This window comes from Peteryoungia ipomoeae (assembly GCF_004912165.1).
Taxonomy (GTDB): domain Bacteria; phylum Pseudomonadota; class Alphaproteobacteria; order Rhizobiales; family Rhizobiaceae; genus Allorhizobium; species Allorhizobium ipomoeae.
In genome coordinates this window covers 327083-438442 of record NZ_STGV01000003.1, presented here as the reverse complement: position 1 = coordinate 438442, position 111360 = coordinate 327083, and the positions used below count along the sequence as shown (strand labels likewise).

Sequence of the window (111360 nt, the reverse complement as noted above, 5' to 3'; positions counted from 1 at the left end):
GTGGTATTCCTCCGGCCCGTCCGGATCGTCTGCCCGGCGCGGTCCGGTGGAAAAGGTGGTGTAGGTGGAAATATCCTGACCGGTCGCCGAGCGGGCAAGCAGCCTCAGGATCTGCGAACAGTCCTCCAGCGTCGGCACGAGCTTTTCGATCGAGGCCATGACGATATGCACACGCGGCAGGGACTGGGTGAGATCGCCATTTCCCTCATTTGTCACGATGACCGAGGTGCCCGTTTCGGCAATCAGGAAATTGGCGCCGGTGATGCCGATATCGGCATCGAAATAGCGTTTGCGCAGAACGTGACGTGCCTCTGAAAGCAGTGTTTCCGCTGCCGTGAGGTCACGGTCGGCCGCAAGATGGGTGTGCACGCGACGGAAATCGGCCTCCACTTGCTCCTTGTTCAAATGGACGGCCGGCGCGATGATGTGGCTCGGATGCTCACCGCGCAGCTGGATGATGTATTCGCCAAGATCGGTCTCGACAGGCTCGATGTCGTGATCCGCCAGGAAATCATTGAGATTGATCTCCTCCGTGATCATCGATTTGCCCTTGGTCACGGTTTTCGCGCCAACGCGCCCGCAGATGTCGAGCACGATGGCGCGTGCATCTTCTGCGCTTTCTGCCCAGTGCACATGCCCGCCGGCTTCCGTCACCTTGGTCTCGTAAGCCTCGAGATAGAGGTCGAGATGGGCGAGCGTATGATCCTTGATATCGCGGCCCCTGTCGCGCAGCGCCTCGAATTCGGGGAGTGCCGCTGCGGCGGCGGCACGCTTGTTGATGAAGCCGCGCTCAACATTTGTGAGCGCCTTCTGCAGCTGGCTGTCAGCCAGCGCACGGGCGGCATTGTCTTTAAACTGCGGTGCGGTGAACTGCATCTGGATCTCCTCCCTCGGCTCTCACTTGCCACCCGCAATCGGTCGGCTGTCGGTCATTCCGGCCAGAACCTCGGCCACATGCCGCACCTCGATGGAAGAGCCTTCGCGCTTCAGCTTGCCTGCCATGTTCATCAGGCAGCCCATGTCACCGGCAAGCAGCATGTCGGCTCCGGTCTCGGTTATGGTCGCCGTCTTCTTCGAAACGATCTTTCCGGAAATATCGGGATATTTGACGCAGAAGGTGCCACCAAAGCCGCAGCAGACATCCGATCCTGCCATTTCCTCCAGCTTCAGCCCGTCGATGCTGGAGAGTAGCTGGCGCGGCTGGTGGCTTATTCCAAGCTCCCGAAGCCCCGAACAGCTATCGTGATAGGTCACGGTCTTGCTCAGCCGTGCCGTCACCCCGGACATGCCACGGATATCGGTCAGGAAAGAAACGAGTTCGTACACCTTGTCGGAAAATCGCCGACAGCGTTCCTCCCATTCAGCGTCGCCCTGGAAGAGCTCCGGATAATGCATCTTGAGCATGGCCGCGCACGAACCTGATGGCGCAACGATGTAATCGAACCCTTCAAAGAGCTCGATCGCCTGCTTGGCCAGGTCCTTTGCATCTTTACGGTCGCCGGAATTGTAGGCCGGCTGGCCGCAGCAGGTCTGGGCAAGCGGCACATGCACCTCGCAACCGGCTTCCTCCAGAAGCTTGGCGGCAGCAAAGCCGACGCTTGGCCGGAAGAGATCGACGAGACAGGTGGCAAAGAGGCCAACCTTCGGTGCCTGGGTTTCAGCTGTCATCGTGCGGTCTCCGTTTTGGTATTGTTGGCTTTGCCCGGCCGCATCGAAGCATTGTCTTTGTCACGCTTGAGCAGTCGTAACTTCGAAACGCGCCCCCATTCGTCCGCGCGCACGCTCTCGTCGACCGCCCGCATGACAAAATCGATATGCGCCTGTGCCGCCTGCTTGGCGGCGATCGCATCGCCGGCAATGATGGCATCATGGATTGCCACATGCTGCGCCAGCAATTGCTCGCGCGCATCCGGTAGCGAAAACACGGCCTTGCGATTGAAGAAGATGCCTTCCGACAAAAGCCTGTAACAGGCGCGCATCGTGTGCAGGAGAACGATATTATGCGCCGCCTCGCCAACGGCATTGTGAAACTCGACGTCGGCAGCCAGCTCGTCTTCAGGCAGGCCGCTCTGATGGGCGCGGCGCATGTCCTCGATGATGCGGGCAAGCAGCGCCTTGTCCGTCTCTGAGGCGCGCCGGGCGGCAAGCTCGGCGGTCAGCCCTTCAAGTTCGCGACGATATTCGAGATAGTCCCGCGTTGCGCGGGCATGACGGGAAATGAGATCGGTGATCGGTTTTGAAAACACTTGCCCGATGATGTCGGCCACAAAGGTGCCGCCACCATGATGGCTTGTCAGCAAGCCCCGCGCTTCAAGCTCTTTCAACGCTTCGCGCAGGATAGGGCGGGATACGTCGAGGGATTGCGCCAGATCGCGTTCGCCGGGCAGCCGGTCGCCATCGCGCAGCACGCCGTCCAGAATCAGAAGCTCGATCTGCTGGACCACCTCATCGGCCGTCCGGCTGTGGCTGATGCCGGAGAATAATCTGGTTTCGTCCTTGCTCACATTCGCCTCCCGAGACGCCGAGTTAACAGCGGTCGCGGCAATTGGTCAATTAATTTGTCCAGTGCTTCAATGATGGCGCCACTCGCGAATGAGCCTTTGCCGATTGGCAAGAGCGCTGCTAGCGTGATGCGATCAGGCAAGGGGGCAGGCGTGGCAAAGGGTGACTTCGCATTTCCATCGGCGCCGGAACGCGCGATCGCACTGGGTGAAATCCATGCGCGGCCGTATCCGCTCCTGAGCTCGGGCCGGGTGATCTTCCAGCTGGCCTTCATGATGGATGGCGGAGCGGCGGTTCACCACGCCGCCATTTCCGAATTGTCGCGGGCGCGCGGCGTGGCCCCGCCGGACAGGCAGACCCGCCATCACGCGCTTGCCTGGGGGCAGGGCACGCTGCGCTGGGAGCGCCATACCGAGTTTTCCACCTGGTTCTGGGATGCGCCGCTGCCGGAGACGTTCGGCGGCGAAGTGCCGATCCACCCTTTCGGAGATGGTTTCACAGCGCCGGGCCCACTGATCTCGGGCATACGCCTGGAATTGCGGCCTGATGGTCCCGATATCGCCAGCGCCCGGGCCGTCTTCGATCCGGCCAGCCTTTGCTACAGTGAACTCAAGAACGGCCAGGCGGCCGTGCTCACCGATTTTCGTCAGGATGGAAACGGCCTGACCCAGATTCTTGTTATCGATCGCGGCATGACCGAGGCCGGGCGCGGAGCCGTGATCCAGCGCCTTCTCGATATCGAGACCTATCGCACCATGGCCATGCTCGGCCTGCCGCTTGCCCAGGCATTGTCGCCGGAAATGCGTCGCATCGAGGATGGACTGACCGCGGTGACCCAGCGCATGAAAGCCCATGCCCGCGACGAGTCTGACGAGATGCTGACCGAGATCACGAGGCTCGCCGCCGAACTCGAAGCCAATGCCGCCCTCAGCCTATACCGTTTCGGGGCAAGTCGTGCCTATGACGGGATCGTCCGCGAGCGCATCAAGACGCTCGATGAAACCCCGGTACCGGGCCACGAAACGCTCGGTGCCTTTCTGGAACGACGCCTGGCGCCAGCCATGCGCACCTGCCAGTCGATCGAAGAGCGCCAGGCCAATCTCTCCCGCAAGCTCGCCCGCGCTACAGGGCTCGTCCGGTCCTGGATCGACGTTGAACTCGAGCGGCAGAATTCCGATCTGCTGACCGCCATGAACCGGCGCGCCGAAATGCAGCTGCGCCTGCAGCAAACGGTCGAAGGCCTCTCGGTCGCTGCGATTTCATACTACGTCATCGGCCTGATCGGCTATGCCGCCAAGGCTATCCCGCACGATCTCCTGCCGGTCGATCCTGTCGTCGTCACCGGCCTTTCGGTCCCAATCGCCATCCTCGGCGTCTGGTGGATGGTGCGAAGGCTGAGACGCCACCACGAGAGGGATGATTGATCAGCGCCCGGCCGCATCTTCGATCAGGCCCGAGATCCATTCGTTGAGGCTCTTGTCCTCGGCGCGCGCGGCGAGAACCGCCGCTTCGTGGATCTTCGGATCCAGGCGGAGGTTGAATTTGCCCGAAAACTGCCGATAGGGCTCAACGCCTTTTTCAGCGCACATGTCCAGAAAGACATCGAGCGACAGGCTGCCTTCGTGACGAAGCGCTTCAATGCTGTCGGCATAAAAGTCCGCGCCGCCGTTCAAGCCCAGAAACTCACCCCGCAGCAGGCCGAGATCTGGATCAAACGAGACGACGGCCTTGTGCCCCTTGATGTCGATGATATTGTTCATGGCGTAATTCCATTGTCTTCGAGCCATTTTCGAACGCTTGCTACAGCACCTTTGTCGGTTTCAGGCGATGGATGCGGTCGATGAAACACGCGCACCTGGCCAAACAGAAAGATCCCGATGCGGGACCCTTCGCACTCGCTGATCTCTGCCCCGAGCGCCAGAAGCAAGGCCTCGATATCCAGCCAGCGGATCGTGCCGCTGACGGGACGTGCAAAGATCTGCTCCAGCGTTGATCGATGCCTCTTTTTCATAAGGGAATGATACCATAATATGGTACTTGAAAAAGGGTGTGGTGGGACGCTAACTCCTCTCACTGCTTTTGCCCTTGCCCCGCCGGTCCCTCCGTCCGATATAAGGGCCGGCAAAAGCGAAGATGGCTGGGGCAGATGGCGAAGCAGGCAAAGGCGAAGCTCGACCGCAAGGGGCTGGGCAGTCTCGGGTTGGAGAAGCTGATCGACATCCTGCTCGACGAAGCCGCCGCCAACAAGGCTCTGAAAGCCCGGTTGCAGACGGCACTGGCCGGCGAGATGGGGCCGGACGAGATGGCCAGGCTGATCGACAAGCGCCTCGATGCGATCGATCAGTCGACGGCACGGATCAACAAGGCGCGTGCCCGCGATATGGCGGTGGAGTTTTCAGCCCTTGCCCGCAATATTCTTTCTGAACTCGGAGCGGTCGATCCGCAGGCCGGTGCCGAGCGCATTCTGCGCTTTCTGGGCCTGAGGTTCCCGATATCTGCGCGGCTTGTTGCCGATAGCGCCCGGCTCTGGAAGGTGTTCGACGATACGGAAACTGCAGCGCAGGAACTGATCCAGTCGGTGGATGCCGAAGAGCAGGTCTTGCTGGTGCCGCATCTGGAACGCTTGCGTCTTCGCGACCGCTACGGCGAGCATACAGGCTTCCTGCTCGGCCTGACATCTGTCCTTGCTGCACCTGGCGCACATGCCTGGCGTGACGCGCTGATGGCGGTGCTGGCTGACGAACCGATGAAATTCGGAGCGCTGGATCTGGCGCAGCGCTTGTCTCTTAGGCTCGCTGACATCGACGCCTTCCTGTCGCTCGAAAAACGCAAGCCGGAAAACCGCCGCGACACGCTGACTGTGGCTGCGCTGCTCGCCGAAGCCGGCCGCTTCGATCAGGCCCTGGAATGGGTGCGCGAACGGCCGCGCGGCATGCGGCTGATCCCGGTCAATGGTAGCCTGACGTCGGTGGGCCCCGAATATGGTGCGCATGAGCGCCGGATGCTGGAGGCCGAAATCCTTGAGCGGTTGAAACGTCGCGAGGATGCGCAGGAGCTGCGCTGGCGCGAGTTTTCCGAGACGCTCAATCCGGAAGTCCTGAAGCTTTACCTCTCTAAGCTTGATGATTTTGCCGAGTTTGAAGAAATGGATCGCGCCTTTGCCATCGCTGCCGAACATGAGGATATCTATCTCGCACTCGATTTCTTCATCAGCTGGCCGCGGCTTGATCTCGCCGCCCGCCTGGTCGAGCGTCACAACCATGATTGGGAAGGCCGCTACTATGACGACCTCGCCCCTGCCGCAGAGGCGCTGTCGGCCAAGGAACCGCGCGCGGCGGTCCTGCTTTACCGCGCTCTCGTCGAGGATATTCTCAGGCGCGGCATCGGCATGGCCTATCCGCAGGCGGGTCGTTATGTCGGAGAGCTTGCGCGGTTGATGCCGGAATTGCCGGATGGCCATGGGCTATCGACCCATGCCGCCTTCCTCGCCGAACTGCGCCGCAACCATTCGAAGAAATATGGCTTCTGGAGTTCGGTGCCGGGTGGCATGCAGGGGTGAGCCTCAGCGCTCCCAGTAGGCCACCGGCCCGTAAAGCTCCGCCAGATAGTCGATAAACAACCGCACCTTGGCGGGTAGGAACTGGCGCGTCGGATAGACGGCAAACAGCGCCACGCTGCGGGAGCTCTCGTAGTCCGGCAGGACCTGCACCAGCTTTCCGCTCTTCAATTCGGCGCCGATGTCCCAGGTCGAGCGCAGCGCAATGCCGAGGCCTGCAATGACGGCCTCGCGAATGACTTCGCTGGAATTGGTGATCAGCTGGCCTTCGGGCCGGAGCGACACCTGTCCGTCAGGGCCTTCGAGGCGCCAATATTCGTGGTTGTGTGCGGGCAGGCAGCGATGTGCCTTCAGATCGTCCAGGCTCCTGGGCGTTCCGTATTCGGCGAGGTAGGCCGGTGAGGCGCACAGCACCCGACGAACGGAGGCAAGACGTTTGGCCACCAGCGAAGAATCGTTCAGGCCCGCAATCCGGATGGCAAGATCAAAGCCGCCGCCGACGATATCGGTCAATTCATCGGTGAGCACCAGATTGATCGTCAGGTCGGGATGCGCCTGCATGAAAGGCTTGAGGTGCGGTGCCACATGCATGCGGCCAAAGGAGGTCGGGGCAGATATCTTCAGGGTTCCATTGACCTCGGACGAGCGCCCCGAGGCATAGGCTTCCGCCTCTTCCAGTCCGCCAAGAACGGTCAGAACGCGCTCGTAGAAACCCTGGCCCGCTTCCGTCAGCGAGATCTGCCGGGTTGTGCGTTGCAGAAGCCGGGTGCCGAGCTTGTCTTCAAGCCGCTTGATGCGCTTTGACACGACGGCCGGCGACAGCCCAAGATCACGCGCCGCCGTCGACATGCTGCCTGCAGCAATCACCCGGACGAAAACTTCGAGATCGCCGAGATTGGTCATGCCTCACTCCGCCATTTTTGTCAGTTCAGTCACAAGTCTATAGCATTTGCAGCCGCCAGATCATAGTGGTAAGAAAAAAAGACCAGTTGAGCTGGGCGCGCGCCTTGGTTAGACTGGCGGCGTTGAGGGGGAAGCCGTCATGAGCGAAGCGATCGCCTTTTTGCCACCAAGAGCCGAAGTCCTGTCGCGTCGCGCGGAGATCCTTGCCGACCTGCGCGAGCTGGTGCCGTCAGGCCGTCTGGTTGCTGAAGAGACGGCCCTTGTGCCCTTTGAGACGGATGGTTTCATCGCCTATCGACGTCGTCCTCTGGCTGTCGTTCTGCCCGAAACCACGGCCCAGGTGGCGGCCGTGATGAAATACTGTCACCGCTATGGCATTCCCGTCGTACCGCGCGGAGCGGGCACCTCGCTGTCGGGCGGTGCCATTCCGCAAGAGGATGCCGTCGTGCTCGGTCTCTCCGCCATGACCCGCATCCTCGATATCGACTATGTCAATCGCACCGCGACCGTTCAAGCGGGTGTCACCAATCTTGCGATCTCCGATGCCGTCGGTGCAGATGGTTATTTCTACGCGCCCGATCCCAGTTCCCAGCTTGCCTGCACTATCGGCGGGAATATCGCCATGAATTCGGGCGGCGCCCACTGTCTGAAATACGGCGTCACCACCAACAACCTTCTTGGCGCCAAGCTGGTGCTGGTCGACGGCACAATCATCGATCTCGGCGGCAAGCACCTGGATGCAGAGGGCTATGACCTGCTCGGCCTCGTCTGCGGCTCGGAAGGTCAGCTCGGCATCGTCACAGAAGCCACCGTCCGCCTGCTTGCCAAGCCAGAAGGGGCGCGTCCCGTGCTCTTCGGTTTCGACAGTGCCGAAGCAGCAGGCTCCTGTGTTGCCGACGTGATCGGCGCCGGCATCATTCCCGTTGCCATCGAATTCATGGACAAGCCCGCGATCGAAATCTGCGAGGCCTTTGCCAAGGCTGGCTATCCGCTCGATGTCGAGGCGCTGCTGATCGTCGAGGTCGAGGGATCAGAGGCCGAGATGGAAGCCATGCTGACCTCGATCGTTGAGATTGCCCGCCGCCACGGCGTGAAGACCGTGCGCGAAAGCCAGTCGCCCACGGAGGCCGCGCTGATCTGGAAGGGGCGCAAATCCGCCTTCGGTGCCACGGGCCGCATCGCCGATTACATCTGCATGGATGGCACCGTGCCGCTCAGTCAGTTGTCCTATGTGTTGCAGAAGACAGCTGAGATCATCGATCGCTACGGTCTGCGGGTCGCCAATGTCTTCCACGCGGGTGATGGCAACATGCATCCGTTGATCCTCTACAACATCAACGATCCAGAGGACGCGGCGAAGGCCGAGGCGGCGGGTATGGAAATCCTCAAGCTCTGTGTCGATGCCGGCGGCTGCCTGACCGGCGAACATGGTGTCGGCATCGAGAAGCGGGATCTGATGCGCCATCAGTTTTCCGAGGTCGATCTCGCCCAGCAGATGGCCGTGCGCTCCGCCTTCGACGCGGGCTGGATCCTCAACCCCTCCAAGGTCTTTCCGCTGGAGGGCAGGGGATGAAGCGGTTGTGTCCGAATGCCCCCCCTCTGTCCTGCCGGACATCTCCCCCACAAGGGGGGAGAGTGGGAACCCGCCAGCGCTTCGCTCTCTGCCAGCCTTCGCTCGCTGAAGCCTCCCGCCGTTTCGCGCCCCTTCGCAAGCTTCTGTCGGATCGTATCCGAATTGCCGAGCGGTCGCCGTATTCCCTCTCCCCCCTGGTGGGGGAGATGCCCGGCAGGGCAGAGGGGGGCGAGCTGGCGCAGACATATGGAGGGGCCACCCCATGCTGACCCCCAACACCGAAACCGAAGCCGCCGAGATCATCCGCGACCACGCAGCCAGCCGGACGGCAGTTGCCATCCGTGGCGGCGGCACGCGCGCCGGTTTCGGCAATGCCGTGACGGCGGAAAACATCCTCTCCTCTGCATCGATGACCGGCATCATCGCCTATAATCCCGCCGAAATGGTCATGACCGCGCGCGCCGGAACGCCGGTTGCCGAGATCGAGGCAGCGCTTGCGGAAAACGGCCAGGGCATGGCCTTCGAACCCATGGATCATCGCGGCCCGATGGGAACCTCGGGCACACCCACCATCGGCGGTCTCTTTGCGGTCAACAGTTCCGGCCCCCGCCGCTTCACGTCAGGTGCGGCCCGCGATCACCTGCTCGGCGTCCGCTTCGTCAATGGTGAGGGCGAGATCGTCAAGGCGGGTGGGCGGGTCATGAAAAATGTCACTGGCCTCGATCTCGTCAAGCTGCTCGCCGGGTCCTATGGCACGCTCGGCTTCCTCACAGAAGTCACGTTCAAGGTCCTGCCGACCGCGAAAATGGCGGAAACCATCGTGATTTCTGGGCTGGAAGACGCGGATGCGGCGCGCGCCATGGCGGCAGCCATGTCTTTCTCGGTCGAGGTCTCCGGCGCCGCCCACCTGCCGGAAAGCGTGCGCGGTCGATTCATCGGCGGTGGCTTGGCCGAGGGCGCCGCAACGGTTCTGCGGCTTGAAGGGCTTGCTGCCTCCGTTGCCGTTCGCGCCGAAAAACTTGCGGCAGCCATGACCGGATTTGGCATGGTCAGTCGGCTTGCAAAGGATCAGACGCTCACGCTCTGGCGCGAGATCCGCGATGTCTTCCCCTATGCCGATGGTACGTCACGCCCGTTGTGGCGCGTCTCCATGGCACCGTCGGAGGCCTATAAGCTTGTCGCAGGTCTCCGGCTCAGAGCGGGCATCGACGCCTATTACGATTGGCAGGGTGGTCTCGTGTGGATGCGCATGGAGGCCGATCCTGAGGCCGAGGTTTTGCGCCACGGCATTCGTACGCTGGGCGGTGGCCACGCCACGCTGATGCGTGCACCCGAAGCGATCAGGGCTTCCATTCCCGCGCTTGAGCCGCAAAGCCGAGCGGTCGCAATGCTGTCTGAGCGGGTCCGATCTAAATTCGACCCGCACGGCATTTTCAATCCTGGCCTGATGGGACAAGGAGCAGACTGATGCATGATCCGAATTCACAAAGCCCGATGAAGCCATCGGACGACGGCTGGTTCAATCCGGGTCGCCTCAATGCCCAGCTCGTCTATTGTCTCTATCTGATCAGCTTCGTCGTCGGTATCACCGGCATCGTCGGTCTGATCATGGCCTATGTGAACCGCGGCAAGGGGCCGGCCTGGGTGGACAGCCACTATACCTATGCCATCCGCACCTTCTGGATTGGCCTCCTCTATGCGCTGATCGCCTCTATCCTGATGCTCGTCGCCATCGGCGTCATCCTGATCTTCGCCGTCGCAATCTGGGTCGTCGTCCGCTGCGTCATCGGCCTGCAGAAGGCATCCGCCGGGCAGCCGGTGGACAAGCCGGATAGCTGGTGGATCTGAAACAGCATTTTTGGCGCAGCCCTGATGGCAGCCGCGCGGGAGGATCGACGTGCAGACCAATTTCACCGCCGAGCAGCTCGCTGATCCGCATGTGGCGGAAGCGGAATCCATTCTGCGCAAATGCGTGCATTGCGGTTTCTGCACCGCCACCTGTCCGACCTATGTGACGCTCGGCAATGAGCTCGACAGTCCGCGGGGCCGCATCTACCTGATCAAGGACATGCTGGAAAACGGCAGGCCGGCGGATGAGCAGATCGTCACCCACATCGATCGTTGCCTCTCGTGCCTTGCCTGTACGACCACCTGTCCCTCCGGCGTCGATTACATGCATCTGGTCGACCATGCGCGCATCCACATCGAGAAGACCTATCGCCGCCCGCTTGCCAATCGCCTGATCCGCAACATGCTGGCGCTTGTCCTGCCTTATCCGCAGCGGTTCCGGCTGGCCTTGAAGGCGGCCCGTCTCGGTCGTCCGCTGGCTGGGCTGTTCGATGCGGTCACGCCGCTCAAGCCGCTGGCCGCGATGTTGCGGCTTGCACCAAAATCCGTGCCTGAGCCGTCCGTCTTTGCGAGACCCGCAATCCATACACCTCAGCAAATCCGCAGGGGGCGTGTCGCGATCCTCACCGGCTGCGCCCAGCCGGTGCTGGACCCCGGCATCAACGCGGCAACCATCTCTCTTCTCACTCGGCTCGGCGTCGAAGTCGTCGTGCCCGCTGGCGAAGGCTGCTGTGGTGCGCTTGTCCATCACATGGGGCGCGAGGCGCAGGCGCTCGAAAGCGCGCGTCGCAACGTCGATGTCTGGATGCGGGCGATCGAGGAGGGCGGTCTCGATGCGATCATCGTCACCACATCGGGATGCGGCACGACGATCAAGGATTATGGCCACATGCTGCGCCTCGATCCGGCCTATGCCGAAAAGGCAGGCAAGGTTTCGGCGCTGGCCAAGGATATCACCGAATATCTGGCTACGCTTGATCTCCCCGCCCAGGCGCCAAGAGGGCTCACGGTTGCCTATCATTCTGCCTGCTCGCTGCAGCATGGCCAGAAAGTCACGCTCGCTCCGAAGCTCCTGTTGAAGGCGGCAGGCTTCACCGTCAAGGACCCGCCGGAAGGCCATCTCTGCTGCGGCTCGGCCGGCACCTACAACATCATGCAGCCGGAAATTTCCGCCCGGCTGAAGGCGCGCAAGGTCCGCAACATCGAATCCACCCGGCCCGATGTGATCGCTGCCGGCAATATTGGCTGCCTGACCCAGATTGGCTCGGCAACCGGCATTCCCATGGTTCATACGGTCGAACTGCTCGACTGGGCCTATGGTGGCCCCCCTCCAAGAATTCTACCGCTGGCTGCATCAGTTTGATTGATTATTAAGCGATCGCTTGTATGTTGCTTTCCGGATGTTTCATCGCGGGAGGACGGCATGACAAGTCGAATGCTGGCATGGGGCATTGTGCTGCTGGCATGTCCCCTGTCCTTGCTGCCAGCCTCCGCTGCAGAGCGCATCTACTGTGCGGCCTCGGATGACCATATCGACCTGTCACTCGAACTCGGTTTCGACAAGCGAGATCCGGAGCGGCTCCACCATTTTCGCGGCATTGCCGCATTGAAGGGGAGCGCACCACAAGCCGGCACGCAACGCTTTCGGCTGGAGTCCGAAATGATCCGGCAATATTGGATCGACGATAAGGACCTGCGGTTGAGCCTGCGCAATGCGCTTCCGAGCCGTCGTCCCGCGCTTGGCCTTTCAATCGTCTTGCAGACAGAGCGAAAATCGATGGGGACCCTTCGCTTTGAAGGAGTCTATGAGGCAAAACTGGTTCGCCATACGCAATCCGGCACCGCCGCCGGAGAGACCATGATGGATGAGACGGCGCCGATCTTCTGCGCGATCAAGCGCTGACCAGCGTCTCAAGCAAGCCTCCACTGCCCAACGGTTCTGCTGGACAGCAAAAAGGCCGCGCGGGGAGCGCGGCCAGTGATGTTGGCGAGGCGGTTGGTCCTCAGCCGCCGAAGATGGTGCGCAGGATGTCGACACCCTTGTCGTCGAAGGACACATCGCCCTGGCGGTTGCCGGGACCGATGACGATGACCTTGGCGCCGATATCGGCGCGCTCGTACAGATGCTCGACATCCTTGTTCATCATGCGGATGCAGCCAGACGACATGTTGAGACCGATGGTCCAGGGCTGGTTGGTGCCGTGGATGCGGAAGATCGTGTCGCGGCCGCCCTTGTAGAGATACATGGCGCGCGCGCCGAGCGGATTGTCCGGCCCGCCTTCCTGCACGACGGGTAGAATGTGGCCCTTGGCGGCTTCGCGGCGGCGCATTTCTGCCGGTGGGCGCCATTCCGGCCATTCGGCCTTGCGACCGATCTTGACCACGCCCGACCATCCAAAGCCTTCGCGACCGACGCCAACGCCGTAGCGGATCGCGCGGTTCTTGCCTTCAACGAGGTAGAGGAACTTGTTGTTGGTGTCGATGATGATCGTGCCGGGTTTTTCCTTGGTGCTCAGGCGCACGACCTGGCGCTTGAACTTTGAAGGAATTTCCTTGCGCTGCTGCGCCACCAGCGTCACGTCGCTGCGCAGCTGCGGAGGGTCAAGGTTGATGGCGGATGCCGGCATCGGGAGCGCCAGGGCGGCGCTGAGAAAGAGTAGAGTGGCTGCGGTCAGTCTGGATTTCTGCATCAGGTATCCCCCAATTTGTCGGGGGATACGCTATCTTTTCTCTGCGTTAAAGCAAGATTGAAAGTAAGTCTTGTGACTCGATGAGTGCTCTATATCACAATGACCTTCGCGCCCTGCGGAACACGATCATAGAGATCGATCACGTCTTCATTGCGCATGCGGATGCATCCTGAGGAAACGGCGCTGCCAATCGACCAGGGCGCATTGGTGCCGTGGATGCGGTAGAGCGTCGAGCCGAGATAGAGCGCGCGCGCACCCAACGGGTTTTCCGGCCCACCTGGCATATGCGCCGGCAGGAAATGGCCTTTCTCGGCTTCGCGTGCAATCATCTCCTGCGGCGGCCGCCAATCCGGCCATTCCCTCTTGGCGGTCACCTTGTGGGTGCCGGCCCATTCGAAGCCCGGCTTGCCGACGCCAACGCCGTAGCGCTTTGCCTGACCATGCTCCGTCACGAGGTACAGAAAGCGTTCGCGGGTATCGATGACAATGGTGCCTGGCGCATGTTTCCCGTCATAGGCCACCATCTGCGGCAGGAATTGTGGCTCGATCTGCGGCTTGGCCGGACGCTGGGGTCGCGACACCACCTGCCGAACGGCAGGCTGCTGGCGGGTGAAGAGGCCGCGCCGCTGGCTGATGACGCGCCGCTCGGGCCGGACCTGAGGGTTGACGGCACTCCGTACTCTCTGTGGCGAACCATAGGCCGGCACCGGCTGGCGGGTCGCCTGGGGACGCGCCTGATCGATCCGGCGTTTCTGGCGCCCCTGTGTTGCGGGGATGCCGCCGAGCTGCAGCACCCAGGGGGCTGAAAGATCGGGCGAGACCATGACGGGCGGGCGGGACTGGTAGCGGTCGCTGGCATGCGCCGGAAGCGCCATCGGAAAGGCGGCGATAAGGGCTATCAGCAAATTCCTACAGGACATCGGACAACTCGCGAACTTGGGACCGAGGATGAAAAGAGGCGCACGCATGGGGACGCCCCGGAAGCCCGGATGCTGCCAGATCAGGCACGGCCATCCGGTAAACGCATCTTCATAAAATGCGAAAGAAGCCGGAAAGCTCTGGTCAGGGTTAGCAGCGCGTTTGGAAAAATCGTGAACAAATGGTAAACGGATTCCCGTTCGGGGGAGAATCGCATGGACATGATCGCAGAAGGCCTGATCCGGGGAGATGATGGTCTCGACCGCTGCTTCTGGCATGGCGGACTTGAGGACTATCGTCGCTACCATGACGAGGAGTGGGGTCGTCCGGTCACGGACGACATCAGACTTTTCGAGAAGATCTGCCTTGAAGGCTTCCAGTCCGGCCTTTCATGGCTGACGATCCTCAGAAAGCGGGAAAACTTCCGCGCAGCCTTTGCCGGTTTCGATTTTCACGCCGTGGCCGATTTCGGGGATGATGATATCGCCAGATGCCTTGCCGATGCCGGCATCATCCGCCATCGCGGCAAGATCGTCTCCACGATCAACAATGCCCGCCGTGCCGTCGATCTCGAGGGCGAGTTTGGCTCCCTCTCTCGTTACTTCTGGAGTTACGAGCCTGACGCTTCTGAACGCCCGGCCCGCATGGACTATGCCACGCTGCGCGCAAACCCCACGTCACCCACCTCGATCCGCCTCTCCAAGGATCTGAAGAAGCGTGGCTGGACCTTTGTCGGCCCGACCACTGTCTATGCCTTCATGCAGGCCATGGGACTTGTCAATGACCACATCGAGGGTTGCTGCTGCCGCGAGCCGACGGAGCGTCTGCGGGAGAGCTTCGTCCGGCCCTGATCAGGCGAGACTGGCCAGGAGATCGGGCACATGGCCGAGATCGGGGATCTCGCGAAAGCGCGGCGCCTCCTCCGGCTTGTCGACATGCTCCAGCACCCAGGTCAGCTCATGCGGCACGAACACGCCCCAGGCGCCGGCGGCAATCGCGGGCACGACATCGGATTTCAGCGAATTGCCGATCATCATGGCGCGCTCCGGCCCCTCGCCATGTTTGCCGAAGATCCGCCGATAGGTGGTGGCATTCTTGTCGGAGACGATCTCGACCGCATCGAAATAGTCGCCGAGGCCGGATTGCGCGAGCTTGCGCTCCTGGTCGAAGAGATCGCCCTTGGTGATCAGCACGATAAAATAATGGCCGCGCAGCGCCTCCAGGGCATCCCGTGCATGGGGCAGGCATTCGACGGGATGGGTCAGCAGATCCCGTCCGATGGAAAGGATTTCGCTGATCACGGAAGAGGGCGCACGTCCCTCGGTAATATCCAGAGCCGTCTCGATCATCGACAGCGTAAAGCCTTTGATGCCGAAGCCGTAATGGGCAAGATTGCGCTTTTCCGCCTCCAGCAGGCGTTCTGACACCTGCTCGCCTTCTGCGTAGTCGACAAGCAGGCTGCGGAAGTGGCTTTCGGTCAGCTTGTAATACTGCTCGTTCTGCCAGAGCGTGTCATCGGCATCGAAACCGATCACGGAGACAGGGCGGTTGGACATGACGCCTCCTTTTCGACCAGGGGTGGCAGACTAACCGCTTGGCACGGCAAAGCAATGGCGCTTGATGGCGCCATTGCGGGAAGCGGCGGAAACTGCCTATTGGCCGTTTTTCGCCAGCCATTCCTTCATCATGGCGATCTCGCCTTCCTGGGCGGCGATCACCTCCTCGGCAAGCTTGCGGATCTCGAGATCCTTGCCGTGCTCGAGCACGATCTTCGCCATGTCGATTGCGCCCTGATGGTGCGGAATCATGCCCCGGACAAAATCGACGTCCGCATTGCCGGTCAACTCGATGTCCATGTCTTTATGCATTTTCGCATTGGCCTCGGTGAAGGCTTTGGACGACGGGCTGTCATCCATCAGGGAGTGGCCCTGATGCCCGCCATGGGCATCATGATCCTGTGCAACTGCGATGGACGAGAGCGAGACTGCGGTCGTCAGCGACGCCGCGATAAGAATTGTCTTCAGCATTGAAATCTCCTGTGCTGATCGATGAATGTTAAGCGCAAAGCCAAAGCTTAAGCGACGACATCGGATCAGGCGCGGGGAGGGGGCGTGACGGGGGCCGACATCTGGGAAACGAGCCTTGCCGGAAGCGCTGGCGCTTCGGCCGCGCGGGCTGGTTTGCCACTGTCGTCCATAGCCAGATCGGCGGGAAGGGTTAGACAGGCGGCACAATGCCAGACCGTCTTCATCGGCTTGTCGGGCGCCCCGGAACCGTCCGCCGTGCCGGCATGGGTCAACTGCGATCCCGAATGCGGGCAATCCATATCCGTCATCGCCGACGCAACGGGAGCGGCCGGGTGGTCGCCGGCATTCGTCCCGTGTGCGATCGGCATCGCCATGGCCGACATGCCGGTCATGGGCATGGCACCATAGGCGAGTGCCGCAATCAGCAGCAGGAGGCGGACAAGCGATCTCATGTCGGAGAAGATGGGTCGCCATTCCGACGAAAGCAAGACTGCCTCCGAAAGCAAGACCGCCTCACCGTCAATCACCGTGCAATGACGCTATGCACGATCTGATAGTCCATGTCCTTCTCACCGAACGGGATCACTGGCCAGTCCCATTCCTCCCGCGCAAGTCCCAGGCTAACGCCATGCAGCAGATCGCAGGTGTCGTGGCGCACGCCCTTCCGGTCGATGACTGTATGGCTCGTATCGGTGACGAGACAGGTCTCAGCGGGCAGCTGGGCCAGCCCCTCGATATGCGCCATGATCAACTGGCGGATCACGGCATCCGCATCCGCCTTTTCGCCAAGTTGACGTGCAGCGCCAACGCCAATCTGCGAGAGGAGATTGGCCGAGACCACGAGATCGAGATAGGGGACCTGCCGCAGAAAGGCGAGCGGTTCCGGTGTCTCGCCCGCAAGCCACTGATCAAGGCCTGAAAGATCGCGCTCGATCAGCCGCACATTTCTCAGGCCCTTGATGCCGATCCAGGTCCGCACGCTGGCGAGATGCACGAGATCGACCAGCACGACCGTATCGAAAAGCCGCGACAGCTCCAGGATCGGCACGTCGCGCAGCAGCCCCGAGCCGAGCACGACCACTGTGCGCCGCTGCCGGCATTTCCCGGCGGCAGAGAGTATCGACGCTTTTGTCCGCCGCTCGTGCTCCGCCCAGGCATTCGCACAGCGGGTTGCCCGCGCCCACAGATCGACGGAGGCGCGAATGAACGGACGATGGGCGGCAGATGTCAGCGGAAAGGTCGCGGCGTAATTCAGGGCTTCGAGGATCATGTCTTACCGATAGACGGAGCTGCGATGGCCGATCTCGACCACGAGCACGATGAGTTTGTGATCCTGGATGTCGCAGATGATCCGGTAGTCGCCGACCCGGTAACGCCAGTAGGAACCGAGTCGGCCACCTTGGAGTGGTTCTCCAAGGCTCCTCGGGTTGTCGCTGGTCGCAACCCGCTCTTCCAAGAATTGCTTGATGCGGCGGCGAAGAACGGGATCGAGTTTGTGCATCGTTTTTCGGACAGGCTGGCGATACTCAATCGTCCAGGCCACGCCAAAATTCCTCTGAACTCACGACCTTGTCTTCGCCGCTCCGGATACGCTTCATTGCTTCCTCGGCAGCGGTCAGATCTTGAAGGTTCTCAAGTTCACGCTGGATCATCTGGCGCAGATAATCGTCTGGTTCGGCGCCAGCCTCCGAGGCATACTCGACGATCAACTGGTGCATTTCTTCCGGCATCTCGAGTGTGACGCGCTTGTTCATCGGTCCAACCTCTGGTTTGGCGGCCAACATACCATTCCCTCCGTCCCTTTTCCAGCGCCCGCGGCGGCCTCGACCCGCCTTCGCCCTTGCCGCCAAAACCTTGTTCCTCTAAGACACCCGCACCTTTCTGAAACGAAAATCCGGTTGTCATCATGAGCGAGAAGAACAAGAAGCCCCAGAAGCTGAAGGCACGCCTGCCGCGTGGCTTTGTCGATCGCGAGGCTGCCGATATCCGCGCCGCGAACCAGATGATGGAGACCATCCGCGAAGTCTACGAGCGTTACGGCTTCGATCCGATCGAGACGCCGCTCTTCGAATACACCGATGCGCTCGGCAAGTTCCTGCCGGATTCGGACCGCCCGAACGAAGGCGTCTTTTCGCTGCAGGACGACGACGAACAGTGGATGTCGCTGCGCTACGACCTGACCGCCCCGATGGCGCGCCATGTCGCGGAGAATTTCCAGGAAATCCAGCTGCCCTACCGCACCTATCGCGCCGGCTATGTTTTCCGCAACGAAAAGCCGGGTCCGGGCCGCTTCCGCCAGTTCATGCAGTTCGACGCCGATACCGTCGGCGCGCCGGGCGTCCAGGCCGATGCCGAAATGTGCATGATGATGGCCGACACGCTGGAAGCGCTCGGCATCAAACGCGGCGACTATGTGATCCGGGTCAACAACCGCAAGGTTCTGGACGGCGTCATGGAGGCGATTGGCCTCGGCGGTGAGGAGAATGCGGGGCGGCGTCTGGGGGTGCTGCGCGCCATCGACAAGCTCGACAAGTTTGGCCCTGAAGGTGTGAAGCTGCTGCTCGGTGAAGGCCGCAAGGACGAGTCCGGCGACTTTACCAAGGGGGCGGGGTTGAATGAGGATCAGATTGCTAAACTGACGCGCTATATTTCGATCACTGCCACCGGGACGACCCACGGTGTCCCGGTTAAAGACGCTGGTCGCGATGTGTCTGATATGCAGACTTATCGGATAGGCGAAGTTGATTTTTATACGGACAACCTTGCAACGGTTGAGGGACTATTGGCCGTGGCAGGCGACAACGCGACTGCCCTTCAAGGAATCGAAGAGTTGCGGACCATCGCCGCACTTACAGACGCGGCTGGTTATGGCTCGCTTCGCATCAAGATCGACCCCTCCGTCGTTCGCGGCCTCGAATACTACACCGGCCCCGTCTACGAAGCCGAACTCACCTTCGACGTCACCAATGAAAAGGGCGAGAAGGTCGTCTTCGGTTCGGTTGGCGGCGGCGGTCGCTACGATGGCCTCGTCTCACGCTTCATGGGCCAGCCGGTCCCGGCCACAGGCTTTTCCATCGGCGTCTCGCGCCTGATGACGGCGCTCAAAAACCTCGGCAAGCTCGGCCAGGACGAGGTGATCGGTCCTGTCATCGTCACCGTCATGGACGGCGATGTCGAGAGCATGGGCCGCTACCAGCGCTTCACGCAGCAACTGCGCGCGGAAGGCATCCGTGCCGAAATGTACCAGGGCAACTGGAAGAAGTTCGGCAACCAGCTGAAATATGCCGACCGCCGTGGCGCCCCCATCGCCATCATCCAGGGCGGTGATGAGCGGGTGCAAGGCGTTGTCCAGATCAAGGACCTGATCGAGGGCAAGCGCCTGTCCGGCGAGATCACCGACAATGCCGAGTGGCGTGAGGCCCGTGTGGCGCAGGTTGTGGTTCCGGAAGCCGAGCTGGTCGCCAAGGTCAAGGAAATCCTGGAGCATCAGGCCGAAGATCGCAGTGGACCACAACCCAAGGACTACAAAAGCGAACAGCCGATCTACGAAGGAAATGATTGATCACGTGGCATTTTCGATCCGCAACGCTTACCATAAGGCGCGCTGGGCCGTTTGGCGTATGTCGCAGAAGCTGAGATCGTCATTCGCTGCAGTTGATGCCAGAGCGCGTGGTTACCCCCCTCTGCCCTGCCGGGCATCTCCCCCACACGGGGGGAGAGCGGGTTGGGGCCGGCCGCTCGCACAGCCACCACTCTCCCCCCCTGTGGGGGAGATGTCACGAAGTGACAGACGCGGGTGCTGCACCCTCAGCGGAGTTATCTCATGCCCCTGACAGACATGCCGGAATTTGCCGGTACCATCTTGGCTGAATTCTCGTCGCGTGGCACGACCCGCGTCGATACGCCTGTGATCCAGCCGGCGGCACCGTTCCTCGACATGGCGGGGGAAGACCTGCGTCGCCGCATCTTCCTCACCGAAAACGAGCGCGGCGAAAGCCTTTGCCTGCGGCCCGAATTCACCATCCCCGTCTGCCTGCGCCACATCGAGACCGCGACCGGAACGCCGAAGCGTTATGCCTATCTCGGTGAAGTGTTCCGCCAGCGCCGGGAAGGTGCCCAGGAATTCTATCAGGCCGGCATCGAGGATCTCGGCGATAGCGCCACGGCAGAAGCCGACGCGCGCGCGATTGCCGATAGCGTGGCCATTCTCACTCGCCTGCTGCCGGCAAAGTCGCTTGTCGTTACCCTTGGTGATCAGGCCGTATTCGAAGCCGTGGTCAAGGCGCTTGGCCTGCCGGGCGGCTGGCAGAAGCGGTTGATTCAGGCCTTCGGCAACCCGGTTCAGATCGAGCAACTGTTGCGCAAGCTCGCAGCGCCGACGCCGGTTCCGGGCCTTGCGCCTGAGGTCGCGGAGCTTCTGGCAAGCGGTGATCAGGCGGCGCTGATCGCCCATATCGATGCCACCATGCAGGAGACCGGCTATCTCACCAATGCCAGCCGCACCCCGGCCGAGATCGCCCGTCGCCTCAAGGAGAAGCTGGAGCTGTCTCAAACCCGGCTTGATGGCGCAGCTTTGCTCCTGCTGCGCGAGTTCCTCTCGCTCGAGCTGCCGCTCGGCGAGGCCTCTGCAGCCCTTGCCGGCTTTGCCGATGCCGCCGGCCTGAAGCTTGGGCCAGCGCTTACCCGTTTCGATGAGCGGGTGGCTGCTCTTTCCAGCACCGGAGTTGATTTGGGCCGCATCACCTATCGTGCCGCCTTCGGGCGTCCGCTGGATTATTACACCGGACTGGTGTTTGAGGTGGCGGTGCAAGGCCAAGCCGCAGTGCTGGCCGGTGGCGGACGCTTCGACCGTCTGCTGACGCTGCTGGGTGCCGAAAGCCACATTCCGGCCGTCGGTTTCTCGCTCTGGCTCGATCGTATTGAAACGGAAAGGTCATCCTCATGACCATCACCATCGGTCTGCCCTCCAAGGGCCGGATGAAGGACGACAGTTCCGCCATCTTCGAAAAGGCGGGAATGAAGATCGTCACGGTCGGCAATGATAGATCCTATCGCGGTCGGGTCGAAGGTTTTGACGATGTCGAGATTGCCTATCTCTCGGCCTCGGAGATCTCCCGCGAAATCGGTAACGGCACGGTCGATTTCGGCGTGACCGGCGAAGATCTGATCCGCGAAGGACTGGCCGAGGCGGATAGCCGCGTCCAGATCGCCGCTCGTCTCGGTTTTGGCCATGCCGATGTCGTGGTTGCGGTGCCGGAAGTCTGGCACGATGTCGATACCATGGCCGATCTTGGCGATGTCGCCGCTGAATTCCGCAGCCGTCATGGTCGACGCCTGGCGATTGCCACCAAATACTGGCGCCTGACGCAGCAGCATTTTTCCGGCAGCCATGGCATCCAGCTTTACCGGATTGTCGAGAGCCTTGGCGCCACAGAAGGTGCGCCTGCCGCCGGCCAGGCCGATATCATCGTCGATATCACGTCGACCGGCTCGACGCTGCGCGCCAATCACCTGAAAGTGCTATCGGATGGCGTCATTCTGCGCTCCGAGGCCTGCCTTGTGCGGGCGAGGAAGCCGGAGCATGAGGGCAATCCCATGGTCGGCCGCATCATCGAGGCGGTGCGCGGCGTGCTTTAAGGGCCAAATTGCTCGACATTTCAGACCCCCCTCTGCCCTGCCGGGCATCTCCCCCACAAGGGGGGAGATCGATCGGGGCGGGCGCTGCGCACTCCCTCTGCTCTCACCCCTTGTGGGGGAGATGTCACGAAGTGACAGAGGGGGGTATCTCCTCGGACAGACTTACTTGGGAACACGAAAAAAACCCGCCGGATCGCTCCAGCGGGTTTCTTTTTGCCGTGTGGGCACGGATCAGGCGGTGACGGCGGAGGTCGAACCGCGGCGGGCGTCGATCGAGTAGGCGCCGGCGCCGACGATGGCAAGCGCGATGTAACCGCCAGCCAGGGTGATGTTCTTCATCATCATGATCTGGTTCAGCGTGTTGATCCAGCCAAGCGCGCCTTCCGGCCAGCCTTCGATGGCAACGGTACCGGAATGGAAGACGAGACCGGTGAACACGCAGAACAGGGCGATCGACCAGGCGGTCAGCTTGGTCTGGAAGCCGACGAGGATGAAGAGGCCGGCAACCAGTTCATAGAGACCAGCGGCATAGGCCAGAAGGTCGGCAGCGGGCAAGCCGGCGCCGGAGATCATGCCAGCGGTACCGCTCGGGTCGGCCAGCTTGCCGAAGCCCGACATGATGAACATGAAGGAGAGGAGGATACGAGCGAGAACGAGAAGGGCATTGTTCGTGGACGACATGGAAGGCTCCGTTTCAGGGATTGCGTGGCCTATACATGCCGGTTTGGCGTTGGTCTGAATAGGTGGACAAATCTTGACTGATTGTTCAATAATCCGAAACAAACTAATCGTGATCGCGCTGCACGCCGTATCGCTTGCGATCAATCGTTATCGGCAGCGCCGACCGCCGAAAGGTGAAAGCGCGGGAATATGAACATTCCCCCGATCTCACCGCCATTTCCTTCAAACGCTGCGGACTCTCCGATGCAGAACACAGGCCGCCTCTGCGCATTTGCGATGACAATCGTGGTCGAATAGCAGAATCGGGATGGCTGTGTCGCGGCCTGCTCGAAGAGCTTGAGAATATGGGCGCGGTCGATCGGGTCGTAGCACCTCATCATCGTGAGCAAGCCGATTTCCGCGGTGTCGAGACCATGCAGCTCGCGTGCGCGATCGCCCAGCTTCAGCAATCCATTTGTCAGATTTCCAGTCCAGTGTTCCGATATGCCAAAGCGGCAGGCTTCCATGGTCAGGAAGCCATCGTCTGTCACGGGGCAATCAAACGGATTGCTCCTTTCGGTCTGCGCATTTGCAATCTTAAACACTGTTTTCCCCAAATCCTGCAGCGGAATCGGGCACCTAGAGTGGGCATCAGCATGCCCGACCACGGTTCCCCAATATTGCGACGCCAAGCCCATCCCTCGACGACGCCACCTCCAAAACGCAAAACCCCTGTTTGCAAGTCCCGGCCTCCGAAGGCCCCAGCAGCATTCGGATAGACCGTGCCCGGTGTCATTGGCCGACAGCCGGGAAAGCGACGTGATGCTTACCGATATCACGGCGCATAGACGTTGAAAATGGCCTGCCACGTATGAGGGTGGGAAAAGCCGCCACTGTGTTCAGGTGGAAAGCCGCGCAATATCTGGCAATGAATGGCGCAAGTTGCTGCCCGTGGCGGCGCCGGCTGGCAAATTTTAGCCGTCGAGACGCTATGCCGATATGATTTCTGTCCTGTCGGGGCGCTGATTCTGTTCAACGCAATGTCGCAAAGCATGAGGCCACGGGGTCGACCGGACCACCCAGGGAGCGTTACGTTGCGCAAGATGGAATGGGCGGATCGATTGCGCTGTTGGCGAAAGCGAATAGGATCGGAACCATGAGGCGATCGACGAGGATGCAAATCTGGAGGAATGTCACGCGGCGGACCCTGCTTGTGGCAAGTGCCGTTTTTGCGATCGCGGCTCCAGCCGCGTCGTCTAGCGCGCGGGCCGAGCCGTCCGCCGATGAGCCGGAATGTCTTTACGAGGGCACCTACGGGTCATCTTCGTTGTGCATCAGGCGGGACACGTTCAACGCCGATCTCTGCGGTGCGATCGAACATTTCTCGCTGGCACATGAGGTGCCGCCTGCGTTTTTTGCGCGCCTGATCTGGCGGGAAAGCCTTTTCAGGCCGGAGGCGGTCAGTCCGAAAGGGGCGGAAGGCATCGCCCAGTTCATGCCCGGCACGGCGCGCATGCGCGGGCTGTCGAACAGCTTTGACGTGCTGGACGCGCTCGATGCCTCCGCCGCCTATCTTGGCGAGTTGAAAACGCGCTTCGGCAATTTCGGCTTTGCTGCCGCGGCCTATAATGCCGGCGAAAACGGGTTGTCCCGGTTCCTCACCACCGAACGTCTGCCCATTGAAACGCGCGATTATGTCTTCGCCATCACCGGTGCAACCGTCGAGATGTGGCGGGACAAGCCACCGGAGATCGTGGCGCCGGCGCTTGATGAAGCCGCGAGTTTTCAAGATGCTTGCGTGGTGCTCGCCGACAAGCGCCGGATGAAGGAGCCGGTCTTTGCAGGCTCGGCCGACTGGGCACCCTGGGGCGTGCAATTGGCCGCGCATTTCCGGCCAGCCGTGGTCGATCAGCTGTTCACCCGCGCCATCAGCCGGCTGCCGGCACCGCTCAATGCCGAGCGCGCTCTCATCGTGCGCCAGCGCGGCGGCAATTTCGGCTACAGCCCCCGCTACGCCGCAAGGATCGGCCGCGAAACCCGCGCCGAAGCGAACAAGCTCTGCGCCGAGATCCGGGCTGCAGGTGGCTATTGCACGGTTCTCAGGAACTAGAACGTGAAGAGTGAGATCTAGGGGGGCATTCGGCCGGGCCGATGCGTAACAAAAAAGGGCGGCCTCGCGACCGCCCTTTCCGTAATTGAACCGGTTGGCTCAGATGCAAAACCCGAAGGTCTTACATCATGTCCATGCCGCCATTTCAGCGCGCTTGCCGCACTGAAGCACTTTAGGTGATGGGCGGCTTTGATGGACCTGATCGTAAGACCCGGTGGGTCTTACATCATGTCCATGCCGCCCATGCCGCCCATGCCGCCCGGCATGCCGCCGGCAGCTTCCTTCTTCGGAAGTTCGGCGATCATGGCTTCGGTGGTGATCAGCAGCGAGGCAACCGAAGCTGCGTTCTGCAGGGCCGTGCGGACAACCTTGACCGGATCGACGATACCCATGGCGATCATGTCGCCGAATTCGCCGGTCTGGGCGTTGTAGCCGAAGTTCTCTTCGTTCTTGTCGAGGATCTTGCCGACGATGATCGAAGCTTCGTCACCAGCGTTGGTGGCGATCTGGCGAACCAGAGCCTGCAGCGCGCGGCGAACGATGTTGATACCGGCTTCCTGGTCGTCGTTGACGCCCTTGACGGTGATCTTCGTGGACGAACGCAGGAGAGCGGTACCACCGCCAGGAACGATGCCTTCCTGAACGGCAGCGCGGGTTGCGTTCAGCGCGTCGTCGATGCGGTCCTTGCGCTCCTTGACTTCGATCTCGGTCGAGCCGCCGACGCGGATGACGGCAACGCCACCGGCGAGCTTGGCCAGACGCTCCTGCAGCTTCTCGCGGTCGTAGTCCGAAGAGGTTTCTTCGATCTGCGCCTTGATCTGGGCAACGCGGCCTTCGATGTCCGACTTCTGGCCGTTACCATCGACGATCGTGGTGTTTTCCTTGGTGATGGACACCTTCTTGGCGCGGCCGAGCATGTCGAGGGTGACAGACTCGAGCTTGATGCCGAGGTCTTCCGAGATCACGGTACCACCGGTCAGGATCGCGATGTCTTCCAGCATGGCCTTGCGGCGATCGCCGAAGCCCGGAGCCTTGACGGCAGCGATCTTCAGGCCGCCACGCAGCTTGTTGACGACGAGCGTTGCAAGAGCTTCGCCTTCGACGTCTTCAGCGATGATGACGAGCGGCTTGCCGGTCTGGACCACGGCTTCGAGAACCGGCAGCATGGCCTGGAGGTTCGAGAGCTTCTTTTCGTGCAGGAGGATGAATGCGTCTTCGAGATCGGCAACCATCTTTTCCGGGTTGGTCACGAAGTAGGGCGACAGGTAGCCGCGGTCGAACTGCATGCCTTCGACGACTTCGAGTTCGGTTTCAGCGGTCTTGGCTTCTTCGACGGTGATGACGCCTTCGTTGCCAACCTTCTGCATGGCTTCAGCAATGTCGTTACCGACCTGCGTGTCACCGTTTGCGGAGATCGTGCCGACCTGGGCAACTTCAGCCGAGGTCGAGATCTTCTTTGCCTTGGCCTGCAGGTCCTTGACGACTTCTGCAACAGCCAGGTCGATACCGCGCTTCAGGTCCATCGGGTTCATGCCGGCAGCAACAGCCTTGGCGCCTTCGCGAACGATGGCCTGGGCAAGAACGGTTGCGGTCGTGGTGCCGTCGCCGGCGATGTCGTTGGTCTTCGAAGCGACTTCGCGGACCATCTGCGCGCCCATGTTCTCGAACTTGTCTTCCAGTTCGATTTCCTTGGCGACGGAAACGCCGTCCTTAGTGATGCGCGGAGCGCCGAAGGACTTGTCGATGATGACGTTACGACCCTTCGGGCCGAGGGTAACCTTCACGGCGTCAGCGAGGATGTCGACGCCATGCAGCATCTTTTCGCGCGCGGTGCGGCCAAACTTGATTTCTTTTGCAGCCATGTTCAAAACTCCCGGGTATCTAGCCCATTTTTGAATTGGTTAAGAGGAAGACGGGTGTCTGGCTTCAATCAGCCGATAACGCCCATGATGTCGGCTTCCTTCATGATGAGGAGGTCGACGCCGTCGAGCTTCACTTCGGTACCGGACCACTTGCCGAACAGGACGCGATCGCCAACCTTGACGTCGAGGGCAACCTGCTTGCCGCTTTCGTCACGGGCGCCAGGACCAACGGCGATGACTTCGCCTTCAGCCGGCTTTTCCTTGGCGGTGTCGGGAATGATGATGCCGCCCTTGGTCTTTTCTTCAGACTCGACGCGCTTGACTACAACGCGGTCGTGCAGCGGGCGGAAAGTTGTGCTTGCCATTGTCTAATCCCTCGATCAAATGACACTCGCGATCCCCAAGGGATCGCATCGGATGACTGTTAGCACTCCCCTGAGGCGAGTGCCAGCGCCCCACAGATAGGAATAGGCTCGGATCGAGTCAAGGCGATGACAAAAAAATCCGCCGCCTATCGTAAATAGCGGCGGATAAGAGGTTCGCGTCTCCGAGGTTTCCAGGGATCTGCGAGGGGATCGCTCAAAAGCCGATCGTGTCAAAGGTGGCGAATTCGCCTGTTATCCCACGCTCAGCCATAAAGGCTTGAGGGTCGAAGCCCTTGTCGGCGTAAGCCGCTGCCATTTCCCGTTTCGCCGAGAGAAGGGCATCGCGGCTGATCCATTCTGCAAGCGTGACGACATAGACCAGATCGTCGCGCTCGGTCATCGCGACCCGCGTCAACAGGCAATCGGGATGCTGCTGCAGCTCTTCGTCGATGAAAGCCAGTTTTTCTGAAAAGGCGGGCCAGTGGATGCGCGGGCAGGTGAAGCGGTCGATCCGGAACACCGTCGGGCGATCCGCAAGATGGAAATTCCCGGGCAGGGCGGAAGAGTGCGGCATGATCAGCTCCATGTATGTTCGACCTTGAATTTGAACAGAGAAGCTGAGAGGGATAGAACCTCAACCTTAATTCAGGTCAAGGGGAATATGCGTGCTGGAGGAAAAGGCGAGGGCGCCCGTTTTGCTCAGTGTTGGCGAGGTGGCCCGCCGGGCGGGTGTCGCGGTTTCGGCCCTGCATTATTACGAGCGGGAAGGACTTATCCATTCCATCCGCAGCAGCGGCAATCAGCGCCGTTTTCCCCGTGGCGTGCTGCGCCGGGTTGCCGTGATCAAGGTGGCGCAATCGCTCGGTCTGTCGCTTGCCGAAATTTCTGCGGCCTTTGCAACGCTACCCGATGACAGGCCGCCTTCGGTCAGGGACTGGCGCCGGCTGTCGGAGGCCTGGCGTGCCGATCTCGACCGTCGTATCACGCAACTTCTGGGGTTGCGAGACAGGCTGGACGGCTGCATCGGCTGCGGATGTCTGTCGATGGAGGACTGCCCCTTGCGCAATGGCGGCGATCAGCTCGGCAAATCGGGCTCGGGCGCCCGGCTGCTGACTTGACTGTGACACGGTCAGCCGCTCTCTAGTCGCCGCAATGAAATGCGACGAGGGACGACATGACAGAAACCTATCCAAGCATGCGCGATCTCACCTCCGCCTTTGCCCGGATCGGTTTCCTTTCTTTCGGCGGTCCGGCAGCACAGATCGCGCTGATGCACCGCATCTGCGTCGAGGAAAAGCGCTGGATCGATGAGGACCGCTACCTGCATGCGCTAAACTATTGCATGTTGCTGCCAGGCCCTGAGGCGCAGCAGCTGGCGACCTATATCGGCTGGCTCCTGGATGGCGTGCGGGGCGGCATCGTCGCCGGCCTGCTTTTCGTCATTCCGGGGCTCATCGTCATTCTCGGCCTGTCTTCGCTTTATGCGCTCTACCAGGATACCGGCATGGTGACCGGCCTGTTCTTCGGGCTGAAGGCAGCGGTGCTCGCGATCGTCGTCGAGGCCTTGTTGCGCATCGGCAAACGGGCTCTGAAGACCGGCTTTCACCGGGCGCTCGCCGCCGCCGCCTTCGTCGCGCTCTTCGTCTTTTCGCTGCCCTTTCCGCTCGTCGTCCTGACCGCCGCAGCCATCGGCCTGCTTCAGGCCCGCTTCCGCCCCTCAGGCGGCACCGACCTTGCGCCGCCCGCCGGAAGCGGCCCGACGCTCGGTCGCCAATTTGCAACCGCTATCGTCTGGATTGCCGTCTGGCTCGCGCCTCTGCCGCTGCTCTCCCTCCTGCTGCCCGAGACCGCTCTGCCGGAGCTGCAGGCCTTCTTCTCGCGCATGGCGCTCGTCACCTTCGGCGGCGCCTACGCGGTTCTGGCCTATGTGGCGCAAGTGGGCGTCGAGCACTATCAATGGCTGCAGCCTGGCGAAATGCTGGATGGCCTGGCGCTTGCGGAAACCACGCCCGGTCCGCTGGTTCTCGTGCTCTCCTATGTCGGATTTCTCGCCGGCTTCCGCGGCAGCGGCTCCTTCGATCCGCTGCTGATCGGCCTCATGGGTGGCGTGCTCACGGCCTGGGCCACTTTCGTCCCGAGCTTCCTCTTCATTTTTGCCGGCGCCCCTTACGTTGAACGGCTGCGTGGAAACCCCAAGGTCACCGCGGCGCTGTCTGCCATCACGGCGGCCGTGGTCGGCGTCATCCTCAACCTCGCCATCTGGTTTGCCCTGCATGTGCTCTTCCGCGAGGTCGCCAATGTCGAATTCGCAAGGCTCGGCCCTGTCGCCGCCACGTTGCCATGGCCGATCTGGTCATCGCTTGACCTCAGGATCCTGCTGATCGCCCTTGTTTCCGTCGTGATGCTGTTTCGCTTTCACCAGGGCGTCGGCCGGACGCTGACCGTGGCCGCCATCCTTGGCCTCCTTTTGCAATTCGCTGTCTGAGAGGGCCGAAATTCGGCCCGTCTCGGCCTCGCCCCTTGCCTTGGGGGGAAACCTTTGCCATGTCAGCGGACATCAATAGAGCAGTCAGGAATGAAGATGGCCCGCAGCATAACGACCCTTGGCGACGTGACGGACGCTTACGACGTCATCCTGTGTGACGTCTGGGGCGTGCTGCACAACGGCATTGACGCCTTCCCGCTGGCCGGTGAAGCGCTGACGGCGGCCCGCGAAAAGGGGCTGACGGTGGTGCTGATTACCAACTCGCCGCGTCCGGCCATCGGCGTCATCCCGCAGCTGCGCGCCATCGGCGTGCCCGACACCGCCTATGACCGGATCGTCACATCAGGCGACGTGACCCGCACGCTGATTGCCGCCGGCCCGAAAAAGGTCTTCCTGCTCGGCCCCGAGCGCGACATGCCGCTGTTCGACGGCCTCGATGTAACGGTGGTTTCGGCAGAAGATGCCGATTGCGTCGTCTGCACCGGCTTCTTTGACGACGAAGTCGAGACCCCGGAAGATTATCGCGACATGCTCACCGCCTTTGTCGCGCGCAAAGTACCGCTGATCTGCGCCAATCCGGATCTGGTGGTCGAGCGCGGCCATCGCATCATCCCCTGCGCCGGTGCCGTCGCCGCTCTCTATGACACGCTCGGCGGCGAGACCCGCATTGCCGGCAAGCCGCACAAGCCGATCTATGAGGCGACACTTGCCGCGGCCCGCGAGGCGCGCGGAGATTTTGACAAGGTCCGCGTTCTCGCCATAGGCGACGGCATGCCGACCGACGTCAAGGGCGCCGTCGATGCCGGTCTCGACCTTCTCTATATTTCCGGCGGCATTCACGCGGCCGAATATGCGACGGCCGGCGTGACCGACGAGGCGCAGCTTCATCTCTTCCTCGACAAGGAGAAGGTTGCGCCGCAATACTGGATGCACCGGCTGGCGTGAGGCGACGGCAAACATGACGGTTTTCCACCGCAACGAGAAGAGGGAACCCCTGCCGGCCGCGCTGCGCGGCGGCGTGGTGGCGATCGGCAATTTCGACGGTGTGCATCGCGGCCACCAGGCGGTGTTGAGCCGGGCGCTGGAGCGGGCGGAAGCCCTTGGTGTGCCGGCACTTGTGCTGACCTTCGAGCCGCATCCGCGCTCCGTCTTCAATCCGGATCAGCCCGTGTTCCGCCTGACCCCGCCACCGATCCGCGCCCGGATCCTGGAGGCCATGGGCTTCCAGTCCGTCATCGAATACCCCTTCGATCGCGAATTTTCACAGCGCTCAGCCGATGATTTCGTCCGCGCCATCCTCGTTGACTGGCTCGGCGCCAAGGAAGTTGTCACCGGCTTCGATTTTCACTTCGGCAAGGGTCGTGAGGGAGGCCCGGCCTTCCTGATGGAGGCTGGCAGCCGGCACGATTTCGGGGTCACCCTCGTCGATGCCTTCCGTGACGAAGGCGCCGAGGTGATCTCGTCGAGCCGCATCCGCGCCCTGCTTGCCGAGGGCGATGTCGCCCAGGCGGCGGGCCTGCTCGGCTATCGCTTCACGGTCGAGGCCGAGGTGATGAAGGGAAAGCAACTCGGCCGCACGCTGGGCTTCCCCACGGCCAACATGCACTTGCCGCCGGAAGCGACGCTGAGGCCCGGCATCTATGCCGTGCGCTTCCGCCGCGCCGATGGCATCATTCGTGATGGTGTCGCAAGTTTCGGCTATCGTCCGACAGTGACCGACCACGGGGATCCCTGGCTCGAAACCTTCGTCTTCGATTTCTCCGGCGATCTCTATGGCGAGATCTGCTCGGTTTCCTTCTTCGGCCACCTGCGCGACGAATGGAAGTTTGCGGGCCTCGAGCCGCTGGTTGCCCAGATCCGCAAGGACGAGGCGGAGGCACGTGCACTTCTGACCGGCGTCAAGCCAATCGGCGCGCTGGACGAAAAGATCGCCTTCTGACGGGCAGGTGCCGGTCGGTCCGGCAGCCCTGATAGATTTCCGACTGAAACCAGGACCGGCAAGCCCGGCCAGACAACAGGAAGCCCGCGCCCATGGCCCGCCGCCCGACCAATCCCAAGGATGCCGCCGAAGCCCTGTTCCGCCCGGCACCCAAACCCGCCGCCCCCGCCATCGAGCGCCGCGCGGCGCCTGAGGCCAAGGAACTCGTCTCGCTGCGCATCGACAGTGCCGTGCTGGAGCATTTCCAGGCAGACGGCCCCGGCTGGCAGGACCGCATCAACGACGCGCTGCGGGCAGCTGTTGAAGCCGACAAGGGCTGAATGGTCTTAGCCCCGCGCCGAACCACTTGCCTTTTCGATTGCTTGCCCCCCTCTGTCCTGCCGGACATCTCCCCCACGAGGGGGGAGACCAGCGCGTGGCCGGCGCCCTCCAGAAAGCAAGCCCGTAAATGGAGACAGCGTATGCGATGATCCGCTCTCCCCCCATGTGGGGGAGATGTCCGGCAGGACAGAGGGGGGTGCATTACGGAGATAGGGTCGCGGCAGTGCTGGCGCGACGGCATAGCCAAGGGCTGAGTGCCGAACACCTAGTTTGCCTGGGATGGTTGCCACTGTTTCAATGCTATTTGCCGCCGCGCGGAAAACAGCCGTTCGGTCTCTTCCGCCGAAACCACTTTACCGGCGGCAAGGTCGGCGCGTCCCTCGGACACCTTGTTTTCAAGGAACTGGAGGTAACTCTCCTCGATCTTCTGAAGCGCTTTGCGTGTCACAATGCTTCCTTCCATACGTGATGGCGGATAGATATGAGGGTATGCACGCAGTCTAGCACGACATCGCGGCCTGTCCATCGGCGGGCATCTTGCCTCTTCCTTTTGCCGCGAAAACCTCTTAAACAACCGCCACCATGACCCGATATCGTCGCTTGATGATAGACCTGCGAATTATTGGCCCGGCCTTCCGCGCGCAGTGACTGCTGCCGGAGGGTCCGGGTTTTCGGCGCTTCTCAAGCGCCACCACTCATTCCGATATCCCGTTCGCATGCGCGGCAGACGCGCCAGAGACGATTGCAAGGCTCCATGACCGATAGCACTGAGACCACCGAAAAGCTCGATTATTCCAAGACCCTCTATCTGCCCGAGACCGAATTCCCGATGCGCGCAGGCCTGCCGCAGAAGGAGCCGGAAATGGCGGCGAAGTGGAAGGAAATGGGGCTCTACAAGCGCCTGCGCGCCTCCGCCGCCGGCCGCGAAAAATTCGTCCTGCATGATGGCCCGCCTTACGCCAACGGCAACATCCATATCGGCCATGCGCTGAACAAGGTGCTGAAGGACGTCATCACCCGCTCCTTCCAGATGCGCGGCTTTGATGCCAACTACGTGCCCGGCTGGGATTGCCACGGCCTGCCGATCGAGTGGAAGATCGAGGAAAAATATCGCGAAAAGGGCAAGGACAAGAACGAGGTCCCGGTCAACGAATTCCGCCGCGAATGCCGCGACTTCGCGCAAGGCTGGATCAACATCCAGTCGGACGAATTCCGCCGCCTCGGCATCGAGGGCGATTTCGACAATCCTTACACGACCATGGCCTTCCATTCGGAAGCCCGCATCGCCGGCGAACTCCTGAAGATCGCCATGTCCGGCCAGCTCTATCGCGGCTCCAAGCCGATCATGTGGTCGGTCGTCGAGCGCACGGCGCTGGCTGAGGCTGAGGTGGAATATGCCGAGGTCGAGAGCGACACGATCTGGGTGAAGTTCCCGGTGGTCGAGGGCGCCGCCGATCTGAAGTCGGCTGCCGTCGTCATCTGGACCACCACCCCGTGGACCATCCCGGGTAACCGCGCGATCTCCTACTCGTCCAAGATCGAATACGGCCTCTATGAGATTACCGAAGCCACGAACGATTTCGGCCCGCAGCCAGGCGAAAAGCTGATCTTCGCCAAGCGTCTGGCCGAAGATACCGCAACCAAGGCCAAGGTGACCTTCAAGCTCGTCCGCGACGTGACCGGTGCCGAACTCGGTGCGATCACCTGCGCCCATCCGCTGGCTTCGCTCGGCTACACCTTCGCCGTCCCGATGCTCGACGGCGACCACGTCACCGACGACGCCGGTACCGGCTTCGTCCACACCGCGCCATCGCACGGTCGCGAAGACTTCGACGCCTGGATGGGGCATGCCAAGGCGCTGGACGCCCGCGGCATCGATACCAAGATCCCGTTCCCGGTCGATGATGCCGGCTTCTACACCGAAGACGCACCCGGTTTCGGGCCCTCGGCTGAAGGCGGCGCTGCCCGCGTGCTCGACGACAACGGCAAGAAGGGCGACGCCAACAAGCGCGTCATCGAGGCCCTGATCGCAGCCAACAATCTCTTCGCCCGTGGCCGCATCAAGCATGACTATCCGCATTCCTGGCGCTCCAAGAAGCCGGTCATCTTCCGCAACACGCCGCAGTGGTTCGTCTATATGGACAAGGAACTCGGCGACGGCACGACGCTGCGCAGCCGCGCTCTGTCGGCGATCGATGAGACCCGCTTTGTGCCCGCTGGCGGCCAGAACCGTCTTCGCGCCATGATCGAGCAGCGTCCGGACTGGGTGCTGTCGCGTCAGCGCGCCTGGGGCGTGCCGATCTGCGTCTTCGCCGATGCCGAAGGCAATGTGTTGAAGGATGAGGCGGTCAACGCCCGCATCCTCGCGGCGTTCGAGAAGGAGGGCGCCGATGCCTGGTTCGCGGAAGGTGCCAAGGAGCGCTTCCTCGGTTCCGAGCATGACGGTGAGCGCTGGCAAATGGTGACCGACATCCTCGATGTCTGGTTCGACAGTGGCTCCACCCACACCTTCACGCTGGAAGACCGCCCGGATCTGAAATGGCCGGCCGACGTCTATCTCGAAGGCTCCGATCAGCATCGCGGCTGGTTCCATTCCTCGCTCCTCGAAAGCTGCGCAACGCGCGGCCGTGCGCCTTACAATGCCGTCGTCACCCACGGCTTCACCATGGCCGAAGACGGCCGCAAGATGTCGAAGTCGCTCGGCAATACGGTGACGCCGCAGGACGTGATGAAGGAATCGGGCGCCGATATCCTGCGTCTCTGGGTCATGAACACCGACTACTGGGAAGACCAGCGTCTCGGCAAGACGATCATCCAGACCAATATCGACGCCTACCGCAAGATCCGCAACACCGTCCGCTGGATGCTCGGCACGCTCGCCCATGACCATGGCGACGAGATCGCCTATGCCGATCTGCCGGAACTCGAAAAGCTGATGCTGCATCGGCTCGCCGAACTCGACCAGATCGTGCGCAAGGGCTACGACGAATTCGACTTCAAGCGCATCGTCCGCGCTCTCAGCGATTTCGCCAATGTCGAACTCTCGGCCTTCTACTTCGACATCCGCAAGGACACGCTCTATTGCGACGCTCCGTCAAGCCTGAAGCGCCGCTCGGCCCTCTTCGTCATCCGCAAGCTGTTCGATTGCCTGGTCCTGTGGTTTGCGCCGATGATGCCGTTTACCACCGAAGAGGCATGGCTCTCGCGTGATCCCTCGGCGGAATCCGTCCACCTCGAACAGTTCCCGGAAATCCCGGTCGACTGGTCGAACGAGGCGGTGGCCGAAAAGTGGAAGGCCGTGCGTACGGTCCGCCGTGCCGTCACCGGCGCGCTGGAAGTCGAGCGCAAGGAAAAGCGCATCGGCTCCTCGCTGGAAGCAGCCCCGGTCGTCCACATTGCCGATAGCGACCTGATCAAGGCGCTTGAAGGTCTCGACTTCGCCGAGATCTGCATCACTTCCGATATTAAGGTGGTTGCAGGCGAAGGCCCGGCGGAAGCCTTCCGCCTCGACGATGGCACCAAGGTCGCGGTCGAGCCGAAGCTCGCCGAAGGCCAGAAATGTGCCCGCTCCTGGAAAATCACCCGGGACGTCGGCTCGGATCCGGACTATCCCGATGTTTCGGCCCGCGATGCGCAGGCGCTGCGAGAGCTTGCTGCGCTGAAATGAGGAAAAGTTACCGGATGGTTTGCGCTTTTGTCCGCCATCCGGTAAAACTGCCTGAAATTGGCCGAATTCTGCCCGCACGGGTGGAAGACATCACATTCGGCACGACCAAGGTTATGCGGCGAGGCTGGTAGGCATTCATGAATTCGGCATATCTGTTCAGGGTTGGCGTCGGCTTGGCCGGCCTTTTTGCGGTCACCACCGGCCTTTCCGGCTGCGTCGGCAGCCCGACCTACGGCACTGACAAGACGGCGATGGAGCAGCTGGTCGATGACGTCGGCTCGGCCGTCTCGCTGGCGCCCAAGGAACCCGCCAACAAGGGCACGAAGTACAATCCGCGTCCCGATCTCGTCCTGCCCCCGGGCGGAACGCAGACGGCAGCGCTGGTACAGCCGCAGGCTTCCGTCGCCAACCGCGAAAATAATCCGGAATGGGTGGAATCGCCGGAAGAGGCGCGCGAGCGTCTGGTCGCAGAGGCCGATGCCAATGCCGACAACCCGCGCTATCGCTCGCCACTGCTCGCCGGTTACGGCACGGCCGGCACAATGACGGAAACCCAGAAGTGGCAGGCCTTCCGAGAGGCGCGCCAGCTGCAGAAGGGCGCCTATCTCGATCAACGTCGCCTCCTCTCCGATCCGCCGGCCGAGTATCGCCAGACGGCTGATGTCTCGGTGGACGATCTCGGCGAGCCGGAAGCGGTCAAGGAAAAGCGCCGCAAGAAGGCAGCCAAATCTGCGCAGCAGAACAATTCTTGGTGGCAGCCCTTTCAATAAGCTGCAGCCGCTCGACAGTGTGAGGGCAGGGCGGAAACGCCCTGCCTTTTTCTTTGCAAGGATTGTCCATGGCCTTTTCCATCCGCCCCGCAACACCAGCCGATGCCGGCACCATTCTCGGCTTCATCACCGAACTTGCCGTCTATGAGAAGGCAGGACATGAGGTCGAGGCGACGGAGGAGACGATCCTGTCCTCGATCTTCGGACCGGGTTCCGTCACCGAGGCGGCCATTCTCGAGCATGACGGGGTGCCTGCGGGGTTCGCCGTCTGGTTCATGAGCTATTCCACATGGCAGGCGAAGAACGGTCTCTATCTCGAGGATCTCTACGTCGCGCCGGATCATCGCGGCGGCGGCGCCGGCAAGCTGCTTTTGCGCCATCTGGCAAAGCTTGCGGTCGAGCGCGGCTGCGGCCGTTTCGAATGGAGCGTCCTCGACTGGAACGAGCCGGCGATCCGGGTCTATGACGCCGTTGGCGCCGAGCCGCAAACGGAATGGATCCGCTACCGTTTGACGGGCGAAAAGCTCAAGGCCTTTGCCGAAGGCGCCGCAAACTGATCTCTAGTCCCGTTTTTCGCGGAAGAAGTCGCGCAGCATGTCGGCGGCTTCCGTCTCGCGAATCCCGGAATAGACCTCCGGGGCGTGATGGCAGGTGGGTTGCGTATAGAAGCGTACGCCGCTTTCAACGGCCCCGCCTTTGGCATCGCGCGCCGCGTAGTAGAGCCGGCGGATGCGCGCGAAGGATATCGCGGCGGCGCACATGGTGCAGGGTTCGAGCGTCACATAGAGGTCTGCATCGATGAGCCGTTCATCGGAAAGCACCTGAGCTGCACGCCTGATGGCCAGCACTTCGGCATGGGCGGAGACGTCGTTGAGTGCCCGCGTTTCGTTTCCCGCTCGTGAAATGATCTCGTTTCCATGCACGATCACCGCGCCGATCGGCACCTCGCCGCGTTCACCTGCCGCCCGCGCTTCTTCGAAAGCCGCCTCCATGAAGGCGTTTGTCTTCAGCATGCCTCAACTTTCCGCTTAACCCGGACCGCGCGCTCTGATACGACAGCCCAAACGACAGGCAAACAGCAAATGACATTCAAAGACAAGTCCAGGCGTCCGGCGGGCAAACCCGCTGACCGCGGCGGCAAGCCGCAAACCCGCAAGCCGCGCGAGGAATTCGCCGAAAAGCCCGCCCGCGCACCCCGTGCCGCCAAGGCCGAAGCGCCTTCCGGCAGCGAGGCCGTCAAGCCCGAGCGCATTTCCAAGCTGCTCGCGCGCGCAGGCGTTGCCTCGCGGCGCGATATCGAGCGCATGATCATGGAGGGCCGCGTTTCGGTCAACGGCAAGGTGCTCGACACCCCCGTGCTGAACGCCACGCTTGCCGATACAATCGAGGTCGATGGCCAGCCGATCCGCGGCATCGAGCGCACGCGCCTCTGGCTCTACCACAAGCCGGCCGGTCTGGTGACGACCAATTCCGATCCGGAAGGCCGCCCGACGGTGTTCGACAACCTGCCGGAAGACCTGCCGCGCGTCATGTCGATCGGCCGCCTCGACATCAACACCGAGGGCCTGCTGCTGCTCACCAATGACGGTGGTCTCGCCCGCGTGCTGGAACTGCCGACCACCGGCTGGCTGCGCCGCTACCGCGTGCGCGCCCATGGCGAGGTGGACCAGCCGACACTGGACGCGCTGAAGGAAGGCATTGCCGTCGACGGCGTGCTCTACGGCGCGATCGACGCGACGCTCGACCGCAAGCAGGGCCACAATGTCTGGATCACCATGGGTCTTCGCGAAGGCAAGAACCGTGAGATCAAGAACGTGCTCGGCGCGCTCGGCCTCGAGGTCAACCGCCTGATCCGCATCTCCTACGGCCCCTTCCAGCTGGGCGACCTGCCGGAAGCTCAGGTGGTGGAAGTGCGCGGCCGGATGCTGCGTGACCAGCTCGGGCCCCGCCTGATCGAGGATGCCAAGGCCAATTTCGACGCGCCGATCTACAGCCATGGGGCCGAGGTCGACGAGGAAGATGCGCCGGCGAAAAAGCCTGCCCGCGAGCCGAAGGCCGAATGGGCGCGCGATGACCGTCCGACCGACAAGAAGCGTGCCCCGCAGAAGGACTGGTCCGACAAGGGTGACCGGCGCGAGCGCGCGCTCGGTCGGCTCGACACCCGCCGCGACGATGCCGCCAAGGGCAGCGACAAGTTCGGCGACAAGCCGAAGCGCGCTACGGCCAATACCAAGGGCCGCACCGCCAATGTCTGGATGGCGCCCGGCGCCCGGCCGCTCGGCGAGAAGGCGGCAGCTGCCGCCGCACGCCGCAAGCCCGATCCGCGCGCCGCAAAGACGGAAAGCCGCTACGACGACCGCCCGACCTCGACAGTGCAGATCACCCGCGCCCGCGATGAAGAGGGCGATTGGATCCGCGCCGACGGTCCCGACAAGAAGAGCGGTCGTGACGACAAGCGCGGTGGTTTCGGTGACCGCGGCTCGCGCCGCGAGGGGGATGACCGCGGCCCACGCAAGGATTTTGGTGATCGCGGCCCCCGCCGTGACTTCGGTGACCGTGGCCCACGCCGCGAAGATGGCGACCGCGGCCCGCGCCGCGAGGGTGGTGACCGTGCAGAACGCGCGCCGCGCAAGGATTTTGGTGACCGTGGCCCACGCAAGGAATACGGCGACAGGCCGGCCCGCGACGATCGTTCGGAGCGTCCTCGTGGCGAGCGTCCCGCCGGCGACAGGCCTTATGGGGATAAGCCGCGTGGCGACAGGCCCTTTGGCGACAAGCCGCGCGGCCGCTCCTTCGGCGAAAAGTCCTTTGGTGATCGTCCAGCCGGTGATCGCCCCGCGGGCAAGCCCTTCGGCGGCAAGCCGGGTGGCAAATCCTTCGGCGGCAAGCCGGGCGGGGGCAAGAGCTTCGGCGGCAAGCCCGGCGGTCGCTCCGGTGGGCCTTCCGGCGGCAAGTCGTTTGGCGGCAAGCCTGGTGGTGGATCCGGCGGTCGCCCCGCCGGTGGCCGAGGCGCTCCGAAGGGCAAGAGGTAAGCCGCAATGCGCATTGTTGGCGGAGAGTTTCGGGGCCGCAACCTGGCCACGCCGAAATCCAATGATATCCGGCCGACCACGGACCGGACGCGCGAGAGTCTGTTCAACATTCTCTCCCATGCGCATCCGTGCGTCTTGGATGGCACCAAGATCCTCGATCTTTTTGCCGGGACTGGTGCCGTCGGCATAGAGGCCTTGTCGCGCGGCTGCAAATCGGCGCTGTTTGTCGAAAACAGCGTCGAAGGTCGCGGTCTGCTCTGGGAAAACATCGAGGCCTTCGGCCTGCATGGCCGCGCCCGCATGTTGCGTCGGGATGCGACCGATCTCGGTCCTGCCAACAACATCGAGCCGTTCGAGCTGGTCTTTGCCGATCCGCCCTATGGCAAGGGCCTGGGCGAAAAAGCCCTGTTTGCCGCCCATGCCGGCGGCTGGCTGGCGCCCGGCGCACTCGCCATCCTTGAAGAGCGCAGCGATGTGCAGGTCTCGGTCGACCCGGTATTCCGCTTCCTCGAAGACCGCGCCTTCGGTGACACGAAAATGTACTTCTTTTCCTATAAGGCTTCCTGAACCTTCCCGGAAAGCAGGTTCTGATGGATACGACCACACCGACCGCTGCCTTGCCCGTCGCATCAGCCTCCGAGCCGACTGTCGGCCTGGCATTGGGTGCCGGCGGCGCGCGCGGCTTTGCACATATTGTTGTTCTCGAGGTCTTTGACGAGCTCGGTATCAGGCCCAACCTGATTGCCGGCTCCTCCATGGGCGCGCTTATCGGCTCTGCCTATGCAGCCGGCATGTCGGGCCGAGAGATCCGCGATTACACGCTGGAGCTGGCGGACAACCGATCCCTGGTGCTGAACCGCTTCTGGGGATTGCGGCCCTCAACGATCCGCGATGCGCTCGGTGGCTTTCGCCTCGGCCAGTTCAACCTGCCGCCGCTGCTCAGGGCTTTTCTCCCGCCGCTCTTGCCGAAGGAGTTTTTGGGTCTTCAGATCCCGTTGAAGGTCATCGCCACCGATTATTACGGGCAGCGCGAGCTTTTGTGTGAAAGCGGCGATCTGTTTGAGGCGCTGGCCGCGTCCGCGGCCATCCCGGCGCTTTTTGCGCCCGTCGTGATCCATGGCCGGCTGATGATCGATGGCGGCATCTTCAACCCGGTGCCCTATGATCATCTGGTTGGCCACTCGGATATTCTCGTCGCTGTCGATGTCATCGGTGCGCCGGAAGGCGATGGCTCGCTGGTGCCAAGCCGGATGGACAGTCTGTTTGGTGCCTCGCAGCTGATGATGCAGTCGCATGTCGCCTTGAAGATGAAGCTCTGCCGTCCGGACATCTATATCAAGCCGGAGGTCAATACGTTCCGGGTTCTCGACTTCTTCAAGGCGCGACAGGTCCTGGAGGTCTGCGAGGCACTGAAGGAGCCGCTCAAGCGTGACCTGTCGGCACGTGTGGAAGACTTCCTCCGCCACTGAGCCGTTCAGGTCAGTTCGTTCGCCTTGATTTCCGTGACTGTGCCTGTGCCCTGTTTCGGCTTGATCAGCGGCTCGGGGTTGACGGGTCTGCGATGAATGAGGTCACGCCCGGCCAATATGCCCTCCTGCGCCTGAAGCCGGAGCCGCTCTTCGTCGCGACGACGAATGTCTTCCGAAATCTCAAAGGCTTCGTCTTCGGAGACGCCCAGCCCCTCCAGCGTGCGGCGGCCAAAGAGCAGACCGGATTCGAAGGTCTCGCGGATCTCGTAGTCGACATCGCGCGCCCTGAGCTCCAGGGAATGCACGCGATCATAGGAGCGCACATAAAGGCGCATATCGGGATATTCGGATCGGATCAGGTCGACAACGCGGTCGGTGATTTCCTTCTTATGCGTGCAGATCGCAACGATCTTGGCGCGCTCGATGCCGGCTGCACGCAAGACGTCGAGCCGTGTTCCGTCGCCGTAATAGATGCGGAAGCCGAAGGTCGCGGCCTGGCGCACACGATCCGGACTGTCGTCGATGATGGTGACATCGCGGCCCTTGGCAAGCAGGATCTGCGCCGCGATCTGGCCAAAGCGTGAAAAGCCGACCATCAGGACATCGGAACCAGCCCCTTCGAAATCCTCATCCATCACCTCATGGGCCGTGGGCGCGACGACCCTTTGACCGATCGCGGCGGTCAGCGGCGTGACCGCCATGGAGAGGGTGACGATCGAGATCAGCAGAGAGGATTGTCCGTCGTTCAGCACGCCTGCCGCCACCGCCGTCGTAAACAGCACGAAGCCGAATTCCCCGCCTTGCGGCAACAAGACGGCGACCTTTACGGCGGCCTGATGCGCGGAACCTGCGATCCGGCAGATGGCGTAAAGGATCACGGCCTTGACGATGACCAGCACCGGAACGGCAATCGCGATCAGCAGGATGTTGTCGGCAATCACCTGGATGTCGAGGGATAGGCCGACCGCCATGAAGAAGAGGGCAAGCAACAGGCCACGGAAAGGCTCGATATCGGCCTCCAGCTCGTGACGATAGGAGGATTCCGCCAGCATCACGCCGGCCAGGAATGCGCCCATGGCCATCGACAGCCCGGCAAGCTGCATCAGGTAGGCGGAGCCGAGCACGACAAACAGGGCCGCAGCAATCATCACCTCGCGGGCCCCTGTTCGTCCGATCACCTGGAACAGCGGGGTGAGCAGGTAACGACCGGCAAGGATCATTCCGACCACGGCAGAAACCGCAATGCCGACCTGCAACAGGGCGGACTGGTCGGTTTCTCCGGTTTGCCCGCCGAGCACCGAGACCATGGCAAGCAGCGGCACGATGGCGAGATCCTGAAACAGCAATATGGAAAAGGAGCGCTGGCCATAGGCACTGTTGAGGTCGCCGTAGTCACCCAGCAATTGCAGCGCAAAGGCCGTCGACGAGAGCGCAAGACCAAAACCCGCCACGAGTGCGCCACGCCACTCCAGCAGACCGGAGCTGCTGGCAATCGCGGTGAGGATGAGGCCTGTCAGCACGACCTGTGTCGTTCCCAGCCCGAAGATGTCGCGCCGCATGGTCCAAAGCCGGGATGGTTTCAGCTCGAGACCGATGACGAAGAGCAGCAGCACCACGCCCAGTTCCGCAACCGCGAGAATGTCGCCGGAGCCGCTGATCAGATGCAAGACCGGGCCGATGACCACGCCAGCAGCGAGATAGCCGAGAACGGTACCAAGACCAAGCTTGCGAAACAGGGGAGCTGCGACAACGGCACCTCCCAGAAGCAGCAATGGTTGTGAGAATAATGCCTCGCTTGCGCCACCTGCCACGGCTATCTTCCCTCTGTTTTGCCGGACATGCCGGCCTCGTGAACGGGAAATCCCGCCACCGCCCTTGATGCACTTTGCCGCGCACAATAAATGGTGCGGGAACGAAAGGCCAATTCATGTCCAATCAGATTGATTCTGCCAAGCTCCTCGATCGTGCCGAGCAGCTCGTTGACCTCGCAAAGAAAGCCGGCGCCGACAGAGCGGATGCGGTTGTCGTGCGTTCGCGCTCCAAGGGCGTCAGCGTTCGCCTGGGCAAGGTGGAATCCACCGAGGCCTCTGAAAGCGATGATTTTTCGCTGCGCGTTTTCATCGGAAATCGCGTCGCCAGTGTCTCTGCCAATCCGGGCTTTGATCTTGCCCAGCTCGCCGAGCGCGCCGTTGCCATGGCGAAAGTCTCTCCCGAAGATCCGTTTGCGGGTCTCGCGGATGAGGCCGATCTCGCGAGCGAGATTCGCGATCTCGAGCTTTACGATCCAACCGAAGTTTCGGCCGATACGCTGCGTGAAAATGCGCTGGTCATGGAAGAGGCCGCAAGGTCGGTTGACGGCATCACCAATTCGCTGGGGGCAGGGGCATCTGCGGGTATGGGAGGCCTCGTGCTCGTCACCTCGCATGGCTTTTCCGGCAGTTATGCCGGCTCGCGTTTCTCGCGATCCGTGGCCGTCATCGCCGGCGAAGGCACCAAGATGGAACGCGATCACGATTTCGACAGCCGGCTCTATGTCGCCGACCTCGATGCGCCCGAGGACATTGGCAGACGGGCGGCCGAGAGGGCAATCCGCCGCCTCAATCCGCGCCAGGTGCCGACCGCTTCCAACCTGACCGTTGTGTTTGATCCGCGCGTTGCCCGCGGCTTTGTCGGCACGATTGCCGGTGCGATCAATGGCGCGTCGGTTGCCCGCAAAACCTCCTTCCTGCGCGACAAGATGGGCCATCAGGTGCTGAAATCAGGCCTCAACATCACCGATGATCCGCTCAAGGTTCGCGGTTCCTCCTCGCGCCCCTTCGATGGCGAAGGCGTGGCGGGCAGGGCGCTCACCATGATCGAGGATGGTGTGCTGAAGCACTGGTTCCTCTCCTCGTCGACCGCCCGTGAGCTGGGTCTCAAGACCAATGGTCGCGGTGTCCGTGGCGGACCCTCTGTCTCGCCATCCTCGACAAACCTTGCCCTGGAGCCAGGCGATGTCAGCCCGGAAGATCTGATCCGCAGCGTTGGCACGGGGCTTTACGTGACCGACATGATCGGCAGTGGCGTCGACATGATCACCGGCGAATACAGCCGCGGTGCCAGTGGCTTCTGGATCGAGAACGGCGAATTGACTTTCCCGGTGTCGGAAATCACGCTCGCCTCCAATCTGAAGGACATGTTCATGCGGATCACGGTGGCAAACGACATCGACCGCAAATTCGGCGTTGCCGCCCCCACGCTTGCCATCGAGGGCATGACCCTTGCCGGTCTCTGAGCTTGGGGGCCAGTTTATGGCGTCCGTTGCCGACACGCTGCGCTGGGATGCAGACCTCGCCCTGATCCTGGAGGCAGCGCAGGCTGCCGGGGACGTTGCGCTGTCGCATTTCGGTCAGTCGCCGGAGGTCTGGTGGAAGAATGAGGGTCGCTCGCCGGTCAGCGCTGCAGACTATGCCGCCAATGCGGTGCTGGAAGAGCGGCTTCGCACCGCGCGTCCGAACTATGGCTGGCTCTCGGAAGAGACGGAAGACGATCGGGCGCGGCTTGCCTGCGAGACCGTCTTTGTCGTGGACCCCATCGATGGCACCCGCGCCTTCATCGGCGGCCGACGGACCTGGTGTGTCAGCGTTGCCGTGGTACATGCCGGTCAGCCCGTGGCCGGCGTTCTGGTGGCGCCGGCGCTGGACGAGATCTTCACCGCGACGGTCGATGGTCCGGCCCGGCGCAATGGCACTGTCATTTCGGTGTCTTCAGCCGATGCGACGGGCAAGCTGAAGCTTGCCTCCGCCCAGGATATGATCGCCGGCTTTTCGCCCCAATTGCGACCGCAGATCGAGCGGGTCGAGCATATCCCATCGCTTGCCTATCGCCTGGCACTCGTGGCGGATGGTCGCATCGACGGCACGCTGGTGAAGCGCGATTCCCATGATTGGGATCTGGCTGCAGCCGACCTTATTTTGACCCGGGCCGGCGGCAAGCTCACGGATCTCACGGGCGAACGTCCTCTCTACAATCGCGAGCTTGTCTCTCATCCAGAGTTGTGTGCGGCGTCTGAGCATCTGCTGCCGATTATTTTAGGCAATATCACCTGAATTCAACGGGATTGACCTTGACGCCGAAATCGCGCAGAGGATGGGGTAACCGAAATTCCCATTAAAAAGACCTGAAAATGACTGATTCGACAGAAAACAAGCAGCTTCTCCATCTCGTTTTTGGCGGCGAACTCGAAAGCCTGGAAAATGTTCAGTTTCGCGACCTGAACGGTCTCGATATCGTCGGCATTTTTCCGGACTATGCCAGCGCGCTTGTCGCGTGGAAGTCGAAGGCGCAGGCCACGGTGGACAACGCGCATATGCGCTACTTCATCGTGCACATGCACCGCCTTCTCAATCCTTCGGAGAAATAAGCCTAGGCGCTGCGCGTCTTTGGTCACACTCTGATATTCGCTGCCCCGAGAGGGACACTTTTTCACCTAAGTATTCTTGCTTTCCGTTTTTGCGCAGCCCGGATCTTGAGGGCAGAATGGCATTGTCTATGAATATGAGCAGGTCACGTAAATGAACGCGAGCGAGGCTGCTGCATCGTTCGCCTTGAAAGTCTACGGCTGGGTTGGGCAGGGCGCTCTTCCCCTGAGCAGGCCGTGGCTTTTTCAACGTGCGCGCAAAGGCAAGGAAGACAAGGCTCGCCTCAACGAACGCTTCGGCTATCCGAGCCGGGAGCGTCCCGCAGGTCCGCTCCTGTGGCTGCATGCCGCAAGCGTAGGCGAGACGATGGCGGTCATTCCGCTGATGCGGGAGCTGCGCCGCCGCGATATCCATGTTCTTCTGACCACGGGCACGGTGACCTCAGCCGAAATTGCCCGCGATAGGCTGGGCGATACCGTCATCCATCAATATGTGCCGCTTGACCTCCGGCCCGCCGTGCAACGGTTCCTCGATTACTGGCAGCCGGATGTGGCGATTGGCGTGGAGTCGGAAATCTGGCCAACCACGCTTGCCGAACTTAACCAGCGCCAGATCCCGCAAATCCTCGTGAACGCGCGCATGTCGGATCGCTCGTTCCAGCGCTGGATGCGCTACAAGCCTGTTGCTGAGGCGCTGTTCAGCAAGCTGGCTCTGGTCATTGCGCAATCCGATCTCGACGGCCAGAATTTCCGCGATCTTGGCGCCTGGCCGGTGCAGGTTTCCGGCAATATCAAAGCCGACAGCGATGCGCCGCCCTGCGATGACGTGGTGCGGGCAAGCTACAATGTGCAGATCCGCAATCGCAAGACATGGGCAGCGATTTCGACCTTTGACGGCGAAGAGGCGATTGTCGCCATGGTGCACCGGGCGCTCAAAGCGCATACGGGGCTACTGACCATCCTCGTCCCGCGCCATCCCGAGCGCGGCGATGAAGTCGAGGCCATGCTCAAGGAAAAGGGTCTGGTGGTCGCACGCCGCACGCGCAACGATCCGATCACCGACGAGACCGACATCTTCCTTGGCGATACCATTGGCGAGATGGGGCTTTACCTCCGTCTGACCGATCTTGCCTTTGTCGGTCGCTCGCTCACTGCCGATGGCGGCCAGAATCCGATGGAGCCGGCCATGCTCGGCTGTGCCGTCTTGTCTGGACCGAAGGTCAGCAATTTTCGCGACGCCTACCAGCAGCTTGTCCGCAAGGGCTCGGCCCGCGTGGTTCGCGATGCTGAAATGCTGGCCAAGGCCGTGCATTTCCTTTTGACCAACGACCTTGCGCGCACCAAGATGATTGACGCAGGACTTGAAACCACGCAGGAAATGCGAGGCGCGCTCGCAGCAACCATGAAGGGGCTGGAAGCGCATATCAGCCCCTTGTCGGTTCAGGCAAAACTCGTTCCCCGGGCGGCTGGCACAAACTGAGACCGCACAAGGATTGACATGAGCCGCCAGCCCGCCATCGCCGGCATTCTGTTTGACAAGGACGGAACGCTTCTCGATTTCGATGCGAGCTGGGGGCCGGTGAACCGCCAGGTTGCCGATTTCGCCGCAGACGGCGATGCAGACCTTGCCGGAAGTCTGCTTCACATCTGCGGCATGGACCCGGTGACCGGCGCAATCCGGCCAGACAGCATGTTTGCGGCGGGCAATACCCGCGACATCGCGGAAGCGATGTCGGCCGGAGGCTCACCGATCGTGCTTGAGGAGCTTGTCGCGCGGATCGATGATTTCTTCGCCGAAGCCGCGAAATCCTCCGTAGCCATCACGCAACTTCTGCCGCTGTTCGAGCGGCTCGCCGCCCGCGGCCTCCGCCTTGGCATTGCCTCGAGCGACAACGAGCGCTCGATCCGGATCACCGCGGAGCGCTTCGGCATTCTGCCATTTCTCGATTATGTCGCAGGCTATGACAGTGGCCATGGCCCGAAACCCGAGGCTGGCATGGTGCTCGGCTTTTGCCGATCGACAGGGCTTAACCCCGAGCAGGTCGCCGTGGTCGGCGACAACAATCATGATCTCCTGATGGGCAAGGCTGCAGGCGCCGGTTTGAAGGTTGGCGTTCTCTCGGGCACCGGCACGCGCGACACGCTCGAAATGCATTCGGATGTTATCCTTGCCGATATCACCGAACTTGAGGCTGTCCTTTCCTGATACTTCCCCTGGTGGTGTGACCTTTGCGCTTGACCGTTCGCGAGTGGCAATGCTTTTTGTCGGGCTAATAAAGGTCGGGCAGCCGGCATCAGCGCATTGAGGCAATAATGGTTTCTGAAGCACCGCCATTCTGGTGGACCCGCAAAGGCTGGCAGGCATGGGGTCTCTGGCCGTTTGCCGCCCTTTACGGTCAGGTCGCGGGTCAGTTGATGGCGCGCCGCCGCCGCCAGAGCGTCTCGGTTCCGGTCATCTGTGTCGGCAATTTCACGGTAGGTGGTGCGGGCAAGACGCCAACGGCAATTGCGCTGGTGCGCGAAGCCCGGAAAAAAGGCCACAGTCCCGGCATCCTGAGCCGCGGTTATGGCGGTACGCTCGACGTGACGACCGTCGTTGACCCGCATCATCACCGCGCAACGGCCGTGGGCGATGAGCCCTTGCTGCTGGCCCGGGAGGCACCCACGGTCATTTCAAGGCGACGGGTTGCCGGTGCGCAGGCGCTGGTGGATCTTGGCTGCGACCTGATCGTCATGGATGACGGCTTTCAAAGCGCGCGGCTGACGGTCGACTACGCCCTGATCGTCATCGACAGTTTTCGGGGCATCGGCAATGGCGCGATCGTGCCCGCCGGTCCCGTGCGTGCACCGATCCTTGTGCAGATGCGCCATCTCGATGCCATCCTGAAAGTCGGCCATGGCGATGCGGCCGACCAGTTTGTCCGGCAGGCAGCAAGAAGCGGCAAGCCGGTGCTGATGGCGCAAGTCCAGCCCCATGACACCGGCGACCTCGTCGGCAAGAGGGTGCTCGCCTTTGCTGGTATTGCCGATCCGCAGAAATTCTACCGCACCCTCGAGGGCATGGGCGCCGAGATCGTCGACAGGCAGGCATTCCCGGATCACCATCTGATGGACGATGACGATCTTGCCGATCTCCTCCAGAGGGCGGAGGCTCAGGGATTGTTGCTCGTCACGACGGCCAAGGATCAGGTGCGGTTGCTGGGGGCGCCGGGTCGGGCATCCGAACTCTTGTCGAAGGCAAGGGTGGTCGACGTCGACATGCATTTCAACGATCCGGATGCGCCCTCGCGCATCATCGATCAGGCCATTGCGGCCTGCCGCGCGCGTCTTTTGAAGTAAAGGTGCTCAGCGCTTCTGGTTGGGAAGCGCGCCGGCGCGCTTTTCGGCCTCAAGGGCGGACGCCGCATCCGCATAGGCCTCCTGCCGGAGGACGCTCCAATATTTCAATTCGTCGAGGGGAATGGACTTGCCGGTAATGGCGCATGTCACAGTCTGTCCTGGCGACAGGATCTGGAAGTCGCCGTCAAGATAGCGGATCTTTGCCTCGCGACTGCCGCCGCCTTCGAAACGGTTCATCACTTTTCTCCTGCGCCGTCTGTCTGGAAACTGCAATACAGCGCCCTTTCGCGGAATTGAAGCCCGAAAGGGCAAAACGTCCCACGTGCGTCAACTGCGCCCGAACAGCCGCTCGATGTCGGAAAGCTTTAGCTCGACATAGGTCGGGCGACCGTGGTTGCATTGTCCGGACCCCGGCGTCTGTTCCATCTGCCGCAAAAGCGCGTTCATTTCTTCCACCCGAAGCTGGCGACCGGAGCGCACGGAGCCATGGCAGGCCATGGTCGCGGCGACGTGCTCGAGCTTGGCGGAAAGTCGCTCCGACGTATCCCATTCGGCAATTTCGTCGGCCAGATCCTTGACCAGCGTGACGGCATCCATCTCACCGAGCATGGCCGGGGTTTCCCGCACCGCAACGGCACCGGGACCAAAACGCTCAATGGCCAGCCCCAATTGCTCCAGACCCTCGGCATGGGCCATCAGCCGGTCGCAATCCTCTTCCGGCAGGTCGATGATCTCGGGGATCAGCAGACCCTGGGAGGGCAGGCGGCGCCCGGTCAGCGCCTTGCGCATCTGTTCAAACACCAGCCGCTCATGCGCGGCGTGTTGGTCAACGATGACAAGCCCGTCGCTGGTCTGGGCGACAATGTAATTGGCATGGACCTGCGCGCGCGCCGCCCCCAGCGGGTAGCTCGCCGGCGTTTCCATCTCGGTGGTCATCCGCGGTGCCTGTTCTGCGCGCGCGGCAGGTTCGGCAAGGCTTGCAAAGGCGGATTGCGCAGCCTCTGCAAACCCATGTTGGCGCATCGACGATCCGCTTTGCGGTGCAGGGAAATGAGGATATGAGGAGACGGCGGGTGCCGAAAAGCCAAGCGGTCTGGACGGCGAGGCGTTGGCAGACCAGTTTGCCGCGGGCTGCGGGCTGAAGCCGGGTCTGAAGGCACGCAGCATGCCGCCGGCCCCGGTCGTTGCAGCCCGGTCGCCGTCGCGTTGAAGAGACTGTCGAATGGCGCCGACAATTAGCCCGCGCACCAGCTGGGTATCGCGGAAGCGTACGTCCGATTTTGCCGGATGCACATTGACGTCGACGAGCGCCGGGTCGAGTTTCAACGACAGCACGGCCACCGGATAGCGCCCATGCGGCACGGTTTCGGCGTAAGCGCCACGGATGGCCGAGAGGATCTGCTTGTCCTGCACCGGACGTCCGTTGACGAAGGCATATTGATGGGCGGAATTGCCACGATTGAAGGTGGGCAGCCCGGCATATCCGGTCAGGGCGACGCCTTCGCGTTCGGCATCGAGTTCGATCGCATTGTCGCGGAAGTCAGCACCCAAGACCTGGGCGATGCGCGCCAGGTGATCGTCCCCGGTTGCCGGAAACTCGAGCGTACTGCGATCCGTGCCCGACAGCACGAAGCGGATGGCCGGAAAGGCAATCGCCATGCGCTTTACGATCTCGGTGATGGCGCCCGTTTCCGCCTTGTCGGTCTTCAGAAATTTCAGCCGCGCCGGTGTGGCAAAGAATAGGTCGCGAACCTCGACCGTGGTCCCCGGATTGGCAGGTGCTGGTCTGACCGCACCCACCTTGCCGCCGACGACGGCGATCTCGGAACCGGAGGTGGCACCGTGCGGGCGGCTGGTAATGGTGAGTTTTGCCACCGACCCGATGGATGGCAGGGCCTCGCCGCGAAAGCCGAGCGAGCGGATGTCGAAGAGCGTTTCGCTGAGTTTCGAGGTACAGTGACGCCGGATCGACAATTCGAGATCGTCGGGCGTCATGCCGCAGCCATTGTCGATGACGCGCAGAAGCGTCTTGCCGCCGGCGGCCGTTGCCACCTCGATACGGGTCGCACCGGCATCGATGGCATTTTCGATCAATTCCTTGGCCGCACTTGCCGGTCTTTCGATGACTTCGCCGGCCGCGATCTGGTTGATCAGTGTTTCTGAAAGCTGCTTGATGATCATGCCCCATTTTCGGGGATTCGGCGGCCGACGGAAAGGGCTAAAACGGAGCTCTCCACTTCTTGCCGCAGCTATTAAACCCATCTTAACGGGGTCACTCTAGTTTGACCGGTAACTTGACATGTCCAGAGCGCGGTTTCGACCGGCGGTGGAGCGCGCGCCGGAGCGTTCCGAACAGTCCGTAAGCCCGTCAAGCGCGTCTGGCATGTTGCCGCCATCCCCTGGGGAACGCGCGTCCCACGCGCATCACGTGCTGTTGTCAGAGGCTGAAGTGTGAAAGAGTTGCCAGCGGTTTTGGGCGAGAGCGATGACGGGGTGGTTGCAGCATTGTTGCATCAGGCGCCGCTGCAGTCAGCCTTGCTGGAGGCGGTTTCCGACGCATTGCAGTCGGCCTTTCTGGTCTATGACCGAAATGATGTGCTCGTTTTCGCCAGCCGTTCGGCGGCAAGCTATCTTGGCCTTTCGGCACGATCCCTGACCGTCGGAATGCGGCTTCGCGAAGTTCTGGGTGCGGCCTATGATGCCGGCTGGCATCATCTTGTGCCGGGACAGGCAGACGAGCAGACGCTGACGCGCGACGAATGGCTGACGCGGCAGGTGGCAGCCCACTGGCGCGAGCGCTTTGAAATGCAGACCTGCGAGGACGGCAAACGCTGGACCCGCTATACGAAGCGGCGCCTGGCGTCCGGCTACGGTTTCTGCGTCATGACCGACATCTCGGAGCAGAAGCGCCGGGAGGACCAGTGGCGTGCCGATGTCGAGCGGGTGCAGCTGACGGAAGAGATCCTCGACAATCTCGCACACCCCGTCTTCGTGCAGGATCGCAGTTTTCATGTCGTTGCCGTCAACAAGGCCTTTTGCGATCGGCTGTCGATTGGCAGCGAGCACGCGCTTGGCAGCACACTGCATGCCCTGTTCGATGATGTGGTCGCCACCCAGATCAAGGAATTGTCGCAGGAGATGCTTGCACAGGGTGGCAGTGCCGCGCGCGTCTTGCCCTTGCAGGCGCGCGGCAAGCCACAAGGCCTGACACGGTTGCACATGCAGCGCGTCGGCAAGCCCGGACGGTACTTTGTCGTGGCAAGCCTTGCCGACCAGGCCGGTGCCGCGACGGAAACGCCGGTCCGTTCCGCGTCGACCGCCCGCGACAACCTGAGCCGGGAGGCGGAGAGCCGCGCCGGGAACTCGGTTCCGCTCACCGGACGAAAGGCGCTTGTCGTCAGCCAGTCACCAGACTTCGAGCACACGACGCTCGATCTCTTGGGCCTTCTCGGTGTCGATTGCTGCTGCGTCAGAAGCGACGACGAACTGGAAGCGTTTCTCGATGTTGCCCGGTCGGTGAGCGTCACGATCGATCTTGTCCTGATCGACCGAAGGAGCGATCTTGTTGGCCTGGGGCTGATCCAGGCACAGGAAATCGACTATCTCCTCGTCGAAGAGGGGCAGGAGCCATCGGAGCTCGCCTTTTCCATTCTGGATCGGCTGACTGGGCTGCAGCCCGCACCCGAGCCGGAGGATGACTGGGAAATCTCGACGGAAATCGGCCGATCTTTCGAGGCAGAACCGCAAGCGAACGTTCAACCCTCACTCGGTGGCCAGAACGCCGAGGAGTTTGGTTTTGCCCCCCTCATTCTCGTTGCGGAAGACAATGCGATCAACCAGATCGTTTTTTCGCAGATCCTCGAGGGGCTGGGTCATACCTATCGGATCTGTGCCAATGGTGAGGATGTCGTTGCCGCCTGGCGACAGGCCAATCCCTCGCTCATTTTGATGGATCTCACCCTGCCGGGGATCAGCGGCCTGGAGGCGGCGCGCCGGATACGAGCAGAGGAAGCCGGGCGCGGCAGACATGTGCCGATCATCGGCGTGCTTGCCAACGCCTATGATCGTGATCGCGAGGCCTGCCATGAAGCGGGAATGGACGATGTGATCCTGAAACCGCTCAGTCCTGACATCATTGACCAGGTTATCGACCGTCACGCCCGACGATTAAAGGCCAAAGTGGCTTAATTCCATCAAATCGGGGCACTTCGCCTCAGGACTTGCACTGCAGTGCTATGTGTTTGTTAAGTGTTGCGCTGCATTCTGGTACATGTGGAAGGAACCGTACCAGGAAGAGTGAATGGGTCCCGCAGGAATCAAGGCCGCGCAGGGTGACCAGGAAGACCAGTCTCATCTGACCTATACCGATCGCTTGACCGGTTTGGGCAATCGGTTTCGCTTGCGTGACAAGGTGTGCCAACTGGCTGCGGATCGTGCCGATGATCCGGCTCCCTTCACCGTGGGCATCGTCAATCTGGACGGCTTCAAGCCCATCAACGATCTCTTCGGTCAGGACGCGGGCGACGAAATCCTCTGTCAGGTCGCGCATCGGCTGAAAGCCTGCGTGCCGGACGGTGCAACCGTGACCCGCCACGACGGCGACGAATTTGCCGTGATCTTCCCGCTCGTCTTTGAACGCAACGGCGCAGAACGCGCCGGCCAGCTGATCAAGGATGTCCTGTCTGCCCCTTATGATCTTGGCGATCGCAATGTTCGCCTTTCCGCCTCGCTTGGCTTTGCCGTCTATCCCTTTGCCGGAGACGAGTTCGAGCACCTGATGAAGAGTGCCGAGACGGCGCTCTATCGCTCCAAGCGCAGGGGCAGGGGGCAAATTACAGTCTATTCGCGCGAGATTGCCCAGGAGATGCGCCAGGCAACGCAGCTTGAGCAGGCACTGCGCAACGCTATCATCAACGATACCGTTGACGTGCATTTCCAGCCGATCGTGCGGCTGTGCGATGAACGCGTCGTGGGTTTCGAGGCGCTTGCGCGATGGATCGACCCCGATCTCGGCTTCGTCTCGCCGGCTGTCTTCGTCCCGCTGGCCGAAGAGCGCGGCTTCATCGATACATTGTCTGAAACGTTGCTGCGCAAGGCGGCGGAGGCAACGCTTGCCTGGCCGCGCGACCTGTTTCTGTCGTTCAACCTTTCATCGGTCCAGCTGATGGATCCGCGTACATCTTTCAACACGCTGTCCATCTTGAACAGCGTCGGATTTGATCCGCGGCGGCTGGAGATGGAGATCACCGAGACGGCGGTGATGTCGTCGGCCGATACGGCGCGGCGCATCATAGCCGAGCTGAAGGATGCCGGCATCCGGATTTCGCTTGATGATTTCGGCACCGGACAGTCCAGCCTTGGCCGCCTGAGAGAGTTCACCTTCGACAAGGTCAAGATCGACCGTGCCTTTGTCTCGGCAATCACGACGGACCGGACATCCGAACACATCGTGCGGGCGATCGTCACCATGTGCCATGGGCTCGATCTGGAAGTCGTGGCGGAAGGCATTGAGACAGAGGCGGAGGCGAACGCCCTGCGTCAGCTCGGCTGTGGCATGGGGCAGGGCTATTACTTCGGCAAGCCCGCCGATACCGCCGCCACCCTGCGCTATCTTCTCGACCGCCATCATGAATTCGCGATGATCGATCGCGCTTCTGCGTAACCTTTCCGGACAAACAAAAGGCGGCGCCGAAGCGCCGCCCATGGGACCGAGTATGTCGTCCCTCGTTCCTGTCAGCTCACTTTACTGAGCCGTCGTCGACGAGGTTGTCGAGCTGTCGGTCGCAGGAGTCATCGTGGTCGATGCTGCGGCGTCGTCGGCCTGATCGTCAAGCGACATGAATTCCGGAGCATTGCGCAGGCTTTCTGCGGTCTCGGTGGTGGTCAGGCGGGCATCGCCCGGTTCACCATCAGCTTCGGCTTCTTCACGGGTGATCGAGATGTTGTCGAAAGGAATGGCGACATCCTTTTCACCGATGCCCAGGAAACCGCCAACACCGACAACTGCAGCGACGATGCCGCCGTCACGCTCAACGAGCAGATCCTTCACATTGCCGATGGATTCGTTGTCGGCCGTGTAGATCGCTTCGTCCATGAAGTCGTCAACGCTGATGTGGTTTTCAGCCTGCGCGGTCAGATAGGTTGCGGTGCCAGACGTCGCGGCGTCTGCGGTCGTGTTTGCAGTGCCAGCAGCGCCGGTCGTTGCGTCAGGTGCCACAGGCGTAGCGGCAGGAGCTTCAGTGCCGGTTGCGGCAGGCGGTGTCGCGGTGGTCGCGTCCTGCGCAAAGGCTGCAGGTGCAAGAGCGGTGGAGCCGAGCAGGAGAGCTGCGGTGAGGGCCTTGAAAGACGTTTTCATAATGGGTTCCTTTCCTCTCATAGTCTTTGGAATGACTTGGCTGCGAGTGGCTGCCGCCGCGTCGGTTCGAGAGGAGAATGGCTATCGTCCGTCTTCGTTCCCTATTTTTCTCCAGGAATTTTTTCAATTTGACAGGGAACCAAGCCCGCAATTCGGACTTGGCGCACCCGGTCAGATTATCCTCACGGTTTGAAGTATGGTTCGGGCTTGCCCCTGACTGTCACGCCAAGATCGAACAGGGCACCGGCGAGAGGTTGATTTTGCCGCTCGTCGTCGCTCAAGCCTTCCCAGCAGGACGTGATGGCCAGCCGGTCGAAATCCTTGCCAAAGAAGGCAGGGCAGGTCGGGCGGCTGACCGGCATCAGGTGCCGCGATAGGTGGCGGCCATCCGCTGCGTAGCGATCGACTGCCCCGCCGCCCCAATTGGCATTCCAGATCGTCCCTTCCAGATCCGTTACCGATCCGTCGATCACACCCTCGCGCTTCGACTGGTCGATAAACAGGCTGGGTGCTGCGCGCGGCAGGCCCGTGGCCGGATCAAGCTCGACGCGCATCATGTGGTTGACCTTGGAATCGTTGAAGTATCCGGTCGCGCCATCGGCCGAGAAGCAGATGCCGTTCGGGATGCTGACGGCTTCAAACAGCTTCGTCACCCGTCCGCCCGCCACGTGGTAGATTGCGCCTTCGCCGGTTTCAGCCGTGCGGCTCATGGTGCCGATCCACAAGGCACCGCTTGGATGCACACGCCCGTCATTCGATCGGTTGCTGGGTTTGTCCTCGATGGTGAGGTAGGGCGTCAGAACGCCCGATTGGCGATCCCTGATATAAAGACCCTGGTCGGATGCCAGCATCTGGCGGTTGTCATCGATACCGGCAATGACGCTCGCCTTGAACGGCAGGGGATGCTGTACCGACACCCCGGACACCGGATCGAGCTCGCAGAGCGTCGAGCCGAGTATGTCGAACCAGTAGAGGCGACCGGCCAGGGGGTCGAAGCAGGGGCCTTCGCCGAGCTCCATCGGCTCACCTGAAAGTACCGATCCTACAAATGCTTGTTCCGCCACCATGTTCTGCCTCCTCGACATAATGTTCGCTGCGTGTCTTGCGCCACAGCGCGAGCTGTAACAGGGGTTTACAGTAAATTTGAAGGGCCATCTGGACCCCCGTGCATCTTGAGGCTTATTCTCCACTACAATTAAAAGGGGATTCGGCTGTGGGGGCCCGGATTCACTGGTAATGTCTTCATTGAAGAATTTATTTTCTCTACCGTGTGGATACGCCAGTTTTGCGGCAGGGCCACGGCATGATTGGTGGACGTATTGATGCTCGCGACGCACATGACGACGATCGGGACTGAAGCGGAGTGCCGGCTTTTGGCTGCGGGTGCATACCGTTGTCCGACGAGCTTGATGCCAAGATGAGTGACCAGGACACAATCTCGGCACATCGTATCGAACCCCTCATCGCCGAAGTGGCCGGGTTCAGGACCCAGTTCGATGTCTTCCGTTTCATGAAGCGCGCCACCGAACTCTATGGCGCGCGCGCCTTTATGGTTGTCAATCTTCCAGGCCCCACGGCGCAAAGCCTGGCCAGCAGTTCCATCATCACCAACTGGCCGTCGGATCTGATTTCCGAATTCGATCAGGGTGGCTTGCTCGTTGGCAGCCCGGTCCTTGCGCATTTGCGGCGGGCATCCATTCCCTTCCGCTATGATGTCGAGCAAAATCACCTGCGCAGAGACCCCGACAGCGCTTCAGTCTCCAGAACGCTGTTCCTGCGGTTTAGAATGGGAAGAGGGGCATATTTTCCGGTACACGATGCGTCGGGGGCACGCGGAGCGATCTCCTTTGGCGGGGATCGCGAGCCCTTCACCACCGAAGAGATGATGGAGCTGACCTATCTCTCGATCTTCGTGTTTCAGCAATTGGCAGAAATCCGCGAACTCGACAGCCGCAACGGCGATATGTTGACGGAGCGCGAACTCGATTGCCTGAACTGGACGGCCGCCGGCAAGACGAGCGTTGAAATCGCCGAAATCCTCACGCTGTCCGAGCACACCATCAACCATTATCTCAACCGCGCCACGAAAAAGCTGGATGCGGTCAATCGCACCCAGGCGGTGGCAAAGGCCTTGCGGTTCGGCCTGATCAAGTAGTCGACGCCCTGCCTGCTATTTAGGCAAGTGTCGTCGCAGTCGCCTTTGGATGGCGCGCTCGGTGGGCGAAAATCCTCCCGCGCCGGGTGTTTCGAGTTTGGCACGAGTCCTGCATCTCCTCCTGCAAGTCCAGAGGGGACGTGCAGGAACCCGTTCAAGGGGACCGCAGGTATTTGCCGTCATGAGGTCAATCCGGGCCGCATGACGGCATTTGCTTTTTGGGGGTGTGAGCATCTGCGGCCGCAACGCCTGTTGGCGAAGTGCTCTTGCTCGACTATCTAGTCGGATAGATCAGGGCATGAAGGGCAAGACATGACAGAGTTGACACGCGAGACGGTCCGCCAGGCATTGGAAAACGTCAAGGGACCGGACCTGGAAGGCAATATCGTTGCCCTTGGCATGGTATCGGACATCTTCATCTCCGACGGTAAGGTCTATTTCTCGATCAACGTTCCGGCAGACCGTGCGGATGCACTGGAACCTTTGCGTCAGGCCGCCGAGCGCACGGTGAAGGGCCTGCCCGGTGTCAAGGGCGCGATCGTCAGTCTGACCGCCGAACGCAAGCAGGGTTCCGCACCGACGCCACCGCGTCCCGCCGCTGCCGGCCAACACGCCCATAATCATGCGCATGGCCACAGCCACGCGCCGGGTCATAGTCACGGCGAACCGGCGGCAGCACAGCCGGCGCAAAGGACGAAGGCGGGTGTACCGGGTGTCGGCGCCATCATCGCCGTCGCATCCGGCAAGGGCGGCGTCGGAAAATCGACGACCGCCGTCAACCTTGCGCTTGGATTGAAAGCCAATGGCCTTCGCGTCGGCATCCTCGATGCTGACGTCTATGGCCCCTCCATGCCGAGGCTTCTCGGCATTTCCGGTAGACCGCAGCAGATCGAGAACCGCATCATCGTTCCCATGGAGAACCATGGCATCAAGGCCATGTCCATGGGTTTCCTGGTGGATGAGGGAACGGCCATGATCTGGCGCGGCCCCATGGTCCAATCGGCGCTGATGCAGATGCTGCGCGAGGTCGCCTGGGGCGATCTCGACGTTCTCGTCGTCGATATGCCACCGGGCACGGGCGACGCACAGCTGACCATGGCGCAGCAGGTGCCGCTGACCGGCGCCGTGATTGTCTCGACGCCGCAGGATCTGGCGCTGATCGATGCGCGCAAGGGCCTCAACATGTTCAACAAGGTGGAGGTCCCGGTTCTCGGGATCGTCGAGAACATGAGCTACTTCATCGCGCCCGATACCGGCAATCGCTACGACATCTTCGGCCATGGCGGCGCGCGCGCGGAAGCGGAAAAGATCGGTGTGCCCTTCCTCGGCGAAGTTCCCCTGACCATCTCCATCCGCGAAACCTCCGATGCCGGAACGCCGGTTGTGGTGGCGGATCCGGACGGGCCGCAGGCGCGTGTCTACCGCGACATTGCCGAGAAGGTCTGGGCCGAGGTTCAGCGCAAGTCGGCCCGCACCGCACCAACGATCGTCTTTGAATAAAAGAAGGGGCCGCCTCCGCCGGGAGGTGGCCCTGATCGCTCCGATAACCCGCCATCCGAGGCCGTGGAAAGCGGATCGCCAAAGAGGCGCAAGAGGCTTGAACGCCGTAGGCCTCGTTTCGTGCCGTGCAAGTTTTGCAGTTCAGTCCCGCAAAAATAATCTTGGCGGGCAGCCCGGCCTTGTGATTTGGTGCCGCGCATTTGCCGGTAACGGTGCGAAGCGAAGGTGATCCTCGGTGATCAGGGCCTATCGAAAAGACGGCAGTGCCGATGTGATCCTCCCCGATCCGTCATACGGGGAAATTTCCGATACCGTGCTTTGGCTCGATCTCATCAATCCGAGCCGCGAAGAAGAGCTCTTCGTTGAGCAGAGGCTTGGCATTCCCCTGCCAACGCGCGACGAGTTGAAGGACATAGAACCCTCAAGCCGGCTCTATGTCGAAGACGACGCACTCTATATGACGGCGCCGTTGATCTATCGCGCCGATACGGATCTGCCCCTTTTGACGGATGTCGCATTCATTCTGCACAAGGATCGGTTGATCACTGTCCGCTACGCCGAACCGAAGGCGTTCAATCTGTTCATCCAGGCGCTTGCTCGCGGCTATGGACGAAAACACACCGGCGCGGTTCTCGCCTGCAGGCTTCTGGAAGCCGTTGTCGATCGCACCGCAGAGGTCCTGGAAACGCTGGCCGGCCGGCTCGACAACCTGTCGCTGACGGTATTCGTTGATCGGAAAGCCGCCAAGCGCCGCGCTCCTCGGTTCCTGGAGGGCAAGCTCCTGGATATCGCCAGCCATCATCAGCTCGTCAGCAAGGTTCGAGACAGTCTGGTGTCTCTATCGCGCCTCGTTGCCTTCCTGCAATCGCAGCCGATGGTGCGCAGCGACGCCGAAAGTGCAGAACTGTGCAACCTGCTCCTGCGCGACCTTCAATCGCTCGGAGAGCATGCGGCCTTTATTGCCAACAACATCACCTTCATGCTCGACGCGTCTCTCGGGCTGATCAGCCTTGAGCAGAACGCGATCATCAAGATCTTTTCGATCGCCTCCGTGGTGTTTCTGCCGCCAACCCTCGTGGCCTCTGTCTACGGCATGAACTTCAAGTTCATGCCGGAACTTGACTGGCATTTCGGATATCCGCTGGCCCTTTTCGCCATGCTGGTCTCCGCCGTTCTACCCTTCCTGTTTTTTCGTTGGAAAGGCTGGCTCTGAAGAGCCTGTGATCCCATGCACCCTAGTGATAGCCAGCCGGTGGCTGGCCCGGAAGGCGCACGTCGCCTGCTTTATCTTGCGCTCGGCTCTGTCGGTGTCGTCTATGGCGATATTGGAACCAGTCCGCTTTACGCCTTTCGCGAGGCGCTGAAGCCGATCAGCGCTGATGGCATTGCACGGGCCGAGGTCATCGGTCTCATCTCCCTGATGATCTGGTCGCTCTCCATCATCGTCACCCTTAAATATGTGCTCTTCCTGCTGCGCGCCGACAATGACGGCGAGGGTGGCACGCTCTCGTTGCTGGCGCTTCTGTCGAAGTCAGCCAATGGTCATGGCCCGATCCTGATGGTGCTCGGCCTGATTGGCGCCGCCCTTTTCCTCGGCGATGCCATGATCACGCCTGCCTTGTCGGTGCTTTCGGCCGTGGAGGGGCTCAAGCTTGTGGCGCCCAGCCTCGAAAGCTTTATCGTGCCGATCTCGCTCGGCATCCTCTTCGGCCTTTTTGCCATACAGTCGCACGGGACGGGGGCTGTCGCCCGTTTCTTCGGTCCAATCACGGCGCTCTGGTTTATCGTCATGGCGATCGGCGGCGGCATCCATATCTTTGATGACGTCGGCATCTTTGCCGCCTTCAATCCTTGGTTTGCTGTCACCTTTCTCTGGCACGAAGGGTTTGTCGGGATCGTGGTTCTGGGCGCTGTCTTCCTTACCGTGACCGGGGCTGAGGCGCTCTACGCCGATCTCGGGCATTTCGGTCGCAAGCCCATTCAGCTCGCCTGGTTTGCGCTCGTCTTTCCGGCTCTCGTCATTAATTATCTCGGTCAGGGTGCTTTGGTCCTGAAGCATCCGGAAACGGCGTCTGATCCCTTTTTCCTGATGTTTCCCGGCTGGGCGCTGCTGCCCATTGTGGTCCTGGCGACTTTTGCAACGATCATCGCCAGCCAGGCGGTCATCACCGGCGCCTTTTCGCTGGTGCGCCAGGCCATCCATCTCGGTTTCCTGCCGCGGATGCAGATCCTCTTCACCTCCGAAAGCCAGACCGGCCAGATCTATCTTCCCTCGGTCAACACGCTGCTCTTGATCGGCGTTCTGGCGCTTGTCCTGGCCTTTGAAAGCTCCGAGGCGCTGGCCACGGCGTACGGGATCTCCGTCACCGGAGCGATGGTGGTTACCTCGATCATGGCGTTCGAATTTGTCCGAAAAAGGTGGAAGTGGAGTGCATTGACGGCGACGATGGTGCTGCTGCCTCTGCTCTCGCTGGAAATGGTCTTTCTGGGAGCAAACCTCCTGAAGATCCAGGACGGTGGCTATATCCCCGTCCTGCTTGCTCTGGCATTCACCGTGATCATGTGGACCTGGCGCCGGGGCACCGCCATCCTCTGGGAAAAGACCCGGCGTGACGATATCGCGCTCGAAGACTTCGTTTCCATGATCGAGAAGAAGGCAGAGCATGGCCCGGCGAGGGTCAGCGGCACCGCAATCTTCCTGACAAGCGACCCCTCGCGGGCACCGGCAGCGCTGATGCATAATTTGAAGCACAACCACGTCATCCATGAGCGCAACATCATTCTGACCATCAAGACCGTCGGACGGCCGCGGGTGGCGGAGGAGGATCGATTCGTGGTCGAAGAGGTGTCCGGCGCCTTCGCGCGCGTCGAGATCAGGTTCGGCTTCATGGAAAGCCAGAACGTGTCGAAGGCCTTGACGTCGTTGAGAAGGGGAGGGCTGAAGTTCGACATCATGTCGACCTCCTTTTATCTCGGCCGGCGCAAGCTGGTTGCTGGTCCGGGTATGGGCATGCCGCACTGGCAGGACAGGCTCTACATTGCGCTGGCGGAAGCGGCGGCGGATCCCTCGGACTATTTCCGCCTTCCTGCCAGCCGCGTCATCGAGCTTGGCTCGCATGTTGTGATTTAAGGCACAGTCAAAAACTATTTTCGGCCGGCCGCCTTTGGCCGGCCTTTTTCCTATGGCGGAACAAAGCCAACCCCGATCACCGGCGATGTTAACCCTCCATCAAGGTTAACGGGAGATAGTCCTTTCATCTTGTCGTCTGTCTTGCGTCGGTTGTGTCGGAGTATGGCTTTGCGTTCCTCATCCCGCTTGTCGAAAAATGCCCGGTCCCGCATGGAGGCTTGGGCTTCGCCGCTGGTGTTCGGTCTTGCCTCATGGCTGATCTTCCCATCCGTTGCAGCACAGGCTGATCTGGCAGGCTTGATTGCCGGTGCTGATCGTGGGGCCAACAATTGGCGCATGGTGATGACGGCAACGCCAGCCGGCTCGATCCACGAGGCCAAGCTTGCCTTTCTGGCCGCGGAAGGTTCCGAAACGCTCTCAGGCGGCGGCGTGATCCTGCCCGATGGTCGGCGTATTGCCTTTGATGGCGGCAAAACCAGCGAAAACCCCTTGCCCGACGAAATGCGCGTCACGCGCGATCTGAAAAAGGGACGTGTTGTGGTGGTGCAGCCCATGCTGCCGCCACGTGCCTTCTCGGCGGGCTCGATCCTGCAACGCACCAGCTTCATGCTGGAGCCTGACACGGCAGAGCCCTCGGCCTTCGTCAAAAGCAAGGCCACATCGGGACAGGTCGAGCTTGCGAGCTTCTATTTCCGGCGCGATACGCCAAAAGTCGATCCGTCGCTCTCGCCGATGGTGGCAGAGCTTGTAACCAACACGCAGCCTGATGTTCTGGCAACCGCCTATGCCCCGCCAGCGCCTGACTTCGCAACCGTCTCGCCCTTCGATTCGATCCTGAAGGACGAAGATGCAGCCAATGGCCGCTTCGTGCCGCAGATCGACCCCAAGGATCACGCCTGGGCGGCAACGCCACTGCCGCCGCATGTCTTTTCCGAGAAGGAGCAGAAGTGCCTGGCGCAGGGCATCTACTTTGAAGCGCGCGGCGAATCGGTGAAGGGGCAGGCGGCTGTCGCCCAGGTCATCCTCAACCGCGTCCGCAATCCGCATTATCCCAATACGATCTGCGGCGTCGTTTATCAGAACGAGAATATGCGCAATCGCTGCCAGTTTTCGTTTGCCTGCGACCGCATTCCCGACATCGTCACCTCGCCGCGCCACTGGAAGGTGGCAAAGGAGATTGCCATGGCTGTTACCGCTGGCAAGATCTGGTTCAAGGATGTCGGATCGGCAACCCACTATCACGCCACCTATGTGCGTCCGAACTGGGGGCCGACGATGAAGCGGGTGGAAAAGATCGGCAAACACATCTTCTACCGCACCTTTGGCGGCGGCTGGAGCTAATCCAGGCACTCCGATCTTGAACCCCTTCAAGTTTGAGGGGCGCACAAACAGGTTCAGGCCCCAACACCCCGTCGATCACGGCCATAGGCGCTGGCGGGTCTCGGCAATCCCGAGATTCTGATGCCAACTTGCGACGAAGTGACCCAAATTGTCGTCCGTCATGTCTGGCGAATCGCCAGAAAGCGACTATCTAGCTGAAATTAAACGGTTAATTTGTCGTGAAACTTGGCGCTTCGGTGCCTTGACTATGCAAGGCCTCAAAATTATGGTGCGCGCGACTTCAAAGCGGGCCGGAAGGGGTAAATCTCCGCCGTTCTTGCATGCGTTTCGGGCCAGGTTGAGGCTCAAACAAGGCGGAGCAGGGGAACCCATGACGGACAACCGGGAAGAAGGTCTGGAAGAGCGACGCAAACGACTGGCAGAAGAGCTGTCCCAAAGGGACAGCATGGCCAGGGACGGGGAACGCGCGGAGAGCAATGCCGAGGAAACCCGCAAGGGTTACGGAATGGCGATGAAGATCTCCAGCGAATTCATCTCCGCCATCATTGTTGGCGCCATTCTGGGCTATCTTTTCGACCATTTTGTCGGTACGTCGCCGTGGGGCATGATTGTCATGCTGCTGATCGGTTTCTGTGCCGGCGTGCTGAATGTCATGCGGGTCGTCGGGGTTGTGGCTTCACCACATCCGGCAGACCGCAAGATGGACTTGAAAGACAGGGGCGACGGTCGCTGACGCGGTCGATCCGGGACTAAGGTGACCGCTTCGGCGGCAAAAACGAAAGAGCAGAGCGTGGCAAACGATCCAACTTCCCAGTTTCTTGTGAAGCCGATTGTACCGATCGAAATTGGCGGGATCGATTTTTCGTTCACCAATGCGTCGCTCTTCATGGTCGCGACTGTCGCGGCCGCTTCCGGTTTTCTCTACTTCTCGACCGCCAATCGCGGTCTGATCCCGACGCGCATGCAGTCGGTTGCCGAAATGGCTTATGAATTCATTGCCTCGATGCTGCGCGAAGGTGCGGGCTCGAAGGGAATGAAGTTCTTCCCCATGGTGTTCTCGCTGTTCATGTTCGTCCTGACGGCGAACCTGCTCGGCATGTTCCCCTACTTCTTTACGATCACCAGCCAGATCATCGTGACCTTTGTGCTCGCGCTCTTTGTCATCCTGACGGTGCTGATCTACGGTTTCTACAAGCACGGCCTGCATTTCCTGTCGATCTTTGCGCCGTCGGGCGTGCCGGGTGCACTGCTGCCGATCGTATCGCTGATTGAGGTTGTGTCCTTCCTCTCGCGTCCGATCAGCCTTTCGGTTCGTCTGTTCGCCAACATGCTGGCCGGCCATATCACGCTTAAGGTTTTCGCAGGCTTCGTGGCCACCATGGGTGCGCTTGGCCCCCTCGGTGTGGCTGGCGCTGCCTTGCCCTTGCTCATGACGGTCGCCATGACCGGTCTCGAATTTCTCGTTGCCTTCCTGCAAGCCTATGTCTTCGCGGTACTGACCTGCATGTACCTGAATGACGCCGTGCATGGTGGCCACTGAGAATAAAGTCGCTGGCCCCGGCCACCCGGGTGTCAAAAACAGCCGCAACAACCCATTCGAAGGAGTATCCATATGGAAGCGGAAGCAGCAAAGTACATCGGCGCGGGTCTCGCATGCCTCGGCATGGCTGGCACCTCTCTCGCTCTCGGCCGTATCTTCGGTGACTACCTGACGGGCGCACTGCGCAACCCGTCGGCTGCCGACAGCCAGTTTGGCCGTCTGGTATTCGGCTTCGCCGTTACGGAAGCTCTGGGCATCTTCTCGCTGCTCGTTGCTCTCCTTCTCCTGTTCGTCGTCTAATCAGCGACTGGAGTTCGGGATCACGGCTTGCTGATAGGCAGCCGTGATCCCGCGCATTTTGAGCATACACCTGGAGGTGAGCATGTTTGTGACCCCCGCCTTTGCAGAGGAAACTCCGGCAGAAGGCCAGCTTCACACCGAGACCGGCGTTGCCCATGACGAAGGCCACGGCGCGACCGTATTTGGTCCGTTTGATACGACGACCTTCCCGTCCCAGATCCTCTGGCTGGTGATCACCTTCGCGGTCTTCTACATGCTCATGCAGAAGGTCATCGTGCCGCGTGTCGGTGGCATTCTTGAAAACCGTCATGACCGGATTGCGCAGGATCTCGACGAGGCAGCCCGCCTCAAGGCCGAGGCCGATGCAGCAATCGAGACTTATGAGCGTGAATTGACAGCCGCCAAGGCGAAGGGCGGGCAGATTGCTGCCGCGGCTCGCGATGCTGCCAAGGCAAAGGCTGATGCCGAGCGTGCCGCAATCGAAACGGAACTTTCCGCCAAGATTGCCGCCGCCGAAACCCGCATTGCCGACATCAAGGCCAAGGCGTTTGCTGAAGTCGACACCATCGCCATCGATACGGTCGGTTCGATTGTCGAACAGCTGATCGGCACCAAGGCGACAGCCGCCGACATCAAGGCCGCCGTTTCCGGCGTTGCCAAGCAGGGAGCCTGAGGGTCATGGACGCAACATTCTTTGCCCTGGTTGGCCTTGTTCTCTTCTTCGTTCTGCTCGCCTTCCTGAAGGTTCCCGGCATGATGGCCAAGGGCCTCGATGCCCGCGCCGACAAGATCCGTGACGAGCTGGCTGAAGCCAAGCGTCTGCGCGAAGAGGCGCAGCATCTGCTGGCCGAATACCAGCGCAAGCGCAAGGAAGCTGAAGCGGAAGCCGCAGCCATCGTGGCTGCTGCTGAGCGCGAGGCAGCTGCCCTGACGGCAGAAGCAAAGCAGAAGACCGAAGAGTTCGTTGCCCGTCGCAACGCACTTTCCGAGCAGAAGATCAAGCAGGCCGAAAGCGAAGCGGTCAACGCCGTGCGCGCAGCCGCTGTCGATCTCGCAATTGCCGCAACCGAGAAGGTTCTGGCCAAGAAGGCAGATGCGGCCGTTCAGCAGCAGCTGTTCAGCGCAGCCGTCGGCGAGGTCAAGGCGCGGCTGAACTGAGCTGCCGCCTAAGGCAACAAGAATTGGTTTTGAAATGCCTCGGTCGTATCGCGACCGGGGCATTTTTTTGGCTTGGTTAGCTGGTGGATGCGCGCGCCCATTTTCCGACAAGCGGTAGGCCGATGCGGCGGATGGCCGCTTCGGCGGGGCGCTTTAAGCAGCGGAGAGGCCGAGTTGCCTCAGGTCTATGCAAAAAGTTTGAGCGAGCCAAAACTCATGCGGTGAAGAGGGCAGGGGCCATGCACGGCAATTGCGCTCCGATGCCTCTCGGTTCCATAGCCGGCATGGATCTCAAAGCCATAGGCAGGATAGACGACACCGGCGCGCGCCATCATGCGATCACGCATCACCTTGGCGATGATGGAGGCAGCCGCTATCGAGACCGAGCGGGCATCCCCCTTCACCACGGCGTCGCCGCTACAGGCGAGCCCCGGCGGAACATCGCGGCCATCAGCAAGCACGTGGCGCACCGCAACCGGCAGGCCCGCCACGGCACGGCGCATGGCATCAAGGCTTGCCTTGCGAATGTCGATCCGATCGATGCTGCGCGGCGAGGAGGAGGCGATTGCAACCTCCCCCATGCTCAGGATCTCTTCATAGAGCGCCTCACGCTGGCGAAGGGTCAGCTTCTTGGAATCGTTGAGCCCGGCCGGGATCCGGTCAGGCTCGAAGACGACGGCTGCGGCCACAACGGGCCCTGCAAGCGGACCGCGTCCGGCCTCATCGGTTCCCGCCACGGGCCACGTGCCGCGCAACTGCGCCCGAAGCTCGAAAGAAAAGTCCGGCATTAACGGAAGCTCGGCAAAGAGGCCGGGAGAATCGGGTGGCGTGCGGCGTTTCATGCGGCAGAAATCGCACGCGCACCCGACCTCCTGCAAGTCCCCGGTCCCATTCGCGATGAAGGCGAAAGGGGGCGGCTCCAGGGACCATCCGGCGCGAGGCGGCGGACAACCGCGCCGGAAGCTCATGAATATCTACAGCAGAGACAGTTGGACCCCGTCGCTGTTCGGCGAGACGAAGAGATCCTCGCGCAGATGCAGGCTGCGGCGCATCAGGCCAAGGCGTTTGGTGGCCATCTCGAACCGGCGGCTGATCTGCCAGGCATAGGGACCTGCTCCCTTCATCCGCTTGCCGAATTCGGCATCATAGTCCTTGCCGTCCCGCATGGAGCGCACGAGCGACATGACGTGGCGATAGCGATCCGGATAGTGCTGCAGCAGCCAGTCGCGAAACAGCGGGCTGACCTCAAGCGGCAGACGCAGGAGCACGTAGCTCGCTTCAGTGGCGCCCGCTGCCTTGCCGGAATCCAGCACACGTTCGATTTCATGATCGTTGAGCGCGGGAATGACCGGCGCCATCATCACGGCCACCGGAATGCCGGCTTCCGACAATGCCTTGATTGCCTCAAGCCGCTTGGCTGGAGTGGAGGCGCGCGGTTCCATGCTTCGAGCAAGCTTGCGGTCCAGCGTCGTTACCGAAATCCCGACTTTGACCAGACCCCGCGCTGCCATCGATTTCAGAATATCGATATCCCGCAGGATCAGCGCCGACTTCGTCACGATGACGATCGGGTGGTTGGCCTTGTCCAGCACTTCGAGCAGTTGTCGCATAATGCGCCATTCCCGCTCGATCGGCTGGTAGGGGTCGGTGTTAGTGCCAATTGCAATCGGCTTCACCTTGTAACCCGGCTTCGACAGTTCCCGCTCAAGCAGCCTTGCGGCATCGGGCTTGGCAAACAGCTTCGCCTCAAAATCCAGTCCGGCAGACAGACCCATATAGCTATGGGTCGGGCGGGCGAAACAATAGATGCAGCCGTGTTCGCAGCCCCGATAGGGGTTGATGGAACGATCGAAGGGAATGTCGGGCGACTCATTGCGGGTGATGACCGTGCGCGGCTTTTCCACCTGCACCTCGGTCTTGAAGGCCGGCATATCCTCGAGCGTCTGCCAACCGTCATCGAACGCCACGCGCTCCTGGCCTTCAAAGCGCCCCGACGGATTCAAGCCTGCACCACGTCCACGCCGACGATCGATCTCGATCCGCAGGCCGGAGGCATTCATCATCGCATCGGCAATATCTGCCGTATGGCCGGGCTGAAATGCAGCCTGGCTCGCAAGAGACAGCTCGGTCATGTTGGCTCCTCGCGGGATCTGCGCCCGCTCAATGACTATTTTCCTACCGCAAAAATGAGAACAATGCAAGAACAAACTTCAGGATTCTGCCTGTGGCAAAAGTTTGTGCAATGCGTTAGATATGGGCAATGCTCACCGTCATCATGGAATGCCGCGATCACGAACCGGAACTTGCACAGACGCTCGCGGCCCTTGTGGCCGGTGCGGTGGAAGGGGTTATCAGTGATGTCGTGGTGCTTGATCATGAGGCATCGGACGGCTCATCCTTCATCGCGGATGCGGCCGGTTGCCGTTATTACCGGCAATGGGATATCCGCACCGTGATTGCCGAAGCCCGTGGGGAATGGCTTTTGCTTCTCGAACCCGGTGCCCGGTTTGTCGCGGGCTGGATCGAGGAGATTGCGGAATACATGGCGCTCAATGCCCAGCCTGCGCGGTTTTCCGAGGCGCGAGCCTATCGGCTGCCCTTCTATCGGCGGCTCACGCGCAGCCGGCCGCCTCTGGAAAACGGTCTTCTTCTGCCAAAGCGGCAGGCTTTGGGGCTGGCAAGCAGTGGCGGTGAATTGCTGCAGTTGACGCAGGTCGCAAAGCCGCGCCGGCTCGCCTGTGAAATCATTCCGTCCTGGGTCGCGCGTCAGGTGCGGACTTGAACCCTCGCGGGTGGTTTAAGGCGTTGCGCCGCGTCGCAGATGTTCGTCCAGCCGCGGCATAATCTCAACGAAATTGCAGGGCATGTGACGGTAGTCGAGCTGCCCCTTCAGGATGCCGTCCCAGGCGTCCTTGCAGGCGCCGGGTGAGCCGGGCAGCACGAAGATAAAGGTCGCATTGGCAACGCCGCCCGTCGCGCGCGACTGGATCGTGGAGGTGCCGATCTTGTCGTAGGAAATCCGATGAAAGACTTCCGAAAAGCCATCCATGCGTTTTTCAAACAGCGGTTCAAGCGCCTCGGGTGTCACATCGCGCCCGGTAAAGCCGGTGCCACCAGTGGTGATGACAACGTCGATGGTGTCATCCTTGGTCCAGGCCTCGACCTGCGCACGGATCAGCGCCGTGTCGTCGGTAACGATGGCGCGGGCCGCGAGCCGATGGCCGGCATCTTCAATGCGTTGAACCAGCGTATCGCCGGACCGGTCATCGGCAAGGCTGCGGGTATCTGAGACGGTCAGAACCGCGATGCCGACGGGCAGGAAGGGGCGGCTTTCGTCAATCCGGCTCATGGCACATCTCCGTCTCCAGCGGCAACCGTGTGGGTCAACAGTACATACCATTGCGGTCGATAGGCCGATAGCGCCAGTGCGGCTCGCATCGCCGCGCGTTCGCTTTCGTAAAGGCCAAAGCAAGTGGCGCCGGATCCGGACATGCCGGAAAAAAGCGCCAGGCTCTCGCGTAGAAGGCCGCAGGTTTCAGCGATTTCCGGCACCAGCGCTTCGGCCGGCGGCTGCAGATCATTGCGAAGGCCGGCGAAGCTCTGCAGCCAGGCATTCGCATCTGGGCTTTCCGGCAATGGCCCAATGGGCGGATTGTCGCGCCGTTCAAGGTTCTGAAAGATCTCCGGGGTGGAGACAGGCTGCAAGGGGTTGACGAGTACCATCGGATAGGAGGGCAGGGCGACGGGCGCCAAGGTTTCGCCAATGCCTTCAGCCCGCAATGGCTTTGACATCAGGCACATCGGAACATCAGCCCCGAGCGCCAGCGCCAGCGTCTGAAGCGAAGCCGGTGGCACATCGCATTGCCATAGCCTCAAAAGGCCGCGCAGCGTGGCCGCGGCATCCGCCGACCCGCCACCAATGCCTGCCGCCACCGGCAGTGTCTTTTCGAGGCGAATGGCAACCGGCGTCGTCTTCTGCCCCGATGCTCCAACCAGCGCCCGCAGGCGGTCGCGCGCCTTGATCACGAGGTTGTCGTCGGGGGGCACAGTACCAAGGCTTTGGGCAAAGGCACCGCCCAGCGTCAGGCTGTCGGTCTCCGCCACCTCGAACCGAAGTTCGTCGCCATCTTCGGCAAATGTCACGAGGCTGTCGAGGAGGTGATAACCATCCGCGCGCCGGCCCGTCACATGCAGTGCGAGATTGATCTTGGCGCGCGCGATTTCCTCGACGCGCGCCATCGTGTCTGGCCCATTGAGCGACATGAGATTTACGTCTTCTTGTCGTCTTTCTTGGGTTCTGCTGCAGGCTTTGCATCAACCTTGGCCGCATCGGCCTCGATTTCCGGCAGGCCCTTGTCGATCTTCGCCTGGATCTTCGGGATCTCGGTTTCTTCAGGCTCGGAGGCAAGCGCCCGCTTCCACTGATAGGTCGCTTCCAGCTTGCGGCCAACGCGCCAATAGGCATCGCCGAGGTGATCGTTGATGGTGGCATCGCCCGCGCGAAGCTCGATGGCACGCTCCAGCTCGACGACGGCCTCCTCGAACCGACCCAGACGATAATAGGCCCAGCCGAGCGAATCGACGATGTAGCCATCGTCAGGACGCAGTTCGACAGCCTTCTTGATCATCTCCAGGCCTTCCTGGAGATTGCGGTTCATGTCGACCCAGGAATAGCCGAGATAGTTCAGAACCTGCGGCTGTTCGGGATTGAGCTCCAGAGCCTTGTTGAAGTTCGGCTCGGCCTTTTCCCACTGCTTCAGGCGTTCATAGGCAATACCGCGCTGGAAGAAGACCGACCAGTGATTGCGCTGAGGCCGCGGGCCGATGATCTCGATGGCGCGATCATAGTTCTCTGCCATGGCCTTGTAGTCCTTGGCGTCCGAGAGCACGCTGCCATAGGCAAGGTAGCTTCGCACATCATTCGGATCAGAGGCGATCAAGGCCTGCAGATGCTTGCGCGCCTCGTCAACCTTGTCCGTCTGGGCAAGGGTCAGACCAAGCTGCAATTCGGAAATGCGCCGCATCGGCGAACCTTCCGGTACCTGGCGATAATAGGCGATCGCCTTGTCCTGCTGTTCCGCTTTCTCGGCAATGCCGCCGAGCAGGATCAGCGTGTCGGCAGCATCCTTGTCCAGCGCGCGTGACAGCTGCAGGTACATCATCACGGTGTCTTCGGCGCCATCGCGGTTCAGCGCGCCGCCAATGGAAAACAGGACACCTGCGGCACCCTGCGCTGCCATTTCAACGGTCGGCAGAACCTCCTCGTCCTTCTCGATCCTGTCGCGCAGGGCATTGAAGGGAGCGTAATTGCTGATCATCTCGTCGCCGGCCGAAAGCGCATCGAGTGCCTTTTGCTTGTTGCCGGCGCGTGCTTCCAGCGTCGCAAGCGCAATGACGGCGCGGGCAAACGTATCCGGGGCCGTTGCGCCACCGTTGCGATCGGTGATCGCTTCGGTCAGTGCCGGGCGGGCAGCGTCCACGTCGCCGGCTGCCGCTGCCATGACGCCGAGATTATAGTTGCGGAAAATGCCGTACCAGCCTGGCCCATCGAGTTTCTTGACCATGTCCATGGCCTTCGTCTCGTCGCCGTCGCCAAATGTCGACCAGGCGATCAGAAGCTGGTTCATCAATCTGTCGAGGTCGTTCGGACCCTTGTAGTTCAGAACCTTGGCCGCAGCCTCGAAGTCGCCGTCGCGGATCGCCTTGAAGGCGAGGGTCACGCTGGTCACGCGCTCGACGGACTTGTCGTTTTCAAGCGTCTTGGCAAGGGCTGCGCCCTCATCGAATTGGCCGTTCATCAGGAGCGTGATCATCAGCCGCTGCTGCAGTTCCAGTTCGTTCGGCGCAAGCTCGAGCGCCTTCTGATAGAAGCGAACCGCATTGTCGTAGTCACGGTCCGCTTCCGCCGTGCGAGCAGCAAGATAGGCGCCGGCAAAGGAATCGACCTGGGCAAGATCAAGTGTTTCCGCTTCCTGTGCCTTTGCAGTCTCGGTCGCAAAGGCGACGGAGGTCTGTGCCGTACCCAGCAGAAGAACAAGGGCCGTACTGGCCAGGATACGAGAGACGAGACTTTGCCGCATTGAATTTGGCCTTTCAGAACCGAGGGCGAGCGCGTGCATCGCGCGCGCGTATGCGCAACAGTGATTCATTAGAGAATGGCTTTTTTGAAGCAGCCTTACAAGGCAATCGCCATTCTCGCGTCAATTCACTCGGGAAATGCAGAAGTCGATCACGTCGTTCAACGCATGTTTCCAAGCCGTGTCAGGCAGTGGCGCAAGGGCGTCGCGCGCAATCGTGCCGTAGTGCTGCGCCCGCTGGATCGTGTCATTCAATGCGCCATATTTGGCAATCAGCGAAAGCGCGCGTTCCAGCCGCTCGTCGTCGCTCTGGCCGCCTTCAATGGACTGTTTCCAGAACTCGCGTTCCTCCGCCGTGCCGCGGCGGTAGGACAGAATGACCGGCAGCGTGATCTTGCCCTCGCGGAAATCGTCACCGACATTCTTGCCGGTTTCGGCCGACTTGCCACCGTAATCCAGCACATCGTCGACCAGCTGGAAGGCAAGACCCAGGTTCATGCCGTAGGATTTCAGCGCGCTGCGGGTGGCCTTGTCGGTCTTGGCGACGATCGGGCCAACTTCGGCGGCCGCTGCAAAGAGAGCGGCAGTCTTGGCGCGGATCACGGCAAGGTAATCGTCCTCGGTGGTTTCCATGTTCTTGGCGACGGAAAGCTGCAGCACTTCGCCTTCGGCAATCACGCAGGCCGCGGTCGAGAGAACATCGAGCGCGTCGAGCGAGCCCACTTCCACCATCATGCGGAAGGCCTGGCCGAGCAGGAAATCGCCGACCAGCACGCTCGCCTGGTTGCCCCAGATGGTCCGCGCCGTCGACTTGCCGCGGCGCAGGTCGCTTTCATCCACCACGTCGTCATGCAGGAGGGTTGCCGTATGCATGAACTCGACCGAGGTCGCGAGCTTGATATGGTGATCGCCCTCATAGCCGAACATGGCAGCGGTTGCCAAAGTCAGCATTGGGCGCAGCCGCTTGCCGCCGGAGGAAATGAGGTGATTGGCAACCTCCGGGATCATCTGCACATCGGAGCCGGCCTTGGACAGGATCAGCTGGTTGACGCGCTCCATGCCGCTCTTTGTCAGGTCCACCAATGGCTTGATGGATGCCTGTTTGTTTTTGTTGTCTTCAAGCGGTATGACTACGCCCAACGCACCGGACTCCTGTTCGAAATGTGTCCGACCATAAAAAGCCAAGACCGCAACGGCAAGGGGCGAATTGTCCCGCCATCGCGGCCAAAGGGGTTTTCGGCCTGATATGCACGAAATCATACGCAGCAACGATATAGTTCTCATGTCCTTTGCCGAAAGCCTGATGCGGGATGCAGGGATCGCCTCCATGGTGGCCGATCAATCCATGAGCGCGCTTGAAGGCTCGCTCGGCATGCTGCCGCGCCGTCTGCTGGTCGATTCAGATCAGGTCGATCAGGCCCGCCGCATCCTCACCGATGCAGGACTGGGTGCCGAACTGCGCAACGACGATCTCTGAACTTCGGGGGAGCCATCCTCGTGGGGACGGATAGGGAAACCATCGACGCCTTTCATCGTGGCGCCTTCCGGCTGGTTCAGCCGATCGGACGCGGGCATCGCGCGGGCATGGATGCCATGCTTCTGGCATCTCTTGTTGCGGATGACAGGGCAATCCGTATCGCCGATCTTGGGGCAGGGGCGGGTGCTGCCGGCTTGGCGGTGGTTGCACGGCTGCCGCAGGCTCAGGTGCTGCTCGTCGAGCGCTCACCCGACATGGTCGATTTTGCCAGACGCAGTCTGGCGCTGCCGGAAAACGCAGCGCTTTGCAAGCGGGCCGAAGTGCTGGAGGCGGATGTCAGCCTGACCGGCAAGGCACGGGTCGCCCAGGGCCTTCTGGACGATTGCTTCCATCACGTCATCATGAACCCGCCCTTCAACGATCCCGGTGACCGCAAGACGCCGGACAGCCTGAAGGCGGAAGCTCATGCGATGACGGAGAACCTCTTCGAGAGCTGGATCCGCACTGCCGGTGCCATCGCCAGGCCCGGTGGACAGCTGTCGCTGATCGCAAGGCCGCAATCGATAGCCGAGATCATTGACGCCTGTGGCAAGCGGTTCGGCGGCCTGGAGATCACGGCCATCCATCCGCGCGCCGGCGAGAATGCGACCCGCATTCTGGTAACCGCGATCAAGGGCTCGCGCGCGCGGCTGCAGATGCGCGCGCCCCTTCTGATGCATGATCAGGACGGTAGCCACGCCTTCGCCAAAGTGGTCGACGACCTGAACAATGGCCGCAAAGCCTATCCGCGTTTGCGTTGATTTCCCTTAATTTTTCAGGACCGCCATTGCGTTTGCCCGCCGGCATCTTACATCTCACTTGAATGCTTTGAACGGCGATGAGGAGTGTATTGCGGCAATGGCAGAGTTTTTGAAGCGACTGGTTCCCCAACGCTTTCGCAAGGACGGCGTAGTCATCCCGGTCGTGCGCCTGCACGGACCCATCATGAGCGGTGGTTCGAAGTTCCGCCCGACGCTCAATCTGGCCTCCGTTGCGCAGCAGCTCGACAAGGCCTTTGCGATGAAAAACAGCCCGGCCGTGGCGCTCTCGATCAATTCGCCGGGCGGATCGCCGGTTCAGTCGCGCATGATCTTCGACCGCATCCGGGCACTTGCCGAGGAGAAGAAGAAGCGCGTTCTCGTCTTCGTCGAAGATGTGGCTGCGTCCGGCGGTTACATGATCGCGCTTGCCGGTGATGAGATTATCGCGGATGCGACTTCAATCGTCGGATCGATCGGCGTGGTCTCCGGCGGTTTTGGCTTTCCGGAGCTTTTGAAGAAGATCGGCGTCGAGCGCCGTGTCTATACGGCAGGTGAAAACAAGGTGATCCTTGATCCCTTTCAGCCTGAAAAGCAAAGCGATATCGACTATCTGAAAACCCTGCAGCTGGAGATCCATGACATCTTCATCGAGATGGTCAAGGCGCGTCGCGGCACGGTCCTTGCGGATGATCCGGATCTGTTTTCCGGTCTGTTCTGGACAGGGCGGAAGGGACTGGCGCTTGGTCTGGTCGATCGTCTCGGAAACCTGCGCGACGAGGTTCGTACCCGTTACGGGGCTGATGCCCGCATAGAACTGATCGGTGCGCCAAAGGGGCTCTTCGGTCGCCGCACTCCGGGTGTGGGCGGCCTCATGGGCGCAGATCAAATCGCTGCACAGGCTGCCGCGGGCCTTGCCGAGACGCTGGAAGAAAAGGCAATGTGGGGCCGCTACGGCCTCTGAGCCGGGCGGATGTGACCTCAGGGAGGGCTGATTGGCGCAGCTGATATTTCTTGGACTTCTCGTCGGCGGCGCCTGGCTGCTCTACAATCGCTTCGTCGCGGACGCTAAAAAGCTTGCGGCGAGGTCCCGTGCCGAAGAACGGGAGCGGGAAAACGACGCTGTCGGCACATTGGTCAAGGATGAGGTGACTGGCGAATACCGATTGAAGAAGCACGACCAGCAGTCCTGATCGGTCAGGGGATCAGTGCCTGCCGGTCGTTCGGTTGACGTATTTCGAGAAGGCGCTAGAGAATGCCGGTGAAGGCGTTGCTTTGGGCGTCGATATCTGGTTCTGAGGTCTATGCTTACGATGGAAATGTTTCGGGCCTTGCCAGGTTCGGTGGCGCGCGAAATGGAACGGTTCGACTGGGGGCAGACCTCTATCGGTCCGGTGGAGACGTGGCCTGCGGCGTTGTTAACCACGATGCGCCTCGTTTTGTCGTCCCGCCAGCCCATGTGTTTCTGGTGGGGGGAGGACCTTCTTCAATTCCACAACGACGCCTATCTGCCGATGCTGAGTGGCCGTGCAAATGCACTCGCGCAACCCTTTCGCCAGTACTGGTCGGATGTGTGGGATGGCGTGGAGCCCTTCGTCATCAAGGCGCTTGCCGGCGAGGGGACCTGGATCGAAAACCTGCCCCTGAACATGGTTCGTAACGGTTGCCCGGAAGAGACCTACTGGACGTTTTCCTACAGCCCCCTCTACGGTGACGATGGCCGCGTTGCCGGTCTGCTCAACGTGGTCACGGAAACGACGGCCGCGGTACGCGACAGGCGAGCCCTGGAGGAAGCCTATACGGTTGCCCGCGCGCATCTCGATCAGCAGCAGAAGCACGAGGAGGAGCTGAAGCTCCTCAATCGTGAACTGGCGCATCGGATGAAGAACACGCTGGCCATGGTACAATCCATCATCAGCCAGAGCCTGCGCAATGCCACGTCGATCCCGGAAGCCGCGGCCACCATCGGCGGGCGCATCCAGACGCTTGCCAAGGCACAGGATGTCCTCACCGGTATGAGCGTGACCGCAGCCGAGATTTCGGCAATTGCCCGCACGGCGGTCGCACCACACGTCGATGCCGAGAACCGCGTGCTGATCGACGGGCCGCAGGTATATCTTTCGGCGCAGCAGGCGCTCGGGCTTTCGCTCGCAATTCACGAACTTGCCACCAATGCCACGAAGTACGGTGCGCTCTCCGTGCCCCAGGGTCAGGTCAGGCTTTCCTGGGACCAGCAGCCGGACCAGGGCTTCACCTTCGACTGGCGCGAAAGCGGTGGTCCGATGGTAATCGAGCCTTCCCGTCGCGGTTTCGGTTCGCGCCTGACGGAGCGGGTGGTCTCGGATCTCTTTAACGGCACGGCGGGCATTCGGTTTGAACCGGAAGGCGTGTCCTTTTCCCTGGTCGGCAAGCTGCAGGATGCTGCGGACCTGGAAAGATGATCGCCGGAACCGCCTGATCTCCGCCTCCGGCGCTTGACCCTTTTGTCTCCTCATGGCACCAGACGCGCCAATCAGAGATGAAACGCGGATGGATTGCCCGATGACCACGCCCCTTGCCCCGCACATGGACCCGAAGCGCTCGTTCCAGGCGCTTATCCTGACGCTGCATGCCTATTGGGCTGACAAGGGCTGCGCGGTGCTTCAACCCTACGACATGGAAGTCGGCGCCGGCACCTTTCACCCCGCGACGACATTGCGCGCGCTGGGGCCAAAACCCTGGAAGGCAGCCTATGTGCAGCCTTCGCGCCGTCCTTCTGACGGTCGCTACGGCGAAAACCCGAACCGGCTGCAGCATTACTACCAGTATCAGGTGATCCTGAAGCCAAACCCCTCGAACCTGCAGGAGCTCTATCTCGGCTCCTTGAAGGCGATCGGGCTGGATCCGCTGCTGCATGATATCCGCTTCGTTGAGGATGACTGGGAAAGCCCGACACTGGGCGCCTGGGGCCTTGGCTGGGAATGCTGGTGCGACGGCATGGAAGTCTCGCAGTTCACGTACTTCCAGCAGGTTTGCGGCATCGAGTGTTCGCCGGTGGCCGGTGAGCTGACCTACGGCCTGGAACGCCTCGCCATGTATGTTCAGGGCGTCGACAATGTCTACGACCTCAACTTCAACGGCCGCGAAGGCGAAGAGAAGATCTCCTATGGCGATGTCTTCCTGCAGGCCGAGCAGGAATATTCCCGCCACAACTTCGAATACGCCGATACCGAAATGCTGCATCGCCATTTCATCGATGCCGAGAAGGAATGCCAGGCGCTGCTCGCCGCAGGCGCCCCTTCAGACAACGACAATCAGCGCCTCCACAAATGCGTGTTTCCGGCCTATGACCAGTGCATCAAGGCAAGCCACGTCTTCAACCTGCTCGATGCGCGCGGCGTCATCTCCGTCACCGAACGCCAGGCGTATATCGGCCGCGTCCGCGCGCTGGCAAAGAGCTGCGGCGAAGCCTTCCTCATGACGGATGCCGGCGGCATCAACTTCGGCAAGGCCGTCTAAGTCTGCACGCATTGCGCGAAATTGACTTTCGTGCCAATCTCTATTATATGTAGAGAGCGGTCGAGAGAGCTGCCCTTGTAGTTCACTGAAGCCTTTGGTTTCGCTCGGCCGCCTTCATGTATCTTCTCTATGTCGATGACGCAGGTTCGATACCAAACAAGAGCGAAAGGCATTTCGTTCTAGCCGGGATCGCTGTGTTCGAGCGACAGGTATATCACCTTGATCTACTTCTGAACGACCTTGCGCGTAGCATCGTGGCAGAGGAAGCGCGCACTCTGGAATTTCACGCCAACGAGATGCAGTCAGGCCGCAATAGATGGCGTCGCTTGGGCTCCAAAGAGACGCGCCGTGCCTATCTTTGCGACGCCCTGCGCTGTGCCGATGGTCTCAAGGGTGAGTGGGCCCTGTTTGGGATCGTCGTTGAAAAAGAGGCCATGCCACATGAGGATGTCATGGAGTACTGCTTCGAGCAGCTCTGCAACCGATTTGATCATTTCCTCAGGCGGATGCATCGCCGCCGCAATACGCAGCGCGGCATCATCATTATGGATGAATCAACGAAAGAGACACGTTTACAGGAACTGGCACTCAACTTTCGCACCCATGGTCATCGCTGGGGCAAGCCGCGCAATCTGGTTGATGTGCCGTTCTTCGTTGATTCCAAGGCGACCCGTCTCGTCCAATATGCCGACATGGTGGCGTATGCTCTCTGGCGGGCTTACGAGCATCAGGACCACCAGTTTCTGGATGTAATCGCGCACAGGTTCGATCGAGCAGGGCGTGCTATGCACGGCCTCCATATCGTCAGCCTAGAGAATGAACTCGTAGAGGGCGCTATCGATCTTTAAAACTCCAGCCCTGCCGCGACCCTGTTTTCGAGACGGACCACCAATCCATTTATCTTGGCCATGAGCACATCGAAGTCGACGGGTTTGGTGAGATAGATCTCCGCGCCAGCTTCGAGGCCCTCGATCATCTTCCCGCGGTCCGTCAAAGCCGTCAGGAAGAGGAAGGGCATATTGGTCAATTCCGGATGATTGATCTGCAGTTCGCCGAGCAGGGAGAGCCCGTCCATTTCAGGCATGGTGATATCGGAGATCACGATGTCCGGCCGCTCGTGCAGGATCCGTTCGAGCCCTTCCTTGCCGTTTTCCGCTTGCAGAACGCGGATGCCCGCATCCTCCAGCTCTTCCGATATCAGTTCCCGGACGTCTTTTTCGTCCTCAACGCATAAGACGGTGATCATGACGTTACCTTTCTTCGTCAGGCGGCGTTTTCCTGTTGTGTCTGGGGTCGTGCGACCGGCCCCTTGATGGGCAGTGCAAGTGTGAAGGTCGAGCCGGCCCCAAGCCGGCTTTCGACGAAAATGTCGCCGTCATGCAGCGTGACGATCTGCCGGACAAGCGACAGCCCGATGCCGGTGCCGGCAATGCCGGTTGATGTGCGGGCGCGAAAATACGGCTGGAACAGCTGCGGGATGTCGGCCTGATCGATGCCTATTCCGCAGTCGCGCACCGAAATGAACGCATGGTCATCTTCCGTCCAGCCGCGCACCGCAATCTCTGGCGCGCGCGGCGAATATTTCACCGCATTCGACAGGAGATTGCTCAGAACCTGCGAAATCGCCAGCGCATCGCAGCGCATCACGGGTGGAAGCCCGCTGATATCGGCATCGAAACGGTGGTGCGGCGATGACAGTTTCTGCCGCTGGATTGCCTGGTTCATCAGCGTCTTCACCGAGCACTCGACAAGCGTCAATTCGAGCTTGCCGGTATCCATGCTGCCGGCGGACAGAAAGCTCTCCATCAGCTCCACCATGCGGGCGACGGCGGAGCGGATCTGCTGGGTCTTGTCTGCCAGGAAACGCGCACCGATCTCGCCCTTTTTCCGCTGGATGCGCTGTGCGGCACCATCGATGATCGCGAGTGGCGTGCGGAATTCATGGCTGGTCATGGTCAGAAACTGCCGCTGCATGGCATTGATCGCCTTTTCCTGCTGCAACGCTTCTTCAAGTGCTGCCGCTTGTGCCGCGATCTCGGCAGTGCGTTCGCGGACGGTGATTTCCAGCTCGTCGCGATTGCGGATCAGATCCTTCTCCGCGCGCTTGCGCAATGTGATGTCGCTGTAGCTCAGCACATAGCCGCCGTTTGAAAGCGGCTCGGAGCGTACGGCAAGCACCTTGCCGCTGGTGCGCTCGCGTTCGAAGCTGTAGGACAGGCCAAGCTCGGCCTGCTCGACCCGTTCGCGGATCATCGCTTCATGGTCGCCTTCGCCCCATTCGCCGCGGCTCACATTGTAGCGCAGGATATCCTCGAAATAGGAGCCGGGCGGGAATTGCTCGGGCGGCAGGTTCATCAGGTCATAGAGCCGGCGATTGGCCATGACCAGACGCGAATGGGCATCGAATACGCCGATGCCGCCGGGTATGGCGTCGAAGACCTGTTCCAGAAGCCCGAAAGCCTTGCGCTGGTCGGCACTGGCGATCACCACTTCGGCAAAGATATCCGCATCCTGCCCGCGGATGCGCCAGACCTGAATCTTCACCGGATAAACCGTACCGTTGCGCCGCTTTTGGAAACTGTCAAACAGGACGCTGTCGCGCTGCCCGCTCAACAGCGGCTCGATGCGTGCCCGATAATCGGCCTCGGAAAGTCCGATTTTCAATTCGGATGGCTTCATTTCGGACAGCGCCTGTTCGGTAAAGCCGGTCCGCAGGCACGCCGTGGCGTTGGTGCGTATGATGGTCAGGCTCTTGGGATCGAAGATGTAGATCTCGTCCGTCGACAGCTCGACCATGTCGAGAAGGGTCATGTGCGACCCGTGGCGTCTCGCCAGAATGCCGGCGATTTCGGCCGCCAGGATTTCCAGATTGCCATAGACCTCATGCTTCATCGGCTCTGCGCTGCGGCCGAAAGCGATCAGCGTGCCGCTGATCTCGTCGCCGTAGGGCGGCTTCAACGGTATTTCGTAGACGCAATGCCCCATATTCCGATGAAAATCGAGGGGCAAGCGTCCATCGATGAGGTCGATCGGCAGTCGGATTTCGTCGGCTTCCACATGGTGGATCAGTCTGTATCGGGAGGACTGTGGATCGTGCACGTAGAAGGCGAGAGTGGGTAACAGATCGAAATCGGCAAGCGCGGTGATGATGCCCGCCGTTGTCGTCAGCATGTCGGAAAGACGCCGATCCGAAGCGGCCACCTGAAGGATGGCGCGGTCGGCGACAATAGTCCATTCTGGCAGATCTTTCCAAGCGAGAGACGGCATCCACCCAACCCCAACTTTGCCTTGTACAATATTAGCCAGTACAAATTAAAAGATTTATCCATCCTGTCCCGCAATTTGACCGATTTTCATTCATTTCCACGTGAGCGCACGGGAATTCGCGTCGACCCATGACAATCCGTTTCCAAAACGCTAACGTCCTGCAAGCAAACGGGAGCCCTGCTGAATGTTGACCACACTTGCCATCCTCGTCGCCATTGGTGCCTACCTCGTCTTCATCTACAACGGCCTCGTGAAATCGCGGCAGATGGCGGAAGAGGCCTGGTCCGGCATTGATGTGCAGCTGAAGCGTCGCGCCGACCTGATCCCCAATCTGATCGAGACGGTGAAGGGCTATGCCGGCCACGAGAAGGGCACGCTGGAAAGCGTGATCGAGCTGCGCAACAAGGCGCAGGCCGTGCCGGCAGGCGATGTGGCGGGCCGCGCCCAGGCGGAAGGCCTGCTGGGCGCCGCACTCGGAAAGGTCATTGCGCTCGCCGAAGCCTATCCGGATCTTAAGGCCAACCAGAACTTTCTCGAACTCCAGCGCTCGCTGGAAACGGTCGAAGGCGAGATCCAGATGTCGCGCCGCTATTACAATGGCGCCGCCCGTGACCTGAACGTCAAGGTCGAGAGCTTTCCCTCCAATCTCGTTGCCGGTCAGTTCGGCTTCTCGAAGAAACCCTATTTCGAGATTGCCAACGAGGCCGACCGTGCGGTACCGACGGTCAAGTTCTGACGTCCGAAGAAGGACGACGTTTGAAAGACCGAGATCATGACGACTGACAGCGTGACCATCCTGCCGCCCACCCATGCCCTGACCGGCAAGGTGAGCCCTCCGGGTTCGAAATCCATCACCAACCGCGCGCTTCTGCTGGCCGGCCTTGCCAAGGGCACGAGCCGCCTGACGGGTGCGCTGAAGAGCGACGACACCCGCTATATGGCCGAAGCGCTGCGCCAGATGGGCGTCAACGTCGAGGAGCCGGATGCGACCACCTTCGTCGTCACCGGTACCGGAGAACTGAAGGCACCGGCCGCGCCGCTCTCCCTCGGCAATGCCGGCACCGCGACACGCTTCCTGACGGCAGCGCTCGCACTCGGTCACGGCCGCTACGTCGTCGATGGTGACGAACACATGCGCAAGCGGCCGATCAAGCCATTGGTCGAGGCACTGAAATCGCTTGGCGTCGCCATCGAGGCACCGACAGGTTGCCCGCCGGTCACCATCGATGCCGATGGTGCGTTCAAGAAGAACCACGTCGTCATCGATGCCGGCCTGTCCAGCCAGTATGTCTCGGCGCTGCTGATGGCAGCTGCCTGTGGAACGGAAGCCTTCGAGATCGAACTCGCCGGTGCCGATATCGGCGCGCGCGGTTATATCGACCTGACACTCTCGGCCATGCGCGCCTTTGGCGCCCGGGTCGAGCAGCCGACACCCGCCTCCTGGCGCATCGAGCCGACCGGCTATACGGCTAGTGATTTCCACATCGAGCCGGACGCCTCGGCTGCCACCTATCTCTGGGGCGCGGAAGTCCTGACCAGGGGCCAGATTGATATCGGCACGCCGTCGGCAGATTTTACCCAGCCGGATGCCAAGGCCTATGACGTCATTGCGCAGTTCCCCAACATGCCCGCCGTGATCGACGGCAGCCAGATGCAGGACGCAATCCCGACGATTGCCGTGCTTGCCGCCTTCAACGAGACCCCGGTGCGTTTCGTCGGCATCGAGAACCTGCGTGTGAAGGAATGCGACCGCATCCGTGCCGTTTCGACGGGCCTCAACAACATCCGCGAGGGCCTTGCCAGGGAAGAGGGCGACGACCTGCTCGTCTTTTCGGATCCGGCCCTTGCCGGGCAATCGCTGCCGGCAGATATCGATACCTTCGCCGATCACCGGATCGCCATGAGCTTTGCGCTTGCCGGCCTGAAGATCCGCGACATCACCATTCTCGACCCGGCCTGTGTGGGCAAGACCTATCCCGGCTATTGGGATGCACTTGCCTCGCTCGGCGTCGAACTCGTGAGGAACGATCCGAAATGAAGACCATCCTTCGCCTGTGTTCCGCACTCCTTCTCCTCATCTGGATGGCATGCGGCGCGCAGGCCAAGGAGGTCATCCGCGACTACCATGCGGATATCACCGTTTCCGCCGATGGCGGCATGGAGGTGACGGAGACGATCACCGTCAACGCCGAGGGCAATGAGATCAGACGCGGAATTTTCCGCGATTTCCCGCTCTATGCCCAGGATGCGCGCGGTTCCCGCCGACAGGTGGATTTCGAGCTTCTCTCTGTCGAGCGTGACGGCGAGCCGGAAGATCATCATACGGAAAGCATCTCTGGCGGCATTCGCATTTACACCGGATCGGCCGATGTCCTCCTCGATCGGGGCGAATATACCTACACCATCACCTACCGCACCGGTCGTCAGATCCGCTACTTCGAAGATCGCGACGAACTCTACTGGAACGTCACCGGCACGGGCTGGATGTTCCCGATAGAAAAGGCGAGCGCAACCGTCACCTTGCCTGATGACGCGATGCCGACCCGAACGACCTTTTATACCGGTCCCATGGGCTCGACAGCCCAGAATGCCCGCGAGGTCCCCGGATCGAACGGGCTCGAATTCCAGATCACACAGCCCCTCGGTCCGAACGAAGGCCTGACCATCGTTTTGGCCTTCGACAAGGGCCTCGTCGCAGCACCGTCTTCGCAAGACAGCGCCTGGTGGTTCATCCGCGATAATCTGAATGCCATCATCGGTTTCGGCGGCCTTGCCGTCATCTTCCTCTACTACCTTCGCTCCTGGGTGGCCGTCGGGCGAGATCCGGCAAAGGGCGTTGTCGTGCCCCACTGGGATGCGCCGGATGGCATTTCTCCAGCCCTGGTCAACTACATCGACAACAAGGGCTTTTCCGGCGCAGGCTGGACGGCCCTTTCGGCCTCGGCTCTCGATCTGGCGGTCAGGGGGCTGGTCGAACTCGATGATCTCGACCGCAGCATCACCATCCGCCGCACCGCAAAGCCTGTCGACGGCAGGCTTCAGGCCGGCGAAGCCGCGCTTATGGCGGAGATTCCGAGAGCCGGTGACGAGCTGGTGATCGACAAGGCGCATGGCGAACGGGTGAAATCGGTCGGCAATCGTTTCCGCCAGGCAATCGAAAAGGAGCACCGCAACAAATACTACAAGGCCAATGCCGGTTACACGTCGATCGGTATCGGGCTGTCGATTGCGGTGGTTGCAGCCCTCTTCGTTTTTGGCGATCTGGACGAGGATGTCTACGCGTTGATCCTGGTGCCGACTTTCTTCTCCGTCTTTTTCGGCACCTTCACCGTCGGACTGGTCAAGACGCTACGCGGCGGACGTTCGCTATTCAGCAAGATCTTTGCCATCATCGCGCTGGCCTTCATCGGCTTCATTGCGCTTTCGACGCTGGGCCTGATGCTGATCTCGATGTGGATGGATCTCGAAGCCACCCATCAGTTTCCGGTCCTGATTGCCTTCGGTGGCATTCTGACAATCAATCTTCTCTTCTTCTTCCTGATGGGCGCGCCCACTCCGCTCGGTCGCAAGCTGATGGATGGGATCGAGGGCTTGAGAACCTATCTGACCTTGGCCGAAAAGGACCGGATGAACATGGCCGGCGCGCCGACCATGTCGCCCAGCCATTTCGAAAAGCTCTTGCCCTATGCCGTGGCGCTCGGTGTGGAAAAGCCCTGGTCCAGGGCCTTCGAAGCCTGGCTCGCCACCGCTGCCGCTGGCGCTGCAGCGGTCGCCTACAATCCCGGCTGGTATCACGGCAGCAATCCGGGAGGCTTTGGCGACCGCATCGGCGGCTTCTCATCCTCCATGGCCTCGACCATCGCCTCCACCATCCCCACGCCGCCGCCCTCGAGCTCGTCGTCCTCTTCCGGTTTCTCGGGCGGCGGTGGCTTCTCCGGCGGCGGCGGCGGCGGTGGCGGCGGAGGAGGGTGGTAGCTCCACCTCCCCCTTGAGGGGGGAGGTCGCCGCAAAGCGGCGGGTGGGGGTGACCTTGGGAACACCGACAATCCCCCTGATCCTCAGAGTTGTAAGGCCTCGCGATACAGCATTTGATGGAGCCTTCACGGTTCCGGGAATGCAGCTATGGCAAAGCCACCCACTTCTATGGATCGGTTTCGGCGGGAGACCGCACGGCGCCTTCGCGCCACGTCGACGGATGCCGAACGAAAACTCTGGCGGCACCTCTGGCGGATCCCGATCCATGGAACACACTTCCGCCGTCAGGTGCCGATCGGCCCGTATTTTGCCGATTTTGCCTGCCACCAAATCGGGCTGGTTATCGAACTGGATGGCTCGCAGCACGGCACAAAAGAAGGTCTCTCCAGAGACGAGAGGCGCACGGCCTTTCTGGAGCAACAGGGATACAAGATTATCCGCTTCTGGAACCAGGAAGTGCTATTGGAACTCGATGCCGTTCTCGACACGATCTACGCCGTGGTTAGGGAGCGTGAGACATATCTCGAACGACACCCGGGATATCGCCTTGGACCCAGCCCAAATCTGCCAGTCGCCGCCAGCCAGGCAAACCTTGAATCCTTGGTGGGTCACCCCACCCCGGAGCTTCGCTCCGACCCTCCCCCTCAAGGGGAGGGTGTCCGGGAGGCCGGCGTCGGGCCTCCACCTCCCCCTTGAGGGGGGAGGTCGCCCCAAAGCGGCGGGTGGGGGTGATCGCTGGGCCGCCAACAGCCCCCATTTTACACCGATCCATGGATGACTTTTGTCGCGTGGCTTGCTAAGTCCCCCGCAGCCCTCTGCAACCAGCGAAAAAGTCTCAATCGATGCCCGATCTCCTGCTCGAACTCCGCTCCGAAGAAATCCCGGCACGCATGCAGCGCAAGGCGGCCGGCGATCTGAAGAAGATGGTCACGGATGCGCTTGTTGATGCGGGCCTGACCTATGAAGGCGCGCGGGAATACTGGACGCCGCGCCGGCTGACGCTCGATATCCGGGGCCTGACGGCGCGTTCCTCCGATATCAAGGAAGAGAAGAAGGGGCCGAGCACCTCTGCACCCCAGGGCGCCATCGACGGCTTCCTGCGCGGCGCGGGCCTCACCTCGATCGACCAAGCGATCGTCAAGACCGATCCGAAGAAGGGCGACTTTTATGTTGCCTACATGGAAAAGCCGGGCCGTGCCGCCGAAGAGATCATCGCCGATGTCATGCCCGGCATCGTCAGGGCCTTCCCCTGGCCGAAGTCGATGCGCTCCGGCTTTGCCTCCATGCCCAAGGGCTCAAGCTTTGGCGGCATCGATGGCAAGGGATCGGAAAGCCTGCGCTGGGTGCGCCCGCTGCAGTCCATCGTCTGCACCTTCGGCCCGGAGCATGACGAGGTTCAGGTCATTCCCTTTGAGATCGACGGGATCGTGGCCGGCAATGTCACCTATGGCCATCGCTTCCACGCGCCGGAGGCCATCACCGTGCGCCGCTTCGATGATTATGTCTCGCAGCTCGAGCGCGCCAAGGTCATGCTGGATGCCGATCGCCGCAAGGACATGATCCTACACGATGCCCGCGACCTTGCCTTCGCCAACGGCCTCGAACTGGTCGAGGACGAAGGTCTGCTGGAGGAAGTCTCAGGCCTCGTCGAATGGCCGCAGGTCCTGCTCGGCACGTTTGAAGAAGACTATCTCTCGATCCCGGCCGAGATCATCCGGCTCACCATCAAGACCAACCAGAAATGCTTCGTCGTGCGCCCGCAGGGTGAGACGGACAAGCTTTCCAACCACTTCATCCTGATCTCCAACATCGCGGCCACAGATGGCGGCAAGGAAATCATGCATGGCAATGGCAAGGTCGTGCGCGCCCGTCTGTCGGATGCGCTGCACTTCTGGAAGCGCGATCAGGGCGATCTCCCGGACCTCGATACGCTGAAGGCCTCCGCCGCCAAGTTCGACCTCGACCTGGCCAAGCCGCTCGACCAGCGCATGGCCAAGCTCGATGCGCTGAACGTAACCTTCCACGCCAAGCTCGGCACGCAGGGTGAGCGCGTTGCCCGAATCCGGGAACTCGCCAAGGTGCTGGCCCCGATCGTCGGTGCAGACGCTGCCCTCGTCGACCGCGCCGTGGTGCTGGCCAAGGCCGATCTGCGCACAGAAGCTGTCGGTGAGTTCCCCGAACTCCAGGGCGCCATGGGTCGCAAGTATGCGGCTTTGCAGGGCGAAAATGCTTCCGTTGCTGCGGCCATCGAAGACCACTGGAAGCCGAACGGCCCCTCCGACCGTCTGCCCGGAGACAAGGTGGGGCTTGCCGTTGCACTTGCCGACAAGCTGGACACGCTGACCGGCTTCTGGGCCATCGACGAAAAGCCGACCGGCTCGAAGGACCCCTATGCGCTGCGCCGTGCGGCGCTGGGTGTTGTCAGGATGATTTTGGAAAAGGGCATTCATTATCGTCTGCTGCCGAACATATTTTACACTGTATTTGCCCGCCAGATACTCCCAACGATTTCAGAAAACAAAGAACTGTTACAGCAGCTTGTAGATCTGGGCATTGAGCGAGCACCGGAGATCACATCGGCCTTGGACGAGCGTACGCGCACAGCGTTCGAAGATTCTCTGAGATTGTCAGATGCGGTTTCTCATGACCTCCTCTCCTTCTTCCACGACCGCCTGAAGGTCTATCTACGCGAACAAGGCGCCCGCCACGACATCATCGATGCCGTGCTGACGTCGGATGCTGACGACCTGCTGATGGTCGCCCGCAAGGCCGAGGCGCTCACCGCTTTCATTACCTCGGAAGACGGCCTGAACCTTCTCGCCGGCACCAAGCGTGCTACGCAGCTGCTGGCTGCCGAAGAGAAGAAGGGCACTGTCGTCGCTGATGGCGTCTCGGAAGCGCTCTTGAAGCTCGACGCCGAAAAGGCGCTCTTTGCCGCCATCCAGTCGGCATCGAAGGCCGCTGCTGAAGCCGTGGCATTGGAAGACTTCCGCTCCGCCATGCAGGCGCTGTCGACGCTGCGCGGCCCGGTCGATGCCTTCTTCACCGATGTTCTGGTCAATGACGAGGACGCCGCAATCCGCGCCAATCGTCTGGCGCTGCTGAAGGCCATCCGCGAGACAACCGCAACCGTCGCGGATTTCTCTAAGATCACAGCCTGATGAATGGGCCCCGCCGAATGAACTGCCCCCGAGGTTGGAGGTCCAACTTTCGGGGGTCAGTTCATTCGGCGGGGTCTTTCCTTGTTGACAATGGTGTCTTATGTGGCACCATTGGGCAATGGAGATCCGTGAATTCCTCGACGAGCGTGGGCGCAGTCCTTTCGGGCTCTGGTTCGAGGCGCTGGAACCCATGGCTGCCGTCAAGGTGACGACGGCCATCACACGAATGTCGCTTGGCAATCTGTCCAATGCCAAGGGTGTGGGGGAAGGCGTGTTGGAATATCGGATCGATTACGGACCGGGATATCGCATCTATTTTGGCCGGGATGGCGACCGCCTTATCATTCTGCTCGCAGGCGGCACGAAGAAGCGGCAACGGGCCGATATCGAAGCGGCGCATGCCCGCTGGGCGGAATACAGGAAGCGGAAGGCAGGCTGAGATGGCATTGACGAGAGACTTCAAGCAAACTGTTCGAGATCGCGCACAATCCGATCCGGCTTTTCGCGCGGCGCTACTCAGCGAGGCGATCGAACTTCTGTTGTCAGGCGATGTTGAAACCGGCCGCGCGCTCTTGCGTGACTATATCAACGCCACCATCGGCTTTGTCGAGCTGGGCAAAAAGTCTGGCCTGCCGCCCAAGAGCCTCATGCGCATGTTCGGTTCTGCGGGAAACCCGCGTTCCGACAACCTGTTTGCTGTCATTCGCTTGTTGCAGGATGAAACCGGTGTACAGATCGCCGTCAAGGCAGCGTGAGTGTCCTTGTCAGCACACGCATTGCTGATAGTGTGAGCATCACGGAGTTCCAAAGGGAGCAATCCGCATGAACAAGCCCGTTCAGGTGACCATCGCCGAACCCTATGACAGCTTCATCGATTCGCAGCTCGAAAGCGGCGCGTTCAAGTCTGCCGAAGACGTGGTTGAGGCGGGCCTCAAGCTTCTGAAGGAAGAGCAGGCCCGGATAGAGTGGCTCCGCGCAGCCCTGATCGAGGGGGAAAACAGCGGGCCATCCATGCCCTTCGAACCGGAAGACCTCATGGCGTCCGTTCGCGAAAGATGGAAAAGCCGTGGCTGAGATCCGGCTCAGTCCCGCCGCCCGGCGAGATTTTCTCAAGATCGGGGACTACACCCGCAATCGCTGGTCCGAGGTCCAGGCCGAGCAATATCTGAGGCGGATACTTGAGGTGATTACCGAAATCGGTCGCCATCCTTTCTCTGGGGCCGTTGCTGATAGGCTTCGTGAAGGCTATCGACGTCGCCGTTCCGGTTCCCATCTGATCTTCTACGTCATTAGGGACGACGGCACCATCGAAGTCGTCCGTATCCTACACGAGCGCGCCGACCTTCCTCGCCAACTGGAGGATTGAGCCCATGCCCTCCAAGATCCTCATCAGCGCCTGCCTTCTCGGCCGCCCCGTGCGTTACGACGGCAAGGGCAAGCCGTTGCAGGATCCGCTGATCGAGCGCTGGAAGGCCGAGGGTCGCCTTGTCGGTTTCTGTCCCGAACAGGCGGGCGGTCTGCCGACGCCGCGTCCACCGGCGGAGATCGAGGGCGGCATGAATGGCCAGGATGTGCTTGCCGGCCGCGCTCGCGTGCTGGAGGTGACGGGTGGCGATGTCACCGCGGAATTCGTGGAGGGCGGAAAGAGGGCCGTTGCCTTTGCCCGCGAGCAGGGATGCGGCTTAGCGCTCTTCATCGATGGCAGCCCCTCCTGTGGATCGGGCTTCATCTATGACGGCTCCTTCTCTGGCAATCGTCATCCGGGTTTCGGTGTCACGGCCGCTCTCATGCGCCAAATGGGCATCGAGGTCTTTTCCGACCGTGAGCTCGACCGGCTTGCAGCACGCGTGGAAAGGGCCGGCTGAAAAGCGAAAAGGCCGCCGGATTGCTCCGGCGGCCTTGTCGTTTCGTTGCAAGGCTGGCTTAGCTTGCCATGCGCATCGGCTCTGTCGCTGAGGAAGCCCGGTTCGTCTTGAAGCCGCCAATCAGGTCCAGCAATTCGCCGGTATCATTGGCCAGAACATTGGCAGAGGCCGTCGCCTGCTCAGCCATCGCGGCATTCTGTTGCGTGCCGGTATCCAGTTCGTTGATCGACGACGAGATCGAGCGCAGGGTGGCATCCTGCTCGGCAGCGGCATGGGCAATCTTGTCGACGATGTCGTTTGCCTGCTTGATCTGGGTGGAGATGCGCTTCAGGGCCTCTCCCGCCTGACCCACCAGCTGAACGCCATGCTCAACCTGTCCGGACGAGCGTGCGATCTGGTCCTTGATTTCCTTGGCGGCATTTGCCGATCTCTGCGCAAGCTCTCGGACTTCCTGGGCGACGACGGCAAAGCCCTTGCCGCTTTCGCCCGCACGGGCCGCCTCGACGCCCGCATTCAGGGCGAGAAGGTTGGTCTGGAAGGCGATTTCGTCGATCACGCCGATGATCTTGGTGATTTCGGCAGAAGACTGCTCGATGCCGCTCATGGCCGTGATGGCACGGGTCACGATCTCGTCACTCTGCGAGGCCTCGCTGCTGACATCGGCAACGCGTCCGGCTGCATTGCGCGCACCTTCTGCTGTCTGGCGCACAGCAACCGTCAACTCCTCAAGAGCCGCAGATGTTTCCTCCAGATGCGCCGCCTGGCGCTCGGTGCGGCTGGCAAGATCGCCAGACGCGCGGCGGATTTCTTCCTTGGAAACAGCGATATCGTTGCCCTTGGTGTTCACCTTCGCCATCGCGCCTTCGAGACGCGTCAACGCATCGTTGAAGTCATGCCGCAGGGCTTCGTAGTTGGGGCCGAGATCGGCGCAACGTACCGTCAGATCGCCCTCCGCCAGACGCTTCAGGGACGCGCCGATTGTTTTCACCACATGCGCCTGCTGACGGGTTTCGGCCACCTGCATCTCGGCATTCTGGTTGCGTTCGGCATCAAGCTCCTGTTGGCTCTCGCGCTGCCGCGCCGCCATGGCATGGCGTTCGCGAACCTTGTTCTGCAGACTTTTCGTTGCTTTCGCCATCAGTCCGATTTCGTTCGGCAGGTCGGTATGCGGGATGGCGATGGCAACATCCTCATCGGCGACCGATTCCAGGGCCTTGTGGATCGCTTTCAGCGGGCCGGTAATGTTGCGGATGACCAGATAGGCGGCCGCCAGCGCCAGCAGGAAGATGCCAGTCGTCCAGCCGATGGTGGTGATGATGCTGGAGCGGATTTCTGCCTTCAGATCATCGGTGTAGAGGCCGGTGATGACAACGATCTGCCAAGGATCGAATGCCTTGCCATAGGTCGTCTTGGGGAAGCTGTAGTCATTGGGGTCCTGGCCGGGCTTCGGGCCGATAAACTCGACAAAGCCGCCACCGGCACGTCCCTGCTTGACCAGTTCGTCGCGGTAGAGGAACCCGTTTGTATCGCCCTTGCCCTTGGCCGAGGTGCCGACAAGCTTGGCATTCGGGTGGAAGACAAAGTTGACGTCGTAGTCATAGGCAAAGAAATAGCCATCGGGCTCAAAACGGATCTTGCCGACTTGCGCATAGGCCAGGCGCTGCGCTTCCTCGATGGAGAACTCGCCGGCTTTCGCCCGGTCATCGTAATCCTTGAACAGAGACAAGGCGGACTCGACCTGGGTGCGCAGCAATTCGTGGCGCTGCTGGTAGATAGTATCCGTTGCAGTCCGCACCTGGAAGAAGGTTGCAACGGCAAAGGCGGCCATCAGGCCTGCCACAAGCAGGATGAGCTGGAAGGAGATTTTCAAACGGTTCATGGAGCCCCGCAATGGGATGCGCACTTTCGTCCGAATGCTGGGAGAATAAACATGACGAAGGGCGTGTCAGGCCCGGCGCTGCATCGCGCTCGACCCTGAAAATAACCATAAAATCTTAAGGAGAATTCGTTTGTGCTGCACAGCACAATAAGCATCTGCTGATGCCTGATGTTTTTTCGGTCACCGGCCAGGATTATCCTGGCACGGCGTGTCTGCGGTTAACCGCCTTGGCAGCCCCACTGCTCAGCGGACTGGCTCGTTCCTGCTCAGTCGGACAGGCCCTGGACCGTTGCCTGCGATGCTGCATCCGAACCCTCGCTACCATCGACAACAGCCGCTGTCGCATTGGTATCGATCTGATTGGGTGCGCCTGTCGCGCTGGCGATGATGGAGGAGCCGCGCGTTTCCCAACCTTCGGCGGAACTGATGAACAGGACCGGCGACCCACCCATCAGATTGTCGATGCGCTTCAGTTTGCGCGCGCCATCTTCCTCGATCACTTCGGCAAGTTCGCCGCTCTGGTTGACGGTGGGCACCTGATAGTCGCTTTTGCGGCGCTCGACAGGCGGTGGGCAAAAGTGGCAGGAAACGGTGACGATGCTCGGTTGCCGCAAGGGTTTGCCGTGCACCTCTTCAATCGACGAGGCAGCTGCCGTTCCGGCCGAAGCGGCAAGCGCGACGAAAGCAATTGTCGAAAGGGTATAGCGCATTGGGGTGTTCCTCACTCTGTGCGAAGAACCCTATCCAGGTTTCCTTTCAATCCGGTCAGGAGGTTTGGTAAAATTTTAACAAACGCTCACTTTGGGACCGGCTAGAGGGCGTTTCAGCGCTCAGATGTCATTGCTGTTCCCGAGCGATTGCCTGCCAGCCGATGTCGCGACGGCAGAAACCGTTTTCCCATTCGACTGCATCGACCAGCCGATAGGCGCCGGCCTGGGCGTCCGCAACCGTGGAGCCGGTCGCCGTCGCATTCAGTACCCGGCCGCCGGTCGCCACAAGCTGTCCGTCCTTCAGCGCGGTGCCGGCATGGAAGACCTTGGCGCCATCGCCGACCTCAGGCAGTGATGCGATCGGTGTCGCCTTGTCGTAAGTGCCCGGATAGCCCTTGGAGGCGAGAACCACGGTCAGCGCCGGATCCTCGCTCCATTCGGCCGTTACCTGGTCGAGCGTGCCGGTCGCCGAGGCATAAAGGATCGGCAGCAGATCGCTCTTCAGCCGCATCATCAGCACCTGGCATTCCGGATCGCCGAAGCGCACATTGTATTCGATCAGTTCTGGACCCTTGGCGGTGATCATCAGACCGGCAAAGAAAACGCCCTGGAAGGGATGGCCCATCTCGGCCATGCCCCGCATGGTCGGCTCGATGATCTCCTTCATCGTGCGCTCGACCATTTCGGGCGTCATCACCGGTGCCGGCGAATAGGCACCCATGCCGCCGGTGTTCGGGCCGGTATCGCCATCGCCGACGCGCTTGTGGTCCTGTGCGGTGGCAAGCGCCAGCAGCGACTTGCCGTCGGACAGGCAGAAGAAGCTCGCCTCCTCGCCATCGAGATAGGCCTCGACCACCACTTCTGCACCGGCAGCCCCGAAGGCGCCCTCGAAGCAGTCGTCGATGGCAGAGAGCGCCTCGTCGAGCGTCATGGCAACCGTCACGCCCTTGCCGGCGGCAAGCCCGTCGGCCTTGATAACGATCGGTGCGCCCTGTTGGCGCACATAGGCCTTGGCTTTCGGCGCATTGTTGAAGCGTTGATAGGCGCCTGTCGGAATGTTGAAGCGGGCGCAGACATCCTTGGTGAAGCCCTTGGATCCCTCAAGCTGCGCGGCGGCGGCCGAAGGACCGAAAACGGCAATGCCGGCCTCGCGCAGTCTGTCTGCAATGCCGGCAACCAAGGGAGCTTCCGGCCCGACCACAACAAAGTCGATGCCCTTGTCCTTGCAGAAAGCGATCACGGCTGCATGGTCGTCCGTGTCGAGCGAAACGAGTTCGGCCTCTTCGGCAATGCCCGGATTGCCCGGTGCGGCATAAAGCTTGGTAAGGAGAGGCGACTGGGCAATCTTCCAGGCCAGCGCATGTTCGCGTCCACCCGACCCGATCAACAAAACCTTCATCGCCAGCCTCCAATGCCACAAGGGAATGCCCGGCGGTTAAGGGGGAAGGCGAGAAAGGTCAAGCTTTTGCAGGCATCTCCCCTTGGAAATGAGCGATGTGCTTGCACTCGGATCGATCTATACCTACTAATAGGTATTGGAGGGAGGGGTTCTTGACCAGCCAGGACGTGCCCGTCGCCTTCTCGCCGATGGGTGGTATGAGGTCGGACAGAAGGGCAGCCACAAACACTATCGCCACCCCTTGAAACCAGGCCGGGTGACGGTGCCGCATCCGAAGCGCGACATACCGATCGGTACGCTTCGCTCGATCTGGCGGCAAGCCGGCTGGCCCTGGCCACCGACGTGAACCCGGAAAGCGTGAGAGTATCGGACATGCAGATCGTGGCGCTGATCCACCGAGAGAGCGAAAATTACGGCATTTCCTTTCCGGATCTGCCTGGCTGCATCTCGGCTGCCTCATCTCTCGACGAGTTGATGTTGGACGGCAAGGAGACGCTCGATCTGCATCTCGAACAGATGGCGCAGGACGGCGAGGCGCTACCGGAATTCCGCAGCCTTGATTCTCTGCGGGCCGATCCGGAATTCGCCGAAGACTTTGCCACAGCCGAACTCGTTACGCTGATGCCTGTGGATATTGCCGGCCGTGCCGTGAAGGTGACCATCACCATGGAAGAGCATCTGCTAATGAGGCTCAACAAGGCGGCCGAGCGTCAGGGTTACACCCGGTCCGGCTTCATCGCCGAGGCCGTGAGGCGAAAACTGGCAGGCTGACGAGGCTTGCCTTGCCGCATTCCCTCGCTATGGTCCGCCCCTCAACGATCAGACGGAAGACCCATGGCCGACGACATCAAGAGCATTGCCGCCCTCATTGCCACCGAGATCAATGCGAGGCCCGACCAGGTGATATCGGCCGTTGGCCTTTTGGACGAGGGCGCAACCGTGCCCTTCATCGCACGCTACCGCAAGGAAGTGACCGGCGGTCTCGACGATACCCAGCTGCGCAATCTCGCCGAACGGCTGATCTATCTGCGCGAGCTTGCCGCCCGCCGCAAATCGATCTTCGAAAGCATCGAAGGCCAGGGCAAGATGACCGACGAGCTGGCGCGCAAGATTGCCTCCGTCGCCACCAAGGCTGAACTCGAAGACATCTATCTGCCCTACAAACCCAAGCGCCGCACCCGCGCCGAGATCGCCCGCGAAAAGGGATTGCAGCCGCTTGCCGAGCAGATCCTCGCTGATCGCTCTGGCGATCCTCAAAAGCTTGCGGAAGCCTTCCTCACGGAAGAGGTTGCCGACGTAAAGGCAGCGCTTGAAGGCGCGCGCGATATTGTGGCCGAGCAGATCTCGGAAAATGCCGATCTCATTGGTCGCCTGCGCAATGACATGAAGGATCGCTCGATCGTCTATTCAAAGGTTGTCGAAGGCAAGGGCGAGGCTGGCGCGAAGTTTGCCGACTATTTCGAACATTCGGAGCGTTGGGCAACCATGCCGGGCCACCGGGCGCTTGCCATGCTGCGCGGCTGGAACGAGGAGTTCCTGTCCCTGACAATCGAAGTCGACCGCGACGATCCGAGCCCGGTCAAGGTCAGCCAGCGGATGATTGCGGCCGCCTATGGCATTTCCGGCAAGGGGCCGGCGGATCAGTGGTTGATGGATGTGGCTGGTTGGACCTGGCGGGTCAAGCTCTCCGTATCGCTTGCCCTCGACCTGATGCGGGACCTGCGCGAGCGCGCCGAGGAGGAGGCGATCCACGTCTTTGCTCGTAACCTCAAGGATCTGCTGCTGGCAGCGCCCGCCGGTTCGCGGCCGACCATGGGTCTCGATCCCGGCATCCGCACCGGCGTCAAGGTCGCTATCGTGGATGGCACCGGCAAGGTGCTCGACATGACGACCGTCTATCCCTTCCCGCCGAAGAACGACATCAGGGGTACGCAGGCCGAACTTGCAAGTCTCATTCGCAAGCACAATGTCGAGCTGATCGCGATCGGCAACGGCACGGGCAGCCGCGAGACCGAAAAGCTGGTGGCCGATATGCTGGCGCAGTTCCCGTCGACCGCGCCGAAGCCCACCAAGGTCATCGTTTCGGAAGCCGGCGCCTCGGTCTATTCGGCCTCGGAAACGGCCGCCAAGGAATTCCCCAATCTCGACGTCTCGCTGCGCGGCGCGGTCTCCATCGCGCGGCGCCTGCAGGATCCGCTTGCCGAACTCGTCAAGATCGAGCCGAAGTCGATCGGCGTTGGCCAATACCAGCACGATGTCGACCAGGGTAAGCTTGGCCGCTCGCTGGATGCCGTCGTCGAAGATGCGGTGAATGCCGTCGGTGTGGATTTGAATACGGCATCAGCCCCGTTGCTTGCCCGCGTCTCCGGCCTCGGCAAGACGACGGCAGAAGCGATCGTTGCCCATCGCGATGCGACCGGCGCCTTTGAAAGCCGCAAGGATCTCCTGAAGGTTCCGCGCCTCGGTGCCCGCACCTTCGAACAATGCGCCGGCTTCCTGCGCATTCCGAACGGCAAGGAACCGCTGGACGCCTCTTCGGTCCACCCGGAAGCCTATGGCGTTGCAAAGAAGATCGTTGCTGCCTGCGGCCGTGATCTACGCGCCCTGATGGGCGACAGCGCGACCTTGAAGAGCCTCGATCCCAAGCGCTTCATCGACGAGCAATTCGGTCTTCCGACGGTGAAGGACATCCTTGCCGAACTGGAAAAGCCGGGCCGCGACCCGCGCCCGTCCTTCAAGACCGCGACCTTTGCGGATGGTGTCGAGGAAATCACCGATCTCAAGGTCGGCATGACGCTGGAAGGCACCGTGACCAATGTCGCGGCCTTCGGCGCCTTCGTCGATATCGGCGTGCATCAGGATGGCCTGGTGCATGTGTCCCAGCTTGCCGATCGTTTCGTCAAGGATCCGCATGAGGTGGTGAAAGCCGGCGATGTGGTGAAGGTTCGGGTCGTCGAAGTCGACGTCAAGCGCAAGCGCATCGCACTCACCATGCGCAAGGACGGCGGTGAAGCACAACAGCCTTCGATGCGCGGCGATGCACGTGGCAATGCGAGTGCCATGAAAAATGCCAATGCGCGTCCGCCCAAGACCGAGCAAGCCTCGATGGGCGGTCTGGGGGCGGCTTTGGCCGAGGCCATGCGCAAGAAGTAACGCGTTTCAACGAGAAAGGCCGGAGCTTGGCCCCGGCCTTTCTCTTCCTCGTGCATGTTCAGTGGTCTGCGGCGCAGCGCGCGCAGAAGGGCGTGTGTGGAACGGCGTTCAGCCGCTCCAGCGGGATCGGCTCGTCGCAGCGAACACAGGCACCGAAGCTTCCCGCTTCGATCCGGGCAAGCGCGGCATCAATGCCACGCAATTCGGCTTCGCCAACCTGGCCAAACTCTTCCAGCACTTCGTCATTCTCGCTCTCGGTCGCCCGCTCGGCACTGTCGGCGCTTTTGAGTGTGCCAAGATCATGCTCGATCTTGCTCAGACGTCGTTCGATTTCGGCCTTGCGAGCGAGAAGAATGCTCTCGAAATGGGCTGTGTCCATCGCTTGATGCGGGTTTTCCATCGCCGTCACCGATCAACCAGAACCGAGATCTTCGAATGCCGCACGACGCGGTCTGCCGTCGCGCCGATGAAATAATTGGAAAAATCAGGGACATGCGATGCGATGATGATGAGGTCCGCACCATGCTCCTGCGCTGCCGCGAGGATTTCGCGCGCCGGCGGTCCGTTGCGGATTTCGACCTTCGCCTCGATGCCGCATTTCTCTTTCAGGCCGACGAGCCGCGCTTTCGCTTCCCGGATGGAGTTTTCGATGAGATCCACAGGCACGTCGATGGCGAGATAGCCCGGGATATCCTCAACCACGGTAACGAGCGTCAGTGTTCCTCCAGCGTCAAGCAGAGAAGCCGCCTTCGTCAAGATCTTCTCGCCCTTGTCGAGGGCGCTGGTGTCAACCGGGACGACGATGTTCTTGTACATGGTGCTCTCCTTGTTCGGGCTGTGCAAATGCTTCCTCTTATGGCTCCAGAATGATCATAGAGAGCGGCGCGCGCATTGATCAGGATCAAGTTGGCGCTGATCGAATTGTCAACTTTTACCGAACGAACAGTCGAGGAAATGTCGCCTTATGTGAACAAAAGGACTGCGCTAAATTGCAGTCAACATCAACTCGAAGAGTATCGGCCATGACGCAGACTGTTTCCTCGACGGTGGACAATCCGTCTTTCGCTCTGACGCGCCCTGTGCATGTCGAGGCGGCGCATTTGAGCGTTGCTGACCTCGACAGAGTCGGCGCCTTCTACCAAAAGGTTCTTGGTCTCGACGTCCTTGACCGGACGGCAAGCGGCATGGTGCTGGGGACCGGGCGGAAGGCGCTTCTGACCCTCACGACCAGGGGCGATGCAGCCCGTCAGCCGCGCAATGCCGCCGGTCTGTTCCACAATGCGTTTCTGCTGCCGGATCGGTCCGCTCTGGCCGATTGGTTTGCCCATGCTGTCAGCCTCGGGGTCTCCTTCGAGGGAGCAAGCGACCATTTGGTCAGCGAGGCGATCTATCTGTCCGATCCTGAAGGCAATGGCATCGAAGTCTATCGTGATCGCCGCCCGGACGAATGGACCTATCATGGCGATGGTACGGTCGAAATGGCCACCCATCGGCTCGACCTCCATGCGCTTCATGCAGAAGCGAAGCCTTCCAGCTGGCAGCATGCGCCAAACGGTACAGCCCTTGGACACATCCACCTCCAGGTGGGCAGCTTGCCGGAGGCAGACCGGTTCTACGAGGGGGTGCTGGGCCTGAAGAAGATGGCGAGCTATCCCGGCGCGAGCTTCTTTGCCAGCGGCGCATACCATCATCACGTGGCCGCCAACATCTGGAACAGTCGCAACGCCATGGTCCGCGAGAACAGCATGACCGGCCTGCAGGATTATCATCTGAGTTTCACCGATGATGAGACCTTGGGCACCACCCTCGACCGCCTGGATGCGCTTGAGATTCCGGTGCTGAGAGAGGATGGCGTCCACAAACTCGTCGATCCCTGGGGCATCGGCATCCGCCTCTCGCGCACCGCCGACTGAAATTCGGCGCAAACCGATGGAACAGCTGTCTGCCTGACACGTTTCTGAGCGCATTCGGGTTGGAACATGTTCCATCCAATGCGCCAGATCAGTTATCGCGGGGACCGGCAGTGAACATTGAAGTACCGACAGAAGCTCCGCCGCAACGAAAAGTGAAGGTCCATCGCACCGGGCTGGACTATGCCGCCCTTTGGGCCGTGATCGGTCTTTTCGCCATTGCCGGCATTGCCGTGCTCAATCTGGCTTCCTTCATCCTCATACCACTCACCTTTGCCGTTGTCGTTGGCCTCATTCTTGGACTGGCCGCAGATCGGCTTGGCGCGATGGGCATACCATCCGTGCTGACGGCAGCAATCCTGTCCGGATTGTTCGTCGGGATCGTGATCCTGCTGGTCTCGATCATTGCCGGTCCGCTCAACATGCTGATCAAAAACGCACCCGAGATGATCGAGAAGACCCTGCAATTTCTCGAAAGCATTTCATGGCTGGAACGTCCGGTGCAAAGCCTGATGCGCGGGCCGGGATCGGCCGATAACGTCATGGAGCATACGGGCACGATCCTGTCGACGCTCGCGACCGGCGTGATGCCGGCTCTCCTGCAGATCATGATCTTCGCCGGCAGCCTCATGCTGTTTCTGTCCTCGCGCATGACCCTGCGCCGGGCCATGATCCGCGTGTTCACCAATCGCCCGCGCCGCCTGGCAGCCATTCGGATGATCAACCAGGTCGAAGCGGTGCTGGGCTACTATTTCGCGACGGCGATTGCGATCTATTCAAGCTTCGGTCTGATTGCGGCGCTCATCGCCTGGATCGGGGGCCTTGGCAGCCCGTTGCTCTGGGGGGTGGCCTCCTTTATTCTGAGCTTCGTGCCCTTTCTCGGCATTGCCACGGTGACGGTCGCCATCGCAATTGCCGGCCTCATGGTGCACGAGACCATGTTCTACGGCCTGCTGCCGGCCATTGCCTTCTTCCTGGTCAATGCCGTCTACGAGAACCTTCTGATCCCGTCGGTCATGGGGCGAAAGCTGGAGATGAATTCCTACATGCTCTTCGTCGCCATCGTCTTCTGGACCTGGCTCTGGGGTGCTGTCGGTGCCATGCTGGCCGTGCCCCTCACTGTCATTTGCATGACGCTGCTTGGCAACTTCTTCCCCCCCGGCACGCCCAAGCCCAACCTGCCTGATTGATTGCCAATCGCGTTGATTGGCTCTCGCGCCGCTGACAATGCGTTGACGCGCGACCGACAGCAAATCGACAGCACGTGCACAAGATCACCGAACAGACCTCTTCACTCGTTTGTGACTTTCTGTCGCAGCCAAGAACCGGCAAATACTTGTTCGTCCATCCGTTTCCGGCCCGCGGGCCTTGCCTTGGAGAGAATGATGAAGGTCAAATTTCTAGTTGCTGCAGCCACCGCCCTCTGTCTCGGTGTTACCGCGGCAATCGCCGCTGGCGAACCGCAGGTCGTCCGTCAGGAAGAAATGAAGAAGGTCGGCGGCGCCATGGGCGCAATTGGTGCGATCGCCAAGGGTGAGAAGCCCTACGACGCCGCTGCGATCCAGGCAGCTTTGACCACGCTCGCCGAGGTCGGCAAGACCTTCCCCGATCATTTCCCCGCTGGCAGCGAAACCGGCATGGAGAGCGAGGCCGCTCCGGCCATCTGGGCAAACATGGATGACTTCAAGGCGAAGTCTGCCAAGCTTGCTGAAGTCGCCGAAGCGCAGCTTGCCGCAATGCCGGCAGACCAGGCTGCCGTTGGCGAAACCATGAAGGCCGTTGGTGCAACCTGCGGCGATTGCCATCAGACCTATCGCCTGAAGAAGTAATCATCATGGCGGGTGCCTGGCGTCCCTAAGACGCAGACGGGCACCCGCCATTTTTATGTCCGGTGACGACCAGAAGCGATGAAGGGGAGCCAGATGGCATCGACGTTCTTGAAGGCAATCGGCGGGCTCGCCGTTCTTGGTGCAGCCGGGTTTGCCGCCTTCGTGGTCGTAACTGCACCGGATAGACAAGAGCTATCCACCTGGGCCAATCAGGGTGATGCGGATCTCGAAAATGGCCGGTCCGTCTTCTTCGCCGGCGGTTGCAGCAGCTGCCATGCGCCGGCAGGCGCGACGGGCGATGCGCGTCTGGTGCTTTCGGGCGGCGCGCCGCTCAAAAGCGACTTTGGCAGTTTCCATGCCCCCAACATCTCCAGTGACGCAGAGCACGGCATCGGTGCCTGGACGCTTGCCGAGTTCGGGGATGCCATGACCCGTGGCGTTGGTCGCGACGGCGAACATCTCTATCCGTCATTTCCCTATGGCTCTTATGCCCGCATGACGCCCAAGGACATCAACGACCTCTACGGCTTCATGAAAACCCTGCCGGCAAGCGATGCAGTCGCTCCGCCGCATGAGCTGGGATTCCCGTTCAACCAGCGTGTTCTGCTCGGCGGCTGGAAACTCCTGTTCCACACCTCAGAACCGCGGGTCGAATTGACGGATGCCTCCGACATGGTCAAGCGCGGCCAGTATCTGGTCGAAGGCCCCGGTCATTGCGGCGAATGCCATACGCCGCGCAATGCGCTTGGCGGGTTTGAAAGCGACAAATGGCTTGCCGGTGGTCCAAACCCGGAAGGCGAAGGCACCATCCCGAACATCACGCCGGGATCGAAATCCATGGGCTCATGGAGTGAAAGCGAAATCGTCGCCTATCTCGAAACCGGTTTTACCCCCGATTACGACAGTGTCGGCGGCTCCATGGTTGAGGTGCAGAAAAACATGGCCGAGCTTTCCGCTTCAGACCGCGAGGCAATTGCGGCTTACCTGAAAGCCATTCCCGCACGCGACTGATCACAGGCGATTTCAGCAGTACAGCATGGCGCAAGCCTGCAGGGTCATGCTGGCCCCTCAAGACGATGTGGTGGAGGGGCCATGAGCGGCGAAACTTGGCGTATGGAAAAGGCGATCCGATCCTTGCTGGATAAGTATCCGGACCCGGCCTTGCATCGATGGGTGGATGAAACCATCAAGGCATTCGAATGGCGGCTTTCCGCCATCGTCGATCCGCGTGAACGGGACCATGCCTATCAGGCGGCCCTGATCCTGATCAAGACAACGCTGCAGAAATGGGCGGATTCGCCGCCAGTGCGCCACTAGCGCAGCAAGGCGCCATCATCCCCGCCGGGTCTGAGTATCAGGCCCGGCCGCGGTGCTCGGCGGAAAAACCTGAAAGCTCGGCTTCCGCTTCCGGCCCGTAAAGCTCGAGCGCCTTCAAGACTTCGATGGCGAAGGTGTCGGGGGCAAAGCCTGCGGCGGTGACGATCTTGCCCGCGCGCACGGCCTGCGGCTGATCGCGGTAAAACGCGCTGCCATGATAACCCGGCTGCCGCTGATGCGAGGCGAGCGAATTGCCGGTGTGGTCAACGCCGTCAAGGATGCCGCTCTCGGCCAGCGCGCTCGCAGCCGCGCAGATCCCGGCAACAACCTTGTTCTCGCGCACGAAGGCCCGCAGCATCGGCGTGAAATCGAAGGCCTTTCCCTTTTCCCAGGCATAGCCGCCGGGAATGACCAGCGCGTCGAAATCGCTCGGCACCAGCGCGTCATACGAGAGGTCGGGGCTGATCTTCAGCCCGCCCATGGAGGTGAGGCTTTCGCCGTCGGGGCTTGCTGTCAGAACCTCGCAATTCAGATAGTAGCGCGCGGCGGCCATCAGCAGGGCCGGTTCCCAGTCTGCAAAATCCTGCTGCAGGGCAATGGCGATCTTGGGCATCGCAGGTCTCCGGTGCGGCGGGCGAGGGCTCAGGCAATCGCCTGCAGGTAGCGCATGCCGGTGACAGGCCGCGGCACGAAATCCATGTTCTCGTAGAAACGGTGAGCGGCGAAATTGCCGGTCGCAGCAGACACCGAGAGGAAGTTGCAGCCGGATGCCCGCGCGATCTGCTTGGCGCGATCGACGAGATGCTGGCCGATGCCGTTGCCGCGCTGGCCGTCGCAGACGAAGAGATGGTGCAGTTCCATGCCGCGCTTGCCTTCCTGCGCCCTGTAGAGCGGCACCAGAATGGCGTAGCCGATCAGGTTGTCGCCGCTATCGGCCACCAGCGCCTGGATCCAGGGTGTGGGGCCGAAAAGGTCGCGCTCCAGAACTTCCGGCGTCATCGCCGAGGCATCGCCGTGATGCATGGCGAGTGCCGCGATCATCGCGTTGAGTTCCGGCAAGTCGCGCGGCTTGGCATGGCGGATCGCCACGATGGGCGGGCGGGGCAGGGTGAGGTCGCTGTCTTCGGTCATGTTGCTTTCCCGTGGTCTCTGTTTGTGCCGTCAGGGGGAAAGTCGTCCGGAAAACAACAAGGCCGCCTGACGGCGGCCTGTTGACAATGAGATCTTGTCGGGCCGCCGGTTACCGGTAGGCCCAAAAATACGTGCAGGAGATGGTTGCGCGAATATCGATCATGGCGCGTTTGATGCGCCAGTTTGAATCGAATGTCAACGGGCATCTTTGCTGTGCGCATACGATGGAGTAGGCTCCATCAGGGAGCATGCGACGAAGATGGCAAAAGCGACGTTGATCCGCAGGATGCGCAGCTTCGTCCGCGACGAAGTCTTTGTCGAGATCCTGATCTGGCAAGTGCCGGTGGCGCTGCGCGGAAGCCGGCACGCCTTCAAGTGCAGCCTGGCTCTCGTTGCCGATCGCAGGTGTGTGCTGCGCTATGACAATGAAGCCAGAAAAGGTGACCATCGGCACTGGGGAGAAGCCGAGGAATCCTATGCGTTTTCTGGGATGGATCAGCTGATCTCGGACTTTCTCGATGATGTGAAAGGATGGTTGGATGACAACCCTCAAGGTGAAGATTGAAAGTCTTGAGCAAACGATGGCGACGGCTGCAGATGCCATGAAGGCTGCTGCCAGTCAGACCGTTCCCGTCACCGAGTTCAGTCTCAGCTTTCCCTCATGGGATGCGCTGCACAAGGTCCTGACACCCAAGAGGCTGGAGATCGTCAAGACAATGACCGGACAGGGAGCGCTGACCAAGCGGGAGGTTGCCCGACGTGTCGGGAGAGATTTCAAGGCTGTTCACGCCGACATCGACACGCTCGTGAAGGCGGGGGTCATCGACACTGTGCAGGATGGTGTGATGTTTCCGTACGAGCGGATCCATTTCGAATTCGAAATCGAATCTGCTGCGTGAGCCCCGATTTTCACGCATTTGATAGAAGTCGGCAAGTTGCAGGCGGCGCGTTCTCCGCTTGCATACTCAATGCTCGTCCTCGCACAACCCGTGATCGGAGAGCGCCCGGATCACATAGCAGTCGCCGACGGTGTGGCTCTCGCCATGCGAGACGATTCGGGCGAGTTCCGTTTCGAGTTTCTTCAGTCGCGCGATCTTTTCCCTCACCTCGTCCAACTGCTCACGGGCAATCTGGTCGGCTCGCATGCAGGGCTCGTGCGGGTGGCGGCTGAGACTGAGCAACTCGCGGATCGCCTCGATCGGGAAGCCAAGATCGCGGGCATGGCGAATGAAGGTCAGGCGCTCGAGATCGCCGTTCTCGTAGCGCCGCTGATTGCCCTCGCTGCGGTCGGGCGGCGCAATCAGGCCCATCTGCTCGTAATAGCGGATGGTCGGCACCTTAACGCCGGCGCGGCGCGACAAATCACCGATGGAAAACATGCGAAAAAACCTCTTGAACCTCTAGTCACTAGAGATCCTAGATTGGCGGTAGAGTGACATCAAGACGTGAGGAACGAACAAGATGAGTGCTGCCTGCGGCCATGACCATGCCCCGTTCGACGGCATGTCGGATACCTATAAACGCCGGCTTTGGCTGGTCATCGCCATCAACGCCGCGATGTTCGTCGTCGAAATGACTGCAGGCCAGATGGCGCGGTCCCAGGCCCTGCAGGCGGATGCGCTCGATTTCTTTGCCGATGCGGTCACCTATGGCATTTCGCTTGCTGTCATCGGTGCCTCGCTGAAAACCCGCAGCCTGGCGGCGGCTGCCAAGGGGGTGAGCCTTTTCTTGATGGGCCTTTGGGTCTTCGGTGCCACGCTCTGGCGAATTTATGCCGGCGGCGTGCCGGAAGCGCCGGTGATGGGCCTGATCGGCTTCCTGGCGCTTGCTGCCAATCTCGCCAGCGTCCTGCTGCTGATGTCCTATAAGGATGGCGATGCGAATGTTCGCTCGGTCTGGCTTTGCTCGCGCAATGATGCCATCGGCAATGTCATCGTCATGTTCGCGGCACTCGCCGTCTGGGGCACAGCCAGCGCCTGGCCGGACCTGATCGTGGCAGCCATCATGGCCGGCCTCTTTCTCAGTTCTTCGGTCCAGATCCTATCGCAGAGTTACAGCGAATGGCGGGCCGGCGAACCTGTAACCCTGGCCACGTGCTGCGGCGGTCATGGCGATCCCGTGGCGCCTGCATCAGCTGCCGCCCATGATCACACTCACGATCACGGGCACGATCACACGGGGCACGTCCATCACTAGAATCTGCCGGCAAAAAGAAAGGCCGGCGCGGCATCATGCCGGCCGGCCTTTGCACCGCATCGAATGAGGTCAGAATTCCCCGTAAAGGGAAGGAGCATCATGCTCCCGATAGGCTGCTTCGACCATCTGGATGCGGGACATTTCGTTGAGATCTCGGGAGGGTGTCCCGTGTGTGCCGTGCGGCGTACTGCCTTTCGAGCGGGAGCCTTCGACAGTCCAGAGCGCTGCGGAGAGCTGCGTCGAAAGGAGCGTGCTCGAAAAGGTGCTGGGATTCATCAACCGCCCAGAGGACTGGGCAGCGGTTTCTGGCGCAGCCTCTTCCATTGTCGCCGTGCTGGGCACGTGGCGGCTCTGGTAAGAGTTGCTCAGGCCGGTTTCGATCCTCATCGTGAAAGCCTCGGTTGAAAAGTTAACCTTTTGTTAACCTTTCAACCTTGCGCGAAGCTTGCGTGCCGCACCGCACTATGACCTTTGGGGGCTTGTTAAAACTGCGGTGTGCGGATACGGCGCCGAATCAGTCGACCGCTGGATGTGGTGCCTCCGGCTTGGCAACCGTCAATTTATACCATTAAATCCTGATAGGCTGATTAAGCAATGCCAGCCACCTTGATCGCATAGGCATATTCAAACGCGATCTCCTCCAGCCGCTGGAACCGCCCCGACTTGCCGCCATGACCGGCGGCCATGTTGGTCTTGAGCAGGAAGGGACCGGCCTCCGGTGCGGTTGCGCGCAGCCGCGCTATCCACTTGGTCGGTTCCCAATAGGTCACGCGCGGATCGGTGAGACCCGATAGCGCAATGATTGGCGGGTAGGGCTTTTTCTCGACATTGTCGTAGGGGCTGTAGGCCGCGATCCAGCGATATTCTTCTTCAGACTCGATCGGATTTCCCCATTCCGGCCATTCCGGCGGGGTGAGCGGCAGGGTGTCGTCGAGCATGGTGTTGAGCACGTCGACGAAGGGCACGGCGGCGATGATGCCGGCGAATTTCTCCGGTGCCATATTGGCGACCGCGCCCATCAACATGCCGCCGGCAGATCCGCCCTCGGCGATGATCCGGTCATGGGCGGTGAACTTCTCCTTTACCAGGTGGTCGGCAGCCGCGATGAAGTCCTTGAAGGTGTTGGCCTTCTTTTCCATCTTGCCGTCTTCATACCAGGAAAAGCCCTTGTCCTTGCCGCCGCGGATATGGGCAATCGCATAGACGAAGCCGCGATCCACCAGCGACAGGCAGTTGGTGTTGAAGCCGGCCGGAATGGTGATGCCGTATGCGCCATAGCCATAGAGCAGGCAGGGCGCGGAGCCGTCGAGCACCGTGTCGCGCCGGTAGAGCAGGGTGACAGGCACCTGCTCGCCGTCATGCGCCTCGGCAAAGACGCGGCGGGTGACGTAGTCCGCCGGATTGTGCCCCGACGGCACTTCCTGGGTCTTTAGAAGCACCCGCTCGCGGGTCGCCATGTTGTAGTCAAAGAGCTGGGAGGGCGTCGTCATCGAGGAATAGGAGAAGCGGATGACGTCGGTATCGTATTCGGCGGCACCCTGCAGGCCCAGCGAATAGGCTTCTTCGGCAAAGGCGATCGAATGTTCCTCGCCAGTCTTGCGGTCGCGGATCATGATGACCGGCAGGCCTTCGCGACGCTCCAGCCAGACCAGATGGCGGGCAAAGGCCATGTGGTTGAGGATGAGACGGCCCGGTTCATGCGGCACGACCTCTTTCCAGTTCGCCTTGCCCGGTGCCGATACCGGCGCCTCGACGATCTTGAAGTCCTTGGCATCGTCGGCATTGGTCAGGATGTAGAAGACGTCGCCGCCTTCGGTCATCGAATATTCGACGCCTTCCTCGCGCTCGGCCACCAGCTGCGGCTCGGCCAGAAGATCCTTGGTCGAGAGGATGCGGTACTCCGAGGTCTCGTGGTCGTGGATGTCGATATAGATCACGTCGTCGAGCAGCGAGCCACCGACGCCCATGAAGAAGCCGGGATCGTTTTCCTCATAGACCAGCCGGTCGGACGATTGCGGCTCGCCGACGATGTGATGGAAGACCTTTGATGGACGGTGGTTCTCGTCCTGCAACGTGTAGAAGAAGCTCTTGCCGTCAGGCGCCCAGACCCCACCACCAGCGGTGTTTTCCAGCACGTCTTCGAGATCCTGCTTGGTGACGAGGTCGCGGATGCGCAGCGTATAATATTCCGAGCCCTTGTCGTCGTAACCCCAGATGCCGAAGGCGTGGTCTGTCGTGTGGTCGATGCCGGCGAGACGGAAATAATCCTTGCCCGCCGCCTCCTTGTCGCCATCCAGCAGCAGATCGCGGATTGCTTCATCGGTCGGATTGCCGTCGCGCGGAATGCGGAAATAGCGCGGCTGCTCGCCGCCGGTAACGAAGGCCGAGCCATAGGCAAACGGCCCGTCCTTCATCGGGATCGATGAATCGTCTTCCTTGATGCGGCCTTTCATCTCTGCAAACAGCGCCTTTTGCAGATCCTTCGTATCGGCCATCGCCGCGTCCATATAGGCGTTTTCAGCCTCCAGGTATGAGCGGATTTCCGGGTCGAGGATGGAGGTATCCTTGAACATCTGCTGCCAGTTGTCGGCGCGCAGCCAGGCGTAGTCGTCCGTTCTCGTTATCCCGTGATGGGTATCGGAAACGGGCTTCTTTGCAGCTTGGGGCGGAGCGGGCAGGTTCTTGAAGACGGACAAGGGACATCCTTCCGGAATGGATCATGGGATGATCGAGAGATAGAGAGGAGGAAGGCCGCGATCAAGCGGCCCCGGGCACGGCGAGCAGCGTCAAGCCGCAGCTTTCGCGCTAGACTTCGCCCAGTCCATGTAGAGTTCCAGAGCCCTGCGCGTCACTGGGCCCTCCTGCAGCTGCACGTCGTCTAGCCGCGTCACCGGCACGACCTTGGAATAGTTGCCGGTCTGGAAAATCTCGTCGGCATCCATGAAATCCTCGACCGACAGCGTTGCCTCGCGCACCTCGAAACCTGCCTCGCGCAAAAGTCCCATGACGCGGGCGCGGGTGATGCCGGCAAGGAAGGTGCGGTTGGCCGCAGGCGTGAACACCACGCCGTCCTTGACCATGAAGACATTGGAGGAGGCGGTCTCCACGACATTGCCGTTCATGTCGCGTACCAGCGCGTTGTCAAAGCCGCGGGCGCGCGCCTCGATGATCATGCGACCGGAATTCGGATAAAGGCTGCCGGTCTTGGCGTCGGTCATCGCGCATTCCGGTGTCGGGCGGCGGAAGGGCGAGAGCGTCAGCGACGAGGGCTTGGCGGTGTGCATCGGCGCTTCAAACAGGCAGAGCGCAAACCGCGTCGATTCCGGATCTGCGGCCACGATAGACCCCATCTGGCCATGCTCGGCCCAGTACATCGGCTTGATGTAGATCGCCGTCTTGCCGTCGAACTTCTTCACCCCTTCGAGCGCCAGCCGCTCGATTTCTTCTGCCGTCATGGTGGCCTTGAGGCCGATATTGGCGGCCGACCGGTTGATGCGTTGGCAATGCAGATCGAGATCGGGCGCAATACCGTCAAACCAGCGCGCCCCGTCGAACACCGTCGAACCCAGCCACATCGCATGCGAGGTCGGTCCAATCAGCGGCGGGTTGCCGGCAAACCAGTCTCCCTCGACATAGGTGAACGTGGTGCTGCGCGGGGATGTATCGACGGTCATGAGGCTTCTCCTGTTCTCGTTGCTTTGCAGCAAATGCCGATGCCCTCGAGAGGTCAAGCGCAATCCGACCGCACGGCTTCCCATCTGCCCATTCGTGACAGCATTTTTCGGATTTGATGGTGAAATCAGCAGCTTGGCTGATGTGTCCATCAATTCCGGTGATTAGCCGGACAGGGAGTGGCCAGCGACACGGTCGTGGCGTCGAACTGTTCCCGCAGACAAAGTCCCGTTTCCATCCGCATAATCTTGGCCTATCAAGGAGGCATGAGCACATCTGATCCGACCCTCGATCGCGTTGCCGACGCGCCTTCCGACAATTTTGTCTACCGTATCCTGCCGCGGTGGCTCTGGCCGCATGCGCAACTGGCGCGCTGGGATCGCCCGATTGGCTGGGAACTGTTGATGTGGCCATGCTTCTGGTCCTCGGCGCTGGCCGCCAATGCACTGGCCGCCGAAGGGCGTTTGAGCCTGGCGCAATTTGTCTTCCAGCTCTGCCTTTTCTTCGTCGGGTCCGTCGCCATGCGCGGTGCCGGCTGCACCTATAATGACCTCATCGACCACGAGATCGACGACAAGGTGGCCCGCACCCGTTCGCGACCTTTGCCCTCCGGCCGCATCTCGCGCCGCGATGCCAAGATCTTCATGGTGTTGCAGGCGCTGGTCGGCCTCGTCGTGCTCCTCTGCTTCAACGGCTTTTCCATCCTGCTCGGCATCTTGTCTCTGGCGATCGTGGCGATCTATCCCTTCGCCAAACGCTTCACCGATTGGCCGCAGTTTTTTCTCGGTCTTGCGTTTTCCTGGGGTGGCTTGATGGGGTGGGCCGGTCTGTTTGGCGCTTTGTCGCTGCCGGCGCTGCTGGTTTATGCCGCGGCTGTCGCCTGGACCATCGGTTACGACACCATCTATGCCCATCAGGACAAGGAAGACGACGCGCTTGTTGGCGTGCGCTCCACTGCGCGGCTCTTCGGAGACGACACGAAGATCTGGCTGTCCGGCCTTTATGCAGCGACGCTTGTGCTGCTGCTTGCCGCCTTTCTCTTAGCCGGCGTCGCCTTTCCGGCCTATCTCGGGCTCGGCCTTGCTGCCCTGTTGTTCGCCTGGCAGATCAAGGTGCTCGATATCAATGACGGTGCGCAATGTCTGGCGCTCTTCAAATCCAATGGCCGGGTCGGTCTGATGCTCTTTGCGGGGCTGATTGCGGCCCTGCCATTTGCCTGAGCGCTGGCCCAACTTATCCACAGATCGTACCAGCCTGATACAGCCTGCATCGGCAAGGCGGGAAAAACGAAAGGCCCGGATCATGCAATCCGGGCCTTTGCCTGTTTTGTCTTGGGACGGAATCAGCTGCGTGCGATGATTTCCTTGCCGGAAATCTTCATGGTTACGCCGAGCGTGCCGGTGGAACGGCGCACGAGGAATCGCGGTCGGCGCTCGGCAAAATAGGAATGCCGGCGGCGTGGCTGGGTTTCTTTTGTGCGTACTTCGCCGATGTGTTCTTCGAGCGGACGGGCAACGCCGTCGGCCTCCACCATCAGCATGGGGATGCGGAAGGCTTCCGCCCAATTGCGCCAGTCGGCGGCAATGTCGCAGAGGTCATGTGCCACAAGCAGCGGAATGCACAGCTCGGGGTCTTCGTGATGCAGTTCGAGGGTCACGGTAACCTCACCATCTCCATGGTCGATGGCCCGGGCCGCAACGCCTTTGAAGGCGCGTGCGGGCAGGGCGAAGGAAAGCGGCAGGCCGCTGCCGGTCAAATGCTTGCGCAAGACTGCGCCGCGTTCGTCGATCGTTATTGTGACGTCGCCGGGTGCGCCGCGCAAGGCATATGTGACTTGTTGGGGAAACCTTGTTGGGTCAAGTCGCAGCGTTGCGCCTGCCCAGGCGGGCTTCATAACCGTGTTCGTCATCTTCATGCTACCCTTGTTTTACCGAGAAGCTCGTCATGAGCTCGTCTCATCGGGACTTTTCGTCCTCTATGGCCTGAAGATAGCGAGCGGCTGTTGGAGACCGCTTAAAAGACGCAGTAAAGAAAATCTTGCCGGGTCAGATGGTTAGTTTTCTCGTACCAGCCAAGGTTTCAGAAAGCTGAACAAACGCGCGACTTGTATCAGACCGGAGCGCCTGCGCTTTGCTGACCGCGAGGAGAGGCAAAGGGCGCCTTTTTCTGCGGTATTTTTCATGAATTCATAAAGCTTGGCGCAAGGATTTGGGCGCATACTGACCGCTGCAGAATTCTGTCTTGTGCGTCGAGGAACCCCATGGTCTCCACATACCTGAGCTACAGCCTGGTCAACAGGGACATGAAAGCCGCGCTGAACCGCGTCGGCTCGGACAACCTCGTGCAGCGTCAGACGCAATATTTTGAAGACAATATCGGCAAGGTGAACTCGGTCGAGGAGTTCCTCGACGACTATCAGCTCTATTCCTTTGCGATGAAGGCCTACGGTCTCGAAGAGATGACCTATGCCAAGGCCTTCATGAAGAAGGTGCTGGA

At 61.1% G+C, this 111360-nt stretch carries 118 protein-coding genes (2 of these 118 only partly in view); 72 read left to right on the top strand and 46 right to left on the bottom strand.

All coding sequences use genetic code 11. The annotated features are described in order from the left end of the window. The 3 genes in view from FAA97_RS11955 to FAA97_RS11945 are tightly spaced (at most 21 nt apart) and all read right to left on the bottom strand, a layout consistent with a single transcriptional unit that may run on beyond the window. A protein-coding gene (locus FAA97_RS11955; protein WP_136598750.1) for a LutB/LldF family L-lactate oxidation iron-sulfur protein crosses the window boundary here: on the bottom strand, positions 1-876 show its 5' portion. The gene continues 549 nt to the left of window position 1, outside the view; 876 of the gene's 1425 nt are visible here — the first part of the coding sequence; it begins with the start codon at positions 874-876; its stop codon lies beyond the left edge, outside the window. 21 nt (positions 877-897) lie between these two features. Continuing rightward, complete coding sequence (locus tag FAA97_RS11950; protein ID WP_136598749.1) at positions 898-1668, bottom strand: (Fe-S)-binding protein; 771 nt, start codon at positions 1666-1668, stop codon at positions 898-900. Then, a complete protein-coding gene (locus FAA97_RS11945; protein ID WP_136598748.1) occupies positions 1665-2504 on the bottom strand; it encodes a FadR/GntR family transcriptional regulator in 840 nt (279 codons plus the stop codon). Before FAA97_RS11945 ends, FAA97_RS11950 begins: the two co-directional genes overlap by 4 nt. A gap of 150 nt (positions 2505-2654) precedes the next feature. Between FAA97_RS11945 and FAA97_RS11940 the strand changes: the two genes are divergently transcribed. Continuing rightward, a complete protein-coding gene (locus FAA97_RS11940; RefSeq protein WP_136598747.1) occupies positions 2655-3926 on the top strand; it encodes a DUF3422 family protein in 1272 nt (423 codons plus the stop codon). Here FAA97_RS11940 and FAA97_RS11935 read toward each other — a convergent pair whose 3' ends face one another. Then, positions 3927-4262: a type II toxin-antitoxin system HicB family antitoxin gene (locus tag FAA97_RS11935; RefSeq protein ID WP_136598746.1), complete on the bottom strand. Its 336-nt coding sequence runs from the start codon at positions 4260-4262 to the stop codon at positions 3927-3929. It lies immediately after the preceding gene. Beyond that, the gene (locus FAA97_RS11930; protein WP_136598745.1) at positions 4259-4513 is read right to left on the bottom strand and encodes a type II toxin-antitoxin system HicA family toxin; all 255 of its coding nucleotides are present in this window, start codon (positions 4511-4513) and stop codon (positions 4259-4261) included. Before FAA97_RS11930 ends, FAA97_RS11935 begins: the two co-directional genes overlap by 4 nt. A gap of 135 nt (positions 4514-4648) precedes the next feature. Between FAA97_RS11930 and FAA97_RS11925 the strand changes: the two genes are divergently transcribed. Continuing rightward, positions 4649-6061 carry a DUF6880 family protein gene (locus tag FAA97_RS11925; RefSeq protein ID WP_136598744.1) on the top strand — a complete coding sequence of 471 codons (1413 nt, stop codon included), beginning with the start codon at positions 4649-4651 and terminating at the stop codon, positions 6059-6061. A gap of 3 nt (positions 6062-6064) precedes the next feature. Here FAA97_RS11925 and FAA97_RS11920 read toward each other — a convergent pair whose 3' ends face one another. Beyond that, a complete protein-coding gene (locus FAA97_RS11920) occupies positions 6065-6961 on the bottom strand; it encodes a LysR family transcriptional regulator (RefSeq protein ID WP_136598743.1) in 897 nt (298 codons plus the stop codon). Positions 6962-7100: 139 nt separating this feature from the next. Between FAA97_RS11920 and FAA97_RS11915 the strand changes: the two genes are divergently transcribed. The 5 genes from FAA97_RS11915 to FAA97_RS11890 all read left to right on the top strand — a co-directional run bounded on the left by FAA97_RS11915 (position 7101) and on the right by FAA97_RS11890 (position 12285). After that, positions 7101-8534 (top strand): FAD-binding oxidoreductase, encoded by a 1434-nt coding sequence (locus FAA97_RS11915; protein WP_136598742.1) that lies wholly within the window; start codon positions 7101-7103, stop codon positions 8532-8534. 262 nt (positions 8535-8796) lie between these two features. After that, on the top strand, positions 8797-10002 hold the full coding sequence (locus FAA97_RS11905) for an FAD-binding protein (RefSeq protein WP_136598741.1): 1206 nt from the start codon (positions 8797-8799) through the stop codon (positions 10000-10002). After that, on the top strand, positions 10002-10382 hold the full coding sequence (locus FAA97_RS11900) for a DUF4870 family protein (RefSeq protein WP_136598740.1): 381 nt from the start codon (positions 10002-10004) through the stop codon (positions 10380-10382). The genes FAA97_RS11905 and FAA97_RS11900 overlap by 1 nt, the downstream gene beginning before the upstream one ends. Positions 10383-10431: 49 nt before the next feature. Further along, entirely contained in the window at positions 10432-11745 is a 1314-nt protein-coding gene (glcF, locus tag FAA97_RS11895; protein ID WP_136598739.1) for a glycolate oxidase subunit GlcF, read from the top strand. 60 nt (positions 11746-11805) lie between these two features. Next, complete coding sequence (locus FAA97_RS11890) at positions 11806-12285, top strand: hypothetical protein (RefSeq protein ID WP_136598738.1); 480 nt, start codon at positions 11806-11808, stop codon at positions 12283-12285. A 100-nt stretch (positions 12286-12385) separates the two neighbouring features. Here the strand turns inward: FAA97_RS11890 and FAA97_RS11885 are convergent, their stop codons facing one another. Both FAA97_RS11885 and FAA97_RS11880 read right to left on the bottom strand, forming a co-directional pair. Then, on the bottom strand, positions 12386-13072 hold the full coding sequence (locus tag FAA97_RS11885; protein WP_136598737.1) for a L,D-transpeptidase: 687 nt from the start codon (positions 13070-13072) through the stop codon (positions 12386-12388). Between the two features lie 89 nt (positions 13073-13161). After that, positions 13162-13992: a L,D-transpeptidase gene (locus tag FAA97_RS11880; RefSeq protein WP_136598736.1), complete on the bottom strand. Its 831-nt coding sequence runs from the start codon at positions 13990-13992 to the stop codon at positions 13162-13164. 219 nt (positions 13993-14211) lie between these two features. Between FAA97_RS11880 and FAA97_RS11875 the strand changes: the two genes are divergently transcribed. Beyond that, complete coding sequence (locus FAA97_RS11875) at positions 14212-14841, top strand: DNA-3-methyladenine glycosylase I (protein ID WP_136598870.1); 630 nt, start codon at positions 14212-14214, stop codon at positions 14839-14841. Here FAA97_RS11875 and FAA97_RS11870 read toward each other — a convergent pair whose 3' ends face one another. The 6 genes from FAA97_RS11870 to relB form a co-directional block, all read right to left on the bottom strand. Next, entirely contained in the window at positions 14842-15546 is a 705-nt protein-coding gene (locus FAA97_RS11870; RefSeq protein ID WP_136598735.1) for an HAD family hydrolase, read from the bottom strand. It abuts the gene before it with no gap. A 96-nt stretch (positions 15547-15642) separates the two neighbouring features. Next, the gene (copM, locus tag FAA97_RS11865; RefSeq protein WP_281281334.1) at positions 15643-16044 is read right to left on the bottom strand and encodes a CopM family metallochaperone; all 402 of its coding nucleotides are present in this window, start codon (positions 16042-16044) and stop codon (positions 15643-15645) included. A 38-nt stretch (positions 16045-16082) separates the two neighbouring features. Next, positions 16083-16505, bottom strand: coding sequence for a hypothetical protein (locus FAA97_RS11860; RefSeq protein WP_136598733.1), 423 nt, complete (start codon positions 16503-16505; stop codon positions 16083-16085). Positions 16506-16540: 35 nt separating this feature from the next. Further along, positions 16541-17287, bottom strand: coding sequence for a hypothetical protein (locus FAA97_RS11855; RefSeq protein WP_136598732.1), 747 nt, complete (start codon positions 17285-17287; stop codon positions 16541-16543). A gap of 3 nt (positions 17288-17290) precedes the next feature. Further along, complete coding sequence (locus tag FAA97_RS11850) at positions 17291-17560, bottom strand: type II toxin-antitoxin system RelE family toxin (RefSeq protein WP_136598731.1); 270 nt, start codon at positions 17558-17560, stop codon at positions 17291-17293. Continuing rightward, positions 17544-17771 carry a type II toxin-antitoxin system RelB family antitoxin gene (gene relB, locus FAA97_RS11845; RefSeq protein WP_136598730.1) on the bottom strand — a complete coding sequence of 76 codons (228 nt, stop codon included), beginning with the start codon at positions 17769-17771 and terminating at the stop codon, positions 17544-17546. The genes FAA97_RS11850 and relB overlap by 17 nt, the downstream gene beginning before the upstream one ends. Before the next feature lie 152 nt (positions 17772-17923). Between relB and hisS the strand changes: the two genes are divergently transcribed. The 3 genes from hisS to hisG all read left to right on the top strand — a co-directional run bounded on the left by hisS (position 17924) and on the right by hisG (position 21654). Next, complete coding sequence (gene hisS / locus FAA97_RS11840; protein WP_136598729.1) at positions 17924-19579, top strand: histidine--tRNA ligase; 1656 nt, start codon at positions 17924-17926, stop codon at positions 19577-19579. 261 nt (positions 19580-19840) lie between these two features. Beyond that, positions 19841-20962 (top strand): ATP phosphoribosyltransferase regulatory subunit, encoded by a 1122-nt coding sequence (locus FAA97_RS11835; RefSeq protein WP_136598728.1) that lies wholly within the window; start codon positions 19841-19843, stop codon positions 20960-20962. Further along, positions 20959-21654: an ATP phosphoribosyltransferase gene (gene hisG, locus FAA97_RS11830; RefSeq protein WP_136598727.1), complete on the top strand. Its 696-nt coding sequence runs from the start codon at positions 20959-20961 to the stop codon at positions 21652-21654. Before FAA97_RS11835 ends, hisG begins: the two co-directional genes overlap by 4 nt. A gap of 231 nt (positions 21655-21885) precedes the next feature. Here hisG and FAA97_RS11825 read toward each other — a convergent pair whose 3' ends face one another. Continuing rightward, complete coding sequence (locus FAA97_RS11825; protein WP_136598726.1) at positions 21886-22335, bottom strand: DoxX family protein; 450 nt, start codon at positions 22333-22335, stop codon at positions 21886-21888. Between the two features lie 140 nt (positions 22336-22475). Next, entirely contained in the window at positions 22476-23006 is a 531-nt protein-coding gene (locus tag FAA97_RS11820) for a hypothetical protein (RefSeq protein WP_246041422.1), read from the bottom strand. 482 nt (positions 23007-23488) lie between these two features. Here FAA97_RS11820 and FAA97_RS11815 point away from each other — a divergent pair, with 482 nt between their 5' ends. Next, complete coding sequence (locus FAA97_RS11815) at positions 23489-24424, top strand: lytic transglycosylase domain-containing protein (RefSeq protein WP_136598725.1); 936 nt, start codon at positions 23489-23491, stop codon at positions 24422-24424. Between the two features lie 221 nt (positions 24425-24645). Here FAA97_RS11815 and groL read toward each other — a convergent pair whose 3' ends face one another. From groL to FAA97_RS11800, 3 genes are all read right to left on the bottom strand, one after another. Next, on the bottom strand, positions 24646-26286 hold the full coding sequence (gene groL / locus FAA97_RS11810; protein ID WP_136598724.1) for a chaperonin GroEL: 1641 nt from the start codon (positions 26284-26286) through the stop codon (positions 24646-24648). 68 nt (positions 26287-26354) lie between these two features. Then, positions 26355-26651, bottom strand: a complete 297-nt coding sequence (groES, locus tag FAA97_RS11805) for a co-chaperone GroES (protein WP_006726594.1) — start codon at positions 26649-26651, stop codon at positions 26355-26357. 214 nt (positions 26652-26865) lie between these two features. After that, positions 26866-27225 carry a hypothetical protein gene (locus tag FAA97_RS11800; RefSeq protein ID WP_136598723.1) on the bottom strand — a complete coding sequence of 120 codons (360 nt, stop codon included), beginning with the start codon at positions 27223-27225 and terminating at the stop codon, positions 26866-26868. 91 nt (positions 27226-27316) lie between these two features. Between FAA97_RS11800 and soxR the strand changes: the two genes are divergently transcribed. The 5 genes from soxR (at position 27317) to FAA97_RS11775 (ending at position 31395) form a co-directional block, all read left to right on the top strand. Further along, complete coding sequence (gene soxR / locus FAA97_RS11795; protein ID WP_281281330.1) at positions 27317-27769, top strand: redox-sensitive transcriptional activator SoxR; 453 nt, start codon at positions 27317-27319, stop codon at positions 27767-27769. Between the two features lie 56 nt (positions 27770-27825). Further along, entirely contained in the window at positions 27826-29136 is a 1311-nt protein-coding gene (gene chrA / locus FAA97_RS11790) for a chromate efflux transporter (RefSeq protein ID WP_136598722.1), read from the top strand. Positions 29137-29232: 96 nt separating this feature from the next. Next, positions 29233-30081 carry a TIGR01459 family HAD-type hydrolase gene (locus FAA97_RS11785; RefSeq protein ID WP_136598721.1) on the top strand — a complete coding sequence of 283 codons (849 nt, stop codon included), beginning with the start codon at positions 29233-29235 and terminating at the stop codon, positions 30079-30081. Between the two features lie 13 nt (positions 30082-30094). Beyond that, positions 30095-31075: a bifunctional riboflavin kinase/FAD synthetase gene (locus FAA97_RS11780; RefSeq protein ID WP_136598720.1), complete on the top strand. Its 981-nt coding sequence runs from the start codon at positions 30095-30097 to the stop codon at positions 31073-31075. Between the two features lie 92 nt (positions 31076-31167). After that, positions 31168-31395: a BrnA antitoxin family protein gene (locus FAA97_RS11775; RefSeq protein WP_136598719.1), complete on the top strand. Its 228-nt coding sequence runs from the start codon at positions 31168-31170 to the stop codon at positions 31393-31395. 266 nt (positions 31396-31661) lie between these two features. Here the strand turns inward: FAA97_RS11775 and FAA97_RS11765 are convergent, their stop codons facing one another. Continuing rightward, positions 31662-31844 carry a hypothetical protein gene (locus FAA97_RS11765; protein ID WP_136598718.1) on the bottom strand — a complete coding sequence of 61 codons (183 nt, stop codon included), beginning with the start codon at positions 31842-31844 and terminating at the stop codon, positions 31662-31664. A gap of 306 nt (positions 31845-32150) precedes the next feature. Here FAA97_RS11765 and ileS point away from each other — a divergent pair, with 306 nt between their 5' ends. The 3 genes from ileS (at position 32151) to FAA97_RS11750 (ending at position 36390) form a co-directional block, all read left to right on the top strand. Further along, entirely contained in the window at positions 32151-35063 is a 2913-nt protein-coding gene (gene ileS / locus FAA97_RS11760) for an isoleucine--tRNA ligase (protein ID WP_136598717.1), read from the top strand. 137 nt (positions 35064-35200) lie between these two features. Then, entirely contained in the window at positions 35201-35833 is a 633-nt protein-coding gene (locus FAA97_RS11755; RefSeq protein WP_136598716.1) for a hypothetical protein, read from the top strand. Between the two features lie 68 nt (positions 35834-35901). After that, on the top strand, positions 35902-36390 hold the full coding sequence (locus FAA97_RS11750; protein WP_136598715.1) for a GNAT family N-acetyltransferase: 489 nt from the start codon (positions 35902-35904) through the stop codon (positions 36388-36390). A gap of 3 nt (positions 36391-36393) precedes the next feature. Here the strand turns inward: FAA97_RS11750 and FAA97_RS11745 are convergent, their stop codons facing one another. After that, positions 36394-36846, bottom strand: coding sequence for a nucleoside deaminase (locus tag FAA97_RS11745; RefSeq protein ID WP_136598714.1), 453 nt, complete (start codon positions 36844-36846; stop codon positions 36394-36396). Positions 36847-36915: 69 nt separating this feature from the next. Between FAA97_RS11745 and FAA97_RS11740 the strand changes: the two genes are divergently transcribed. Genes FAA97_RS11740 through FAA97_RS11730 form a run of 3 tightly spaced genes read left to right on the top strand, consistent with a single transcriptional unit; the run spans position 36916 to position 40334 of the window. Next, positions 36916-38865 (top strand): pseudouridine synthase, encoded by a 1950-nt coding sequence (locus FAA97_RS11740; protein ID WP_136598713.1) that lies wholly within the window; start codon positions 36916-36918, stop codon positions 38863-38865. Positions 38866-38871: 6 nt separating this feature from the next. Continuing rightward, positions 38872-39432: a 16S rRNA (guanine(966)-N(2))-methyltransferase RsmD gene (rsmD, locus tag FAA97_RS11735; protein ID WP_136598712.1), complete on the top strand. Its 561-nt coding sequence runs from the start codon at positions 38872-38874 to the stop codon at positions 39430-39432. 23 nt (positions 39433-39455) lie between these two features. Then, the gene (locus FAA97_RS11730) at positions 39456-40334 is read left to right on the top strand and encodes a patatin-like phospholipase family protein (RefSeq protein ID WP_136598711.1); all 879 of its coding nucleotides are present in this window, start codon (positions 39456-39458) and stop codon (positions 40332-40334) included. A gap of 5 nt (positions 40335-40339) precedes the next feature. Here FAA97_RS11730 and FAA97_RS11725 read toward each other — a convergent pair whose 3' ends face one another. Next, positions 40340-42145, bottom strand: coding sequence for a monovalent cation:proton antiporter-2 (CPA2) family protein (locus tag FAA97_RS11725; RefSeq protein ID WP_136598710.1), 1806 nt, complete (start codon positions 42143-42145; stop codon positions 40340-40342). A gap of 116 nt (positions 42146-42261) precedes the next feature. Between FAA97_RS11725 and FAA97_RS11720 the strand changes: the two genes are divergently transcribed. The 6 genes from FAA97_RS11720 (at position 42262) to lpxK (ending at position 48072) form a co-directional block, all read left to right on the top strand. Next, a complete protein-coding gene (locus tag FAA97_RS11720) occupies positions 42262-43608 on the top strand; it encodes a TldD/PmbA family protein (RefSeq protein ID WP_136598709.1) in 1347 nt (448 codons plus the stop codon). Positions 43609-43624: 16 nt separating this feature from the next. Next, a complete protein-coding gene (locus FAA97_RS11715; RefSeq protein ID WP_136598708.1) occupies positions 43625-44422 on the top strand; it encodes a 3'(2'),5'-bisphosphate nucleotidase CysQ in 798 nt (265 codons plus the stop codon). 77 nt (positions 44423-44499) lie between these two features. Beyond that, positions 44500-44736, top strand: a complete 237-nt coding sequence (locus FAA97_RS11710) for a DUF4170 domain-containing protein (protein ID WP_136598707.1) — start codon at positions 44500-44502, stop codon at positions 44734-44736. Between the two features lie 151 nt (positions 44737-44887). After that, the gene (gene waaA / locus FAA97_RS11705; RefSeq protein WP_136598706.1) at positions 44888-46213 is read left to right on the top strand and encodes a lipid IV(A) 3-deoxy-D-manno-octulosonic acid transferase; all 1326 of its coding nucleotides are present in this window, start codon (positions 44888-44890) and stop codon (positions 46211-46213) included. Positions 46214-46231: 18 nt separating this feature from the next. Further along, entirely contained in the window at positions 46232-46939 is a 708-nt protein-coding gene (locus FAA97_RS11700; protein WP_136598705.1) for an HAD family hydrolase, read from the top strand. 107 nt (positions 46940-47046) lie between these two features. Next, positions 47047-48072 (top strand): tetraacyldisaccharide 4'-kinase, encoded by a 1026-nt coding sequence (gene lpxK / locus FAA97_RS11695; RefSeq protein ID WP_136598704.1) that lies wholly within the window; start codon positions 47047-47049, stop codon positions 48070-48072. 6 nt (positions 48073-48078) lie between these two features. Here the strand turns inward: lpxK and FAA97_RS11690 are convergent, their stop codons facing one another. Further along, on the bottom strand, positions 48079-48309 hold the full coding sequence (locus FAA97_RS11690; RefSeq protein WP_136598703.1) for a DUF2093 domain-containing protein: 231 nt from the start codon (positions 48307-48309) through the stop codon (positions 48079-48081). A 90-nt stretch (positions 48310-48399) separates the two neighbouring features. Beyond that, positions 48400-50253, bottom strand: a complete 1854-nt coding sequence (gene mutL / locus FAA97_RS11685) for a DNA mismatch repair endonuclease MutL (protein WP_136598702.1) — start codon at positions 50251-50253, stop codon at positions 48400-48402. A gap of 270 nt (positions 50254-50523) precedes the next feature. On the opposite strand from mutL, the gene FAA97_RS11680 reads away from it, so the two are divergent. Both FAA97_RS11680 and FAA97_RS11675 read left to right on the top strand, forming a co-directional pair. After that, entirely contained in the window at positions 50524-52260 is a 1737-nt protein-coding gene (locus FAA97_RS11680) for a response regulator (protein WP_136598701.1), read from the top strand. Between the two features lie 112 nt (positions 52261-52372). After that, the gene (locus FAA97_RS11675) at positions 52373-53734 is read left to right on the top strand and encodes a putative bifunctional diguanylate cyclase/phosphodiesterase (RefSeq protein ID WP_136598700.1); all 1362 of its coding nucleotides are present in this window, start codon (positions 52373-52375) and stop codon (positions 53732-53734) included. Between the two features lie 81 nt (positions 53735-53815). On the opposite strand, the gene FAA97_RS11670 is transcribed toward FAA97_RS11675, so the two are convergent. Further along, complete coding sequence (locus FAA97_RS11670) at positions 53816-54427, bottom strand: PRC-barrel domain-containing protein (protein ID WP_136598699.1); 612 nt, start codon at positions 54425-54427, stop codon at positions 53816-53818. Positions 54428-54609: 182 nt separating this feature from the next. Next, entirely contained in the window at positions 54610-55494 is an 885-nt protein-coding gene (locus FAA97_RS11665) for an SMP-30/gluconolactonase/LRE family protein (protein WP_136598698.1), read from the bottom strand. A gap of 350 nt (positions 55495-55844) precedes the next feature. Here FAA97_RS11665 and FAA97_RS11660 point away from each other — a divergent pair, with 350 nt between their 5' ends. From FAA97_RS11660 to FAA97_RS11615, 10 genes are all read left to right on the top strand, one after another. Further along, the gene (locus FAA97_RS11660) at positions 55845-56582 is read left to right on the top strand and encodes a LuxR family transcriptional regulator (RefSeq protein WP_136598697.1); all 738 of its coding nucleotides are present in this window, start codon (positions 55845-55847) and stop codon (positions 56580-56582) included. A 312-nt stretch (positions 56583-56894) separates the two neighbouring features. Beyond that, a complete protein-coding gene (gene apbC, locus FAA97_RS11655; protein ID WP_136598696.1) occupies positions 56895-58082 on the top strand; it encodes an iron-sulfur cluster carrier protein ApbC in 1188 nt (395 codons plus the stop codon). A gap of 235 nt (positions 58083-58317) precedes the next feature. Continuing rightward, entirely contained in the window at positions 58318-59295 is a 978-nt protein-coding gene (locus tag FAA97_RS11650; RefSeq protein ID WP_136598695.1) for a magnesium transporter CorA family protein, read from the top strand. 15 nt (positions 59296-59310) lie between these two features. Next, positions 59311-61212, top strand: a complete 1902-nt coding sequence (locus FAA97_RS11645) for a potassium transporter Kup (RefSeq protein ID WP_136598694.1) — start codon at positions 59311-59313, stop codon at positions 61210-61212. A gap of 162 nt (positions 61213-61374) precedes the next feature. After that, positions 61375-62553, top strand: coding sequence for a cell wall hydrolase (locus FAA97_RS11640; protein WP_136598693.1), 1179 nt, complete (start codon positions 61375-61377; stop codon positions 62551-62553). 370 nt (positions 62554-62923) lie between these two features. After that, positions 62924-63286 (top strand): AtpZ/AtpI family protein, encoded by a 363-nt coding sequence (locus FAA97_RS11635; RefSeq protein WP_136598692.1) that lies wholly within the window; start codon positions 62924-62926, stop codon positions 63284-63286. 57 nt (positions 63287-63343) lie between these two features. After that, a complete protein-coding gene (locus tag FAA97_RS11630) occupies positions 63344-64093 on the top strand; it encodes a F0F1 ATP synthase subunit A (protein WP_136598691.1) in 750 nt (249 codons plus the stop codon). Positions 64094-64165: 72 nt separating this feature from the next. Next, a complete protein-coding gene (locus FAA97_RS11625) occupies positions 64166-64393 on the top strand; it encodes a F0F1 ATP synthase subunit C (RefSeq protein ID WP_136556245.1) in 228 nt (75 codons plus the stop codon). Between the two features lie 82 nt (positions 64394-64475). Further along, positions 64476-65066, top strand: coding sequence for a F0F1 ATP synthase subunit B (locus FAA97_RS11620; protein ID WP_136598690.1), 591 nt, complete (start codon positions 64476-64478; stop codon positions 65064-65066). A gap of 5 nt (positions 65067-65071) precedes the next feature. Continuing rightward, the gene (locus FAA97_RS11615; protein ID WP_136598689.1) at positions 65072-65551 is read left to right on the top strand and encodes a F0F1 ATP synthase subunit B; all 480 of its coding nucleotides are present in this window, start codon (positions 65072-65074) and stop codon (positions 65549-65551) included. A 185-nt stretch (positions 65552-65736) separates the two neighbouring features. Here the strand turns inward: FAA97_RS11615 and FAA97_RS11610 are convergent, their stop codons facing one another. Together FAA97_RS11610 and FAA97_RS11605 are read right to left on the bottom strand one after the other, a co-directional pair. Further along, on the bottom strand, positions 65737-66393 hold the full coding sequence (locus tag FAA97_RS11610; RefSeq protein ID WP_136598688.1) for a ribonuclease HII: 657 nt from the start codon (positions 66391-66393) through the stop codon (positions 65737-65739). A gap of 132 nt (positions 66394-66525) precedes the next feature. Next, positions 66526-67683, bottom strand: coding sequence for a PA0069 family radical SAM protein (locus FAA97_RS11605; protein ID WP_136598687.1), 1158 nt, complete (start codon positions 67681-67683; stop codon positions 66526-66528). A gap of 128 nt (positions 67684-67811) precedes the next feature. On the opposite strand from FAA97_RS11605, the gene FAA97_RS11600 reads away from it, so the two are divergent. After that, complete coding sequence (locus FAA97_RS11600) at positions 67812-68333, top strand: glycosyltransferase family protein (protein ID WP_136598686.1); 522 nt, start codon at positions 67812-67814, stop codon at positions 68331-68333. A gap of 15 nt (positions 68334-68348) precedes the next feature. Here the strand turns inward: FAA97_RS11600 and moaB are convergent, their stop codons facing one another. The 4 genes from moaB to FAA97_RS11580 all read right to left on the bottom strand — a co-directional run bounded on the left by moaB (position 68349) and on the right by FAA97_RS11580 (position 72768). Beyond that, entirely contained in the window at positions 68349-68900 is a 552-nt protein-coding gene (gene moaB / locus FAA97_RS11595) for a molybdenum cofactor biosynthesis protein B (RefSeq protein WP_136598685.1), read from the bottom strand. Then, a complete protein-coding gene (locus FAA97_RS11590; protein WP_136598684.1) occupies positions 68897-69814 on the bottom strand; it encodes a 4-(cytidine 5'-diphospho)-2-C-methyl-D-erythritol kinase in 918 nt (305 codons plus the stop codon). Before FAA97_RS11590 ends, moaB begins: the two co-directional genes overlap by 4 nt. 5 nt (positions 69815-69819) lie before the next feature. After that, positions 69820-71631 carry a tetratricopeptide repeat protein gene (locus FAA97_RS11585; RefSeq protein ID WP_136598683.1) on the bottom strand — a complete coding sequence of 604 codons (1812 nt, stop codon included), beginning with the start codon at positions 71629-71631 and terminating at the stop codon, positions 69820-69822. 120 nt (positions 71632-71751) lie between these two features. Then, entirely contained in the window at positions 71752-72768 is a 1017-nt protein-coding gene (locus tag FAA97_RS11580) for a polyprenyl synthetase family protein (protein WP_136598682.1), read from the bottom strand. A 106-nt stretch (positions 72769-72874) separates the two neighbouring features. Between FAA97_RS11580 and FAA97_RS11575 the strand changes: the two genes are divergently transcribed. The 7 genes from FAA97_RS11575 to FAA97_RS11545 all read left to right on the top strand — a co-directional run bounded on the left by FAA97_RS11575 (position 72875) and on the right by FAA97_RS11545 (position 78248). Next, complete coding sequence (locus tag FAA97_RS11575; protein WP_136598681.1) at positions 72875-73105, top strand: putative signal transducing protein; 231 nt, start codon at positions 72875-72877, stop codon at positions 73103-73105. Positions 73106-73125: 20 nt separating this feature from the next. After that, positions 73126-73905 carry a tRNA1(Val) (adenine(37)-N6)-methyltransferase gene (locus tag FAA97_RS11570; RefSeq protein WP_136598680.1) on the top strand — a complete coding sequence of 260 codons (780 nt, stop codon included), beginning with the start codon at positions 73126-73128 and terminating at the stop codon, positions 73903-73905. 97 nt (positions 73906-74002) lie between these two features. After that, entirely contained in the window at positions 74003-74866 is an 864-nt protein-coding gene (locus tag FAA97_RS11565; protein WP_136598679.1) for a S49 family peptidase, read from the top strand. Between the two features lie 31 nt (positions 74867-74897). Then, positions 74898-75095, top strand: a complete 198-nt coding sequence (locus FAA97_RS11560; protein WP_136598678.1) for a hypothetical protein — start codon at positions 74898-74900, stop codon at positions 75093-75095. A gap of 120 nt (positions 75096-75215) precedes the next feature. After that, complete coding sequence (locus tag FAA97_RS11555) at positions 75216-76343, top strand: sensor histidine kinase (protein ID WP_246041420.1); 1128 nt, start codon at positions 75216-75218, stop codon at positions 76341-76343. A 124-nt stretch (positions 76344-76467) separates the two neighbouring features. Then, a complete protein-coding gene (locus FAA97_RS11550; RefSeq protein WP_136598868.1) occupies positions 76468-77400 on the top strand; it encodes a glycine--tRNA ligase subunit alpha in 933 nt (310 codons plus the stop codon). A gap of 116 nt (positions 77401-77516) precedes the next feature. Further along, a complete protein-coding gene (locus FAA97_RS11545) occupies positions 77517-78248 on the top strand; it encodes a DUF3800 domain-containing protein (RefSeq protein ID WP_136598676.1) in 732 nt (243 codons plus the stop codon). On the opposite strand, the gene FAA97_RS11540 is transcribed toward FAA97_RS11545, so the two are convergent. Next, the gene (locus FAA97_RS11540) at positions 78245-78646 is read right to left on the bottom strand and encodes a response regulator (RefSeq protein ID WP_136598675.1); all 402 of its coding nucleotides are present in this window, start codon (positions 78644-78646) and stop codon (positions 78245-78247) included. The genes FAA97_RS11545 and FAA97_RS11540 overlap by 4 nt on opposite strands. Before the next feature lie 17 nt (positions 78647-78663). Next, a complete protein-coding gene (locus FAA97_RS11535) occupies positions 78664-80667 on the bottom strand; it encodes a sensor histidine kinase (RefSeq protein ID WP_136598674.1) in 2004 nt (667 codons plus the stop codon). Between the two features lie 184 nt (positions 80668-80851). On the opposite strand from FAA97_RS11535, the gene FAA97_RS11530 reads away from it, so the two are divergent. From FAA97_RS11530 to FAA97_RS11485, 10 genes are all read left to right on the top strand, one after another. Next, a complete protein-coding gene (locus FAA97_RS11530) occupies positions 80852-81403 on the top strand; it encodes a LemA family protein (RefSeq protein ID WP_136598673.1) in 552 nt (183 codons plus the stop codon). A 36-nt stretch (positions 81404-81439) separates the two neighbouring features. Beyond that, complete coding sequence (gene aroA / locus FAA97_RS11525; protein ID WP_136598672.1) at positions 81440-82705, top strand: 3-phosphoshikimate 1-carboxyvinyltransferase; 1266 nt, start codon at positions 81440-81442, stop codon at positions 82703-82705. Beyond that, positions 82702-84642, top strand: a complete 1941-nt coding sequence (locus FAA97_RS11520; protein ID WP_136598671.1) for a DUF2207 domain-containing protein — start codon at positions 82702-82704, stop codon at positions 84640-84642. Before aroA ends, FAA97_RS11520 begins: the two co-directional genes overlap by 4 nt. Positions 84643-84789: 147 nt before the next feature. Then, positions 84790-85338, top strand: coding sequence for an endonuclease domain-containing protein (locus tag FAA97_RS11515; protein WP_136598670.1), 549 nt, complete (start codon positions 84790-84792; stop codon positions 85336-85338). A 146-nt stretch (positions 85339-85484) separates the two neighbouring features. Continuing rightward, the gene (gene glyS / locus FAA97_RS11510) at positions 85485-87803 is read left to right on the top strand and encodes a glycine--tRNA ligase subunit beta (protein ID WP_136598669.1); all 2319 of its coding nucleotides are present in this window, start codon (positions 85485-85487) and stop codon (positions 87801-87803) included. A 118-nt stretch (positions 87804-87921) separates the two neighbouring features. Continuing rightward, positions 87922-88242: a type II toxin-antitoxin system RelE/ParE family toxin gene (locus tag FAA97_RS11505; protein WP_136598668.1), complete on the top strand. Its 321-nt coding sequence runs from the start codon at positions 87922-87924 to the stop codon at positions 88240-88242. A 1-nt stretch (position 88243) separates the two neighbouring features. Continuing rightward, the gene (locus FAA97_RS11500; RefSeq protein ID WP_136598667.1) at positions 88244-88558 is read left to right on the top strand and encodes a transcriptional regulator; all 315 of its coding nucleotides are present in this window, start codon (positions 88244-88246) and stop codon (positions 88556-88558) included. Positions 88559-88625: 67 nt separating this feature from the next. Next, a complete protein-coding gene (locus FAA97_RS11495; RefSeq protein WP_136598666.1) occupies positions 88626-88877 on the top strand; it encodes a type II toxin-antitoxin system ParD family antitoxin in 252 nt (83 codons plus the stop codon). Then, positions 88870-89169: a type II toxin-antitoxin system RelE/ParE family toxin gene (locus FAA97_RS11490; protein ID WP_136598665.1), complete on the top strand. Its 300-nt coding sequence runs from the start codon at positions 88870-88872 to the stop codon at positions 89167-89169. Before FAA97_RS11495 ends, FAA97_RS11490 begins: the two co-directional genes overlap by 8 nt. Positions 89170-89173: 4 nt before the next feature. Further along, positions 89174-89668, top strand: coding sequence for a 2-thiouracil desulfurase family protein (locus FAA97_RS11485; RefSeq protein ID WP_425467418.1), 495 nt, complete (start codon positions 89174-89176; stop codon positions 89666-89668). Positions 89669-89726: 58 nt separating this feature from the next. Here FAA97_RS11485 and FAA97_RS11480 read toward each other — a convergent pair whose 3' ends face one another. The 3 genes from FAA97_RS11480 to purD all read right to left on the bottom strand — a co-directional run bounded on the left by FAA97_RS11480 (position 89727) and on the right by purD (position 93656). Continuing rightward, positions 89727-91547, bottom strand: a complete 1821-nt coding sequence (locus FAA97_RS11480; RefSeq protein WP_136598663.1) for a methyl-accepting chemotaxis protein — start codon at positions 91545-91547, stop codon at positions 89727-89729. Positions 91548-91813: 266 nt separating this feature from the next. After that, the gene (locus tag FAA97_RS11475) at positions 91814-92257 is read right to left on the bottom strand and encodes a plant virulence effector HPE1-like domain-containing protein (protein ID WP_136598662.1); all 444 of its coding nucleotides are present in this window, start codon (positions 92255-92257) and stop codon (positions 91814-91816) included. A 127-nt stretch (positions 92258-92384) separates the two neighbouring features. Then, entirely contained in the window at positions 92385-93656 is a 1272-nt protein-coding gene (purD, locus tag FAA97_RS11470) for a phosphoribosylamine--glycine ligase (protein ID WP_136598661.1), read from the bottom strand. A gap of 136 nt (positions 93657-93792) precedes the next feature. Here purD and FAA97_RS11465 point away from each other — a divergent pair, with 136 nt between their 5' ends. From FAA97_RS11465 to FAA97_RS11455, 3 genes are all read left to right on the top strand, one after another. Continuing rightward, positions 93793-94002, top strand: coding sequence for a type II toxin-antitoxin system HicA family toxin (locus FAA97_RS11465; RefSeq protein WP_136598660.1), 210 nt, complete (start codon positions 93793-93795; stop codon positions 94000-94002). Between the two features lie 26 nt (positions 94003-94028). Next, entirely contained in the window at positions 94029-94427 is a 399-nt protein-coding gene (locus FAA97_RS11460) for a type II toxin-antitoxin system HicB family antitoxin (RefSeq protein WP_136598659.1), read from the top strand. A gap of 63 nt (positions 94428-94490) precedes the next feature. Further along, positions 94491-96809: a Tex family protein gene (locus FAA97_RS11455; protein WP_136598658.1), complete on the top strand. Its 2319-nt coding sequence runs from the start codon at positions 94491-94493 to the stop codon at positions 96807-96809. 58 nt (positions 96810-96867) lie between these two features. On the opposite strand, the gene FAA97_RS11450 is transcribed toward FAA97_RS11455, so the two are convergent. Beyond that, positions 96868-97188, bottom strand: a complete 321-nt coding sequence (locus tag FAA97_RS11450) for a TraR/DksA family transcriptional regulator (protein ID WP_168800987.1) — start codon at positions 97186-97188, stop codon at positions 96868-96870. Positions 97189-97214: 26 nt separating this feature from the next. After that, on the bottom strand, positions 97215-97625 hold the full coding sequence (locus FAA97_RS11445; RefSeq protein WP_136598656.1) for a universal stress protein: 411 nt from the start codon (positions 97623-97625) through the stop codon (positions 97215-97217). A 206-nt stretch (positions 97626-97831) separates the two neighbouring features. Between FAA97_RS11445 and FAA97_RS11440 the strand changes: the two genes are divergently transcribed. From FAA97_RS11440 to FAA97_RS11420, 5 genes are all read left to right on the top strand, one after another. Next, positions 97832-98722: a VOC family protein gene (locus FAA97_RS11440; RefSeq protein ID WP_136598655.1), complete on the top strand. Its 891-nt coding sequence runs from the start codon at positions 97832-97834 to the stop codon at positions 98720-98722. 110 nt (positions 98723-98832) lie between these two features. Beyond that, complete coding sequence (locus tag FAA97_RS11435) at positions 98833-99909, top strand: AI-2E family transporter (RefSeq protein WP_136598654.1); 1077 nt, start codon at positions 98833-98835, stop codon at positions 99907-99909. A gap of 195 nt (positions 99910-100104) precedes the next feature. After that, positions 100105-100548, top strand: a complete 444-nt coding sequence (locus FAA97_RS11430; RefSeq protein WP_136598653.1) for a c-type cytochrome — start codon at positions 100105-100107, stop codon at positions 100546-100548. 93 nt (positions 100549-100641) lie between these two features. Further along, positions 100642-101559: a c-type cytochrome gene (locus FAA97_RS11425; protein WP_136598652.1), complete on the top strand. Its 918-nt coding sequence runs from the start codon at positions 100642-100644 to the stop codon at positions 101557-101559. Between the two features lie 81 nt (positions 101560-101640). Then, positions 101641-101865 carry a hypothetical protein gene (locus tag FAA97_RS11420; RefSeq protein ID WP_136598651.1) on the top strand — a complete coding sequence of 75 codons (225 nt, stop codon included), beginning with the start codon at positions 101641-101643 and terminating at the stop codon, positions 101863-101865. A 37-nt stretch (positions 101866-101902) separates the two neighbouring features. Here FAA97_RS11420 and FAA97_RS11415 read toward each other — a convergent pair whose 3' ends face one another. Both FAA97_RS11415 and FAA97_RS11410 read right to left on the bottom strand, forming a co-directional pair. Beyond that, entirely contained in the window at positions 101903-102478 is a 576-nt protein-coding gene (locus FAA97_RS11415; RefSeq protein WP_136598650.1) for a DJ-1/PfpI family protein, read from the bottom strand. A gap of 29 nt (positions 102479-102507) precedes the next feature. Further along, positions 102508-102996 (bottom strand): GNAT family N-acetyltransferase, encoded by a 489-nt coding sequence (locus FAA97_RS11410; protein WP_136598649.1) that lies wholly within the window; start codon positions 102994-102996, stop codon positions 102508-102510. A gap of 259 nt (positions 102997-103255) precedes the next feature. On the opposite strand from FAA97_RS11410, the gene FAA97_RS11405 reads away from it, so the two are divergent. Together FAA97_RS11405 and FAA97_RS11400 are read left to right on the top strand one after the other, a co-directional pair. Next, entirely contained in the window at positions 103256-103561 is a 306-nt protein-coding gene (locus FAA97_RS11405; protein ID WP_136598648.1) for a toxin-antitoxin system TumE family protein, read from the top strand. Beyond that, positions 103536-103895: an HVO_A0114 family putative DNA-binding protein gene (locus FAA97_RS11400; RefSeq protein ID WP_136598647.1), complete on the top strand. Its 360-nt coding sequence runs from the start codon at positions 103536-103538 to the stop codon at positions 103893-103895. Before FAA97_RS11405 ends, FAA97_RS11400 begins: the two co-directional genes overlap by 26 nt. Before the next feature lie 66 nt (positions 103896-103961). Here the strand turns inward: FAA97_RS11400 and FAA97_RS11395 are convergent, their stop codons facing one another. Then, entirely contained in the window at positions 103962-104375 is a 414-nt protein-coding gene (locus FAA97_RS11395; protein WP_136598646.1) for a MerR family transcriptional regulator, read from the bottom strand. 82 nt (positions 104376-104457) lie between these two features. On the opposite strand from FAA97_RS11395, the gene FAA97_RS11390 reads away from it, so the two are divergent. After that, positions 104458-105192, top strand: coding sequence for a cation efflux transmembrane domain-containing protein (locus tag FAA97_RS11390; RefSeq protein WP_136598645.1), 735 nt, complete (start codon positions 104458-104460; stop codon positions 105190-105192). Positions 105193-105261: 69 nt separating this feature from the next. Here FAA97_RS11390 and FAA97_RS11385 read toward each other — a convergent pair whose 3' ends face one another. The 3 genes from FAA97_RS11385 to FAA97_RS11375 form a co-directional block, all read right to left on the bottom strand. Then, positions 105262-105579 (bottom strand): hypothetical protein, encoded by a 318-nt coding sequence (locus FAA97_RS11385; RefSeq protein WP_136598644.1) that lies wholly within the window; start codon positions 105577-105579, stop codon positions 105262-105264. Between the two features lie 200 nt (positions 105580-105779). Beyond that, complete coding sequence (locus FAA97_RS11380) at positions 105780-107888, bottom strand: S9 family peptidase (protein ID WP_136598643.1); 2109 nt, start codon at positions 107886-107888, stop codon at positions 105780-105782. Between the two features lie 90 nt (positions 107889-107978). Continuing rightward, the gene (locus FAA97_RS11375; protein WP_136598642.1) at positions 107979-108866 is read right to left on the bottom strand and encodes a branched-chain amino acid aminotransferase; all 888 of its coding nucleotides are present in this window, start codon (positions 108864-108866) and stop codon (positions 107979-107981) included. 264 nt (positions 108867-109130) lie between these two features. Between FAA97_RS11375 and ubiA the strand changes: the two genes are divergently transcribed. Then, positions 109131-110084, top strand: coding sequence for a 4-hydroxybenzoate octaprenyltransferase (gene ubiA, locus FAA97_RS11370; protein ID WP_136598641.1), 954 nt, complete (start codon positions 109131-109133; stop codon positions 110082-110084). Between the two features lie 122 nt (positions 110085-110206). Here the strand turns inward: ubiA and FAA97_RS11365 are convergent, their stop codons facing one another. After that, complete coding sequence (locus FAA97_RS11365; protein WP_136598640.1) at positions 110207-110773, bottom strand: DUF6101 family protein; 567 nt, start codon at positions 110771-110773, stop codon at positions 110207-110209. Positions 110774-111124: 351 nt separating this feature from the next. Here FAA97_RS11365 and FAA97_RS11360 point away from each other — a divergent pair, with 351 nt between their 5' ends. Next, positions 111125-111360 carry the 5' end (the start) of a DUF1217 domain-containing protein gene (locus tag FAA97_RS11360; RefSeq protein WP_136598639.1) on the top strand. The gene runs 1951 nt beyond the window's last position, so the window shows 236 of its 2187 coding nt (coding positions 1-236); the start codon lies at positions 111125-111127; its stop codon lies off the right edge, out of view.

Coding starts and splice junctions, on each gene's coding strand:
- FAA97_RS11950 (WP_136598749.1), bottom strand. CDS start 1,668: ATGACAGCTGAAACCCAGGCACCGAAGGTTGGCCTCTTTGCCACCTGT.
- FAA97_RS11935 (WP_136598746.1), bottom strand. CDS start 4,262: ATGAACAATATCATCGACATCAAGGGGCACAAGGCCGTCGTCTCGTTT.
- FAA97_RS11930 (WP_136598745.1), bottom strand. CDS start 4,513: ATGAAAAAGAGGCATCGATCAACGCTGGAGCAGATCTTTGCACGTCCC.
- FAA97_RS11925 (WP_136598744.1), top strand. CDS start 4,649: ATGGCGAAGCAGGCAAAGGCGAAGCTCGACCGCAAGGGGCTGGGCAGT.
- FAA97_RS11920 (WP_136598743.1), bottom strand. CDS start 6,961: ATGACCAATCTCGGCGATCTCGAAGTTTTCGTCCGGGTGATTGCTGCA.
- FAA97_RS11915 (WP_136598742.1), top strand. CDS start 7,101: ATGAGCGAAGCGATCGCCTTTTTGCCACCAAGAGCCGAAGTCCTGTCG.
- FAA97_RS11905 (WP_136598741.1), top strand. CDS start 8,797: ATGCTGACCCCCAACACCGAAACCGAAGCCGCCGAGATCATCCGCGAC.
- FAA97_RS11900 (WP_136598740.1), top strand. CDS start 10,002: ATGCATGATCCGAATTCACAAAGCCCGATGAAGCCATCGGACGACGGC.
- FAA97_RS11890 (WP_136598738.1), top strand. CDS start 11,806: ATGACAAGTCGAATGCTGGCATGGGGCATTGTGCTGCTGGCATGTCCC.
- FAA97_RS11885 (WP_136598737.1), bottom strand. CDS start 13,072: ATGCAGAAATCCAGACTGACCGCAGCCACTCTACTCTTTCTCAGCGCC.
- FAA97_RS11880 (WP_136598736.1), bottom strand. CDS start 13,992: ATGTCCTGTAGGAATTTGCTGATAGCCCTTATCGCCGCCTTTCCGATG.
- FAA97_RS11875 (WP_136598870.1), top strand. CDS start 14,212: ATGATCGCAGAAGGCCTGATCCGGGGAGATGATGGTCTCGACCGCTGC.
- FAA97_RS11870 (WP_136598735.1), bottom strand. CDS start 15,546: ATGTCCAACCGCCCTGTCTCCGTGATCGGTTTCGATGCCGATGACACG.
- FAA97_RS11855 (WP_136598732.1), bottom strand. CDS start 17,287: ATGATCCTCGAAGCCCTGAATTACGCCGCGACCTTTCCGCTGACATCT.
- relB (WP_136598730.1), bottom strand. CDS start 17,771: ATGAACAAGCGCGTCACACTCGAGATGCCGGAAGAAATGCACCAGTTG.
- hisS (WP_136598729.1), top strand. CDS start 17,924: ATGAGCGAGAAGAACAAGAAGCCCCAGAAGCTGAAGGCACGCCTGCCG.
- FAA97_RS11835 (WP_136598728.1), top strand. CDS start 19,841: ATGCCCCTGACAGACATGCCGGAATTTGCCGGTACCATCTTGGCTGAA.
- hisG (WP_136598727.1), top strand. CDS start 20,959: ATGACCATCACCATCGGTCTGCCCTCCAAGGGCCGGATGAAGGACGAC.
- FAA97_RS11825 (WP_136598726.1), bottom strand. CDS start 22,335: ATGTCGTCCACGAACAATGCCCTTCTCGTTCTCGCTCGTATCCTCCTC.
- FAA97_RS11815 (WP_136598725.1), top strand. CDS start 23,489: ATGCAAATCTGGAGGAATGTCACGCGGCGGACCCTGCTTGTGGCAAGT.
- groL (WP_136598724.1), bottom strand. CDS start 26,286: ATGGCTGCAAAAGAAATCAAGTTTGGCCGCACCGCGCGCGAAAAGATG.
- groES (WP_006726594.1), bottom strand. CDS start 26,651: ATGGCAAGCACAACTTTCCGCCCGCTGCACGACCGCGTTGTAGTCAAG.
- FAA97_RS11800 (WP_136598723.1), bottom strand. CDS start 27,225: ATGCCGCACTCTTCCGCCCTGCCCGGGAATTTCCATCTTGCGGATCGC.
- chrA (WP_136598722.1), top strand. CDS start 27,826: ATGACAGAAACCTATCCAAGCATGCGCGATCTCACCTCCGCCTTTGCC.
- FAA97_RS11785 (WP_136598721.1), top strand. CDS start 29,233: ATGGCCCGCAGCATAACGACCCTTGGCGACGTGACGGACGCTTACGAC.
- FAA97_RS11780 (WP_136598720.1), top strand. CDS start 30,095: ATGACGGTTTTCCACCGCAACGAGAAGAGGGAACCCCTGCCGGCCGCG.
- FAA97_RS11775 (WP_136598719.1), top strand. CDS start 31,168: ATGGCCCGCCGCCCGACCAATCCCAAGGATGCCGCCGAAGCCCTGTTC.
- ileS (WP_136598717.1), top strand. CDS start 32,151: ATGACCGATAGCACTGAGACCACCGAAAAGCTCGATTATTCCAAGACC.
- FAA97_RS11755 (WP_136598716.1), top strand. CDS start 35,201: ATGAATTCGGCATATCTGTTCAGGGTTGGCGTCGGCTTGGCCGGCCTT.
- FAA97_RS11750 (WP_136598715.1), top strand. CDS start 35,902: ATGGCCTTTTCCATCCGCCCCGCAACACCAGCCGATGCCGGCACCATT.
- FAA97_RS11745 (WP_136598714.1), bottom strand. CDS start 36,846: ATGCTGAAGACAAACGCCTTCATGGAGGCGGCTTTCGAAGAAGCGCGG.
- FAA97_RS11740 (WP_136598713.1), top strand. CDS start 36,916: ATGACATTCAAAGACAAGTCCAGGCGTCCGGCGGGCAAACCCGCTGAC.
- rsmD (WP_136598712.1), top strand. CDS start 38,872: ATGCGCATTGTTGGCGGAGAGTTTCGGGGCCGCAACCTGGCCACGCCG.
- FAA97_RS11730 (WP_136598711.1), top strand. CDS start 39,456: ATGGATACGACCACACCGACCGCTGCCTTGCCCGTCGCATCAGCCTCC.
- FAA97_RS11720 (WP_136598709.1), top strand. CDS start 42,262: ATGTCCAATCAGATTGATTCTGCCAAGCTCCTCGATCGTGCCGAGCAG.
- FAA97_RS11715 (WP_136598708.1), top strand. CDS start 43,625: ATGGCGTCCGTTGCCGACACGCTGCGCTGGGATGCAGACCTCGCCCTG.
- FAA97_RS11710 (WP_136598707.1), top strand. CDS start 44,500: ATGACTGATTCGACAGAAAACAAGCAGCTTCTCCATCTCGTTTTTGGC.
- waaA (WP_136598706.1), top strand. CDS start 44,888: ATGAACGCGAGCGAGGCTGCTGCATCGTTCGCCTTGAAAGTCTACGGC.
- FAA97_RS11700 (WP_136598705.1), top strand. CDS start 46,232: ATGAGCCGCCAGCCCGCCATCGCCGGCATTCTGTTTGACAAGGACGGA.
- lpxK (WP_136598704.1), top strand. CDS start 47,047: ATGGTTTCTGAAGCACCGCCATTCTGGTGGACCCGCAAAGGCTGGCAG.
- FAA97_RS11690 (WP_136598703.1), bottom strand. CDS start 48,309: ATGAACCGTTTCGAAGGCGGCGGCAGTCGCGAGGCAAAGATCCGCTAT.
- mutL (WP_136598702.1), bottom strand. CDS start 50,253: ATGATCATCAAGCAGCTTTCAGAAACACTGATCAACCAGATCGCGGCC.
- FAA97_RS11675 (WP_136598700.1), top strand. CDS start 52,373: ATGGGTCCCGCAGGAATCAAGGCCGCGCAGGGTGACCAGGAAGACCAG.
- FAA97_RS11670 (WP_136598699.1), bottom strand. CDS start 54,427: ATGAAAACGTCTTTCAAGGCCCTCACCGCAGCTCTCCTGCTCGGCTCC.
- FAA97_RS11665 (WP_136598698.1), bottom strand. CDS start 55,494: ATGGTGGCGGAACAAGCATTTGTAGGATCGGTACTTTCAGGTGAGCCG.
- FAA97_RS11660 (WP_136598697.1), top strand. CDS start 55,845: ATGAGTGACCAGGACACAATCTCGGCACATCGTATCGAACCCCTCATC.
- apbC (WP_136598696.1), top strand. CDS start 56,895: ATGACAGAGTTGACACGCGAGACGGTCCGCCAGGCATTGGAAAACGTC.
- FAA97_RS11645 (WP_136598694.1), top strand. CDS start 59,311: ATGCACCCTAGTGATAGCCAGCCGGTGGCTGGCCCGGAAGGCGCACGT.
- FAA97_RS11640 (WP_136598693.1), top strand. CDS start 61,375: ATGGCTTTGCGTTCCTCATCCCGCTTGTCGAAAAATGCCCGGTCCCGC.
- FAA97_RS11635 (WP_136598692.1), top strand. CDS start 62,924: ATGACGGACAACCGGGAAGAAGGTCTGGAAGAGCGACGCAAACGACTG.
- FAA97_RS11625 (WP_136556245.1), top strand. CDS start 64,166: ATGGAAGCGGAAGCAGCAAAGTACATCGGCGCGGGTCTCGCATGCCTC.
- FAA97_RS11620 (WP_136598690.1), top strand. CDS start 64,476: ATGTTTGTGACCCCCGCCTTTGCAGAGGAAACTCCGGCAGAAGGCCAG.
- FAA97_RS11615 (WP_136598689.1), top strand. CDS start 65,072: ATGGACGCAACATTCTTTGCCCTGGTTGGCCTTGTTCTCTTCTTCGTT.
- FAA97_RS11610 (WP_136598688.1), bottom strand. CDS start 66,393: ATGAAACGCCGCACGCCACCCGATTCTCCCGGCCTCTTTGCCGAGCTT.
- FAA97_RS11605 (WP_136598687.1), bottom strand. CDS start 67,683: ATGACCGAGCTGTCTCTTGCGAGCCAGGCTGCATTTCAGCCCGGCCAT.
- FAA97_RS11600 (WP_136598686.1), top strand. CDS start 67,812: ATGCTCACCGTCATCATGGAATGCCGCGATCACGAACCGGAACTTGCA.
- moaB (WP_136598685.1), bottom strand. CDS start 68,900: ATGAGCCGGATTGACGAAAGCCGCCCCTTCCTGCCCGTCGGCATCGCG.
- FAA97_RS11590 (WP_136598684.1), bottom strand. CDS start 69,814: ATGTCGCTCAATGGGCCAGACACGATGGCGCGCGTCGAGGAAATCGCG.
- FAA97_RS11585 (WP_136598683.1), bottom strand. CDS start 71,631: ATGCGGCAAAGTCTCGTCTCTCGTATCCTGGCCAGTACGGCCCTTGTT.
- FAA97_RS11575 (WP_136598681.1), top strand. CDS start 72,875: ATGCACGAAATCATACGCAGCAACGATATAGTTCTCATGTCCTTTGCC.
- FAA97_RS11565 (WP_136598679.1), top strand. CDS start 74,003: ATGGCAGAGTTTTTGAAGCGACTGGTTCCCCAACGCTTTCGCAAGGAC.
- FAA97_RS11555 (WP_246041420.1), top strand. CDS start 75,216: ATGGAAATGTTTCGGGCCTTGCCAGGTTCGGTGGCGCGCGAAATGGAA.
- FAA97_RS11550 (WP_136598868.1), top strand. CDS start 76,468: ATGGACCCGAAGCGCTCGTTCCAGGCGCTTATCCTGACGCTGCATGCC.
- FAA97_RS11545 (WP_136598676.1), top strand. CDS start 77,517: ATGTATCTTCTCTATGTCGATGACGCAGGTTCGATACCAAACAAGAGC.
- FAA97_RS11540 (WP_136598675.1), bottom strand. CDS start 78,646: ATGATCACCGTCTTATGCGTTGAGGACGAAAAAGACGTCCGGGAACTG.
- FAA97_RS11535 (WP_136598674.1), bottom strand. CDS start 80,667: ATGCCGTCTCTCGCTTGGAAAGATCTGCCAGAATGGACTATTGTCGCC.
- FAA97_RS11530 (WP_136598673.1), top strand. CDS start 80,852: ATGTTGACCACACTTGCCATCCTCGTCGCCATTGGTGCCTACCTCGTC.
- aroA (WP_136598672.1), top strand. CDS start 81,440: ATGACGACTGACAGCGTGACCATCCTGCCGCCCACCCATGCCCTGACC.
- FAA97_RS11520 (WP_136598671.1), top strand. CDS start 82,702: ATGAAGACCATCCTTCGCCTGTGTTCCGCACTCCTTCTCCTCATCTGG.
- FAA97_RS11515 (WP_136598670.1), top strand. CDS start 84,790: ATGGCAAAGCCACCCACTTCTATGGATCGGTTTCGGCGGGAGACCGCA.
- glyS (WP_136598669.1), top strand. CDS start 85,485: ATGCCCGATCTCCTGCTCGAACTCCGCTCCGAAGAAATCCCGGCACGC.
- FAA97_RS11505 (WP_136598668.1), top strand. CDS start 87,922: ATGGAGATCCGTGAATTCCTCGACGAGCGTGGGCGCAGTCCTTTCGGG.
- FAA97_RS11500 (WP_136598667.1), top strand. CDS start 88,244: ATGGCATTGACGAGAGACTTCAAGCAAACTGTTCGAGATCGCGCACAA.
- FAA97_RS11495 (WP_136598666.1), top strand. CDS start 88,626: ATGAACAAGCCCGTTCAGGTGACCATCGCCGAACCCTATGACAGCTTC.
- FAA97_RS11485 (WP_425467418.1), top strand. CDS start 89,174: ATGCCCTCCAAGATCCTCATCAGCGCCTGCCTTCTCGGCCGCCCCGTG.
- FAA97_RS11480 (WP_136598663.1), bottom strand. CDS start 91,547: ATGAACCGTTTGAAAATCTCCTTCCAGCTCATCCTGCTTGTGGCAGGC.
- FAA97_RS11475 (WP_136598662.1), bottom strand. CDS start 92,257: ATGCGCTATACCCTTTCGACAATTGCTTTCGTCGCGCTTGCCGCTTCG.
- purD (WP_136598661.1), bottom strand. CDS start 93,656: ATGAAGGTTTTGTTGATCGGGTCGGGTGGACGCGAACATGCGCTGGCC.
- FAA97_RS11460 (WP_136598659.1), top strand. CDS start 94,029: ATGCAGATCGTGGCGCTGATCCACCGAGAGAGCGAAAATTACGGCATT.
- FAA97_RS11455 (WP_136598658.1), top strand. CDS start 94,491: ATGGCCGACGACATCAAGAGCATTGCCGCCCTCATTGCCACCGAGATC.
- FAA97_RS11450 (WP_168800987.1), bottom strand. CDS start 97,188: ATGGACACAGCCCATTTCGAGAGCATTCTTCTCGCTCGCAAGGCCGAA.
- FAA97_RS11445 (WP_136598656.1), bottom strand. CDS start 97,625: ATGTACAAGAACATCGTCGTCCCGGTTGACACCAGCGCCCTCGACAAG.
- FAA97_RS11440 (WP_136598655.1), top strand. CDS start 97,832: ATGACGCAGACTGTTTCCTCGACGGTGGACAATCCGTCTTTCGCTCTG.
- FAA97_RS11430 (WP_136598653.1), top strand. CDS start 100,105: ATGAAGGTCAAATTTCTAGTTGCTGCAGCCACCGCCCTCTGTCTCGGT.
- FAA97_RS11425 (WP_136598652.1), top strand. CDS start 100,642: ATGGCATCGACGTTCTTGAAGGCAATCGGCGGGCTCGCCGTTCTTGGT.
- FAA97_RS11420 (WP_136598651.1), top strand. CDS start 101,641: ATGAGCGGCGAAACTTGGCGTATGGAAAAGGCGATCCGATCCTTGCTG.
- FAA97_RS11415 (WP_136598650.1), bottom strand. CDS start 102,478: ATGCCCAAGATCGCCATTGCCCTGCAGCAGGATTTTGCAGACTGGGAA.
- FAA97_RS11410 (WP_136598649.1), bottom strand. CDS start 102,996: ATGACCGAAGACAGCGACCTCACCCTGCCCCGCCCGCCCATCGTGGCG.
- FAA97_RS11405 (WP_136598648.1), top strand. CDS start 103,256: ATGGCAAAAGCGACGTTGATCCGCAGGATGCGCAGCTTCGTCCGCGAC.
- FAA97_RS11400 (WP_136598647.1), top strand. CDS start 103,536: ATGACAACCCTCAAGGTGAAGATTGAAAGTCTTGAGCAAACGATGGCG.
- FAA97_RS11395 (WP_136598646.1), bottom strand. CDS start 104,375: ATGTTTTCCATCGGTGATTTGTCGCGCCGCGCCGGCGTTAAGGTGCCG.
- FAA97_RS11390 (WP_136598645.1), top strand. CDS start 104,458: ATGAGTGCTGCCTGCGGCCATGACCATGCCCCGTTCGACGGCATGTCG.
- FAA97_RS11385 (WP_136598644.1), bottom strand. CDS start 105,579: ATGAGGATCGAAACCGGCCTGAGCAACTCTTACCAGAGCCGCCACGTG.
- FAA97_RS11375 (WP_136598642.1), bottom strand. CDS start 108,866: ATGACCGTCGATACATCCCCGCGCAGCACCACGTTCACCTATGTCGAG.
- ubiA (WP_136598641.1), top strand. CDS start 109,131: ATGAGCACATCTGATCCGACCCTCGATCGCGTTGCCGACGCGCCTTCC.
- FAA97_RS11365 (WP_136598640.1), bottom strand. CDS start 110,773: ATGACGAACACGGTTATGAAGCCCGCCTGGGCAGGCGCAACGCTGCGA.